Origin of the sequence: Enterococcus sp. AZ101 (genome assembly GCF_050499005.1) — a bacterium.
GTDB classification, from domain to species: domain Bacteria; phylum Bacillota; class Bacilli; order Lactobacillales; family Enterococcaceae; genus Enterococcus_L; species Enterococcus_L ureilyticus.
In genome coordinates this window covers 576714-692056 of sequence record NZ_JBMHEZ010000002.1, presented here as the reverse complement: position 1 = coordinate 692056, position 115343 = coordinate 576714, and the positions used below count along the sequence as shown (strand labels likewise).

General features: G+C 36.5%; 103 protein-coding genes and 2 tRNA genes (2 of these 105 cut by a window edge). 11 read left to right on the top strand and 94 right to left on the bottom strand.

The features are described from left to right. Window positions 1–304 carry the 5' end (the start) of an HPr(Ser) kinase/phosphatase gene (gene hprK, locus IGJ50_RS12620; RefSeq protein WP_429950716.1) on the bottom strand. It extends 635 nt beyond the left edge of the window, so only the first 304 of its 939 coding nucleotides appear in the window; it begins with the start codon at window positions 302–304; its stop codon lies off the left edge, out of view. A 253-nt stretch (window positions 305–557) separates the two neighbouring features. On the opposite strand from hprK, the gene IGJ50_RS12615 reads away from it, so the two are divergent. After that, window positions 558–1532: a GIY-YIG nuclease family protein gene (locus IGJ50_RS12615; RefSeq protein ID WP_207120735.1), complete on the top strand. Its 975-nt coding sequence runs from the start codon at window positions 558–560 to the stop codon at window positions 1530–1532. Window positions 1533–1568: 36 nt separating this feature from the next. Here IGJ50_RS12615 and IGJ50_RS12610 read toward each other — a convergent pair whose 3' ends face one another. The 26 genes from IGJ50_RS12610 to IGJ50_RS12485 form a co-directional block, all read right to left on the bottom strand. Further along, entirely contained in the window at window positions 1569–1928 is a 360-nt protein-coding gene (locus tag IGJ50_RS12610) for a phage holin family protein (protein ID WP_429950714.1), read from the bottom strand. Further along, a complete protein-coding gene (locus tag IGJ50_RS12605; RefSeq protein WP_069638736.1) occupies window positions 1928–2248 on the bottom strand; it encodes a PspC domain-containing protein in 321 nt (106 codons plus the stop codon). Before IGJ50_RS12605 ends, IGJ50_RS12610 begins: the two co-directional genes overlap by 1 nt. Window positions 2249–2417: 169 nt before the next feature. Then, on the bottom strand, window positions 2418–4016 hold the full coding sequence (gene liaX, locus IGJ50_RS12600; protein ID WP_207120734.1) for a daptomycin-sensing surface protein LiaX: 1599 nt from the start codon (window positions 4014–4016) through the stop codon (window positions 2418–2420). Window positions 4017–4335: 319 nt separating this feature from the next. Beyond that, window positions 4336–5637 carry a pyrimidine-nucleoside phosphorylase gene (locus IGJ50_RS12595; RefSeq protein ID WP_069638738.1) on the bottom strand — a complete coding sequence of 434 codons (1302 nt, stop codon included), beginning with the start codon at window positions 5635–5637 and terminating at the stop codon, window positions 4336–4338. A 33-nt stretch (window positions 5638–5670) separates the two neighbouring features. Beyond that, window positions 5671–6342, bottom strand: a complete 672-nt coding sequence (gene deoC, locus IGJ50_RS12590; protein WP_069638739.1) for a deoxyribose-phosphate aldolase — start codon at window positions 6340–6342, stop codon at window positions 5671–5673. A 107-nt stretch (window positions 6343–6449) separates the two neighbouring features. Next, on the bottom strand, window positions 6450–7388 hold the full coding sequence (locus IGJ50_RS12585) for a sugar-binding transcriptional regulator (RefSeq protein ID WP_069638833.1): 939 nt from the start codon (window positions 7386–7388) through the stop codon (window positions 6450–6452). Window positions 7389–7458: 70 nt separating this feature from the next. After that, entirely contained in the window at window positions 7459–8220 is a 762-nt protein-coding gene (locus tag IGJ50_RS12580; RefSeq protein ID WP_429950710.1) for a tyrosine-protein phosphatase, read from the bottom strand. Between the two features lie 15 nt (window positions 8221–8235). Then, on the bottom strand, window positions 8236–9615 hold the full coding sequence (gene uhpT / locus IGJ50_RS12575; protein WP_429950708.1) for a hexose-6-phosphate:phosphate antiporter: 1380 nt from the start codon (window positions 9613–9615) through the stop codon (window positions 8236–8238). A gap of 210 nt (window positions 9616–9825) precedes the next feature. Continuing rightward, on the bottom strand, window positions 9826–10497 hold the full coding sequence (gene phoU, locus IGJ50_RS12570; RefSeq protein ID WP_069638742.1) for a phosphate signaling complex protein PhoU: 672 nt from the start codon (window positions 10495–10497) through the stop codon (window positions 9826–9828). Window positions 10498–10517: 20 nt separating this feature from the next. Then, entirely contained in the window at window positions 10518–11276 is a 759-nt protein-coding gene (pstB, locus tag IGJ50_RS12565) for a phosphate ABC transporter ATP-binding protein PstB (protein ID WP_069638743.1), read from the bottom strand. 10 nt (window positions 11277–11286) lie between these two features. Then, window positions 11287–12087 (bottom strand): phosphate ABC transporter ATP-binding protein PstB, encoded by an 801-nt coding sequence (pstB, locus tag IGJ50_RS12560; protein WP_069638744.1) that lies wholly within the window; start codon window positions 12085–12087, stop codon window positions 11287–11289. A 16-nt stretch (window positions 12088–12103) separates the two neighbouring features. Continuing rightward, complete coding sequence (gene pstA, locus IGJ50_RS12555) at window positions 12104–12988, bottom strand: phosphate ABC transporter permease PstA (protein ID WP_069638745.1); 885 nt, start codon at window positions 12986–12988, stop codon at window positions 12104–12106. Next, window positions 12988–13908 (bottom strand): phosphate ABC transporter permease subunit PstC, encoded by a 921-nt coding sequence (gene pstC / locus IGJ50_RS12550; RefSeq protein ID WP_069638746.1) that lies wholly within the window; start codon window positions 13906–13908, stop codon window positions 12988–12990. The genes pstA and pstC overlap by 1 nt, the downstream gene beginning before the upstream one ends. 230 nt (window positions 13909–14138) lie before the next feature. Continuing rightward, a complete protein-coding gene (locus tag IGJ50_RS12545) occupies window positions 14139–14993 on the bottom strand; it encodes a phosphate ABC transporter substrate-binding protein PstS (protein WP_069638747.1) in 855 nt (284 codons plus the stop codon). Window positions 14994–15165: 172 nt separating this feature from the next. Continuing rightward, a complete protein-coding gene (gene cls, locus IGJ50_RS12540) occupies window positions 15166–16614 on the bottom strand; it encodes a cardiolipin synthase (protein ID WP_069638748.1) in 1449 nt (482 codons plus the stop codon). 101 nt (window positions 16615–16715) lie between these two features. After that, window positions 16716–17600: a permease-like cell division protein FtsX gene (gene ftsX, locus IGJ50_RS12535; RefSeq protein ID WP_069638749.1), complete on the bottom strand. Its 885-nt coding sequence runs from the start codon at window positions 17598–17600 to the stop codon at window positions 16716–16718. After that, window positions 17593–18279: a cell division ATP-binding protein FtsE gene (gene ftsE / locus IGJ50_RS12530; RefSeq protein ID WP_069638750.1), complete on the bottom strand. Its 687-nt coding sequence runs from the start codon at window positions 18277–18279 to the stop codon at window positions 17593–17595. The genes ftsX and ftsE overlap by 8 nt, the downstream gene beginning before the upstream one ends. 108 nt (window positions 18280–18387) lie before the next feature. Beyond that, window positions 18388–19489 (bottom strand): peptide chain release factor 2 gene (gene prfB, locus IGJ50_RS12525; RefSeq protein ID WP_100630335.1). Its coding sequence is split into 2 segments (ribosomal slippage): window positions 18388–19416 and window positions 19418–19489, totalling 1101 coding nucleotides; the frame shifts between segments, so codons are not numbered across the junction. A gap of 80 nt (window positions 19490–19569) precedes the next feature. Continuing rightward, window positions 19570–22101 (bottom strand): preprotein translocase subunit SecA, encoded by a 2532-nt coding sequence (gene secA / locus IGJ50_RS12520; RefSeq protein ID WP_429950703.1) that lies wholly within the window; start codon window positions 22099–22101, stop codon window positions 19570–19572. Window positions 22102–22430: 329 nt separating this feature from the next. Beyond that, the gene (gene hpf, locus IGJ50_RS12515; RefSeq protein ID WP_010760772.1) at window positions 22431–22982 is read right to left on the bottom strand and encodes a ribosome hibernation-promoting factor, HPF/YfiA family; all 552 of its coding nucleotides are present in this window, start codon (window positions 22980–22982) and stop codon (window positions 22431–22433) included. 137 nt (window positions 22983–23119) lie between these two features. Further along, window positions 23120–23809 carry a ComF family protein gene (locus tag IGJ50_RS12510; protein WP_429950701.1) on the bottom strand — a complete coding sequence of 230 codons (690 nt, stop codon included), beginning with the start codon at window positions 23807–23809 and terminating at the stop codon, window positions 23120–23122. Then, window positions 23799–25127 (bottom strand): DEAD/DEAH box helicase, encoded by a 1329-nt coding sequence (locus tag IGJ50_RS12505; protein WP_429950700.1) that lies wholly within the window; start codon window positions 25125–25127, stop codon window positions 23799–23801. The genes IGJ50_RS12510 and IGJ50_RS12505 overlap by 11 nt, the downstream gene beginning before the upstream one ends. 136 nt (window positions 25128–25263) lie before the next feature. Continuing rightward, window positions 25264–26097: a hypothetical protein gene (locus tag IGJ50_RS12500; protein WP_429950699.1), complete on the bottom strand. Its 834-nt coding sequence runs from the start codon at window positions 26095–26097 to the stop codon at window positions 25264–25266. A gap of 8 nt (window positions 26098–26105) precedes the next feature. Then, the gene (locus tag IGJ50_RS12495) at window positions 26106–26678 is read right to left on the bottom strand and encodes a hypothetical protein (RefSeq protein ID WP_429950697.1); all 573 of its coding nucleotides are present in this window, start codon (window positions 26676–26678) and stop codon (window positions 26106–26108) included. A 116-nt stretch (window positions 26679–26794) separates the two neighbouring features. Continuing rightward, window positions 26795–27118 carry a PTS sugar transporter subunit IIB gene (locus tag IGJ50_RS12490; RefSeq protein ID WP_069638757.1) on the bottom strand — a complete coding sequence of 108 codons (324 nt, stop codon included), beginning with the start codon at window positions 27116–27118 and terminating at the stop codon, window positions 26795–26797. Window positions 27119–27239: 121 nt separating this feature from the next. Further along, complete coding sequence (locus IGJ50_RS12485; protein WP_069638758.1) at window positions 27240–27527, bottom strand: DUF7662 domain-containing protein; 288 nt, start codon at window positions 27525–27527, stop codon at window positions 27240–27242. Between the two features lie 170 nt (window positions 27528–27697). Between IGJ50_RS12485 and IGJ50_RS12480 the strand changes: the two genes are divergently transcribed. The 4 genes from IGJ50_RS12480 to IGJ50_RS12465 all read left to right on the top strand — a co-directional run bounded on the left by IGJ50_RS12480 (window position 27698) and on the right by IGJ50_RS12465 (window position 30174). After that, window positions 27698–28351 carry a YigZ family protein gene (locus tag IGJ50_RS12480; RefSeq protein WP_429950695.1) on the top strand — a complete coding sequence of 218 codons (654 nt, stop codon included), beginning with the start codon at window positions 27698–27700 and terminating at the stop codon, window positions 28349–28351. Further along, window positions 28348–28584 (top strand): DUF2829 domain-containing protein, encoded by a 237-nt coding sequence (locus IGJ50_RS12475; RefSeq protein ID WP_429950693.1) that lies wholly within the window; start codon window positions 28348–28350, stop codon window positions 28582–28584. The genes IGJ50_RS12480 and IGJ50_RS12475 overlap by 4 nt, the downstream gene beginning before the upstream one ends. Before the next feature lie 155 nt (window positions 28585–28739). After that, window positions 28740–29504: a 3-oxoacyl-ACP reductase gene (locus IGJ50_RS12470; RefSeq protein ID WP_429950691.1), complete on the top strand. Its 765-nt coding sequence runs from the start codon at window positions 28740–28742 to the stop codon at window positions 29502–29504. A gap of 163 nt (window positions 29505–29667) precedes the next feature. Beyond that, complete coding sequence (locus IGJ50_RS12465) at window positions 29668–30174, top strand: QueT transporter family protein (protein ID WP_069638762.1); 507 nt, start codon at window positions 29668–29670, stop codon at window positions 30172–30174. 68 nt (window positions 30175–30242) lie between these two features. Here IGJ50_RS12465 and IGJ50_RS12460 read toward each other — a convergent pair whose 3' ends face one another. After that, on the bottom strand, window positions 30243–30950 hold the full coding sequence (locus IGJ50_RS12460; protein WP_069638763.1) for a GntR family transcriptional regulator: 708 nt from the start codon (window positions 30948–30950) through the stop codon (window positions 30243–30245). A gap of 303 nt (window positions 30951–31253) precedes the next feature. Then, complete coding sequence (locus IGJ50_RS12455) at window positions 31254–35501, bottom strand: acyl-CoA dehydratase activase-related protein (RefSeq protein WP_429950688.1); 4248 nt, start codon at window positions 35499–35501, stop codon at window positions 31254–31256. A gap of 192 nt (window positions 35502–35693) precedes the next feature. Here IGJ50_RS12455 and IGJ50_RS12450 point away from each other — a divergent pair, with 192 nt between their 5' ends. Then, window positions 35694–36302, top strand: a complete 609-nt coding sequence (locus IGJ50_RS12450; RefSeq protein ID WP_069638765.1) for a TetR/AcrR family transcriptional regulator — start codon at window positions 35694–35696, stop codon at window positions 36300–36302. 76 nt (window positions 36303–36378) lie between these two features. On the opposite strand, the gene IGJ50_RS12445 is transcribed toward IGJ50_RS12450, so the two are convergent. The 16 genes from IGJ50_RS12445 to yidD form a co-directional block, all read right to left on the bottom strand. Next, window positions 36379–36564, bottom strand: coding sequence for a hypothetical protein (locus tag IGJ50_RS12445; RefSeq protein WP_069638766.1), 186 nt, complete (start codon window positions 36562–36564; stop codon window positions 36379–36381). A 121-nt stretch (window positions 36565–36685) separates the two neighbouring features. Next, a tRNA-Gln gene (locus tag IGJ50_RS12440) sits at window positions 36686–36757 on the bottom strand. A gap of 10 nt (window positions 36758–36767) precedes the next feature. Next, window positions 36768–36848, bottom strand: a tRNA-Tyr gene (locus tag IGJ50_RS12435). Window positions 36849–36938: 90 nt separating this feature from the next. Next, window positions 36939–37172: a DUF2969 domain-containing protein gene (locus tag IGJ50_RS12430; protein WP_069638767.1), complete on the bottom strand. Its 234-nt coding sequence runs from the start codon at window positions 37170–37172 to the stop codon at window positions 36939–36941. Window positions 37173–37277: 105 nt separating this feature from the next. Then, window positions 37278–38132 (bottom strand): hypothetical protein, encoded by an 855-nt coding sequence (locus IGJ50_RS12425; RefSeq protein WP_429950685.1) that lies wholly within the window; start codon window positions 38130–38132, stop codon window positions 37278–37280. 18 nt (window positions 38133–38150) lie between these two features. Next, a complete protein-coding gene (locus IGJ50_RS12420; protein ID WP_069638769.1) occupies window positions 38151–38909 on the bottom strand; it encodes a class D sortase in 759 nt (252 codons plus the stop codon). A 1-nt stretch (window position 38910) separates the two neighbouring features. Next, window positions 38911–39486, bottom strand: coding sequence for a hypothetical protein (locus tag IGJ50_RS12415; RefSeq protein WP_429950683.1), 576 nt, complete (start codon window positions 39484–39486; stop codon window positions 38911–38913). 249 nt (window positions 39487–39735) lie between these two features. Beyond that, the gene (locus IGJ50_RS12410; RefSeq protein ID WP_069638771.1) at window positions 39736–40389 is read right to left on the bottom strand and encodes a CBS domain-containing protein; all 654 of its coding nucleotides are present in this window, start codon (window positions 40387–40389) and stop codon (window positions 39736–39738) included. Window positions 40390–40393: 4 nt separating this feature from the next. After that, complete coding sequence (locus IGJ50_RS12405; protein WP_069638772.1) at window positions 40394–41095, bottom strand: ABC transporter ATP-binding protein; 702 nt, start codon at window positions 41093–41095, stop codon at window positions 40394–40396. After that, window positions 41095–41871, bottom strand: coding sequence for an ABC transporter ATP-binding protein (locus tag IGJ50_RS12400; protein WP_069638773.1), 777 nt, complete (start codon window positions 41869–41871; stop codon window positions 41095–41097). Before IGJ50_RS12400 ends, IGJ50_RS12405 begins: the two co-directional genes overlap by 1 nt. Continuing rightward, the gene (locus IGJ50_RS12395) at window positions 41852–42820 is read right to left on the bottom strand and encodes a branched-chain amino acid ABC transporter permease (protein ID WP_069638834.1); all 969 of its coding nucleotides are present in this window, start codon (window positions 42818–42820) and stop codon (window positions 41852–41854) included. The genes IGJ50_RS12400 and IGJ50_RS12395 overlap by 20 nt, the downstream gene beginning before the upstream one ends. Before the next feature lie 9 nt (window positions 42821–42829). After that, a complete protein-coding gene (locus IGJ50_RS12390; protein WP_207120723.1) occupies window positions 42830–43708 on the bottom strand; it encodes a branched-chain amino acid ABC transporter permease in 879 nt (292 codons plus the stop codon). Window positions 43709–43825: 117 nt separating this feature from the next. Further along, window positions 43826–44992 carry an ABC transporter substrate-binding protein gene (locus tag IGJ50_RS12385; RefSeq protein WP_069638775.1) on the bottom strand — a complete coding sequence of 389 codons (1167 nt, stop codon included), beginning with the start codon at window positions 44990–44992 and terminating at the stop codon, window positions 43826–43828. Between the two features lie 466 nt (window positions 44993–45458). Next, on the bottom strand, window positions 45459–48059 hold the full coding sequence (locus IGJ50_RS12380) for a BspA family leucine-rich repeat surface protein (protein ID WP_429950679.1): 2601 nt from the start codon (window positions 48057–48059) through the stop codon (window positions 45459–45461). Between the two features lie 113 nt (window positions 48060–48172). Further along, on the bottom strand, window positions 48173–49081 hold the full coding sequence (locus tag IGJ50_RS12375) for an ROK family protein (RefSeq protein WP_429950677.1): 909 nt from the start codon (window positions 49079–49081) through the stop codon (window positions 48173–48175). A 19-nt stretch (window positions 49082–49100) separates the two neighbouring features. After that, a complete protein-coding gene (gene yidD, locus IGJ50_RS12370; RefSeq protein WP_069638779.1) occupies window positions 49101–49391 on the bottom strand; it encodes a membrane protein insertion efficiency factor YidD in 291 nt (96 codons plus the stop codon). 207 nt (window positions 49392–49598) lie between these two features. On the opposite strand from yidD, the gene IGJ50_RS12365 reads away from it, so the two are divergent. Further along, on the top strand, window positions 49599–49748 hold the full coding sequence (locus IGJ50_RS12365; protein ID WP_167351658.1) for an SPJ_0845 family protein: 150 nt from the start codon (window positions 49599–49601) through the stop codon (window positions 49746–49748). 173 nt (window positions 49749–49921) lie between these two features. Here the strand turns inward: IGJ50_RS12365 and yihA are convergent, their stop codons facing one another. Further along, complete coding sequence (gene yihA, locus IGJ50_RS12360; protein ID WP_069638780.1) at window positions 49922–50503, bottom strand: ribosome biogenesis GTP-binding protein YihA/YsxC; 582 nt, start codon at window positions 50501–50503, stop codon at window positions 49922–49924. A gap of 283 nt (window positions 50504–50786) precedes the next feature. Next, a complete protein-coding gene (gene clpX / locus IGJ50_RS12355) occupies window positions 50787–52040 on the bottom strand; it encodes an ATP-dependent Clp protease ATP-binding subunit ClpX (RefSeq protein ID WP_069638781.1) in 1254 nt (417 codons plus the stop codon). 189 nt (window positions 52041–52229) lie between these two features. Between clpX and IGJ50_RS12350 the strand changes: the two genes are divergently transcribed. Next, on the top strand, window positions 52230–53258 hold the full coding sequence (locus IGJ50_RS12350) for a lactonase family protein (RefSeq protein WP_429950674.1): 1029 nt from the start codon (window positions 52230–52232) through the stop codon (window positions 53256–53258). A 224-nt stretch (window positions 53259–53482) separates the two neighbouring features. On the opposite strand, the gene IGJ50_RS12345 is transcribed toward IGJ50_RS12350, so the two are convergent. The 12 genes from IGJ50_RS12345 to IGJ50_RS12290 all read right to left on the bottom strand — a co-directional run bounded on the left by IGJ50_RS12345 (window position 53483) and on the right by IGJ50_RS12290 (window position 70291). Continuing rightward, window positions 53483–54046: a hypothetical protein gene (locus IGJ50_RS12345; RefSeq protein WP_069638783.1), complete on the bottom strand. Its 564-nt coding sequence runs from the start codon at window positions 54044–54046 to the stop codon at window positions 53483–53485. A gap of 488 nt (window positions 54047–54534) precedes the next feature. Further along, window positions 54535–54768 (bottom strand): hypothetical protein, encoded by a 234-nt coding sequence (locus IGJ50_RS12340; protein WP_429950672.1) that lies wholly within the window; start codon window positions 54766–54768, stop codon window positions 54535–54537. A 67-nt stretch (window positions 54769–54835) separates the two neighbouring features. Then, window positions 54836–55228 (bottom strand): hypothetical protein, encoded by a 393-nt coding sequence (locus IGJ50_RS12335; protein ID WP_429950670.1) that lies wholly within the window; start codon window positions 55226–55228, stop codon window positions 54836–54838. Window positions 55229–55360: 132 nt separating this feature from the next. Further along, window positions 55361–56269, bottom strand: a complete 909-nt coding sequence (locus tag IGJ50_RS12330; protein ID WP_429950668.1) for a hypothetical protein — start codon at window positions 56267–56269, stop codon at window positions 55361–55363. Continuing rightward, window positions 56259–56633, bottom strand: a complete 375-nt coding sequence (locus IGJ50_RS12325; RefSeq protein ID WP_207120714.1) for a DUF3958 family protein — start codon at window positions 56631–56633, stop codon at window positions 56259–56261. Before IGJ50_RS12325 ends, IGJ50_RS12330 begins: the two co-directional genes overlap by 11 nt. Beyond that, a complete protein-coding gene (locus tag IGJ50_RS12320) occupies window positions 56630–56944 on the bottom strand; it encodes a TIGR04197 family type VII secretion effector (protein ID WP_429950666.1) in 315 nt (104 codons plus the stop codon). Before IGJ50_RS12320 ends, IGJ50_RS12325 begins: the two co-directional genes overlap by 4 nt. Before the next feature lie 230 nt (window positions 56945–57174). Continuing rightward, window positions 57175–57861 (bottom strand): hypothetical protein, encoded by a 687-nt coding sequence (locus IGJ50_RS12315; RefSeq protein ID WP_207120712.1) that lies wholly within the window; start codon window positions 57859–57861, stop codon window positions 57175–57177. A 2-nt stretch (window positions 57862–57863) separates the two neighbouring features. Then, entirely contained in the window at window positions 57864–59858 is a 1995-nt protein-coding gene (locus IGJ50_RS12310) for an ATP-binding cassette domain-containing protein (protein WP_429950664.1), read from the bottom strand. Next, window positions 59855–61111 (bottom strand): hypothetical protein, encoded by a 1257-nt coding sequence (locus tag IGJ50_RS12305; RefSeq protein WP_429950662.1) that lies wholly within the window; start codon window positions 61109–61111, stop codon window positions 59855–59857. The genes IGJ50_RS12310 and IGJ50_RS12305 overlap by 4 nt, the downstream gene beginning before the upstream one ends. Window positions 61112–61133: 22 nt before the next feature. Then, window positions 61134–61718 carry an ATP-binding cassette domain-containing protein gene (locus IGJ50_RS12300; RefSeq protein WP_429950660.1) on the bottom strand — a complete coding sequence of 195 codons (585 nt, stop codon included), beginning with the start codon at window positions 61716–61718 and terminating at the stop codon, window positions 61134–61136. A gap of 427 nt (window positions 61719–62145) precedes the next feature. Then, window positions 62146–63009, bottom strand: a complete 864-nt coding sequence (locus IGJ50_RS12295; protein ID WP_069638792.1) for a helix-turn-helix domain-containing protein — start codon at window positions 63007–63009, stop codon at window positions 62146–62148. Between the two features lie 592 nt (window positions 63010–63601). Continuing rightward, a complete protein-coding gene (locus tag IGJ50_RS12290) occupies window positions 63602–70291 on the bottom strand; it encodes an isopeptide-forming domain-containing fimbrial protein (RefSeq protein ID WP_429950658.1) in 6690 nt (2229 codons plus the stop codon). A gap of 384 nt (window positions 70292–70675) precedes the next feature. Here IGJ50_RS12290 and IGJ50_RS12285 point away from each other — a divergent pair, with 384 nt between their 5' ends. Next, window positions 70676–71263 (top strand): hypothetical protein, encoded by a 588-nt coding sequence (locus IGJ50_RS12285; RefSeq protein WP_429950657.1) that lies wholly within the window; start codon window positions 70676–70678, stop codon window positions 71261–71263. 59 nt (window positions 71264–71322) lie between these two features. Here IGJ50_RS12285 and IGJ50_RS12280 read toward each other — a convergent pair whose 3' ends face one another. The 3 genes from IGJ50_RS12280 to IGJ50_RS12270 form a co-directional block, all read right to left on the bottom strand. Beyond that, window positions 71323–73470: a glycoside hydrolase domain-containing protein gene (locus tag IGJ50_RS12280; protein ID WP_429950656.1), complete on the bottom strand. Its 2148-nt coding sequence runs from the start codon at window positions 73468–73470 to the stop codon at window positions 71323–71325. A 416-nt stretch (window positions 73471–73886) separates the two neighbouring features. Beyond that, a complete protein-coding gene (locus IGJ50_RS12275; RefSeq protein WP_429950654.1) occupies window positions 73887–74567 on the bottom strand; it encodes a hypothetical protein in 681 nt (226 codons plus the stop codon). Window positions 74568–74636: 69 nt separating this feature from the next. Continuing rightward, complete coding sequence (locus IGJ50_RS12270; RefSeq protein WP_429950653.1) at window positions 74637–75092, bottom strand: hypothetical protein; 456 nt, start codon at window positions 75090–75092, stop codon at window positions 74637–74639. A 2224-nt stretch (window positions 75093–77316) separates the two neighbouring features. On the opposite strand from IGJ50_RS12270, the gene IGJ50_RS12265 reads away from it, so the two are divergent. After that, on the top strand, window positions 77317–77772 hold the full coding sequence (locus IGJ50_RS12265) for a hypothetical protein (RefSeq protein WP_429950651.1): 456 nt from the start codon (window positions 77317–77319) through the stop codon (window positions 77770–77772). 48 nt (window positions 77773–77820) lie between these two features. On the opposite strand, the gene IGJ50_RS12260 is transcribed toward IGJ50_RS12265, so the two are convergent. From IGJ50_RS12260 to IGJ50_RS12140, 25 genes are all read right to left on the bottom strand, one after another. Next, complete coding sequence (locus IGJ50_RS12260) at window positions 77821–80727, bottom strand: DEAD/DEAH box helicase (protein WP_429950649.1); 2907 nt, start codon at window positions 80725–80727, stop codon at window positions 77821–77823. A gap of 2 nt (window positions 80728–80729) precedes the next feature. Then, window positions 80730–81122, bottom strand: a complete 393-nt coding sequence (locus IGJ50_RS12255) for a (deoxy)nucleoside triphosphate pyrophosphohydrolase (RefSeq protein WP_429950647.1) — start codon at window positions 81120–81122, stop codon at window positions 80730–80732. A 162-nt stretch (window positions 81123–81284) separates the two neighbouring features. After that, window positions 81285–81656 carry a hypothetical protein gene (locus IGJ50_RS12250; protein ID WP_429950645.1) on the bottom strand — a complete coding sequence of 124 codons (372 nt, stop codon included), beginning with the start codon at window positions 81654–81656 and terminating at the stop codon, window positions 81285–81287. 109 nt (window positions 81657–81765) lie between these two features. Next, a complete protein-coding gene (locus tag IGJ50_RS12245; RefSeq protein ID WP_429950643.1) occupies window positions 81766–82395 on the bottom strand; it encodes a DUF443 family protein in 630 nt (209 codons plus the stop codon). A 70-nt stretch (window positions 82396–82465) separates the two neighbouring features. After that, window positions 82466–82771, bottom strand: coding sequence for a DUF4176 domain-containing protein (locus tag IGJ50_RS12240; RefSeq protein WP_206834061.1), 306 nt, complete (start codon window positions 82769–82771; stop codon window positions 82466–82468). 24 nt (window positions 82772–82795) lie between these two features. Then, a complete protein-coding gene (locus IGJ50_RS12235) occupies window positions 82796–83434 on the bottom strand; it encodes a DUF443 family protein (RefSeq protein WP_429950642.1) in 639 nt (212 codons plus the stop codon). Between the two features lie 2 nt (window positions 83435–83436). Continuing rightward, a complete protein-coding gene (locus IGJ50_RS12230) occupies window positions 83437–84837 on the bottom strand; it encodes a hypothetical protein (protein WP_429950640.1) in 1401 nt (466 codons plus the stop codon). Beyond that, entirely contained in the window at window positions 84827–85183 is a 357-nt protein-coding gene (locus IGJ50_RS12225; protein ID WP_429950638.1) for a DUF3958 family protein, read from the bottom strand. The genes IGJ50_RS12230 and IGJ50_RS12225 overlap by 11 nt, the downstream gene beginning before the upstream one ends. A 20-nt stretch (window positions 85184–85203) precedes the next feature. Next, window positions 85204–85491 (bottom strand): TIGR04197 family type VII secretion effector, encoded by a 288-nt coding sequence (locus IGJ50_RS12220; RefSeq protein ID WP_429950636.1) that lies wholly within the window; start codon window positions 85489–85491, stop codon window positions 85204–85206. A gap of 1020 nt (window positions 85492–86511) precedes the next feature. Further along, window positions 86512–87195: a signal peptidase I gene (gene lepB / locus IGJ50_RS12215; protein WP_429950634.1), complete on the bottom strand. Its 684-nt coding sequence runs from the start codon at window positions 87193–87195 to the stop codon at window positions 86512–86514. Between the two features lie 19 nt (window positions 87196–87214). Next, the gene (locus tag IGJ50_RS12210) at window positions 87215–87883 is read right to left on the bottom strand and encodes a hypothetical protein (protein WP_429950632.1); all 669 of its coding nucleotides are present in this window, start codon (window positions 87881–87883) and stop codon (window positions 87215–87217) included. Between the two features lie 22 nt (window positions 87884–87905). After that, window positions 87906–89048, bottom strand: a complete 1143-nt coding sequence (locus tag IGJ50_RS12205) for a DUF916 and DUF3324 domain-containing protein (RefSeq protein ID WP_429950630.1) — start codon at window positions 89046–89048, stop codon at window positions 87906–87908. Between the two features lie 88 nt (window positions 89049–89136). Further along, complete coding sequence (locus IGJ50_RS12200) at window positions 89137–89952, bottom strand: WxL domain-containing protein (protein ID WP_207120692.1); 816 nt, start codon at window positions 89950–89952, stop codon at window positions 89137–89139. Between the two features lie 35 nt (window positions 89953–89987). After that, complete coding sequence (locus IGJ50_RS12195; RefSeq protein WP_207120691.1) at window positions 89988–90794, bottom strand: WxL domain-containing protein; 807 nt, start codon at window positions 90792–90794, stop codon at window positions 89988–89990. Continuing rightward, window positions 90791–91138: a hypothetical protein gene (locus IGJ50_RS12190; RefSeq protein WP_429950628.1), complete on the bottom strand. Its 348-nt coding sequence runs from the start codon at window positions 91136–91138 to the stop codon at window positions 90791–90793. Before IGJ50_RS12190 ends, IGJ50_RS12195 begins: the two co-directional genes overlap by 4 nt. A 13-nt stretch (window positions 91139–91151) precedes the next feature. After that, window positions 91152–95288 (bottom strand): pectate lyase-like adhesive domain-containing protein, encoded by a 4137-nt coding sequence (locus tag IGJ50_RS12185; protein WP_429950626.1) that lies wholly within the window; start codon window positions 95286–95288, stop codon window positions 91152–91154. Between the two features lie 54 nt (window positions 95289–95342). Next, entirely contained in the window at window positions 95343–96071 is a 729-nt protein-coding gene (locus IGJ50_RS12180) for a winged helix-turn-helix domain-containing protein (protein ID WP_069638812.1), read from the bottom strand. A 269-nt stretch (window positions 96072–96340) separates the two neighbouring features. Continuing rightward, on the bottom strand, window positions 96341–97468 hold the full coding sequence (locus IGJ50_RS12175; RefSeq protein ID WP_429950623.1) for a tyrosine-type recombinase/integrase: 1128 nt from the start codon (window positions 97466–97468) through the stop codon (window positions 96341–96343). A 1154-nt stretch (window positions 97469–98622) separates the two neighbouring features. Continuing rightward, complete coding sequence (gene rbsK, locus IGJ50_RS12170; RefSeq protein WP_069638814.1) at window positions 98623–99528, bottom strand: ribokinase; 906 nt, start codon at window positions 99526–99528, stop codon at window positions 98623–98625. 46 nt (window positions 99529–99574) lie between these two features. Beyond that, window positions 99575–100528 carry a nucleoside hydrolase gene (locus IGJ50_RS12165; protein WP_429950621.1) on the bottom strand — a complete coding sequence of 318 codons (954 nt, stop codon included), beginning with the start codon at window positions 100526–100528 and terminating at the stop codon, window positions 99575–99577. A 156-nt stretch (window positions 100529–100684) separates the two neighbouring features. Beyond that, the gene (locus IGJ50_RS12160; RefSeq protein WP_429950619.1) at window positions 100685–102124 is read right to left on the bottom strand and encodes an MFS transporter; all 1440 of its coding nucleotides are present in this window, start codon (window positions 102122–102124) and stop codon (window positions 100685–100687) included. Window positions 102125–102242: 118 nt separating this feature from the next. Continuing rightward, window positions 102243–103049 (bottom strand): energy-coupling factor ABC transporter ATP-binding protein, encoded by an 807-nt coding sequence (locus IGJ50_RS12155; protein WP_429950617.1) that lies wholly within the window; start codon window positions 103047–103049, stop codon window positions 102243–102245. After that, on the bottom strand, window positions 103049–103900 hold the full coding sequence (locus tag IGJ50_RS12150; protein ID WP_207120682.1) for an energy-coupling factor ABC transporter ATP-binding protein: 852 nt from the start codon (window positions 103898–103900) through the stop codon (window positions 103049–103051). The genes IGJ50_RS12155 and IGJ50_RS12150 overlap by 1 nt, the downstream gene beginning before the upstream one ends. Before the next feature lie 13 nt (window positions 103901–103913). After that, window positions 103914–104702, bottom strand: coding sequence for an energy-coupling factor transporter transmembrane component T (locus IGJ50_RS12145; protein ID WP_429950615.1), 789 nt, complete (start codon window positions 104700–104702; stop codon window positions 103914–103916). Between the two features lie 24 nt (window positions 104703–104726). After that, complete coding sequence (locus tag IGJ50_RS12140; protein WP_069638818.1) at window positions 104727–105362, bottom strand: ECF transporter S component; 636 nt, start codon at window positions 105360–105362, stop codon at window positions 104727–104729. 366 nt (window positions 105363–105728) lie between these two features. Here IGJ50_RS12140 and IGJ50_RS12135 point away from each other — a divergent pair, with 366 nt between their 5' ends. Then, on the top strand, window positions 105729–107630 hold the full coding sequence (locus IGJ50_RS12135; RefSeq protein ID WP_429950613.1) for a PfkB family carbohydrate kinase: 1902 nt from the start codon (window positions 105729–105731) through the stop codon (window positions 107628–107630). Window positions 107631–107721: 91 nt separating this feature from the next. On the opposite strand, the gene IGJ50_RS12130 is transcribed toward IGJ50_RS12135, so the two are convergent. From IGJ50_RS12130 to IGJ50_RS12100, 7 genes are all read right to left on the bottom strand, one after another. Continuing rightward, a complete protein-coding gene (locus IGJ50_RS12130) occupies window positions 107722–108471 on the bottom strand; it encodes a class I SAM-dependent methyltransferase (RefSeq protein ID WP_429950611.1) in 750 nt (249 codons plus the stop codon). A 229-nt stretch (window positions 108472–108700) separates the two neighbouring features. Further along, on the bottom strand, window positions 108701–109288 hold the full coding sequence (gene leuD / locus IGJ50_RS12125; protein ID WP_069639521.1) for a 3-isopropylmalate dehydratase small subunit: 588 nt from the start codon (window positions 109286–109288) through the stop codon (window positions 108701–108703). Continuing rightward, window positions 109288–110664 (bottom strand): 3-isopropylmalate dehydratase large subunit, encoded by a 1377-nt coding sequence (gene leuC / locus IGJ50_RS12120; RefSeq protein ID WP_429950609.1) that lies wholly within the window; start codon window positions 110662–110664, stop codon window positions 109288–109290. The genes leuD and leuC overlap by 1 nt, the downstream gene beginning before the upstream one ends. Window position 110665: 1 nt before the next feature. Next, window positions 110666–111712: a 3-isopropylmalate dehydrogenase gene (gene leuB, locus IGJ50_RS12115; RefSeq protein ID WP_069639523.1), complete on the bottom strand. Its 1047-nt coding sequence runs from the start codon at window positions 111710–111712 to the stop codon at window positions 110666–110668. Continuing rightward, entirely contained in the window at window positions 111712–113235 is a 1524-nt protein-coding gene (locus tag IGJ50_RS12110; protein ID WP_429950607.1) for a 2-isopropylmalate synthase, read from the bottom strand. The genes leuB and IGJ50_RS12110 overlap by 1 nt, the downstream gene beginning before the upstream one ends. Before the next feature lie 47 nt (window positions 113236–113282). After that, window positions 113283–113783, bottom strand: coding sequence for a hypothetical protein (locus tag IGJ50_RS12105; RefSeq protein WP_429950605.1), 501 nt, complete (start codon window positions 113781–113783; stop codon window positions 113283–113285). A gap of 348 nt (window positions 113784–114131) precedes the next feature. After that, window positions 114132–115343: the 3' portion of an O-acetylhomoserine aminocarboxypropyltransferase/cysteine synthase family protein gene (locus tag IGJ50_RS12100; RefSeq protein WP_069639525.1), read on the bottom strand. 69 nt of this gene lie beyond the right edge of the window; only the last 1212 of its 1281 coding nucleotides appear in the window; its start codon lies beyond the right edge, outside the window — the gene reads right to left on this strand; it ends in the stop codon at window positions 114132–114134.

Here is a 115343-nt window from a genome sequence, read left to right as displayed (position 1 = left end):
GCACCATTTCTTCAGGCGCTTCCAATCCTCTAGAAATAATAAAAGCTGGGGTATCCTTTTCACATAAACGGCGCATGACCATCAAACGTTCTTCTGGTATCATCCGTTCAGAAAAAGTAATCTCTTTACTGCCAAACAATTGTAAACGATTATGAGGATAGTAATTAAAATAGCCAGTTAATTCCAATCCAGGTCGTGAAATATCCCCTGTCGTAATTTCTCTATTTAGACTTTCTTCATCGCCATACACGACTTCTAAAGAAAGCTTTTTTACCAGTTGATGTATTTTTACAACTTCTTCCATATTCTTAATTCATTCCTTCCTGTTCCCTACTCGTACCATTTTATCATTTCAGGTAGGAAGTTTCTAGCTATTAGGGAGATTGTCCTTGTTTTGTTGCTGGTGTCCGTTATATGGGGGCCCTTGTCCTTATTTTTCACCCTATTCAGATCCAATAAAATGTGTTAAACGCTCTTGATTGACTATCATTAATTACTTTGTATACTTAGTTGTATCACTATGAATAGTCAAAAAACAACTTACTGGATGTGTCTTTATGGAAAATCCTTTGAAAGAACAAGCTAAAAATTTATCACTGAATCCTGGTGTCTACTTAATGAAAGATCGGCATGGAGATGTTATTTATGTTGGTAAAGCTAAAAAGCTACGGGAACGAGTCCTCAGTTACTTTGTCAAAAATAAGCAGCATTCTAGCAAAACGTTGCGACTAATCCAACAGCTAGCTGAATTTGACGTGATTGAGGTAGAGACTGAGCTCGATGCCTTACTTTTAGAATGTCGCCTGATCCAACAGTTCCGTCCCATTTATAATCGACAAATGAATTCTTTTGAAAAATACAACTACATTCAGATCAATACTGACAACGACGAAATCTCAATCAATATTCTTTCTGTCCCCACGCAAAAAAACTGTTTTGGTCCTTTTTCAACAAATAGAAAGCTTGTGGAATTAAAGCAAATATTGGAAAGCTTATACGAATTAAATCCAAGTGATTACTGGCATCAATCCTTTGCTAAACATCATACATTCCCTTTAACACATACAACGATTAAAACAGAGTTACTAGGTGCCTTTACCTTTGATAATCAATTACCGCAAAAACGGTTAGAAGCAAAAATGATTTTAGCCGCAGAAAATCATTCATTTGAAAAAGCCTTAAAATTACGAGAAGACTGGCAACTTCTCACTCGCTTTTTTGCGCAAAACAAAAAACTAGTCCTCGCTAATCAAGCCAGTTGGCAATTATTACAAATGACTACCCACTCAAAAATGAAGTTTTATCTAATTTATCAAGGTCTTGTTATCAATAGCCGAACGTTTACGAAACAAACTGTCGCGAAATACACATTTGATGAATTAGCAAATAAAATGCTGCCTAAGAAGGAACCGAAAAACATCCAGCAATTTTCAAAAGAACAAGTCGATTTTATCAATATCCTCTACAGTTATATCAATCATCATAAAGAAGCTTTACTGATTGATTTGACTGTACCGTACGCAGAAAAATAAGGATCAAACCCAAGCGAGCACGTTGGGGTTTGATCCTTATTCATTATATTTATCTAAATTACGCTCACTGACGATTGCATTGACCAACGACATGATCACTGCCATTAGAATTGCCGCCCCGAAGCTGGAAAAACCAAAATTTAGTTCCCCAACGAAAGCAGAGGTCATCTTTAAAATCGCAGCATTTACAATAAAGCTAAATAAGCCAAATGTAAGCAAAGTAAATGGAAGTGATAAAATCGTCAACACAGGTTTTACTAACATATTCAGTATAGAAAGAACAAATGCTGCAATGATCGCCATCCAGATACTTCTTACATAAATCATATTTGGAAAAATCACTGAAAGTGAGACAAATGTCAACGTATTAACAATCAAACGTTGAAAGTACGTCATTAGAAGTCACTCCAGTCATCGTCATTTACTTTTTCAGCTTGTTTTCTTTGTTTTTGTCCATTTGCATAAGGGTTTGGATTATGCGTGTTTCGGTTGTACGGATTTTGATGTCCATAGTTGTTATTCCCTCTATTTCTGCCAGAAGGAATCAATACGGCTAAAACAATGTATAGAACAATTGGACTGCCGATAAAGATAAAGCTAGCCACTACGTACATCACGCGGACAATCGTAGGATCGATGCCTAACCATTCTGCAATTCCCGCTAGGGTTCCGGTAAATACCACATTATTGGGAGATTTTGTCAATCGTTTTCTCATTTTTTTCACCTCTCATCTCTTAAATTTTACAATAGAATGGATGAAGAATCATCCTTTTTTTATTATTTTTCTTGTTATTGATAGTCACGAGGCATGAACGTTTTTAATGTTCATCCTCTTGACTATTTTTAAAGAATTGACTCTTTTCAAGCAATCAAGTTCTACACATTTATTTATCTGTGTCTTTTAAATAAATGTTTCCTGTTGTTGTAGAAGCGTTGATTTGCGCCATATCGTCGTCATTCAATCGTCTAAATTGTAGTAATTGATTGGTTCTTTCTTTCTTTTCACGAATCACATCGTAGTCACTTAAACGACTATTGATGCTGCCTAAACTTGTTTTGACTGTTCCTTCAACACCTAATTCTATTGGTAATGCAATTTTCACATTGCCATTTACAGAACTTGCTTCTACTTTACGTAAAGTCTTTTCTTTGGCTGTAATGCGGACATCACCATTGATCAATGAAACCCCTATTGTTTGTGGTGTTGCAGCAATCGTTACGGTGCCATTTACTGTTTCAATGATATTGTCTAGGATCTCACCATCTAAGACTTTGATATCTCCATTCACTCCTTCAATTTCAAGCATCGTTGCATCGATTTTGTTGAATGTGATTGAACCATTCGTTGATTTAGTATAAACATCTTTTGCTTTCAGTGATTCAATTGTCACATTGCCGTTCAACAATTTGATTGAAACATGGTCAAATGTTCTTTCTGGTAAGTAGAAGATTAGATCTGCACGAACACGTTTATTGGGAATTTGGAATGAAATCACTTCGTCATCCACATCGATTTGGCTTCTTTCTAAGAAAGCTTCCAGTGGTGTTTCAGCGTCCATTTTACCATAAAGTTTGATTTTCCCTTCAACTTTAACATCTGGTTGATCCCACGTCTTGAATACAATGTTTCCATTTGCTACTTTGACATCGATCAAGCTTGCTAAAGGTGCTGGATAATTAAATTCATGTTCAAATTTTGTTGTAGCAACACCAGGAACTTTGAAACTAACATCTTTCCATTCCATGTTATCATTCATTGTCTCAGAAAATGAATTGAATGTCTTTTTAAGGAATGATCCTAATTGAGAACCTGCTTCACTCATTTTTTCACCGACTTGATTGATCGTGTCTGTCGCTTGCTCTTTCCAATCATCTGGAATATCAAATTTTGAAGCAACACGATCTTTCGTTTCAGACCATTGCTCTTTACGAATATTTTTCAATTCAGCTTCTAGAGCAATTTTTTCTTGGATTCTTTCATCTAAAGAATCTTCTAACGCTTTGATTTCAGCCTCCAATGACGCTCTTTCATCTAAATCTTCAGGTGTTAATTCACTTAATTCTTCTTTAGTATTTAATTCCATTAATTTTTCTTGTGCTTCTTTGATTTCTTCTTTAACACCAGCGATTTCAGCATTGATCTCATCTAGCTCTACAGAAGCTCTGTTCGCTTCCGTTGCTAACGCATCTAGAATTTTTTCTAAACGCTCATGATCTTCAGCTTCTTTTGCTTTGATTTCTTCATCAGAAATCTCAGGTTCGATTGTTTCTTCTTCCTTGTTCTCTAACTTATTTAATAAATCTACGACTTTGTCATTCTCTTTTGTGTCAACAGTTGGATTTGTTACATTTACTTGGTCGGCAGCTTTTTTGATTTGTTTTTCATCTTTTTCTGTCGCCATATTTTCTAATAAGACTAAAGCTTCCTCTGAAGATAGGATACCTTTTTTAACTAAGTCTAATACTCTTTCTCTTTCTTTCATGGAAATTGCCTCCTTAGCAAATTTTTCACCCGAGGGTGTTTTCCTTATGTACCTATTATGCCTTCTTTTTAATCATTTGTCATAGGACTTAAGAATGAATTTTCGGTAGTCCTCAAGGGTAAGCACTAATTTATTTTCACTAAGCATTGATTTTAAGTACTTATAATAGAAGAAACACTATCTTTATATCAAAAAGCAGCCGCTTTTGTCCCATCACTGATCCAAAATGAGAGTGTGAAACAAAACGTATTTTAGTTTTGCCTCACACTCTGCTATTTATATATGAAACATACCCTTTTTACTTTTTTAACTCCTTAGGTCAATTGTGGATCTCACGATAAATCAATTGACTTTCAGGTATATCTGAACCAATGCGAACATTGTCTTTGATCATCTCTTGTACAGCTGTAACATCTTCTTGATTGGCAAAAATCGTCACTAAGCTGTCACCTTTTTTAACTGGATCTCCGACTTTTTTTCTTAAAATTAACCCAACTGCTAAGTCGATATCCTCTTCTTTTGTTTCACGTCCTGCCCCAAGTTTCATTGCTGCGACACCAATATTATCAGCAACAATTTCTGTGACAAAACCGTCTGAATCCGCGATAACTTCTATTTCAAATCTGGCTTGCGGTAATAAAGTAGGATTCTCTATCCAGTCAGGATCTCCTCCTTGGTTTTTGATGAACTGTTTGAATTTCACTAAAGCTGATCCATCTTTGATCACACCTTGTAGTAATTCCCTTGCTTCTTCTAGAGAATCTGTTTTTCCAGCGAGGACCACCATTTGACTCCCCAAAGTCAAGACTAATTCAGTTAAATCGGCTGGCCCATTTCCATGCAAGGTATCGATTGCTTCTTTTACCTCTAAAGAGTTTCCGATGGCATTACCAAGCGGTTGCGACATATCAGAGATGATGGCCATTGTATTTCTTCCAACTAAGTTACCTATTCGAACCATCGCTGATGCTAATTCGATTGCATCTTCTTCGGTTTTCATAAAGGCACCTGCACCAGTTTTAACATCCAAAACAATAGCATCTGCACCCGCTGCAATTTTTTTACTCATAATTGAACTGGCAATCAATGGGATTGAACTAACCGTTGCTGTCACGTCTCTTAATGCGTAAAGTTTTTTATCTGCTGGAGTTAGATTTCCTGATTGGCCGATTACTGAAATTTTATCTCGGTTGACCATTTCAGTAAATTGATCGTCTGTCAATTCTACATGAAACCCATCAAAGGCTTCTAGCTTGTCGATTGTACCACCTGTGTGACCTAAACCGCGACCAGACATTTTTGCAAAAGGAATATCAAGAGCGGCCACAAGAGGTGCTAAGACTAATGTTGTTGTATCCCCAACACCGCCTGTTGAATGTTTATCTACTTTAATACCTTCGATAGCCGATAAATCGATCACATCACCAGAATGGACCATCGCTAAGGTTAGATTTGCTCTTTCCTCATCTGACATATCTTGGAAATAAACAGCCATTAAAAAAGCACTTACTTGATAATCTGGGATTGTTTCATTTGTTAGACCCGCGATAAAAAACTCGATCTCTTCTTTACTCAGTTCATTACCATTCCGTTTTTTTTCAATAATATCAACCATTCTCATCATTCGTACCTCACAATCTCAATTGTTTAACACTTAATATCCACCTGTCGTATCGTTGATTGTCGCATCAACGATTGCCACACTTGAACTAGCACCAACTCTTGATGCCCCTGCATGGATCATCGCTTTAGCATCTTCTGCATTACGAACACCACCCGATGCTTTTACACCGATATTCGGACCAACTGTTTTACGCATCAAAGCGATATCTTTGATGGTCGCTCCTCCTGTTGAAAAGCCAGTTGATGTTTTAACAAAGTCGGCCCCAGCTTGAACAGATAATTTTGAAGCTATTACTATTTCTCTATCTGTTAGTATGCAGTTTTCAAGTATCACTTTAACTAGAGCTTTTCCTTTAGCCGCCAAGACGACTGCTTCAATATCTTTTAAAACCGTTTCCTCATCACCCGATTTTAACGCACCAACATTTATGACCATATCAACTTCTGTTGCACCATTTTTAATCGCATCTGCTGCTTCAAATGCTTTTGTTGCCGTTGTACTAGCTCCTAGAGGAAATCCAATAACTGTACAAACTTCTACCGATGTTCCAGCTAACTCTTTACTCGCTTTGGCTACCCAGTAAGGATTCACGCAAACAGAAGCAAATTCATATTTTTTTGCTTCTTCAATCAAGCGCATTAAGGCCTGCTCATCCGCTTCCGGTTTTAATAATGTGTGATCGATCATTTTGTTTATATTCATTAACACTCTTCCTTCCAGAAATTCCGTTCTTAAAAACTGAAATTTCGTTCATATAAAATAGTTATAAAAGAGTAGTCTATATTCTCTACTCCTGTTTTTCAATATAATTAGTGATTTAAAAGTTTCATTGCTGTAAACTTATCGATCAATAAAACATTTGCATAACCACCAACTAGTGCACCGTGGATTGCTTTGATTTTACGATCGCCTCCAGCAATCAAAATAGCTTTTTCTTTGGTCTTCAGTTCCTCAAGCTCAATACCAATCGTTCGACCATTGATTTCCTCATCACTGATTTGTCCCTTTTCATTAAAGAATCTCGAACAGATATCACCTACCGCATTCGCTTTAAGGGATTTTTCTTCTGATTCTGTAAAATAACCTAGGCGAAAATGCAACGACTCACTTTGTACGGTTCCAACTGTAAAAACTGCTATATTTGCTTGTCTTCCTAATTCGATAACCTTACTAATATGACGATCAGCTACAACCAAGTCCTTCGCTTTTTTACTATCTAAAATAACGGGTAAAGGAAATGTTCTAGCTTTTGTATTTAACATTTCAGCAAACAGCGTAATCGTCTCAAACGCATAATTATTCACATCAAAGTACGCTATACCACCTTTTAACTGAACAACTTCTACACCTTTAACATCGAGACGGCTCATCTTAGAAACAGTCTTATGCATCGTTGTGCCCCAGCTAACACCGACAATATCTCCACTTTTAATCGTATCCTCAAGATATTCAGCAGCATATGATGTCAAATATTCTGAAATTGAATTGTAATTGGGATCAGGTGAAAAAGCAACATGGACTTCTTCTAAGCCATATTTTTCTTTTAACTTTTTTTCAATTTCAAACAGATCAGAAAAAGGATCAAAAATCGTGATTTGAACATACCCTTTTTCTTTTGCATACTGTAATAGTCGTGAAATTGTTGGACGTGAAACATTTAATTTTTCAGCAATTTCCTGTTGACTAAGCGAAGATTGATAATAGAGTCTTGCCACTTCAATACTAAGCTGTTGTTTTTCTTTATCCATACTCATTGTCCGTTCCTTATTATTTACGCTCATTATAGCAAGAACAAGCAAGGATGACAAATTGACTTTTTTAGTTAGCCAAATAAATACTTCTTAACTCAGCTAACTTTTGTTCATCAAAGTTCAAACATTGCGCAGCATATTTTTCGGTAGTACCAAAATTTTTCTCAATTAAATTCAGTGCATGATCCAGATAATCCTCTTTTACATAAAGAGCTGTTGCTAAGGATTCAAGTTGTTCTTCATTAAATCCTTGTTCTCTGAATTGTTGTACTAAGCTATCATTTGCGGATTTTCTTTCCGTGTTGGTGATCAAGAAATCTTTATAGATTGCTTCTTTGTCTACGTCTAATAGTGACAATAACAAAGCTGAAGCATAGCCAGTTCGGTCTTTTCCAGCAAAACAATGAAAAATTGTCGCTCCGTCTTTATTGCCCAAAATGTAGTCCATAAATTCAGTAAAGCCTTCTTGTGCCCCTGGATTCAAGATTAAATCTTCATAGACACCTAGCATATGTTTATCGACTGCTTCAACTGACTTTAATTTAGCAAAATCTGCTAAGCTTGAATTTTTAGCATTCATTTTTCCTAATAAATCTAAATTGATATATTCCACTTCTTCTATCGGTGTATCTGGTGACTCACTGATTTCAAAGCCGCGCCTAAAATCAATGATTCTGGTTAGATTAAACGTTTCAACTAAAACAGATTGGGTTTCTTTGTCTAAATTCACTAGATGACCCGACCGTAATAATTTCTTTGGTTTCACTGTTTTTCCTTCTTTGTTCTTGATTCCACCTAAATCTCTAAAGTTTGTAATTTGTCTGTTCATTTGTTTATTCCACCTTTATACCTTTACTTTTTTTCTTCTTCTTTCTTCTGCTAAAGCAACGATTCCCAAAAGAATAGCAATGATCACAATTGAAATATAAAAAATGATAAAGGTATCATTCCAACCATGTAACACGTGACCAAAGAAATTCACACCCTCTTTTGATGGATCAGAAATTTTTGCTAGAAGAATTTTTGCCATTGAGTCCCCAAATAAATAAGCAAAAGCCCCTAATAAACCACCAGAGACAACTGTCGCTTTTTTAGGAACAAATCCTAGCATAGATAAATTGATCAATAATTGTGGACCAAAGACCATCATCCCCAACATGAATAATGAGGCATTGATCACAAATTCTGTTATCCCAAGCTGGTACCCTATAATCCCGATTGGTAATAAGATAGTGCTGATTGTAGCCACTAAGGCTGGCCGCCCTTTTAATAAGTCTGAGATATAGCCCCAAGCCAGACAACCAATCAATGCGCCCATCTCAAAGTAAAAAATCGTTTGTGCCGCTGCTTCTTGTGAAAAATTCAAATGTTCTGTTACGTATAACGGAGCCCAATTATCGATACCGATCCGCACAATGTAAACAAAAACATTCGCTACGCATAATACCCAAATATAAGGATTCGTTAATAAATATTTTTTAAAGATCTCCCACTTTGTTAAGTGTTCAGCATCAATATTTGCTTCTTCTACTGGTTCACCAAAGATTTCTTCACTGGAATTCCAACCAAGGTCTTCTGGTCGATTCTTCCCAATAAAAAAAGTAATGATGGCAACTATAGCCGCAACAATTGCTGGAATAATAAACATTCCGGCAACTTGTCCTTTGAAGAAAGTAGTTGCACACCACACAGCAAAAATTCCTGCAAAACCTCCGCCAATATTGTGAGAGGCATTCCATAACCCAATATACCGACCACGATTGCTTCTAGTCGTCCACTGGGTAATCACTGAAGCACAACTAGGACCGCCCACACATTGGAACAAGCCATTCAGTGACCATAATACAACGATCCAGCCCATCGGGACATTATTCATCGTAAACAAAATCCCCATACATAAAACAGTGATCGAAGAGAGTAACAACAAAATCGATAAAATTTTCTTCGTATTTTTACCGTCTACAAGATACCCAACTATAAATTTACCAAAGCCATAAACGATTGAAAAGACAAATCCGATATAACCAAGATCAGTCGTAGTCAGACCTAATTGACTTTTTAATAAGGGCTGGGCGGCTTTAAAATTATTACGAATCATATACATCGTGATGTAGATGACTACAACGACCAAAAACGGTTTCATAAATTCCTTAAACCATTGTTTCCGCTGTTCAATCAAGTATGGACGTTTCACATTACCAACAACAACATTTGTTTCTTCCAAATTAACTCACCCCAAAATTTTAATTATAATGGTTAGCGCTTTCCAATATATTTGTATAATACACGAGGTAAGAACAAATGTAAACATATTGTTGAAATTATGTTCAAATTTATTTTTTACATTAATGAGATTAAAAAAACGAACTAAAAACAAAAAAATAGACCAAAACAAACTGTTTTGATCTACTCTCAAATAAATTGTTTTACTGACTTATTCGTCGTGATTGCTATTTAGCTCTGTGATTTTTCCAGTCGCTAGATAAACGATCCATTCACAGATATTTGTGACATAATCGCCAATGCGCTCTAAATACGTTGCTACGTGAAGATAATCTGTTCCACTGACAACCGTCTCAGGATTCGCCTGCATCGCCTTGATGGAATGGCTATATATACTATCAAAATACTCATTTACGCGAGTATCCATTTTAGCGATCATCCGCGCATCTTTTTGATCTGTTTTGACATAAGCGATCAGTACGTTATCAACCATTTTTTTAACATAGTCTGACATATCTGAAATTTCTTTTTCGATTTCTGGGATTCTTGTTTCCCCTTTTAAACGAATTGTTGATTTTGCGATTGAAACTGCATGATCTGCCATTCTCTCTAAATCTGAACTAGCTTTCATCACGGTAATGATCATTCTTAAATCTGTTGTAACGGGTTGTTGTAAAGCAATCATTTCAAAACTTTTCTTCTCAAGCTTGACTTCCATATCATTGATTTGTACATCGTAATCAATGACTTCATTTGCAATTTTTTTATCATGGTTGATATAAGCACGGACTGATTTATGTACAACATTACTTACCATCATCCCCATCTCATAAAATTGATTATGCAAATTCAATAATTCTTCTTCAAACTGGCTGCGCAACATGTGTTTTCCTCCTTTATTGTTTAACCAAATTTTCCAGAAATATAGTCTTCGGTTTGTTTTTCTTTAGGATTCAAAAATATTTTCTTTGTATCATTAAATTCTATCAATTCCCCTTGTAAAAAGAACGCTGTTTTATCAGAAATCCGTGATGCTTGGGACATGTTGTGTGTCACCATGATCATCGTATATTTCTCTTTCAATGTTAAAAGCATGTTTTCGATTTTACCACTTGAAACCGGATCAAGGGCACTTGTCGGCTCGTCCAGTAAAATGATCTCAGGATCGACTGCTAAAACCCGAGCAATACACACACGTTGTTGTTGCCCACCTGACAATGATAAAGCACTTTTATGCAGTTTATCTTTTACGTCATCCCAAACTGATGCCGCTTTTAAACTGTTTTCGACTGCTTCATCTAATACTTGCTTATTCTTTTCACCTTTTAAACGCAAACCATAAATCACATTTTCATAGATAGAAAAAGGAAATGGATTCGGTTGTTGAAAGACCATTCCGATTTCTTTTCGTAAATCTACAATATCTGTCTTAGGTCCGTAGATATCTTTGCCTTTATAAACAACGCTTCCCGTAATCGTTACCCCAGGAATTAAATCATTCATTCGGTTCAACGAACGTAAATAAGTAGACTTACCACAACCAGACGGTCCGATCATTGCCGTAATTTCTCCTTGATTGATGCTTAAATCAATCCCTTTAAGTGCTTCTTTTTTTCCATAATATAAATGCAAATCTTTTGATGAGATAATTTCGTTTGTCATCGTACTCCTCCTAACCAAAATGTCCAGAAACATAGTCTTCTGTCGCTTGAATTTTTGGTCGTGTAAAGATTTTTCTTGTTTCATCGTATTCAATTACTTTTCCTAGATAGAAAAAGGCTGTGTAATCACTGATACGAGCAGCTTGTTGCATATTGTGTGTCACAATGATGATTGTGTAATCATCTTTCAAATTAACTAAGGTTTCCTCTACTTTACCAGTTGAAATAGGGTCTAGCGCACTCGCTGGTTCATCTAAAAGTAAAATATCTGGTTTCATGGCGATTGCTCTGGCAATACATAAGCGTTGTTGTTGCCCACCAGATAAAGCTAACGCACTTTTGTCTAAATTATCTTTGACTTGATCCCAAAGTGCCGCCTGTTTTAAACTCGTTTCGACAATTTCATCTAACTTTTTCTTATCTTTTTCACCGTGCTGTTTTAAAGCAAATGTAATATTCTCATAGATTGATTTGCTAAAAGGATTGGGACGTTGAAATACCATGCCGATCCGTTTACGCATTTCGTAAACATCTACTTCTTTCGTATTAACATTCACCTCTTTGTACATGATTTTACCAGTTACTCTAGTATTGGCGATCCCATCATTCATCCGATTAAGCGAACGTAAATAGGTTGATTTACCGCAGCCAGATGGTCCAATTAAAGCGGTGATCTTATTTTTTTCAAATTCTAGATCAACACCTTTGATTGCTTCGTTATCTCCATACCAGACATGTAAATCATCGGTATGCAAAGCGATCGGCTCTGGCAATTTTATAATATTCGTGTCATTTAAATTGTATTCTTTCATTCTGATTCCCCTAACATTAGGCTGATGTCATTCTTTTATATAATCTATTTCCGATAAAACGTGCACCAAAGTTAAATAGTAAAACGACTAAAATCAGAACAGCTGAAGCACCTGCCGAAACAGCTGCACCATCTGGCATCGTTCCCTCTGTATTAATTTTCCAAATATGGACAGCCAACGTTTCCGCTTGACGGAAGATACTAATCGGACTTGAAACGCTTAATGGGTTCCAGTTACTGAAATCTAAGGCTGGTGCACTTTGGCCAGCAGTGTAAATCAAAGCGGCGGCTTCACCAAAAATCCGCCCAGAACTTAAGATCACACCCGTTAATATTCCTGGTAAGGCTTCTGGAACAACAACTTTCAAGACTGTTTCCCAGCGGGATAAGCCCAATGACAGCCCAGCTTCTCGCTGTGTGTAATGAACGGCTTTTAATGATTCTTCAACGTTTCTTGTCAATAAAGGTAAGTTGAAAAATGTCAGTGCTAAAGCACCTGAAATAATGGAAAAACCATAACCCATCTGTACTACAAAAATCAAGAAACCAAACAAACCAACCACAACTGAAGGAAGTGAACTTAAAATTTCGATTGATGTACGGATCACATCAGTCAACCAATTTTTCTTTGCATACTCTGAAAGGTAAATACCAGCTCCTAAAGAAATAGGGAAGCTAATCAACATCGTAATCAATAGTAAGTAGAGTGAATTGAATAATTGAATCCCGATCCCCCCACCTGCTTGATAGGCTTTAGAAGGTTTTGTTAAAAAGTCCCAAGAAATATGAGGAATACCGCGGACAAGAATATAAAGTAGCAATGCTGCCAAAATTAAAACAATCACACCTGAAATGGCATATAAAATACCTGTTGCAATTTTATCTGCTTTTTTTGCGTTCATTATTTCAAGGCCCCTTTCTTACCAATGATCCGAATAATGATATTAAAGAATAAGGACATCAACAACAAGATCAAAGCAAGTGACCAAAGAACATTATTTTCTACTGTTCCCATGATAGTATTTCCAATGCCCATTGTTAAAATACTTGTCAAAGTTGAAGCTGGAGTTGTCAAACTTGATGGCATAATTGCTGCATTTCCGATAACCATTTGGATTGCTAACGCCTCCCCAAAAGCACGTGCCATTCCGAAAACAACAGCTGTCAATAAGCCTGGAACCGCCGCACGCAAGACCACTTTATAGATCGTTTGCCAGCGTGTTGCACCTAAGGCTAATGATGCTTCCCGATAATGCCGAGGAACCGATTTTAGTGCATCAACCGTCATCGTTGTAACAGTTGGTAAAATCATAACAAACAAAACAAAAGTCCCAGCTAAAATCCCAAAACCTGTACCGCCAAAAATTGAACGAATAAAGGGTACAATTACAGACAGCCCAATAAAGCCATAAACAACGGATGGAATCCCAACTAATAGTTCAATAACTGGTTGTAAAATTTTTGATCCTTTTTTCGGTGAAATTTCTGTCATAAATACTGCTGCACCAATTGCAAAGGGTGTTGCAATGATCGCAGATAAAAATGTTACAATAAAAGAACCTGCTATCATCGGCAAAGCGCCTACCATGGGTTTCCCATCCGTCCCAGTTTCACCTGGGTTCCAATTAGTACCGAATAAGAAATCAGAAACTTTGATTTTATTTGTAAAAAAGGTTGCTAAACCTTTACTAGCTACAAAATAAAAAATCGATAAAACAACCAAAACAATCAATGCGATGCAAAGAAAACTAATAAACTTCCCTCGCTGTTCCATTCTAGCGCGCTTTGATTTTGTTAATAACGTTTTCTGCACATCTTCCAAGAAAATTCCTCCTTATTTTAAAAGCGTAACGTGCTCGTTCAGCTTCGACTGGAAAATAGGAAAAATGATTGAGGTGCTTTTTACCTCACTCACTTTTTATCCAACCAAACATAAATCTCCCGTTTGTTCAACACTTTCCATAATAAATTCAGTCTAACTTTCAAACATCAATTTGCGTTTAATAACATGTAAATCTTATGTTAAGTTTGTAAATTTTGTGTAAAGGCGGATTATTTAATAAGATTTCCTTGCCAATCCCGCTCTACTTTCATCTTAGAAACTGGAATATAGCCTAATTGACCAATGATTTTTTCCTGCACATCATCTGATAACATAAAGGCCAAAAATTCATCAGTTAATTGTTTTGGTTTTCCTAATGTATACATATGTTCATAAGACCAAATAAACCATTTATTGGTAACAACATTCTCATCAGTCGGTTTTACCCCATCAATACTTAGCGTGTTAACCTCATCATTAACATAGGAAAAAGCCGTGTAACTGATTGCTCCTGGAGTGTCTGCAACAATCGAGCGAACCATTCCACTTGAATCTTGTTCTTGCGCTTGAATCGCCGTTTTCCCATCTAATACCCAGCGTTCAAAAGTCACACGTGTACCACTTCCAGCAGCACGATTCAACAGGACAATCGGGATATCGTTTCCACCAATTTCTTTCCAATTGGTAATTTCTCCTAGAAAAATCTTTCTCAGGTTGTCTAACGAAATATCGGACAATCCAATATTCTTATTGACGATCGGCGTGATCCCCACTACCGCAACTTTATGATCTGTCAGTTTAGTGGCATCGATCCCTTTTTTCTCTTCTGCAAACAAGTCAGAGTTTCCAATGTCTACTGCCCCTGATTGTACTTGACTTAAACCTGTTCCACTTCCCCCACCTTGAACATTAACAAAACGTCCTGGGTTTTGATTTTGAAATTCTTCTGCCGCGGTTTCCACTAGCGGCTGAAGAGCTGATGAGCCAACTGCTGTGATCGATTCACCTCGATCGATCCACTTCGCACAGCCGGATAAAGTCAGTATTCCAATTAAACTAACAAATAATAGTATTTTCTTTTTCATTTATCTGATAATCCTCCAAACTCAATTCAATCACTTTATTTTAACATTAAGTGTTTCCATTGAAAATTATAAGTTGCTACAGCTTTTACTTTTTTGTAATAAAATAACAAAAAAACATTATAAACAAAATAAAAAGTGCAATCCGTTACTAAGATTACACTTTTTATAGGAATTACAACAGTGGTGAAATCAGACGAGCTAATCCTTCTTTTAGTTTGATGAAAACACCTCGATTACGGTATTTTTCTTCTGTTAAAAGCTCTGATACTTTGGAATCTTCGTAAAAAGCATCTCTAACTTCTTCTGAAAATTCTTGATCGTAAATAATTGTATTCACCTCAAAATCTAGTCGGAATGAACGAACATCGATATTCGCTGATCCAACAGAAACAACACCACCATCGATGATCATCGTTTTAGCATGAATAAAGCCATGTTCATAGGTCTCAATAATCGCTCCATACTTTAATAATTCTGCAGAAAAGGAATAAGTTGCCCAATAAACTAACATATGATCTGGTTTGTTTGGTATTTGCATACGAACTTTTACACCCGAAAGTAATGCTAATTTTAAGGCTTCATGAATTGATGCATCTGGTATATAATACGGCGTTTGAATCAGTATTTCTTTTTTAGCGATTGAAATCATTTTTAGGTAGGTCATTTTGATTTGTTCATGTTCTGAATCTGGTCCACTCGTTACTACTTGAACTGCTTTTTTCCCAGCTGAATCAATTGGAGGAAAATAAGCAGAATCATAGCTTAATTCTTTACGATGTTGAGAATTCCAGTCCATCAAAAAACGATTTTGTAAACTATAAACAGCTTCACCAGAGATTCTTAAATGATTGTCACGCCAGTACCCAAACTTTTTGACTTCACCTAAATATTCATTACCAACGTTAAATCCACCTGTATAACCGATCTTCCCATCAATCACTACGATTTTTCGATGATTACGATAGTTAATTCGCGGATTTAAATATGGAACAAACAGAGGAAAGAAAAAGGCAATTTCTCCTCCAATCTTCTTTAGTTCTTCAAAAAATTTCATATTAACTTGGGTTGAACCCCAGGCGTCTAAGAGTAAACGTACTTTTACCCCTCTTTTGACAGCATTGATCAGTTCCTGACGGATTTCCTTGCCTAAAGTATCACCACGATAAATGTAATACTCCATATGAATATGATCCGTAGCTTGCCGAATATCTGCAATCAATCCATCAAATTTTTCTCTTCCATCTGTATATAAAAGAACCTCATTATTCGTTGTATATAATGAGCTCTCAAAAACAGTCAACATATAAATTAGCTGCTTTGACTCCACTTCTCCTGTCGGTGGATGTGGAAATAACCCTCTTAACAATGATTGCTTTTCTGCTTGTATTTCAGCGTTCATCCCGATTTTAGCTTGCATCTTCATATCGAATATTTTATCTTTTGATATGCCTCGACCCAAGAAAATATAAAGAATAAATCCTAAAACTGGAATAAACATTAATACCAACAACCATGACCATGTTTGAGCAGTTTGTTTGCGTTCTCGAAAAACAATAATCAATGATAATAGCATATTAGCAATAAAAATAATAACAAAGAAATTATCATATAAAAATTTCATTTATTCACCCCAATCACTTCACTCATCCCCTAGTAAAGCATAACGAACTTCTGAAAATAAGTAAAGAAAAAGCAGACAAAAAATGTCTGCTTTTAATTCTATTAAATTTTTAAGAAGCGGCGCATCGAAATGATTGAACCTAACGAGCCGATTGTCATCCCAATAACGATCATCAGTAGATCGATCTGCCAAACAAATGATTCAGGTTTTAATAATGAATAATTTGAACTTAGCAATTGCGGGTTGAATAACGTATAGAATTTTTGATACCCAAATGTTAAAACTAAAATTGGAATGATCGCTCCAATTAAGCCAATCCATGCTCCTTCTATAAAGAAAGGCCAACGAATATAGCCGTTTTTAGCACCAACTAAACGCATGATTTGGATTTCTCTTTGACGAGAAAGAATCGTAATACGGATCGTGTTTGAAATCAAGAATACAGCGACAAACAATAGTAAAATTGCTGCACCTAAGCCCCAAGTTCGAACTTTTCCTGCAATACTGAAAATTTTATCGGAAGAAACACCGCCATAGTCTGCTTTAAAGACATTCGCTAATGTTGCTGCCTTTTCCGATATTTTTTTCGTATCTGATGGTTCTTTTGCACTTACATAATAGACATCGTACAAGGGATTGCTGTCACCTTCGAATAAGTTCCAAGCTTCACCCATTTGTTTTTGAATTTTTTCTAATTGTTTATCTTTATTTGAATATGAAATAGTTTCGACATTGTCGATTTTATTCAATTCTTTTTCTAATTGCTGCATTTCGTCTGGGGTTGTGCCAATATCAACGAATACAGAAACAGTTACGTTTTCTTCAATATCTTTTGCTAATTTTGTTGCATTAAAAATTACTGCCATAAAAAGCCCAACAAGGACTAACGTAATGGTAACTGCACTTGCAGATGCTATTGTCATCCACCCATTACGTTTTAAACTTTTGATACTTTCTAAGACATGAGAAAAGAAGGTTCTAATCATCGTAGCCATATTCTCCTTCCGCTTGGTCTCGAATAATTCGACCATTTTCGATGGCGATTACGCGATGACGAATCGTATTTACGATCGTACTATTATGCGTTGCCATTACAACAGTTGTTCCTTGAGCATTGATCCGATCTAAAAGTTTCATGATTTCCCATGAGTTCTCTGGATCAAGATTCCCTGTTGGTTCATCTGCAATGAGAACTTTGGGCGTATTTACGATTGCACGAGCAATTGAAACACGTTGTTGTTCCCCACCAGATAATTCACTTGGAAAGACGCGTACTTTATGCTTCAAACCAACTAAATCAAGTACTTCCATCACTCTTTTTTTGATTTCTCTTGGCTTACGACCAACAACTTGCATAGCATAAGCAACGTTCTCATAAACTGTTTTTTTCGTCAATAATTTGTAATCTTGAAAGACGATACCGATCTCTCTTCTAAGATACGGAACTTCAGAATTTTTTATTTTCATTAGATCATGACTAGCAACTTTCAAGCGACCTTTAGTGGCTTTTTCTTCACGGTACATTAATTTAATAAATGTTGATTTTCCGGCTCCGGAAGGACCAACAACATAAACGAATTCACCTTGCTTTATTTCTATTGAAATATTTCGGATAGCCGTTGTACCATTCGAATATTTCTTCATTACATCTTTCATTTCAATCATGGCGTATTCTCTCCATCTCTGTTTTTCTAGACTATCAATCATTATAACATGACTTTGTTTCAAGGCTCTTTCAACAGTTTACAATTTTATTTCATTTCTGTAAATTGATCAATTTAGCTTCTGCTTTAAGTACGCATCAATAAATCCATCTAAATCCCCATCCATCACGGCTTGTACATTTCCAGTTTCATAATTTGTTCGATGATCTTTCACCATTGAATAAGGATGGAAAACATAAGAACGAATCTGTGAGCCCCAACCAATTTCTAATTGTTCCCCACGTAATGAAGCAGCTTCCTGCGCTTTTTTATCCAACTCTAATTGATAAAGTTTTGCTTTCAGCATGCCCATCGCTTGTTCTCGGTTTTTTAATTGTGACCGTTGTGCTTGACTAGCAACAACGGTTCCTGTTGGAATATGCGTGATTCGAACAGCCGATTCGGTTTTATTGATATGCTGACCACCAGCACCACTTGCTCGATACGTATCGACTTTTAAATCGTCCGTATTAATATCGATCTCTACATTTTCATCTAGCTCAGGCATAATGTCGACAGAACAAAAAGAAGTGTGGCGACGTTTGGCAGAATCAAATGGAGAAATTCGAACTAAGCGATGTACCCCTTTTTCTGATTTCAAATAGCCATAAGCATTATAACCTTTAATTAGAAGGGTCACACTCTTAATACCTGCTTCATCACCTGATTGGTAATCTAATGTCTCTACTTGAAACCCATGACTTTCGGCCCAACGTGTATACATTCGCAGCAACATGCTACCCCAATCTTGTGATTCAGTACCACCCGCTCCTGGATGAAGTTCCATGATAACATTATTTTTGTCATAAGGCTCGTTTAATAGTAGCGAAAGTTCATAAATACTTAATTTTTCTTTCAAAGCGACTAAGCGTTCTTCTAGTTCAGTCTGCGTATCAGGATCATATTCTTCTTGTTGCATCTCACTCATGATTTCCAATTCTTCTAATTCGTCTGCAAATTGATGAAATTGTTGATACTTCTCTTTATAGGAATTCGTTTCGTTGATCAATTGTTGTGCTGTTTGTGAATTATCCCAAAAGCCTGGCTCTGCCATTCTATTTTCAGCTTCAGCAATGTCCTCTTCTAACTGATCTAAGTCAAAGAGACCCCCTGAAACTTGTGATTGATTGATTCATTTCATCTAAAATAGTGCGGATTTCAGCATTTTCCATGATATTTTCTTCCTTCCATTTTCAATACTTTGTGTTGCAAACAAATGAAGGCGAGGCGAACGCCTCACCTTCATCGCTTCTTATTGACCTTTGCCGTGACAGTTTTTGTATTTCTTTCCACTGCCGCATGGACATGGATCATTGCGTCCTATTTTTTCATCTACGTGAATCGGTTTCTTTTTAGCACTTGTGTTACTTTGGGGTTCTTCATCATCTGTTGGATGAACAGCTTCACCTTGTGCTACTTGTTCCCGTTGAACATTTTGGCGAATTTCTGATTTCATGAATAAGCGAGTAACTTCGTATTCAATTGCTCCAATCATTTCTTCAAACATATTGTAGCCTTCTGTTTGATATTCAACCAATGGATTGTTTTGTCCGTAAGCACGTAAACCAACTGATTGACGCAATTGATCCATTGCATCGATATGATCGGTCCATTTTGTATCTACAACACGTAAAATAACAACTTTTTGGAATTCCAGAATTTGTTCTGGACCATTCAAATGTTCTACTTTGATATCATAAACTTCTTGAGCACGTTTTACTAGATACGCTTTGATTTCTTCTGGTGATTTGCCTTCTAGATCAGCTTTAGAAATAGAGTCTTCATGCACCAATGTTGAAGAGGCGAAATCAACGATTCCATCAAGGTTCCAGTTTTCTTTTTCTAATTGTGTATGGCTATCTACAACACGAGTGATCGTACGTTTTACCATGTTTAATAATGTTTCAGTCAACTCTTTATCTTCCATTATCACTTCTTGACGTTGCGCGTAAATAACTTCACGCTGTTCACGCATTACATCATCGTATTGCAAGACATTTTTACGTGTATCGTAGTTGTTCCCTTCAACACGTTTTTGAGCTGATTCTACTTGCTTACTTAACATTTTACTTTGGATCACTGCATCTGATTCTTCAATGTTCATGCGATCCAAGAATGCTTTGATTCTTTCTGAACCAAAACGTTTCATCAAGTCATCTTCAAGTGATAGATAGAATTGTGAAACCCCAGGATCTCCTTGACGACCCGCACGTCCACGCAATTGATTATCAATACGGCGTGATTCGTGACGTTCTGTACCAATTACAGCTAAACCGCCAAGCTCAATAACACCCAAACCAAGCTTGATATCCGTACCACGACCAGCCATATTAGTAGCAATCGTTACCGCACCTTTTTGCCCGGCATTCATAATAATTTCTGCTTCTTTAAAGTGATTTTTGGCATTCAATACTTCATGCGGTACTTTTTCAGCATTTAATAATTCTGATAATAACTCAGAAGTTTCAACAGCAACTGTACCGACTAAAACTGGTTGACCGTTATGGTAGCGTTCTTTAATATCCTGAACAACCGCTTTAAATTTACTTTGTAATGTTGGGTAAAGTAAATCAGCACGGTCATCACGAATGATCGGACGGTTTGTTGGAATTTGGAACACTTGAATATTATAGATTTCACGGAATTCTTCTTCTTCCGTTTTAGCAGTACCCGTCATCCCAGCTAATTTCTTATACATACGGAAATAGTTTTGGAATGTGATTGTTGCCATTGTTTTTGTTTCGTCTTCGATCTCTACGCCTTCTTTGGCTTCGATTGCTTGGTGTAAGCCATCTGAGTACCGACGACCATCCATAATACGACCAGTAAATTGGTCAACGATCAAGACTTTGTCATCTTGAACAACATAATCGATATCACGAAGCATGATAAAGTTTGCACGTAACGCTTGATCCATATGATGTGTCAAAGCTGTATTTTCAATGTCATAAAGGTTCTCTAAACCAAAGTTTTCTTCCGCCTTTTCAATTCCAGCTTCCGTTAAACTAATCGTCTTAGATTGAACATCAATTTTGTAATCTTCTTCTTCTTTTAGACGTTTAACAAAGTTATCTGTGCGGGTGTAAAGTGCAATTGATTTTTCAGCTTGACCTGAAATAATCAATGGTGTACGAGCTTCATCAATCAAGATTGAATCGACCTCATCCACGATTGCGTAATTCAATGGGCGTTGTACCATTTGATTACGATAAACAACCATGTTATCACGCAAATAGTCAAATCCTAACTCGTTATTTGTGCTATAAGTGATGTCACAATTATAGGCATCACGCTTTTCTTCTGATGTTTTTGAATTGATGTTCAGACCAACTGTCAAGCCTAAGAAATTATACAGTTCACCCATTTCATCTGAGTCACGTGTTGCTAAATATTCGTTAACCGTTACGACATGAACACCTTCACCTGTTAGTGCATTCAAATAAACTGGCATTGTTGCAGTTAATGTTTTACCTTCACCCGTTCTCATTTCTGGGATATTGCCATCATGTAAAACGATCCCACCCATTAACTGAACGTGGTATGGGTATAAACCTAGGACACGTTTAGCAGCTTCGCGGACGACCGCAAAAGCTTCTGGTAATAATTGATCTAGTGTTTCACCTTTTTGGTAACGCGCTTTGAACTCGTCTGTCTTTGCTTTTAATTCTTCATCGCTCAACGCCGCAGTAGCTGAAGCATGAGTCTCTACTTGATTGGCAATACCATCCAAGCGTTTTAATTCCTTTTTATCATTTTCAATCATCTTTTTTAGAAAATTCGCCATGTTTTTATGTGTTCCTTTCAATAAACTCTATTTATTTTTTGCACTAAATGCACAATCATCCTTTCTATTTTATCATTAGTTGCCAAGAAAGGAAATAACTTCTCTTAATATTAATACTATATTATGTCGTTTTTTATGTATACATGCTTAAAATAAGGAAAGAGACTGTGGCAAAACGTATGCCGTCCTGCTTCAGTCTCTTAAAATCGAATATCTGGAAAATAAATTGATCCTGATAACAATTTTTCTAAAATTTATGGATTGATTAGATCCTCGCTTACTTTTAGACCTTTTTCGCTGAATCAAGATATGTTCGTTACCTGCTCAATTTAGTCTGTTTCGATTAAACCATATTTGCCATCTTTACGACGATAAACAATGCTTGTTCCATTTGTTTCTGAATCTTCAAAGATAAAAAAGTTATGTCCTAACATGTTCATTTGTAAAACAGCTTCTTCGCTATCCATAGGTTTTAAAGAAAGACGTTTTGTACGAACGATGTCTAATTCTGGCGTTTCATCTGGTGTTTCTTCACCATTTAAGAAAATAGCTGCTTTCGCAGTGTTCATCCCTGTTTCACGAGATTTACGATTAATTTTTGTTTTAAATTTGCGGATTTGGCGTTCTAGCTTGTCTACAACCAAATCAACACTTGCATATAAGTCAGGTGATGTTTCTTCCGCACGTAAAACTAAATAAGGTAGAGGAATCGTAACCTCGACTTTAGCGGTTTTTTCAGTGTATACTTTCAAATTCACATGAACGGTCGCTTCAGGTGAATCACTGAAATAACGTTCTAATTTGCCGACTTTTTTCTCTACATAGTCTCGGATTGCTTCAGTAACTTCGATGTTTTCTCCACGCACATTATATCTAAACATAACAATTACCCCTTTCATCTGACACTAAAGAAGGAATAAAAGGACCACTCTGTTATCCTTCTTCTTAATTCTATTATAACGAATTATCCTGCTTTTGCCAACAAAATTGCGGCTGAATTTTTATTTTAATTGATCGTCTATCTTGCAAGAGAAAACGTATACAGTTTTGCTGGATGATTCGCTAAAATAACTTGTGCTCCATGAAAAGTCGTACGCCCAGTCGTATAGATATCGTCGACAAGAATAATATCTCTATTTAAGACAGCTTTTTGCCCCTCTTGTGTTAGTTTGAAGGGTTGCTTTAAGCTTAATCGCTCCTTTCTCGTTTTTTGTACTTGAGATAGTCCATGAGTAAACCGGATAAGGTGGGGTTCATATGGAATGCCTGCTGCATCCAGTAAACCTTCAACTTGATTAAAGCCTCGCACTTCCATCCTTTCTTTTGAAATTGGCATCGGAATAGCTAAAAAAGTTTTTTTTTGTTTAAAATAGGATTGTAAATACGGTACAAAACTATGCCTAAGTCTGTAATCCCCTTTAAATTTATAGAGTTCAAACCATTCTTGCATCGCCTGATTGTAAGAAAAGAGTGCTTCGTGTTGGAAATTGTAGTTTGGATAAATTTGTTGCCATCTTAAGCAATCTTTACAATAAGCTGTTTGAGTAGACTGACGTTGACATCCTTGACAGCTATCTTTTTTTTCCAATAATTGAAATGTTTTCATGCATCTTGAGCATAATTGTTCTGACAAGATTTTTTGGGGTAAAAAAATTTCTTTGAGCGTTAAATTTCTATTAATTGTTTGATGGCAATAGTTACAATTCATCAATTAATCCCCTTGCTTTACCTAATGTGTTCATTTTCTTAATTTGCTTAATCGCCCCTTTCATAGCATTGGTACAACCATCATGTAAAAACCAAACTTCACCTGCAGTGTATTTTTGCCTTCGGTCCACTCTGCCAGCAATCTGAACAAGGGCGGACATTGTAAAAACAGGATGGTTTGCTCCTAAAACAATGACAGAGACACCATCAAATGTTACACCACGTTCTAAGATAGTAGAAGTTAGAAGAATACGGTATTCTTTGTTTCTCATCTTTAAAACCTTGTCTAAGCGCTCTGGGTCTTGCGAATGAACACAGGCTAGTGATGTTTCTAGAATTTTTTTTTCAACAGTGCCTTTTAATTGCTCCATCAAAGAAATACTAGGGCAAAAAATCAACACATCATTTTTATCCACTAATTTGTGGATCTTTGCTACTAATTCTTTAGGACAATGACCTTTCTTGATTTTCTCATGCCAACGATGACACCATTTTATTTTAGGAACCGGCAATACTCTTCGATGATAACGTGCTGGTAAAATACTTGTCTGTAATTCATTTTGCTCTGTCTTTTTATTTAGCTCCTTGGTTGGTGTTGCCGTTAGATAAATTAGTGATCCGTGCTCTTTAATCGCTTGCTTCACTCCATATTGTAGTAATGAGTTATCAACAAATGGAAACGCATCTACTTCGTCGATGATCAATACATCAAAAGCCTGATAAAAACGTAATAGCTGATGTGTTGTACAAATAAGCAATTTAGTATAACGGTACGTTTCTGCCATCTTTCCATGAAGAATGATTAGCGGTTCATCAGGAAAAACAGCTTGGATTCTCGGGAGCAGTTCTAAACAAACATCTACTCTTGGAGAAGCGATGCCTACTCGAAAGCCAGCTTCTAATGCATGATGAATCGTTTTAAACAACATTTCTGTTTTTCCAGCACCAGTGACCGCCCAAATCATTCTTGATTCAGCATTTTTTACAGTCGTCAACAACTGATCAGATACTTGTTGCTGACCTATAGTCAGTTTGCCTTCCCAAGAAAAATGAACGTTTCTTTTGACTGGTTTTGGTTCTGCTAAGTGATAAAATTGTTGTCCTGTATCCACCCTCCCTAATTGGATACACTCTGGACAATAATAAGAGTGATTCACTAACTGTACTATAGCTTTCAAATGAATCTGTCCACAGCGTAAACACTGGATTTCATTTTCATTCAGTTCTTGCATTGTTGGAAATGTTTGATATTTTTTTGCAATCTTACTGCTATCATTAAGTTCTTGTTCTAAAACTTTTCTTCCCCATAATTCTTGCATTTTTCCCCCTCTATAATTAAACTACGCATTTTTTGTTTGAGATTTTTTCTTTTTCGAAACTTATACAATTACTGTGGGAAAATTATAAAACTCAACTGTACTACTAGAAAAGTAGCACAGTTGAGTTATTCGTGATTTAGTAATTTGTCCATTCTTCTTCGTTCATTTGGTGAATCATTTTTTGAGCATAAACTGTATAATAGGTCTCTCCACCATGTTCTAGAACATAGTTAAAATGAGTCGTTGCCTGATCAAAAGTTGCCGTTTTTAAATAGAGTTTCCCAATTTCAAAATGAAGACCTACTTTTTTTAGCATTTCTTTTTCAGTTGCAAGAAAATCAAATAATTTTGTCAGAGCATTTTTATCATTTGTTAAAACCAAATAATGACGGTAAAAAATCGTATCTACAGAATCATAAAATTGCTGAATCTGTCTTGGAAACTTTTTTCGACTTTTTAACGATCGAATAGCATCAATCGTTGCTTTCAGCCCCTCAAGATCGTTACTTTCTTTGTAATAATTTCCAAGTAAATTATAATATTGAAGTGTAATATCTAGCGTTCCAGCTTCAAAATCGATGTCCTCTAAGTTTTTTTTCATCTCTACTAAGTCACCAGCATAGTAATCTGACAATGCCTGAAAATACTTTTGATAGTTATTGATACCTGTTTTATTGTAAAAAGGTTTATTTAACAATTGCAAATTTATTGCTACATATTTTTTTGGATCACACTCCATCGTTAAAATCGTACGAATTTGCAGAATTTTTTTCCTTACTCGTATTGTGCTAAAGAGTACTAACATAAATAAGCCAAAAAGACCTAATAATCCTATGTGATAATTTAATAGATAGAGCGTCATCAATGGAATAAATAAAATCAGACCTAGCACACATACGATAAGTAAATAACCTCTTAAACGTTTAACCTCTTTAACATATTCTTCAACTGTTTTTTGATTTTTTTCCATCTGATTCCTCACATCCTAACCTTGATTTCTTTTTGGTCTAGTTTTAATTCTTCATAATAATATACGTAATTCAGATTACCTTGATAGTTATAGGTAAAAGTATTAGTCGGTTTTTGACCATTGATTCTCACGTTTTTACTCTCTTTATTATGTGAGGTATTGATAAAAAATAGCCGTTTCCCAAAGGATTGATGAATCTCGTTCTCAAAAGAAAAAGGTGCATCTTCGATTGAAGATAACATGTCCAACTGATTTTTTATTGCTTCCTTGTCACTTATTAAAGATTTCCGTTCAGAAAAGAAATCTTCCATCTTACTCGTTTGAATAATCTCATAGTTCTTGCGGCCATTTTTCTCTTTGGCTTTTATGATCATAAGCGTCAAATCAGCCCCATCTGCTAGAAACAAATCGATATGATCCTTTTCTTCTTGCTGATGAATGATTTGTTCAGAGGCAACACCAGCAAATTTTAGTGCTTGATAAATGCTCACTGCGTAATTTCGTTTAATGTACGCAGCAGTAAAGCCTGAAATAATCATCATGCCAAAAAATAACCCGACAACCCATATTCTTTTTTTCATTCTATTTTACTCCCAACATTTTCCTTTTTCTTAAATTCTACCAAACCGAGAAGTTTTTTCAAGAGACAAAAAAATAGTGAGCCTTAACGCATTATGCATTTTGGCTCACTGTTTCTTTATTTATTTTCAATTAAATTTAACGCTTGCTGTAAAACTTTCTCCCCGTTCATCATGCCATAATCTGCCATGTTGATTACTTCTAAAGGAATTCCTTTTGGTGCCAAACGTTTCTCAAAATCGCCTTTCATAAAGCGAACTTGCGGGCCTAATAATAAAACATCTACTGGTTTACTCTCCAAATTGTTGTCCGCATCTGAGGCAGATACTGCAAAAATATCAGCATCCAGACCTTGTGCGTCTGCTGCTTTTTGCATTTTCGTTACTAATAAACTTGTACTCATTCCTGCAGAACAGACAAGCATAATTGTTTTTTTAGCCATCTTAATCCCTCTCCTTTTCTATTGATAACATAACATATTTTTAATTTCTCTTTATTCATAGTATAGTAAAAACCTGATTTTTGTCAACGCTTCCTACTTTTAAGAGATATCGTTTTAGGCGTTAAATAAGCCAGTTCGATTTTAATAGTTTATTAAAGACCACATATTCTTTTGCAATATTCACTTGTGCAACTTGATAGCCCGCATTGAGCCAACCGTACGCTCCCTTTTCTGGATGTTTATGGTCATTGGCCCACCAATCAACATCTGTTCGAGCGGTTCTTGGAAGTCCTGAATGAGGGAAAAGTAATTCATCGAATTGAGTAAACGTTAGAGTAACTTGTGAACCACCGTTGGTTGTTAAATAATGGGTAACGCTATCATATTTTTTCTGACGTTCTTTTGCCAAATTCTTCACTCCTTTTGTTGTTAAGCTGATATTTAGCCACTCTTTTCATCATTATCTCATAAAAATTTAAAGAAGCAAATGAAGGTCTCTTCTCTATTTTTCCTACAACGGTTGCTTCTCATTCAGATTTTTTTTATACTTAACGTATTATGTAGAAAAGGAATGAGAAAATGCTTGAAAGTTATTTTACCATTCGCTCTGATGGAGAAAGTGAAATTGAGATAAAAAAATCACGTTTTATTTGCTCTCTTAAACGAGTATACTCTGAAGATGAAGCAAAAATCTTCATTGCTCAAAAGAAAAAAGAACATTGGAAAGCGACTCATAATTGCAGTGCCTTCATAATCGGCGAAAAAAGTGCTATCCAACGTAGTAGTGATGATGGCGAGCCTAGCGGTACAGCAGGGGTTCCGATGTTAGAAGTTTTGAAAAAGCAAGAATTGATCAATGTTGTAGCTGTGGTTACACGTTATTTTGGTGGTACTAAATTAGGCTCCGGTGGTTTGATTCGGGCGTATAGCCATGCTGTTTCCCATGCCCTGACAGAAATTGGCTTAGTGGAAGGAAAACTGCAGCAAGAAATCCGTTTAACCATCAGTTATCCGAATGTAAGCAAAGTCCAAAATTTCATGAAAAATAATTTATATACCATAAAAGAGACCGTTTATGGCGAACAAGTTACTATTATTTGTTTAGTAGACGAGCCAAACACTGAGCAATTTATGACCGAAATCGTTGAACAATTAAATGGGCAAGTTCATTTTGATAAGGGTGAATGCTCTTATCATGAACAACCAATTACAAAAAAAGGAGCAAGTAAATGACATTTGAAGAAGTATTACCTCACATTAAAAAAGGTGCAAAAGCCGTAAGAAGTGGTTGGGGCGGTTTTGAACTGTACATCGAACTTAGAGATGAAATTGGCACATCTGATGGTACTTTTCTACAAGTTACTCCCTATTTTTTAATCAAAACTTCTGATGAGGGCTACAGCATGTTTTCTCCAACACCTTGTGATGTTTTAGCGGAAGATTGGAAAATCGTCCACGTAGACTAGTATTAATAGGGAACGAGACTACAGCAGCTGCCCTGAGAATTAAAAAAAAGGGTGCCATTTCTCGCTGTTTATTCAGATTTAAAAAGCGAAACAAGACTCGGTTATTTAGTTTTGTCTCGCTTTTTTCTTATAAGATTATGAAAAGAGGACTTACTATGAATTTTGCAGAATACAGCGGAAAAATAGTTTTTATAACAGGAGCCGCTTCTGGCATTGGACAAGCGCAAGCAATCGCTTTTACCAATCAAGGTGCCAATGTTTTAGGGATGGACCTTGATGCAGCGGGCTTAGTCATCACTAAAGAAAAAACAAGCAATTCAAAAGGAAAATTTCTAGCTTATACAGGGGATATCACAAAAAAAGAGGATATTATTTCTGCAGTCAAAAAAGGCAATAATACCTTTGGGATGATTCACATTTTATTGAATACTGCTGGTATTTTAGATAACTACACGCCGACTTTAGAAACATCCGAAGCGTTATGGGATCGTATTTTAACCGTAAATCTTAAAGGAACCTTTTTAGTTACCAATCACATTCTACCCCAAATGTTAAAACAAAAACATGGTGTCGTCGTCAATATGGCTTCCATTGCTGGAAAAGTAGCAGGTGGTGGTGGTGCTGCTTATACTGCATCAAAACATGCGATTATCGGATATACAAAACAACTGGATCATGACTATATTAAACAAGGCATCCGCGCAAACGCGATTGCTCCTGGTGCGATTCAAACACCAATGAATGCAGCTGATTTTGCTGGTGATGGGAAAATGGCTGAATGGGTCGCCAATGAGACGCCGGCTGGACGTTGGGCAAAACCGGAAGAAGTTGCTTCACTAACACTTTTTTTAGCAAGTCAATCTGCGGACTATATTCACGGAACTGTCATGACGATCGATGGTGGTTGGTTGGAAAAATAATAGCCTTAACCATTTTTCTATACTTTACAAATCGCTGGATGTTCGGTAACATAAATCCCAGTGAAGCAATTCACACTATGGCACTTTAGTTGGCAGTTTTTGTCACGTCCTTTGGTCATAGTTATTACTAAAACAGGCATCTGTTTTACAAAGGAGAACACAAATGAATCATTTACCCCCACAGACTACAGCCTGGTCTGTCATTTCTTTGACAAAAATGGCTTTGATCACAGCGCTTTACATCGTTGTCACTCTTTTTTTAGCTCCGTTTAGTTTTGGTGCTATTCAACTCAGGTTTTCAGAACTGTTTAATTTTCTACCGCTTTTTAACAAACGCTATATCGTAGCTATTACTTTAGGTGTCGCTATCGCAAATTTTGCGTCACCATTAGGTTTAGTTGATGTTATTATCGGTAGTTCATCGACGTTTATTGTCTTAATTATATCTTATTATGCAACAAAACAATTCAAAAGTCTGAACAAAAAAATGGTTGTAACTACGATTATTTGTTCGGTATCCATGTTTACAGTCGCTGGACAATTGACTTACTTTTACCAGCTCCCTTTTTTCTACACATGGTTAACTGTTGCCATTGGTGAAGCGTTATCTATGTCAATTGGTGGCATTTTGGTCTACTGGATCAACGAAAAAATCGATTTAACCAAATAAAAAAGAAAATAAATGCTGTGAATGTCCAAATCAAAATGGGCTTTACAGCATTTATTTACTTTACTCATTTATTTTTCTAAATAAAATTCAAAACGATTCCCAACATATTGTGTTCTTACATATTCAAATGGCGTTCCATTCTCAAAATAAGAAATTTGGCGTAAACGCAAAATCGCATCACCACGTTTGATTTTTAAATAATCGGCAATCTGTTCTGAGGCTAGCATCGCTGAAATCGTTTGATTGGCATGACCGATTTTATTCCCCCCTTTTGTTTCAAGCGTTTTATAAAAGGAATTCGTGATTTCAGTCTTACTATATTGATCGACCAAGGAATAAGGGACACTCGCTATTTCAAAACAAATCGGCAAATCATCTGCAAAACGAATCCGCTCCATCCGAACGATTTGTTCATTTTCTTTAAGATTTAGTTTTTCCATTTCACTGGAACTCGGCTTGGCTACGTAATATGAAACCGTTCGACTAGAAGGCACTCGGTTTTGAGAAAGCATAATATCAGTAAAACTAGTTGTTCCAGTCATTTTTTCTTGAACTTTCTTACGAGCAACATACGTTCCTGAACCGATTTTACGTTCTAAAATCCCTTCATCCGCAAGTGTTTGAATAGCTTGTCTCAACGTCATTCGGCTTACATTAAACTGGATCGCCAGCTCACGTTCTGATGGGAGCCTGTCGCCGATCTTCCAAACACCATGTTCGATGTCTTCTTTAATTTTATCGTGGATTTGAATATAAACTGGTAAACTTGATACCATCTTATTTCCTCCTTTTTATTCTCTTATATTATAACTGGTATATACCTCATAAACAATCAAAACTTTTAAAACAACTATTAGTAAGCGTTAACAAAATCACTTTGGTATGCTTAGTCTAAACTGTCAAGTGATTTCTAGCTAAGAGATTTTTAGTTATTATATCTATTGTATAACGAACCTTGAACAAAAAGAAAGACAAATTCACAAAATTAACGTCTTTTCATTTTACGAACAAAAACATACTAAGATTAGAAGGTAAACTCGTCGACGGATGAGTTTACCTCTAATCTTAGTATGTTTCTTCTATGATTGGACTTTTTCTTCATCCAACATTTTGTTTGCTGTTGCCATCATCAAACGGATTCGGTTCAATTGATTCACTATTGAGACACCTGGATCATAGTCGATTGGCGCAATATTTGCTTTTGGATATTGGCGTCGTAATTCCTTAGTGACCCCTTTACCAACAACATGATTCGGCAAGCAACCAAAGGGCTGCATACAGACAATATTATTCACATCAGATTTCAGCAGTTCAATCATTTCTCCAGTTAAAAACCACCCTTCACCTGTGTGATTTCCGATCGAAAGAATTTTTCCAGCATCTTCTGCCAGTTCATGAATCGAGCTTAACCCTTCAAAGCGTTTTGAATTTCTTAAAGCTTTATCCATCGGTTTTTCAACATATTCGATGATTCGAATTGCAAATTGAGCCAAATTTTTGCTTTGTTTTGACATGCCCATATTGTCATATTTCCAAATTTGATTGTATAAAGAATAGTTCATAAATCCAACAATATCTGGAACAACAGCTTCTGCGCCTTCTGCTTCTAATAAACGGACAATATCATTATTCGCTGTTGGTGAGTATTTGACTAAAATTTCTCCAACGATTCCGACTTTCGGCTTCTTGACTTCATTCAATGGAACATTATCAAATTCTTGGATGATTTTTTTCATATTCCGATTAAATAAAGTCAATGAGCCATTCCGGACATTTTTTTCGATTTTTTTTAACCATTTTTCATGCAGAGCATCGATCATACCAACTTTCGTTTCATAAGGACGAGTTCGATAGACGACCCGTTCGAATAAATCACCATATAAAAAGGCTACTGCTACACGTTTTAACATTGGTAAAGTAAACTTAAACCCTGGATTAGATTCAACGCCTTTATTTCCCATTGAAACAGAGACTACAGGAACTTGGGGGAAGCCAGCATCATTCAATGCTTTTCTAAGGAGCGGAATATAATTTGTCGCACGACAGCCACCGCCTGTTTGTGTCATCATTACACTGACGTGATTTAAATCATATTCTCCACTTTCTAGCGCTTCAACTAATTGTCCAATCGAAATGATTGCTGGATAACAGGCATCATTATTCACATATTTTAACCCAACATTCACCGCTTCACGATCATCAGCAGGCAAACAAACAACATTATAGCCAGAAGCTTGCAATGCAACATCAACTAAACCAGACTGATGAATTGGGCTAAGCATTGGTAACAATAATGTATGGGTCTTTTTCATCTCTTTAGTAAAAATGATCTTCTCTGGTTCTTCATGTTGCAATTTCGGTTCAAAATTCATTTTTTCTCGTTCACCGACTGCTGCTTTTAATGAACGTAGACGAATCCTGATCGCCCCTAAGTTTGATCCTTCATCGATTTTTAAAACGGTATAAATTTTGCCGTATTGATCCATAATTTCTTCTACTTGGTCAGTTGTGACTGCATCTAATCCGCAACCAAAAGAATTTAGCTGAACCAACTCTAGATTTTTCGATTTCGCCACGACGCGAGCCGCTGCATACAAGCGTGAATGATACACCCATTGATTGACAACACGTAAATTACCGACATCACTTAAATGTGAAACACAATCTTCTGTCAATACATGAAAGCCTTCTTGCGTGATCACATCGGCAATCCCATGATTGATTTCAGGATCTAAATGATAGGGACGCCCAGATAGCACGATGCCCTTTTCGCCTTTTTGATTCAGCATTACTAGCGTTTCTTCCCCTTTATTACGGACATCTTTCTTAAAAGCATCTAGCTCTTCATAACCATGACGCAAGGCTTGAGTAATTTGTTCAGTAGAAATGCCTAAATCAGCGAATGTCTCACCCAAAACTTTGGCTACTGAAGCTTCGTTGGCCAAATTGATATACGGATTACGATAATCAACTTTCCCATCACGAATATCATCTACATTATTTCGGATAACATCAGGATAGCTTTGCACGATTGGACAATTAAAATGATTATCTGCTTCTGCTGATTCTTGGCGTTCAAAAACAACGCCAGGATAGAAAATCATTGGAACTTTTGCATCGATCAACGCTTGAATATGTCCATGAGTGATCTTGGCTGGATAACAAGCTGTATCACTAGGAATAGTTTCCATTCCTTGTTCATATAAGTCTTTATTCGAACGTGGGGATAACTCCACACGAAAGCCTAAATCAGTGAAAAATGTGTGCCATAGCGGATAATTTTCATACATGTTTAACACTCTTGGAATTCCGATTCTGCCATTGGGCGCATCTTTTTCTTTTAATGGACGATATTTAAATAGTTTACGATACTTATAATCAACTAAATTGACTCTACGATCTTCTCTTTTCACTTTGATTCTCGCACCGCGCTCACATCGATTACCAGTTACAAATTGGCGCCCATCTGAAAAGATCGTCACGGTCATCATACAATTATTTTCACAAAGACCACAATGCGTAAACTCTTTATCGGCAGTAAATGTATCCAGCTCTTCAAGTCCAAGGATTGTTGTTTCCTGTCCTAACTCATAATTTTCTAGAGCAATCAACGCAGCACCATACGCACCCATCAACCCTGCAATCGATGGACGGACGACTTCTCGTTCACTAATCATTTCAAATGCACGTAAAACTGCTTCGTTATAAAACGTTCCACCTTGGCAAACGATTTTTTTGCCCAGTTCTTCTGGACGACGAACTTTGATTACTTTATATATGGCATTTTTAATCACAGAATAAGACAATCCAGCAGAAATATCTCCGACAGATGCCCCTTCTTTTTGAACCTGTTTGACCTTAGAATTCATGAATACGGTACAACGTGAGCCTAAATCCACAGGTGCCTTAGAGCTTAACGCTTCGATTGCAAAATCTTTGACATCAAAATTCAATGATTTCGCAAACGTTTCGATAAAAGAACCGCAACCTGATGAACAAGCTTCATTTAATTGGATCGAAGACAATACACCGTCTTTGATCGTCATTGCCTTCATATCTTGACCGCCAATATCTAAAATAAAATCAACGCCAGGTTGAAAATGATCTGCCGCTTTGTAATGAGCCATTGTTTCAACTTCACCAATGTCAACTTTTAAGGCATTTTTGATCAAGTGCTCTCCATATCCAGTAACAGCTGATTTTCCAATAAAGACATCTTTTGGCAATTGTTGGTACAAATCTTTCAACACACTCATCGTTGTCTCTAGTGGCTGTCCTTGATTGTTTCCATAAAATGAAAAGAGTAAATTGCCCTCTTCATCGATCAAGGTTACTTTGGTTGTTGTTGAGCCGGCATCGATCCCTAAAAAAGCCACACCATGATGATCCGTTAAGGCTTTTTCTTGCGCTTTTGCTTGGTCATGACGTTTTCTAAATGTATTTAGTTCGGCGTCATCTTGAAATAACGGTTCTAATGTATCTGTTGGTTTTAATTGTTCTGGATCCCCTTTCGTCAAACGATGGATCAAATCTGCTAAAGTTGTTGGAGTTGCACCTTCAGAATAAATCGCCGCTCCCATCGCTACAAATAGTTGTGGATTTTCTGGAAAAATCACATCTTCTGGTTTTACGTCTAAGGTCTCGATAAATCGTTTTCTAAGTTCGGACATAAAAAACAATGGTCCGCCTAAAAAAGCGATTTTTCCTTTTATTTTGCGACCGGCGGCTAAGCCTGCAATCGTCTGGTTCACTACTGCTTGAAATATACTTGCCGAAATATCCTCTTTTGCAGCTCCTTCATTGATCAAAGGTTGAACATCAGTCTTGGCAAAAACACCACATCTCGAAGCAATTGGGTAAATGGTTTGATAGTTTTTAGCTAGCTCATTAACGCCATTGGCATCCGTTTTTAACAAAACGGCCATTTGATCAATAAATGCACCCGTTCCACCAGCACAACTACCGTTCATCCGTTGCTCTAAAGCACCTTCAAAGAAGGTGATTTTTGCATCCTCGCCACCTAATTCAATCGCTACATCCGTCTCTGGTATGATTTCTTCTACTGTTTTTGTACATGCAATGACTTCTTGTACAAACGAAATGTTCAAAACGTCCGCTAATCCCATACCGCCTGATCCTGTGATTGTCATTGTGATTGGTGTAGTTTCACCTAATTCATTCATTGCTTCCTTTAAAACTTTTTCGGTTGCAGCTTTTACGTCTGAATAATGTCGTTCGTATTTTGCGAACTTTGTATGATTCTCTTCGTCAATAATTACTAATTTCACAGTTGTCGAACCAACATCTATTCCTGCTCTGATTGTCATACTTTTTAGCTCCTTATAATCTAGATCCTTTTATTTCACAACACTTTGTTGATTATCCTACAAGGTGTCTGATATAATACTTATGTATATTTTAGAAAGATTCTAAAGTAATTGCAACAAGCAAAACACCCAAATTTGTGAGATAAGCAACAAACTCCCAAAAATTGTTGATTATTTCGAAAGGAATTTTTTATGTCAAAGAAAACAGACCTTCGGGTAAAACGGACACACAAAATGATTATTGAAGCTTTCTTTCTTTTAGTAGAAGAAAAAGGCTATGACTCGATAACAATTCAAGACATTGCGGATGAAGCGATGATTAATCGTGCGACTTTCTATGCCCATTTCAAAGACAAACAAGACCTTTACGAACAGATTTTTGATTTTGCAGTCGATGCCTTTACTTCTGTTATCGATACTGAACAAATCATTGTTAGTAATCGTATCAAAGTGAAACAAATTGAATTTTTACTGACGCATATCTATGTTAATATTCAAAAAAATAAGAATTTCTTTTTAACGATCATGGATGGTAGCTCTAATGAATTATTAAGAAAAAAACTGGCAGATATCATTTATGAAAAGTATGCAGATATTTTTTCAAAATTAAAAATTACAGAGAATGATATTGAAGTTCCTATCGATTTCATTATTGAGTATATGACATCGATCTTTATTGGAACCCTGCATTGGTGGATCACAAGTGACACGGACATGTCTCCTAACCATTTAGCTAGGCTTGTTATTAAACTAGTAGGAAATGGTCACTTGACTGTCCTCGGGCTTGAAATCGATAAATAAGACTCATTTAAAGCAAAATAGTCTGCAACACCTTCTTTTTAGAGGATGTTACAGACTATTTTGCTTTACTAGTGATTTAACGGTTTTTAGCACGCCATTTTTTTGTATGTGCAGTATCTCTTGACGATACTACCTGGATGCCTTTTGCTTGGTTTTTACTTTTCTTTTTAGAAAAAAGATTTACTTTGACATCATATTTACCGTCACGAGCTAAGTCATAGACTTTTTCAGCTGTTTCAGTTATTTTCTCTTTAATGTTCATTCGGTTCACTCCTCATGCTTTTTATTCACTTTATCATATATTTCGAAAAAAGAGAACAAAAGTTATCCTCTTTTTTTCGTCAAAAAAAGAACAACTCTATCTGAGTTGTTCTAAACAAATACTGGGGTAGCTGGATTCGAACCAACGCATGACAGGATCAAAACCTGTTGCCTTACCGCTTGGCTATACCCCAAAGGTTAAAATGGAGGAAAGTGGATTCGAACCACTGAACCCTAAGGAACGGATTTACAGTCCGTCGCGTTTAGCCACTTCGCTATTCCTCCAAAAGGTTTTAGTAAAAAACCTGACTTAGTTATAATACAAAACTTTTGAACAAAATGCAAGCCTTTTTCGAAAAAAAGTTGTTATTTATTTTAGTCGTTTAAATTCCATTGACGGATAATGTATTCGATCGCTTCATCAAGCGTTTTCACAGTCGCTTCATTTCGTCCATCGATCATTACAGCAAATTTTTTAGTGTCTTGTGCTAGGACTTGACCGATTTCTTTTTTACCGATCGTTAAGGTGTTTACTGTGATCGTCGCACCATTCACTTTTTTTTCTGTTTCTTCTATTTTTACTTCTATATCTTTATTTTTCTTTGACATCTTCATCCCTCCAAGAATTATATGGTATCACGTAACGTAAAAAAAAGAAAGCGGCTGGAGCAAAAGCCAAGAACATCGAGTAACGGCTTTTGATCCATCCTTTATTTAAGTGCTAAATAGCTGCTTTCTTTTGACTTCGCTAAGTACGCCGAAAATAATTCCTGCTGCGATCGAAATCAACCCTATCACAATAAACAACCACAAAAAACTCGATAAATAGGTTTGAATAAAGTCATACATCGCCTTTGATTGAATTCCTAATTTTTTTAAAGAACCTTGCAGTAAAATAATTCCAGGAACTACAGCCATCATCAAGCCGCTTCCTACCCATATATATGCCCAATATCTTAATAAACGATGCACATATCCTCTTAACGAAGAGTATAGAGAAAAACTTAGCAACGCCCATAAAACTCCACAGATCACCATAAATAGCACAAGCTTAGATTTATAGTTCATGACTTTTCTTCCATAAGACACTAAAAAAGGTAACTCGATATACCCTTTATAGATTTTTACAGCATTATCTGAAAGACCAGTTACAGCAAGTTCTGATTCAGGTGTTACTTGAATTTGTTTTTCTTTCATGTAATCTGTGATTGCTTTAGAAACAGCCTCATGGATTTTACTCTCATCGGATATCTCATATTTTGTTCCTGTATTATACATTGCTTGAAAATATTTATCTACGTCTATCTTCACTACCTCTTTACTGATTGCTTGATCTAAAACACCTTTTGGAATATTACTTCCTAAGGAGCTATTTTCGATTTGCCGATTGATTTCTTCAGTTAATTCCGTATAATAATCTGCTTTAGCAGCTTGCTTTGCAATGTAGTTTTCACTGAAGAGGGTTAATCTTAATGTTAATAAAATCAGAAATGCAAATAGAAAAACAGAGGATAAAAAAGCAATAAAAAAGCGAGAAGTTACTTTCATTAAATGACCGCGTTTTTTCATCTCAGTGATTCTCCTCCTTTATGATTTCTCGTCGATGATTGGTCCAGAAACATAATCTGCCGAAACAAAAACACGTTCTGGTGTTAAACCAATCGCATCTAGCGGATAACAAGTATAAAGGATCAGTGATCGTTTTGAACGGTCAGCTAGTTTGGTGTTGATCGTTGGATCTTTATAATCAGCAATGTTTACTTCTGTCACTTGATACGTATAATCACCATAGTGAGTGCGGATACTCACTTGGTCTCCTGGTTCTAAGTAATAAATTTTTCCAAAAGAAGGCAAGTTGTGCCCTCCGATCAAGGTCGTCCCTAAATCCCCTGGAATCATGCTACCGATATATTGCCCTGCGCCTAAGCGCAAAATTTCTTCGCTATCCCCGTAATACAATGGTTCATTAATTTTAACTTTGTCGATCACGACTTCGCCAAACTGGTCTCCTCCTACTGGATAAACCATACTTGAAGAGGCTAACTCTCCTTCGTTGGAGACTTCCATTTCAGTTTCAGCTGACTGATTTGTTTCATCAGTTGTCTGATCAGCTGCTTTATCGGTCGTTTGATCTGCTGAGGGTTGCTCTTTTTTCTGGTTTCGTTTTTCAAAAAGGTTTGTGCCTTGCTGATCGAAAACCGGAGCATCATTCAGTGAAATCAATTCAACCGCTGAAGAAGCGAAATTAATGACAGGTGCACCAATTATGTAAATAATGAGATAACCAAAACACATAAAGAAAAGAGGCACATAAACGAATGCCCCTAATCTCTTTAATTGTTTCATGTTATGCTAATTTGTTCTTTCTGCTCACGAATACTGCACCTGCTGCAGCCACGATCAATGAGCCAAAAGTAATTCCGCTTAATGCGTAATTAGATCCTGTATTTTTTACTGGAGTACCAGTACTATATACAGGAGCGCCATTCACATCTGTGATTGTCACTGCAGAGTAGCTTCCGCTACCAAAAGTGATTTTCACGCCAACAGCATTCCCAGCAGCAACTACGTAATTTTGAACTTGAGCAATTACATTAGCCGGCAATAATTTGATTGCACTTGCAAGAGAATTAGCGCTTGAAGTATCAACAGATACACCTGCAACTAAGCTACGTGCTGCTTGAATGTTTTTAACTGCTTCATCTACTTGCGCTTGTGTTAAATCAACTCGCTTCAAGTGATTAGAAGCTGCATTTGTTTCAGCCGCTTCGAAATTGAATTTTTTACCGCCGATAGTCATACCAGCATTCAATTCGTTAAGAATAGACTGTTCTGCAGCTGAGATAGCGCCATCAGCTGAAGCAGTTGTCGCAAAGCTAAGCGTTGCCACAAAAGCAATAATGAATCCGATAACTTTTTTCATTTGTATTCCTCCCATCTTAAATATTTATAATCAATTACAGAATATCTGTAAAAATTATACCAACAATAACCCCTATTGTTTTGAAGATAAATCGAAATCATATCAAAGAGCATAAACACTTCAATTTTCGAACAATGGTTAAACGACGAATTTCTTACGTCACTATATAAAACTATCATACGCTCCTTTAATAGTCAAATTCTTTTTCAGTAAAAAAGGACTAGATAATCGTTGCCATACTTCATCTTTTTATACTTTTTTTGAAATAAACGTTGCTTCAAAAACATCATAACCAGCTTCTTTTAATTTTTTCTCAATTTGGTGCGTTTCTCGGCTTTCAATCTGTAATTCAATAATGGTCTCCAACTCTTTGCGGTTCACGACGACCGTCAAGATACTAAAATCATTGTCGGCTAGCAGTTTTGCAATATCTGCTAAAATCCCCTTATGGTCTTCTGGAATTCGAAGTTGAATCCTAGTACCGCCATCATTATAGCCAGTAATTTTTAAAAACGCATCAAAAATATCATTATTTGTAATAATTCCGACTAATATTTCATTTGCATCAATAACTGGCAATACACCGATATTATTTTGACGCATTTTGAAAATACCATCTTCTAATGAAGCTTCTGGTTGAATAGTTTGAACTTTTTTAACCATAATATCTGCTACTGTCGTTTTATTCAGTAAATAATTAACTTCATAAACACTTAAACTTGTTGCTTTTGATGGCATTGCAGACTGTATCGTGCCTTCTGTGATCAATCCGATTACTTGTTCTCCCTTAACAACAGGCAGACGATGAATATTATTTTTTTTCATCAAATCTACCGCATCGAAAATTTTCATTTCTGGTTGGGCCACGATTAAATTTCTTGTCATAAAATCACTAACGCTCATGCTATTAACCTCCTAGATATGCTTTTTTCACTTCTTCGCTTTCCAGCAATTCTTTGCCTGGACCACTCAACACAACTTCACCGGTTTCTAATACATAACCACGATCTGCAATTGATAAAGCCATTTTTGCATTTTGTTCGATCAATAAAACCGTTGTTCCTTGTTTATTGATTTCTTGGATAATATTGAAAATTTCTTGAATAAAGATTGGCGCAAGTCCCATTGACGGCTCATCTAATAATAGTAATTTTGGTTTAGACATCAGGGCTCGCCCCATTGCTAACATCTGCTGCTCTCCACCAGACAAAGTGGAAGCATCTTGGTTTTTACGTTCCTTCAATATAGGAAATCGATCAAAAATCATATCATAGTCTTTTTTCAATTCGCTATCTTTACGTAAAAATGCCCCCATTTCTAAGTTTTCTTGAACAGTCAATCCTGAAAAAACATGTCGTCCTTCTGGTACTTGGCACAAGCCAGAAGCCACGATTTTTTGAGGGAGCATTTTATGGATTGGTTGACCTTCAAATGTGATGGTTCCATTCGATGGACGATTCAAACCGGAAATCGTCCTTAAAATAGTTGTTTTCCCAGCCCCATTAGCTCCTATCAGAGAAACGATTTCGCCTTTTTCAACGTTAAAGCTGACGTCACGGACTGCTTGGATCACTCCATAGTGAACCGATAAATTTTCGATAGTTAACATTATAGCTCACCTCCAAGATAAGCTTCAATCACACGTGGATCATTCTTGATTGCTTCTGGTTTACCTTCTGCGATGATTCTGCCGTACTCTAAAACATAAATTCTTTGACAAACCTCCATGACCAAACTCATATCATGCTCGATCAAAACGATCGTGATTTGGAATTCTTTTTGAATTTTTCTAATCAGCTCCGTTAAATCAGCTGTCTCTTGTGGATTCATCCCAGCAGCCGGTTCATCTAAAAACAAGACTTTTGGTTGTGTCGCTAGTGCCCGCACGATTTCTAAACGTCTTTGTTCCCCGTATGGAAGATTCTTCGCTAACGTCTGAACCTTCTCTTCTAAACCGAAAATAGCTAGAAGCTCTAAGACTTTTTGTTCCATTGCTTCTTCTTTTTTATAAAAAGTCGGCAAACGTAAAATACTAGAAATAATCCCTTCTTTATTTTTACTATTCATTGCGATCAATACATTGTCCATAACAGTCAGGTCTTTGAACAGTCGGATATTTTGAAAGGTTCTACTTAATCCCATATCTGCGATTTTATACGGCTTCATTCCATTTAATTCCTGCTCTTTGCCTAAAACATTCAATGTAACCGTTCCTTCACTAGGTTCATAAACGCCTGTCAAAAGGTTAAACAACGTCGTTTTCCCAGCCCCATTAGGACCAATTAAGCCGATCAATTCGTTTGTTTCTAGAGATAGATTAACATTGGAAACTGCAGCCAGTCCGCCAAAGTTTTTGGTTAAATTACTAACGTTCAATAGAGGCATTCGATTTGTCCTCCTTCTTCTTGAATAGTTTTTTTACAGAGAATTCCCAAGTTCCTAACAAGCCGCCTGGTTTGAAGATCATGATAATGATCAACGCTAAGGCATAGATGATCATTCTCAGCGCACCAGCATCTTGCAAGAACATATTTAAAATTCCCAGTACAATAGCGGAGATAAAGGTTCCTGTAACACTACCGATACCACCGAACACAACGATGATCAAAATATCGATTGATTTCATAAAGCCAAAATCTTTTGGTGCAATTGTTTGAACATAGCTTGCATAAATTGCTCCAGCAACACTTGCTGTAATAGCGCCGATAATGAATGCCGCCACTTTATATTTAGTTGTATTCACACCCATAGATTCAGCCGCAATTTCATCTTCTCTGATCGCCATTGTCGCACGACCTGGCCCACTATGAATAAAATTAACAATGATCAGCGTCACGATCACAACAAAGCCAAAAACCATTGACCAATTGACCATTGGAGGAATACCAAAAATTCCAGCTGGTCCATTGGTTAAATCACCCATGTTGATGATGATAATTCGAATTATCTCAGAAATCCCTAGAGTTGCAATCGCTAAGTAATCTCCTTTTAATCTCAAAGTAGGAATCCCCACTAATAAAGCAACGATCCCAGATAACACGATCCCTAATAGAATCCCGCTGAAAAAGCCACCCATCGTCGGGTATTTAACAGACATAATCGCCGCACTATACGCCCCAATCGCCATAAATCCTGCATGACCTAAAGAAAATTGACCAGAAAAACCAATAATCAAATTTAAGCCTAACGCCAACATAATGTTGATGCCGATCGTAATCAATGTATATTCAGTAAACGGCGTGATCACACCTGTGACATACAAAACATAAATAAAAGCATAAGCTAATGCAGCAATTAAAAGCCAAACGAAATTATATTTTAAATTCTTTTTCATGCCTTGCACCTACACTTTCTCTTTAATGTTTTTGCCGAGAATTCCGGCAGGACGAATCAATAAAATAATAATCAATAATGCATACACAACCGCATCTTTATAATCTGAAAAACCGAGTGCTATCGTGATTGTTTCTAATAGTCCAATTACAAAGCCACCTAACGCAGCCCCTGGAATAATACCAATACCGCCTAAAACTGCCGCAACAAATGATTTCAACCCAGGAACCACACCCATCATCGGATCGATCGAGTTATAGTAAAGTCCTATCAACATCCCTGCAGCCGCAGCCAAAGCTGAACCTAAAGCAAAGGTAAACGAAATCGTCCGATTGACATTGATCCCCATCAATTGAGCAGCATCTGCATCCACTGAAACAGCGCGCATTGCTTTTCCCATTTTGGTCTTTTTAACAATCAATTGCAGTGCGATCATCAATATGAGTGAAATAACTAAAATAAGTACTTGAATATTTGAAATTTGAATAAAGCCTAGTTGATAGTTTTTGAATTCAATCGCTTGTGGGAAAGATTTTTTTTCTGGCCCAAACAAGTAGATCATACCATTTTGTAATAAGAACGAAACACCGATTGCTGTAATCAACGCTGCAATTCTAGTCGATTTTCTCAATGGACGATAAGCTAAAAATTCGATTACCACACCAATCACCGCAGCACCTGCCATTGATAAAATCAGTGCTGGGAAAAAGCCTAAATTTAATTTGTTGATAAAGAAATACCCCATAAATCCGCCTAACATATAAATTTCTCCATGGGCAAAGTTGATCAATTTAATAATTCCATAAACCATGGTATAGCCTAACGCTAATAATGCGTAGATACTACCTAGAAAAAGCCCATTTACGAGTTGTTGGATCACTACTTCCATGTTTATCACTTCCAATATTTTAGAATAATTTCTGTTTTTTTAAAGAAAAAAGAGGTTGGACAAAACGTAAAGACTTGTCTCCCCCTCTTTAAAGCTTCATCTTGTTCATGATCGATGTTAAGGATTTACAGCATCGGCTGATGTTTCTTTGCCTTCTGTCAAGCCTAATACAACTGCTGATTTTTCAGGATTATGATCTTTATCCATCGTCATTTTTCCAGTTACACCAACAAAGTCTTTTAATGAGGCTAGGCCTTCTGTGATGTCTTTTGAATCGGCAGAATCTTTATCTTCTATTGCTTGTTTTAGCATGTAAACAGAATCATAACCTAATGCATTGAAGGCAGATGGCTGTTTGTTGTACTCTTTCTTAAATGCTTCTACAAATGGTTTAACCTTATCTGTAGCGGGTGCTTTTTCTGAGAAGTGACCTGTGTAATAGACTTCAGAAACATTTTTAGCACCAGCAATTTCAACTAATTTTTCATCACCGAATCCATCAGCTCCAAGGATTGGTTTGTCGATGCCCATTTCACGTGCTTGTTTGATGATCAATCCTGCTTCTGCGTAGTAACCTGGAATATAGATCGCATCGTAATCAAGGTCTTTGATTTTTGTTAAAATCGCTTGGAAATCTTTATCGCCTGCTGTGAAGGTTTCTTCTTTCACAATATTGCCTTTATAGGTTTCTTTAAAGGATTTAGTCAGTCCGATCGCATAATCACTAGAATTATCTCCAATGATCACAACATTTTTAGCTTTTAAATTATCTTGTGCAAAGTTTGCTAGGATAACACCTTGGAACGTATCTTGGAAGCACGCTCTAAAAATGTATTCTTGCACTTTGTCATTTACAACTGTGATACTGTCATCTGTTCCAGAAGGTGTAATGGCTGGAACGGCTGCTTTTGTCATATTTGGAATCGTCGCTTTCGTCGCACCAGATGTTGCTGGTCCAACGACTGCAACAACTTTATCTTTCGCAGTTAGATTGGCAGCAACAGAAGTTGCTTCACCATTTTCAGATTTGTTGTCTTTTTCGATCAATTCTAATTTTTTACCAAGAACACCACCCGCTTCATTGATTTCTTCAACGGCTAATTTGATTCCTTCTTTTTCAGCATTCCCATATGCTGAAACATCCCCAGAAAGCTCCATGTTCATCCCGATTTTGATTGTGTCACCTTCAACCTTATTCCCACCACCACTTGCGCCTCCGCCAGCAGTTGGACCACATGCTGCTAATAGAAATAGACTAGCAAATAAAAAACTAAATTTTTTCATCTTGTTTCCTCCTTGAGTTGTATATTGAATGTCTTGTTTACTTCTAACAGAAAAATAGGTGAACATGACTTGCGTTTGTACACTTGAGTTATTTTTCTAAAAAGCTTACTTTGAAGCAAGCAAATTCTCTTTGCATATATAATTATTAAAGAAGTATGTATACAAATATAATCAAAAACCAATGAAATGTCAATGAATTTTCAGAAAATTTCTATAATTCAAATTATTGAACTTACTTTTACCTATTTTACTATGTGATCTCTCAATAGTATTTAGTTTTTTTTACTTTGGAAAAGAAACTCAATAAAGGATCAACTGGCCTGTCATTTTCTGTCATACTAACACTGATAGAAGTGACTTTCAGGTTGATCCCTTTTATTTTCGTTCTGTTTGAAGAAACGATGCAAATCTAATTTTTTGATTTAAAATCATTTACTGTCTTTTCGTTACATGCGTTGATGGTTTCCTATTGAATAATACTAACCAGAGACCGTAGTATTTCAACTCCCTGTTCATTTAGAACTGCTACTTCTACTTTATTTGTTAGAGAGAGAATACCAACTCCTAACAGTTTGAATGTACCATCTTCTGCAATTTTTACTGTTTCTTGACGTCTTCGATTGACATACAAACGAACACTACTTGCTGGTTTACCAGTCACTTTTCCTGTTACGTACGGCGTGTCTAGCTTGTAGGTATCTACTGTCATTTCTACCTTAGCAGGTTGAACTGTGACGTTTTGACGTGTGATTTCTGTACTGTAACGATAGCCTACAACTTCAACTTTATCACTCTCTTGTTCAATTCGCCCTTCTACCTCGAATGCAAATTGACGATTAGAGGTTAATAATTTTCGCTCAATTTCTTTTCCGTTGATGACCAATGCGACATGTGTATGGAAATAATCAGTCTTGCCTGAAACGACTGTGTCTTCTGATAAAACATAGTCATTCACGGTCAACTCATAGGTAATTTCTTCCACCTTGACCATGCCGCGATCGATTTCTGCATTTTTGCTATCCAAAATAACAATTTTTACTTTATCTGTTGTCTTTGTAATTGTTTCTTCTGTATCTAGTTCAAAAATTCCGTCACTAAAGATCTCTGTCGTGGAAATCAACTGATCATTGACCCATAGTTGGACATTTTTAGGACTTAATGCTGGGTCGAGTTCCCCCGTAATAAAGTCATCTAGCCCAAGGTAAAAGGGATCTAAAATCAATGAACTATCTGCTGTAACATTTACAGTAGTTGTTGCTTTAAAACTACCTTCTTCTGTTCGTGCGGTAATTTCTGTTATGCCTGATTTTAATCCTGTTACAACCCCTTCCTGTGAGACAGAAGCAATAGAAGCATCAACAATAGAATACGTAACTTTTTTATTCGTTGCATTTTCTGGAAGGACTTTTGCTTGTAATTGACTTTCTTCAGAAATGGTTAGGTTTAAAACTGAAGGTGTTAACTCGATTCCAGTTACCTCAAAACCTGTTTTCATTTCGCGGATGTATTTTCCAGGTTTCGTTCCATCGTAATTTGCCATAAATCTTGAACTGTTTTCATAACTATTCTCAGCTTCAGTAGAATCTAAGAGCCATCTTCCAGTATATGGCTCTACTTTTTTCCTTGGTAAATTAGTTGAGGTTGTAGGTTTAAAATTTGGACCTAGAATCAATACATCTAACGAATCTGCTCTATAAAAAATACTATCTATTGCTGTGACATTACTCGTATCCCAATTACTTATGTTCAACTCATAAAGGTTAGGTGTGTATGCAAACATGTTCGTCATAGTTGTCGTTTTGATCGTATTCCAAGTACTCAAATCTAATTTGGTCAAATTCGCTGCTTGACTAAACATGTATCCCATGTTTAGTACATTACTTGTGTCCCAATTGATCACATTTAAGCCTGATATACCACTTGACTGAAACATATTATACATATACCGAACATTACTTACATTCCACTTACTGATATCTAAGTCCGTTAACTTTGAAGTCCCATAAAACATAAAAGACATACTCGTTACATTTTCTGTATTCCAACCAGATATGTCCAACGTTTTCAAGCTTGAAGCATTAGAAAACATTGAAGACATGCTCGTCACTTTTCCTGTAACCAATTCTGACATATCCAATTCTGTTAAGCTTGACGCACCTGAAAACATTGAAGACATGTTCGTCACTTTTTCTGTGACCCATTCTGACATATCCAATCCCGTTAAGCTTGACGCACCTGAAAACATTGAACTCATTGTCGTCACATTTCTTGTATCCCAGCCACTTACATCTACATTTACCAGTTTTGAACTATTATAAAACATGGACTCCATAGTCGTCACTTTACTTGTATTCCAATTAGTTGTATTTAAGCTCGTTAAGCTTTGCGCATTAGAAAACATTGACGACATGTCTGTCACATTAATCGTATCCCATTCACTTACGTCTATATCCGTCAGATTTGAAGTAGAATAAAACATGTTATTCATTCTAGTTACTTTACTTGTATTCCATTGGTCTAGATCTAATTTTGATAGATTAGCAGCCCTAAAAAACATGCCACCCATATCCCTCACATTAATCGTATCCCATTTACTCACATCTATATTTGTCAGATTTGAAGTAGAATAAAACATGTAACTCATATCCGTCACCTTACTTGTATTCCAATTACTTACATCTACATCTGTTAGTTTTGAATTATAATAAAACATTCTACTCATATCCGTCACGCCACTTGTATTCCAATGACTTACGTCTACATCTGTTAGTTTTGAACTATTATAAAACATGTTACTCATATCCGTCACGCCACTTGTATCAATAAAATCTCCTCCTTCTATTGTTTCTAAATTCTGTAAAGATCTAAACATGGAATCCATAGAGGTACTAGCTACAACTGGTTCAGTGAATTTTATGCATTTGATTTCAGCTCTATTTAAAATACTAAGATTTTCTATTCTAATTCTAATATTAGTTGAGGGATCAGTATCTGGAAGTTCCCCACCTCCAAAGGTAAGTGTCTGGCTCTCTGCATCCCATTCCCAAGGCACTGTACCAAAAGTCACAAATTATCATTCTATTAAAAATAAAAAAACAGTAAAACCTATTTGGTTTTACTGCATTTGATCTATTTCAAAGTTTCTTCGTTTCATTTTAGTGCAATGTTCGATTTTTAATTTCAGTGCAAAACATCTGGCTGTTTCAATCGACCCTTATGCATTTTTTTAATCGTTAAAAAATTAGCGGCCGCTCCAATTAAATTCGCATCATTTTCATATTGACAGGTTACGATTTGCGGAATAAAATCATTCAATTCAAAATGTGTCAGTTTTTCTTTCATGCGACGATTGATTTCAGCTAATAAGCCTTTTTTAGCCGAAACACCGCCACCTAAAACGATCATCTCTGGATCTAATGAAAATTGAATACTGAATAATCCTTGTGTTAAATACTCATAAAAATTATTGACCTCTTCTATCGCCACTTCATCACCTGATTCTGCAAAAGCAAACACCTCTTCCCCAGAGAAAGTCTCCTTCTCCACCCCTTTACGTTCGCAATAACGCCAAGCCATTTGAACAGCAGTCCCGAGTTTACTAAAGGTCTCTCCACCACTTAGATACATCAAACCAAATTCTCCGCCATAAAGATGAGCACCTTTCACAATTTCCCCATTGTGGAAAATGGCACCGCCGATACCTGTTCCAATCACAACAAATGCAACTTCTTGTTTGCCTTTAGCAGCACCTGCATAAATTTCTGCCAGCCCTGCACAATTGGCATCGTTTTCGATTGATATTGGTCGTTTAAATAGCTCTTCTAATTCGTGGAAAATATTGAATCCATGAATATACGGAATCGCTGAAATTCCGTTGATCATTTGTTTTTGCACGTCAACAACGCCCGGTGCACTCAACGCTACACCTTCTATTTCTTTATCTGCTTCATTGAACACCGCCAATAATGACGCTTTCATTTCTTCCCATGTTTTCGGTGTTTTGAAACTTCCTTTATCCATCATCTCTTGACCGTTCCAAACTCCGTGTTTTACTGCTGATCCGCCAAGATCAAATGCTAAGATTGCCATGCTATTTGCCTACCTTCATCTATTTTTTAGGTTTATTTCTTCTATAGTTATAAGGACCATGATATTCTTGATCCGGATTTCTTTTTAAACTAAACTTCAAGGGCACATAATCGATTCCCCCCTTGGTTAGCGGATGACAGCGTAGAAATCTCGCTGTTCCCATGGTGATTCCTTTGAGGCTACCATGTGTTTGAATCGCATCGATCATATATTGAGAACATGTTGGATGATAACGACAACTAGCTGGCAGCCCAGGTGAAATAAAGCGTTGGTAAAAACGGACCGTCCCTATAAAAATATTTTTTGCCATTTCTTCCCTCTTTTCTCTATCCGAAAAAACTATACCTTGTTTTGTAATTGAATGCAAGTTTACGAACGGAAACGAGAAGTATTTTTATAGAAAATCTTAATAGTTGAAAAAGAAAACTATTCAAAATTCTGAAAGGATGCTAAACTAGAGAAAAGAAGTTATCCTATGACTTTTACTTACTTTAAAACGAAACGGAGCAAACGAACTATGGGCTTAAAATTTGAACGTACGAATGACTTAGATAAATTATTTGATTCTTTTGCAGTTGATCCTAAAAAAGTTGAAATGCCAAAAGAAGAACTGGAAAAGCAAGCTCTTAAAGCTGAAGAAGAAAAGAAAAAAAACAGTAAAAAATAAGGTTGTGACAAAAGTCGTTTAGGCTTGAGCAATTGGATTAAAAACCACACAATGCATAAAGCGCATTGTGTGGTTTTTAGTCCATTGCCGTAGAGTCTGACTTTTTCACACCGTTTATTCGGCTTCACAGTGATAGTACTAAACCGCAAAGAGTTTTGTCTACGCTATTTTTATTAAAGATATTTTTCAATTGCTTGCCACGCTTCTTCTTTTCCTTCTTTGGTTTGGGAAGAGAATAGGATAAAATCATCAGATTTATCGAAGTTCAACGCTTTTTTAATGATACTTTCGTGTTTGTTCCATTTGCCACGAGGAATTTTATCTTTTTTTGTTGCTACAACAATCACAGGAATGTCGTAATATTTTAAAAACTCATACATCTGGATATCTTCTTGTGTTGGTGCATGCCGCAAATCAACTAAGGAAACAACCGCTTTTAATTGTTCTCTTGTCGTCATATAAGTTTCGATCATTTCGCCCCATTTTGCCCGCTCCGTCTTAGAAACTTTGGCATAACCATAGCCTGGAACATCGACGAAATGCAAGGCATCTTCGATTAGATAAAAGTTCAAGGTTTGAGTCTTTCCAGGTTTACCAGATGTTCTAGCCAGATTTTTGCGATTGATCAATGTATTGATAAATGATGATTTACCAACATTTGATCGGCCTGCTAACGCAATTTCAGGTAGCTCTGTTTCTGGATATTGTTTAGGCGAAACTGCACTAATGATGATCTCTGCATTATGAACATTCATAATGTAACCTCCTTCGTTTAAAAGCGGAACAAGCTGTTTAGCTCTGACTGGAAAATAGGACAAAGGTGCTTTTTACCTTATTTCTATTTTATCTTTTTTCCGAAGACCTTCAATCTTTAGAGCTTTAGCTCTTAGGAATTGTTGAAATCGAAGCAAAGCGTAGAGCTGGCTTGTACAGCTAGATAATTTTAAAAGCTGAATGAGCTCGTGAAGCTAGATAAGGTTATTCCATAAAAATCAGTAAAAAAGTAGAGACGAATCTCTACTTTTTAATCTTTTGAAATTACCCAGCTTTTTTATCTTTTTTATTGTACACAATCGCTGGTTTACCTGTGCCTTCAACAGCCATTTCTGTGATGATCACTTTTTCGATCGTGTCGTCTGATGGAACATCGAACATCACGTCCATCATGATTTCTTCAATGATTGAACGAAGTCCACGAGCACCTGTATTGCGTTCGATCGCTTTATTCGCAATAGCTCGAAGTGCCTCATCTTCAAACTCTAATTCAGTATCATCTAAAGACAATAATTTTTGATATTGTTTCACTAACGCATTTTTTGGTTCAGTCAAAATTCGCACTAAATCATCCGTCGTTAGCTTTTCTAGTGCTGCTGTTACCGGTAAGCGTCCGATAAATTCAGGAATCAAACCGAATTTCAATAGATCTTCCGGAATGATTTGCTGCATCACACTTTCGTCTTCATTCAATTTGCTATTTTTGGTACCAAAACCGATTGTTTTTTCGCCTAGGCGATTTTTAACCATGTTTTCAATACCATCGAATGCGCCACCAACGATAAATAATACATTGGTTGTATCGATTTGGATAAATTCTTGATGAGGATGTTTGCGTCCGCCTTGCGGTGGCACGCTGGCAACTGTTCCTTCCAAGATTTTAAGTAAAGCTTGCTGAACGCCTTCACCAGATACATCTCTTGTGATCGATACATTTTCACTTTTACGAGCGATTTTGTCGATTTCATCGATATAGATAATGCCTTTTTCAGCGCGTTCCACATTAAAATCAGCAGATTGTAATAATTTTAAGAGAATATTCTCTACATCTTCTCCCACATAGCCTGCTTCAGTTAAACTAGTCGCATCTGCAATGGCAAATGGTACATTCAATGTTCTAGCCAAAGTTTGGGCTAAAAAGGTTTTCCCAGAACCTGTTGGGCCAATTAAACAAATATTGCTCTTTTGTAATTCTACATCTTCAGAGCTTGAATTTTCTGATTGATTTACACGTTTATAGTGATTATAGACAGCCACCGCTAGTGAGCGCTTTGCCTGATCTTGTCCAATTACATATTCGTTTAAGACATCCAATATTTCTTGAGGTTTTGGGACATCCGTTAATTCACGTACGGCTTCGTCGTAAAATTCTTCATCAATAATCTCTTTACATAAGTCGATACATTCATTACAAATATAGACACCCGGTCCGGCAACGATTTTTTTCACTTCTTCTTGTGTTTTACCACAAAATGAACAGCGAACTGCACCATTGTTGCTATTTGTATTATCGTACATGCGTGTCACCCCTCTAAAATTAAAAATGACTGTCGTTACAGTCTTAAGATATAATAGCATAAATCAAGTGAAAATGCGAACATTGGATTTGTAAAGATTTACTAAATAAAGGAATTCTTATGGTATACTAAAAGAGTCAAATCAATTGCTGATTTTAATCAATATTCAGTAAAAAATGGAGGGAATTTCATGCTGGAACAAATGTTATTAGGAACTTATACACGTAGAGAAAGTAAAGGGATTTATCAGATAACGCTGGATACAGAAAAAGAAACACTTTCAGACGCAACGTTATTAGTAGAAGAAACTAGCCCAACCTACTTAGCTCTAAATCAAGAAGGGGACTTGTTTAACGTCACTTCTGTTGATGGTGAAGGTGGCATGGCGGCTTATAAACACCATGATGGACACTTCGATCTATTAAATAAAGTCACTGAAGCTGGCGCTCCTCCATGTTATGTAGCGCTTGATGAAGAAAAACAACTAGTTTTCGGTGCCAATTACCACCAAGGAATCGTTCATGTTTATCGTATTTTAGCTGATGGACAGTTAGAACATACGGATAAAATCATACATGATGAGCCAACTGGCCCTCACGAAAACCAAGATAATGCCCATGTACACTATACAGACTTAACGCCTGATCGTCGTTTAGTTGTCTGTGACCTTGGAACAGATCGTGTTTATACGTATGACGTTAGTGCAGAAGGCAAATTATCTGAAGTTGCTCAATATGTAGCAGAACCTGGAACAGGTCCTCGTCACTTAGTCTTCCATCCAAATAATCAATATGCTTATTTGTTTGGTGAATTAGACAGTACCGTAACCGTTTTAGCTTACAATGCAGCAGATGGTTCATTTGAACAAGTTCAAAAAGTATCGACTTTACCTGATGGATTTAACGAATTCAATGGTGGTGCAGCAATTCGAATTTCAGCTGATGGACGATTTGTTTATGCATCAAATCGTGGACATGATTCAATTGCGGTTTATGCGACTGCTAAAGACGGTAGTAACATAGAACGTATCCAATTAATTTCTACTGAAGGTGAAATCCCTAGAGATTTTGATTTGGATCCTTCTGGAAAATTTGTGGTTGCAGCGAATCAAAATACAGATAACTTAACCCTATATCGTCGTGACGAAGCAACTGGTCTTTTAGAAATGATCCAAAAAGATGTTTATGCACCAGAATGTGTCTGTGTTTATTTTAAATAAACTCACACCCTGATTACGAATAAATGCTGAGAGTAGAAGTGCTCTAGAAAAATACAAGCGAAAAAAAGACTACCTCCTACTAAAACGATAGTTAGTCAAATTTGATCCAGAACGCTCTAACAACTAGATGTTAGAGCGTTCTTTTTATTTTATAACAACTTTTCTCTATTATTGTTGACCAAACTCTTCCCTTCAACCAAACTAATTGACGAGAAAGTGACCGCTCATCTTGCTTTATAGGAACTTAATCCATTTGCTTTAGACTCTTGAGTTAACCAATTTGCTAGGTAATCTTGCTCAGATCTGGTTAGATTTATTTGTGGTATACACATCGCGCGACCTCGATCATCATGAAGGAAAAAATAGTCCTCTGTGTTTTCCACGGCCACTAGACTGTTGCGTCTGAAAAGTTGATTTTCTTCATTGATAAGAAAAGAGAATCCTTCTTCCGAACAGTTAAATTCGCAAGCATTCATTCCTTCTGGATTTTCTTTTAATTGATACGTTAAAATATGTTTTTTTAGCTGTGGTTCAATACGTACCCAAATCCAATTAGGCAGAAATTTTTTGTAGCCAATAACAAATAAGAGAATCATTGGAATCATTACGATAAAAAGAACAGTTGATGCTAAATAAGATAATAAAACAAATAGTGAAATCCCAAGTAGATAATATAATAGTGTAAAATTTTTTTTAATTGCTTGATAGGACTTATTTTCTCCACTGAAAAAAGCAAATTTCTCAATTGCTAAATAATCTGTTAGTGTTAAATTGAAAGTTAGGTTCATTTTTGACTCCTTTATTTTTAAATTACTATTTTACTATTGATCGTACCAACATTTTTATTACAAAATATTTAATATTCCACACCTATATTTGAAATTTTGGACTCATTTAAAAGCATTCTGCTCTATGAGTCATCGCCTTCATATGTCTATTCTGTTAGTTAGAGATAAAATAGCCTAACTGTTCATCGTATTCTTCAACATTTCATTAGTCTAAAAAACATCTTCTTCACTAAATTCATGAAATTTTATTGTTCAATTTCTTATAAACATTTCCCCAATCAGATACTGCTCTTCTTGAGTTAGCAAACTATCACTATAATCAATTACTCTCAACTCATTATTGGATGCCTATACTCAATTTTGTCATGACTCCTTTTTGAATCTTAGGTGGAGCAGGCATATCCGTTTTATAATCTAAAAAAGTCCCTGATTCAATTTTATATCTTCATTTTTTACTATTAGCCTTCATTCACCCATATCGCCAAATTTTATATACCAAAATGAACAAGTAACATTTCTCTCTCTAACGCTTCTCTACATAAATTTTCTAAATTACTAAGTTTTGACAATAGAACTTGCTTTTCTACCTTTTCTTTGTAAAATACTCCATCTTCCGCAATAAACTCAGTTGAAAGCTCAAATTTTTCTGGTGAATTATTAAATACTTGTTGCCAAGAAACTATCAGTTGTAATAGTTTTTTCGTCCCTTCTTCATTAAACAACGTCGTGCCTTAGTAATTGATTCCCATTTTTTTTGTTCTAAATTTTCCCAATAGCTAGGTATCCACATTAATGTGTCCATAGTGTAAATAATGAAATAATTGATCCATCTGGAGCTAAATCAATGTATCGACCATTTTTTCTAAATCGCTTTACGTCTGGAGTATGTCTTGCAACATTGGATGGCTTAACTCCCTTTTTTACAGTTTTAGCAAATTCTTCTGCTTTTCTCATATATTCCTCAATGGAAGCCGCCCAAACTTCGTCACCATGTTTGTCAAAGTGTTTGCGAATGTTTGCTTGTGTAGAATTAGTATTACCTTTCCCCCACTCTCCATTTTTATTAGTATATGATCTATCTTCAAAATGATACCCATCTAGCAAACTGCCAAAAGCATTCACAATCGTTCCTGATCCATGAGCCATCGCTGCTATTCCACTTGCTGTTGCTGCTAGGCTCAATGCTAAAGTCGCTCCACCTGTAAATGGTGCTCCCGCAAATGAAAAGCCATTTCCCCCAACGAGTCATGAGAAACCACCTAAAAATTCCGCTCCACCACCAACTATTGAAGCCAGATCACCAATAAATCGACCTCATGCATATGGCTTCGTTCCAACCGCATTTGGGTCTAACGTTCTCTCACCCATTAGTCCTGCTAAGCCAAAATTTTCATAAATTTTATCAGCTAAACCAACTCCTAATGCTTTAAGCCCATTCCAGTTATTTGTCGCGATAGCTTCTTGCACCATTAATGTCATTTTAGAATCAAACGTACCATCGACATAAACACCCGTTACATTCCCATGTTCATCAAAAGTATACGTAATATCTTGATTTTCTAAACGATAAGCTTCTACTTTCGCATCAATCTTCTTCTGGCGCTGATCCCAAGCTTTACCAATCGGCTTCGTCCAAGCCAAACTTATCCTAGACAAATCAAAGGTCCCCGAAGCTGGATTCCACGCTGCACCTTTTTCTACTTCGGCTAATCCTGCATCTAAACTAGCCAATTGTGCTTCAAATTCTGAAAATAAATTTGGTGAACTGGCATTAAAATCATACAGATTCTGCAGCTTTTCCTCATTCTTTTGAATCGAGCTTTGTACACCCATATAGCGTTGTTCCATGCGTTGGTTTGGTTCCTTTTCTTTGTCCATTGTCTGTGCCATATTTTGGAGTAAGACTTTTCCTTGAGCGATTTCTGCTTTTATTTGTTCTTCGATTACGTCACAGGTATCCACTGATGATTGAAATTCTTCGGGAAATTTACTATGCGCTTCTACTAAGGCTTCACATGCCAGTATAAATCCACTTGCCAACGATGGGTAGACCGCTGAGAAATAAAGTTTCGCTGAGTCGTATGTTTTACTGGAAAGCGGCGCATTCATAAAGGCATTCACACTATCTTTCAGCGTACTGCAAAACTGAATATATTCGTGGGCCATTTGTTTGGCAGCGGCGCTTTGCGCTTTGACTTCGCCTACATAAAAATCAATAGCCATAACGGTTCTCCTCCGCTTCCTCTCTATCAGAAAATAACTGTACTCTCTCAGTATACAGTGCCTCTTCTTTATCTCTCAACTGCACCTCTTCATTTACTAAACGCTCTGCTATATCTTCTAACCGTTGGCGTTCATATTGGTGTAAACGATTGGCTTCGTCATCTAACTCCATAAAGTGATTCGTATAACGTGATCCTTGATTATTACCGATCAACTCTTGGTAATAGCGTTGTTCTTGTTGATGAATCGAAAAATAATTCGCTTCCAAATCTTCCAATTCTCTAATTTCACGTCGTTTATCTTCTTGCTCTATATTTATTTGTCTTATCTGTTGGTTGATTTTCAGTTCTTTTCCTTCATTCATGAACGACTCCCACCTCCAAAGCTTGAAGAAAGTAATGGTAAATCGAAACTTTTTTTGATTTTCTGATCAATTATGCTAAATTCTTTTGCGACTGAATGAATGTTATTTCCATCACGAGCAATCGCATTTGACAGACGCTGCCCGCGACGATGCATACTCGCTAAACTATTTTTGGCATGATTATTTCCACTGACCGTGGTACGTTCTGCTTTACTTGATGCTTCATTCACGGATGAAAAGCCACTAGCCGCTTGACTGAACTGTTCTGACACGCTTCCTGCCACAGTAAGGCTGCTTTTGATTCCTGACATTTTACTGACCCCTTTGTCTGATTGTAAGCTTCTTTGTTCAAACTCCTTAATTTTCATTTTGCCATATTTACATGCCTTATAGTTATCAACTTTTTCTTTGTGGTGCAAAAGTTTTGCAAAATTAGGATGTAAAATTAATATCTTTCTGAGATACGATAAAAAAAGAGACTGAAATATAACTCTGCGAGTCATATCTCAGTCTCAAGGAATCCAAATTGATACTAATATAATTATTTAAAATCTAAATCATTCATCATTCCTTTTAAAGCTAGCAAATTATTCTCACCTGCGTAAAAACCTAAATATATATTTAGCACATCAAAAGGACTTGAATCAATTTGCCACTTCGAATTCTTTTTTTTGAACTTTAGGCTTAATGTAACAGGATCTTTTTTTACTGAAATTGTATCAATTTGGTTAGAAAACAATTGATTCAGGTAACTTGTTTTTTCTTTTAGTTCCACTTCTTTTGTTTTTTGTATTTCCTGTTTTAACTGTCTCAAAAAAATGCTTAAATCAATTCCATAAACCTGAATTTTGTATTCTTTCATTTTATTTTGCTCTTTTATTAGCTCTGAATCATAATGTGTTTTTTCTTTAAGTTTCTGATGAAATTTTTGGAATAGAATATCCAAATCAGCATGACTTAATCCAGTATCTTGAGCAACTGTTTGCTTCACATCAAAAATAATTTCATTTAGCATCATCGAATTCATCGAACTCAGATCAAGCTCATGCTCGTTTTTATTCGTGCTCTTTTCCAGATAAATCACTTCTTTAAAAAATTGCTCTTCCAACGTATCACCTACTTCTTTTTTCTCATGTTTGGAAGTATTAACTATCGTGAGGTATAAAAAACAAGAAGCTACCAAAACAATGATTAGTAAAAAAATACTATTTCTTTGATTTTTTTTCATATCTATTCATACCTTAAGGAAGTCGCCGGATCTAATTTCCCTACTTTCATCATTGGAACACTTGCTGAAAACAAGGACATAACAATAGCTAATATGACCGTTCCACCAACTGCTACGATATCTAGCATAAAAACACTAGAAATCTCTTTGGCCTTCATCGCTACAATTTCATTGATACCAAATCCGATGAATGAGGCAAATAGTGTGGCTAATAATAGCGATAGTAAAGTAATAAATGCCGATTCCGAGGTGAAAATCATGTTGATATCACGATTTCGATACCCAATTGCTTTCATGACGCCAATTTCTCTTGTTCGTTCAATAACATTGATATACATTACAATTCCGATCATTACGATTGAAACAATGACTGCTTGTGTTGACATGAAAATCAAAAGTCCCTGAATAATCTTAATAAAATTAATAATAATATCGACTACAGCTGTCTGAGAAATCGCCACGTACTTTTTATTACTATTGATTTGCTCCATCACTTGTTTGTTTTCTGAAGGTTCTTTTAACTCTAAAATGAAATAAGGAATATTTTTTTCGAATTTATTTCGAGTAATAATCTGATTCATCTCGACTGGTGCCATATAAGAGTTCTCTTCTTCGGTTTCATCTTTAACGATCCGAATAATTTTTGTTGAAAATGTTCCAGTCTTTTCGCCTTCGCTTGTACTTTCAACAATGAACCCTTTTAATTTTTTTCCAATAATACTTTCAGCGGTAAGATTCTTTTTGTTCATTTTATTGAAATCTTTAATAAAGCTTTCAGTTAAAGTAATGCCCTCTTCTTTAGGATCTTGGTATTCTTTTCCAGCCAAAATAGAGTCTTTTGTGTTAGAAGGAACTTTGATTGATGTATTATCATATAAGCTAACAACTTGAGAATAATTTGGTGTTGTATCCGTGTAATCTGCTTTGCCAATATCTTCTACTTCTGCTTCAATCATTCTCATACCAAATGGCGTCTCAAAGTATTTAATCTTCTCTTGCCCTACTTTATTTTTGATATAGGTCAGATCATTTTTGTTAATAATACCGCTACTTTGTTGATTATTCAGGGAAATTTGAATTTGGGACGGAATTTTCCCCCCCTCCATATCTTGTTCAATAATTTTCACAATTCCATTCCCTAAACCTAAGGACAATAAAATACCTGTTAAACCAATTGATGTTGCAATAGAAATCATAACATTTCGCCATTTTCGTTGCATAAAATTGGAAAAAGCAATTTTTAACATGCTAATAAAGTTAAATCTGTTCTTTCTTATCTTTTTTGGTATCTTCGGTTCAGTAAAACTTCGGTCACTCTTTTGTTCCACTTCCACAATTTTCCCATCTCTTAATTTAACGACCGTATCCACACGCTCTGTGATTTCTTCATTGTGTGTTACTACGATCACTGTTTTTCCTTGCTGGGTCAATCCTTCTAAAATTTCTAATATGCGGTTTTGTGACTTTGAATCTAGTGATCCTGTTGGTTCATCTGCAATAATTAATTCTGGATTATTTGTAAGAGCACGAGCAATTGCTACTCGTTGCTTTTGACCACCGGATAAATTTTTGACATTTTTATCAGCATATTTCTTTAAGTCTACGGAATCTAAAAGCTCTAAGGCTTTTGTCTTATTTTCTGAATGACTTTTCCCATTAAGATACATCGGAATCATGACATTTTCCAAAACACTCATATGCGAAATCAAATTGAAGTTTTGAAATACAAAGCCGATATTATTTTTACGAAAATCTGTCAGTTCATGCTCATTCAAAAATTTTAGAGACGTTCCCTTATAGAGAACTTCTCCTTCGTAATCAGTATCTAACCCACTAATAATGTTAAGTAATGTTGATTTCCCACAACCTGATGGTCCAAGTAATGCTAAAAACTCACCATCGTGAACGTCTAAATTGATTCCATCTAAAACTTTTTCTTCTTCTTTTTCGTTGATTGAATACGATTTTTTAATATTTTTTACTGATAAAATACTCATTGATTTTCCCCCAAAGTTATTGAATAGATAAATTGAATTTGCTTAATAAGATAGCTTCCATAGATTATCAGAGTCATTAGAAAGAGAAGCAAAAATATAATTTCTCCCCCATTAATCTCGTTTACTATTTTGAAAAGAGCCACACTAGCAAGTAATGGCAATGTTTGTATAAAGTAGAATAAATTTTCTTTAAGTGGAATGGTGTATCTTTCTAACTGACTAGAATAATCAAACTTCCCATTTAACTTTAAACCTTTCACCGCATGAATCAGTGTCAACAAAATACTTCCAGTTAATAATCCCAGTCCAGCCATAAATAACCAACTCCAATTATCGCTCAACCATTGTTTTGTCACCCATACGAACAGGATAAGTGCTGGGATGGTTTGAACAAGATATAGTACTAATGAACCACGTATTAAAAAGCGTTTACTACTATATTGAAATCCTTTCAGATAGTGACTATCCGTCATTAGCGCCAAAAAGCCATAGACCAGTCCTTTATCATTAAAAATAATTGCGCTCAAGAAAAAACTGACAATAAAAGCCTCTAAACTACCTGCTATCTGCGCAATATTAAAACCATAACTTAATAGAAGTGCAAATAGAAGAATTGAAATAATAGGTAAAAATAAAGCCTTAAAGAAAAATGATAACGTGAACAATCTGAAAATGTAGACTACCTTCACTACAATTCCATTAACAAGCCAGTTTTCTGCAATCATTTTACGATTTTTCAAGCGGCTTCTTTGCTGTTTGATACTATAAACAACAAGTATAAAATAACTAAAACTATAGATAGCGAAACTATATAGTAGAGGCCAAAGAGTATAGTAAAAACACAAAAAAGTGATGACTGGTAAAACAATGATCATCGTTTTGAGTGCATTAATAAAAAAAATCTTTTTATTATTCATCCTAAAAAAAATAGCTAATGTTTGATGCGTATTTGTTTTGATGAAGAAATAATTCTCATAGCTAATCCCTATCAAAAGAATCACTACTAAACTAATTACAAGTAAATCATAATACCGAACCGACGAAAATGCTGATGATTCTTTTAAAAATAATGTCATGTCATATTTGAACAAAACCATCCCTAAAAAAATCAAGAAAGAGCCAAAAAAATAGCTATAGGTCAGTTGCACTAAATTAGTAAGTTTCATTGTCTTTTCTTTTGCCCAGATTCCTTGTCGTATAAAAAATACAGTCAATAGCTCCAAAAAGATGCGATTTTCTTTTAGCTCCATCATTAAAATGCTCCCTCCTTTTCATTTACAACTGAATCATCTCATCCACTTGTTGAAAAAGTTCCGCATGTTCATGACTAATGATGATAAATTTTTTGTCTTTTTGCCGCTCTTTTTCTATTTCTTGCAGTAGATTGCTCAAGGACTCTTGGTCTAATCCAGAAGTTGGTTCATCCATTAAATACAGTTGAGGATCATTTAGAAAAGCGCCAATCAACATCACTTTTTTCTTTTCTCCTAAAGACAAAGAACCCATTTCGCTTGTCATCAGCCTTTCAGAGAAATTAAAATTTCTCATAAGCTCTACTAACCGACTATTGAAAAATTTTTTTTCAATTCGAAATTCTGATCTTAAAAAATTAAAATAGAATAAAGGGGTTACGCCTTTAAAATAATTTTCAGAAGAATCTGGAACATAAGAGACCTTCTCAGTTTGGAAAATTTGTCCGCATTCTGGCGTTAAAATACCTGCCATTAGTTTTAATAATGTGGACTTGCCTGCTCCATTATTACCAACAATCAGTGTCAGTGAATGTGAAGCCATATCATATGTAAATTGTTCAATTTTTTTCTGCGCACTTATGTTGTATGTGATGTTTTCAACTCTCACCAAATCATGTCCTCTCTATTTTTAATTAGATGCTCCAGAAATAGAAAGGATAGAAAAAGTTGATATGCTAAATCAGAAAAAGATATAAGTTTCATTCGTATTTGTTAAGTTCATTTGTTCAACAACACTTTTTCATCATTTTCATTAAACTCTTTCTCATCCTTACTCCTCAAACTTTTGTTGGTTTATTTATAAAAAGTAAGGTCTACCAACCCAACCATTTTTTAAACCAACCCCAAATCGCTCTTTGCAAAACCCAACGAATAATCGTCCAGATCCACTTCCACATATAAACAACCCCACCTTTCTACCAATCAATGCTTAACAAATAATGCATGATTAAAACTTACAAGGCTGAGTATAGTGCGTTAATAGGGTTCATCGTTAAAAGGTCTCTTATTTGAGACGACATTGTTCATTAGTTTTTTTAATACAACTTAAAATAGTTCAATAAATGGTCCTCGATTTTTTCTAAAAAAAAGTAGTGATTATTATCTAGTATGTTCAATATTGTCATACTTTCCTTCATTTGCTTTTTTCCTTGCATGATATTCTTTGTCAATAGACAATCCACTCCCATAAAAAATTTTTTTAGAACCTTCTCGAGAATCAAATGCTCACTCAACTCTACTTGTTTCATATAGCCAATATATTCTTTCACTTTTTTAAAATCATTCAACTCAATTTCATAAAAAATCATGTTAGATAGTACTTTCACAGTATCAGACTCAAATGCTTTCAATTGTTCATATTTTTTTATGTTATCTAAAATTCTAACGCTAATCGCTTCATTTAATTCTTTAGAAAATGCAAAGAAACTATTCGAGTATAGGACTAAATCATAATGGGTAAACATGTTTAAATTCATTAAATAGTCCTGTAAATACTCTTTTGCAAATGAATCATATCCGTCTTCCTTTAAACGATCAATCAATAATTGAATCACTAGGGCAATATGTTGGTAACGTTCTAAATTTGTTTTTTTATAGATGATTGTTGATTTTTCTTTTAACGACAAAAGTTTTTCTAGGTCTTGTTTAATGAAACTCTGATGGACTTCGGTAAATAGTGCTTTGAATCTTTCTATTTTAAAGTTATTTTTTATAAATAGAAACTCTTCTAATGAAACATTCAAATGTTCTAAAATCTTAAAAAAATTTGTTACCGTCATATCTGATTGACCATTTGCAATTCGATAATAATGTGCTCGTGACACAATTCCTCCAATTAAAGATTTAATTGGAATATTTTTCTTTTGCCTGATCAACTCGATCGTACTACCTATATCCATTCGTGTCCCCTTTCGTCTCGTATACACAACATCTCACGTCTTTATCTGAGTCCCCTATGTATGATAGGAATTAGAATGGAGGGAGAGTAAATAATGAATTGGATCGTAATTATTTTCTAGAAAGTAATTGTTTGGTGTTGGTATACACATTCAGATTACGTGTCTGAGCCATTAAAAATAGCTCAGACTTTTTGTCATTTAATTCTATCACTAAAATTTTATTTATGCAATATGTACAAAAATAATTTCGAAAAATTGAACCAGTTTTCATTTTTAGACGATTCACACTATGTGAGATTTCTCTCTATTCGTGTCAAATCAATCGACATCTTTAAACATAATCAATCTAAAAACACAGTGCTACTAGCAGTATAAAGAAGATTCCCAACAGGATTCCTCTCTGATATGCACGGAATACACCCTTCCCAACTCCATTCATTTTTTCCTTTTTATTTGAATAGGTAGCAAAAGAATCAATTTATTGCCATGTAGCCTCTTTTAAAAGAGGCTATTTCATTTTTACTAAAAAAAACAAGGACAAACTTAAAAGTAAGTTCTTCCTTGCTCTTTTTCACCAAGTTAATGATAATGGTTAATTTTTATTCTTCTTTTTTTGCTCCACATTTGCCAAGATTACCGTTGCTAACATTGCTAACCCAATAAATACGGCTGAATTCGATAATGCTTCTCCCGCCTTTGGAAGATCTATTTTTCCTGGATCTTCTTTTTCAGGTATTACAGGTACTTCTGGTTTATCGGGCGGATTAATGTGGTCATCCACTACCGCTATATTTTTGATTTGTTGACCTGGAACCGCCTCTTTGTTGATTTTGACTTTGAAAACAATCGAACGTGTTTTATTGTCGCTGATTGTTGGATATTCAGCGATTACTTTGCCGTCTTTTACCGTTAAATTTGTTGGTTTCGGATCGTCGCCTTCCGTTTTTATGCTATTTTCTACATAGGTCAATTCTTTTGGTAGATTGTCTGTGACTGTGACTTGATTCAACAGGCTATTTTCTACTGTATTGCGGAAACTGATGCGATATTCAAGCTCTTCATCGATTTTAACGGTCTTTTTATTGACTGTTTTCTCGCTTTCTAGTTTCCCTAGCGGTTGTTCTGGTGTCACGGGTACTTCGGGTTCATCAGGTGGATTCGTGTGATCATCGATTTTGGCTTTGTTGATGATGGGTTGGCCAACTACTGCTTCTTCGTTGATCGTCACTTTGAACACGATGGAACGGGTTTTTGTATCACTGATCGTTGGGTATTCAGCGGTTAGTTTGCCGTCTTTTACCGTTAAGCTTGTCGGTTTTGGCTCATCTCCCTCACTTTTCACACTGTTTTCTACATAGGTTACGCCCTTTGGTAGGGTATCCGTGACGGTGACTTGGTTTAAAATGCCATTAGTGATTTTGTTGCGGAACGTGATACGGTATTCGATTTCTTCACCGATTTTTGGTGCTTGGTTATTGACTGTTTTCGTACTTTCTAATTCCCCCGGTGTTTCCGCTGGTGTCACGGGGACTTCTGGCTCATCGGGTGGATTTGTGTGGTCATCGATTTTGGCTTTGTTGATGATTGGTTGTCCAACTACGGCTTCTTCGTTGACCGTCACTTTGAACACGATGGAACGTGTTTTGGTATCGCTGATTTTTGGGTATTCTGCGACTAGTTTGCCATTTGTCATCGTTAAGCTTGTCGGTTTGGGATCATCGCCCTCACTGGTTAAACTACCTTCCACATATGTTACGCCTTTTGGTAACACATCGGTGACGGTGACTTGGTTTAAAACACCTTTTGCTATTTTATTATTGAAATTGATTCGATATTCGATTTCATCCCCGATTTTTGGTGCTTGGTTATTAACTGTTTTCGTACTTTCTAATTCGCCAGGGGTTTCTACTGGTGTCACTGGGACTTCTGGTTCATCTGGCGGATTTGTGTGGTCATCGATTTTGGCTTTATTTATGATCGGCTGTCCGATAACGGCTTCTTCGTTGACCGTCACTTTGAATACGATCGAACGAATGTTAGTGTCGGTGATTTTCGGGTATTCTGCGACCAACTGGCCATTTGTTATGGTTAAGCTTGTTGGTTTGGGATCAGCGCCTTCACTGGTCAAGCTGCCTTCTACGTACGTTACTCCTTTTGGTAGAGTATCGGTGACTGTGACTTGGTTTAGGACACCATTCGGGATTTTATTGTTGAAATGAATTCGATATTCGATTTCATCCCCGATTTTTGGTGCTTGATTGTTGACTGTTTTCGTGCTTTCTAGTTCTCCTGGTGTTTCGACTGGTGTGACTGGGACTTCTGGTTCGTTCGGTGGATTGGTGTGATCGTCGATTTTGGCTTTGTTTACGATTGGTTCACCGACTTTTGCTTCTTCGTTTACTTTGACTTTAAAGACTATCGAACGGGTTTTGTTGTCACTGATTTTTGGGTATTCAGCGACTAGTTTGCCATTTTCCACCGTTAAACTTGTCGGTTTGGGATCATCGCCTTCGCTTGTCAGACTGCCTTCTACATATGTTACGCCTTTTGGTAGCGTGTCGGTCACGGTGACTTGGTTTATGATACCATTTGTGACGTTGTTGCGGAAGGTAATGCGGTATTCGATTTCATCCCCGATTTTTGGTGCTTGATCATTTACTGATTTTGTCACGTCCAATTGTCCAGGTGTTTCGACTGGGACAACTGGGATTTCAGGCTCATCGGGCGGATTGACATGATCATCTACGGTGATTTTATTCACGATTTTTTGCCCGACGATGGCTTCTTCGTTGACTTTGACTTTAAAGACAATCGTACGTACTGTTGTGTCTTGGATTTTTGGGTATTCCGCAATGACTTTACCATTCGCCATCGTTAAACTTGTTGGCTGCGGATCAGCACCTTCGCTGGTTAAGCTGCCTTCAACATAGGTCATGCCTTTTGGTAAATTATCTGTAACCGTCACTTGATTCAAGACGCCATTGGTGATTTTATTACGGAAAGACAAGCGATATTCCACTTCGTCCCCAATTTTCGGTGATTGGTTATTTACCGATTTAGTGCTTTCTAATTCACCGGGCGTTTCGACTGGTGTGACGGGCACTTCTGGTTCATCTGGTGGATTGGTGTGATCATCGATGATCGCTTTATTGACGATTGGTTGTCCGACTACCGCTTCTTCGTTCACGCGGACTTTGAACACAACAGAGCGGACGGTATTGTCGTCGATTTTTGGGTATTCAGCGGTCATTTTGCCATTTTCCATGATCAAGCTTGTTGGCATAGGATCAGCGCCTTCACTGGTTAGGCTACCTTCTACATAGATCAAGCCTTTTGGTAAGGTGTCGGTCACAGTGACTTGATCAATTACACCATTTGTGACTTTGTTACGGAAACTAATACGATATTCGATTTCATCTCCGATTTTTGGTGCTTGATGATTGACTGATTTCGTTACGTCTAATTGTCCCGGTGTGACAACGGGTGTGACGGGCACTTCTGGTTCGTCAGGCGGATTCGTATGATCATCTATTTTCGCTTGATTGACGATCGGTTGTCCGACTACCGCTTCCGCATTTACGGTGACTTTGAAACTAATCGTTCGTATGGTTGTATCTTTGATTTCAGGATATTCAGCGACTAATTTTCCGTTTTCCATCGTTAAACTTGTGGGCTGTGGATCAGCGCCTTCACTGGTCAAACTTCCGTCTACATAGGTTAAGCCTTTTGGTAAGGTGTCGGTCACGGTGACTTGGTTTAGGACACCGTTTGTGATTTTATTACGGAATGTAATGCGATACTCAATTTCGTCACCGATTTTCGGTGCTTGATTATTCACTGATTTGCTACTTTCCAATTCGCCTGGTGTGATGACTGGCACAATCGGCACTTCGGGTTCATCGGGCGGATTGGTGTGATCATCGATTTTGGCTTTATTGACGATTGCTTCGCCAATTTTTGCTTCATCGTTGACCTTGACTTTGAAAACGATCGAACGGACTTTAGTGTCATTGATCATACCGTATTCAGCAGTCAATTGACCATTTTCCATGGTTAAGCTTGTTGGCTTTGGATCATCTCCTTCACTGGTCAAACTAACTTCTACATAGGTTACGCCTTTTGGCAAAGTATCCGTTACGGTAACTTGGTTTAAAACACCGTTCGTGATTTTATTTCGGAATGTGATACGGTATTCGACTTCGTCCCCAATTTTTGGTGCTTGATCATTGACGGATTTGGTGACATCTAATCGTCCAGGTGTTTCAACAGGTGTGACTGGAATTTCTGGTTCATCGGGCGGATTGACATGGTCATCTACAGTTATCTTGTTTACGATTTTTTGCCCAACAATAGCTTCTTCATTGACTTTGACTTTAAAGACAATGGTTCGTACTGTGGTATCTTGAATTTTTGGGTACTCTGCAACGACTTTGCCGTCAGTCATGGTTAGACTTGTCGGTTGCGGGTCAGCGCCTTCGCTGGTTAAACTGCCGTCTACATAGGTCATGCCTTTTGGTAAATTATCTGTAACCGTCACTTGATTCAAGACGCCATTGGTGATTTTATTACGGAAAGACAAGCGATATTCCACTTCGTCCCCAATTTTCGGTGATTGGTTATTTACCGATTTAGTGCTTTCTAATTCACCGGGCGTTTCGACTGGTGTGACGGGCATTTCTGGTTCATCTGGTGGATTGGTGTGATCATCGATCGTTGCTTTGTTGATGATCGGTTGTCCGACTACCGCTTCTTCATTGACACGGACTTTAAAGGAAATGGTACGGGTTTCGGTATCGGCGATTTTTGGGTATTCAGCGGTTACTTGGCCATTGACAACCGTTAATGCGGTTGGTTTAGGATCAGGCCCTGTGCTTGTGACACTGTTTTCGATATAGGTTAGCCCTTTTGGTAAAGTATCGGTCACGGTTATTTGGTTTAAAATACCCTTTGGTACGGTGTTTTTGAATTGAATCGTGTATTCTATTTCGTCGCCGATTTTTGGCGATTTATTGTTGACTGTTTTTGAACTTTCAAGTTTGCCGACCAGTTCTTCTGGGGCGATTTTTACCTCTACGATATTGGATGTATTATCGATCATTGTATTTGTGGCAGAATCTACGCCTTGGAATGTAGCACTATTTGGAATCAGTTCTTCTCCTTTGGCTGTATCATTGATTTTTGCTTGAAATTCGTAGACTGTTTCCGCGGTCGTTCCTTTGTAGCTACCGCCTTGTGTAGCGTTGGCGCCCTCTCCTACACGAAACGTGATTGCACGATCGGCTGCTGTGTATTCACCTTGGTCATCGCCTGTGGCATCTGTTTTATTGCCAGCATTTGGACCACTTACGATGGATAAGCTGTCGGGTACATAATCTAAACGGCTATCTAATTGGTCTTTAGAAAGACTGTTGACCGCTTCTGTGTTTTCTTTGGTATTTTTGAGATGGACACGATAGGTTACGGTATCCCCGATTTTATACGTTTCTTTTGGATTTATAATTTCTTTGGTGACTTCAAGTTCGGGTGTTTCCGCATTGATTGAAAATCCAATCGCATTGGTTGAGTAATCATCTCCGCTACTGGTTGTTTTAAAGTTAATTTGTTTCTGACTGTTAGTGATGATCCCTTCTGGTAAGGTCAAACGATCGACATCGATATCTAAAAAGTTGGGAAAGCCAGGATTAAATTTGCCCGGATATTTATCCACCATGTGTTGATCGTTATCTGAAACGGTTCCGTTCATGACATTACCGACTGGGTTGATTGTATTGCTGATATTGACCCAAGTTCCTGCACTATTTTGGATTTGAGCATTGTCACCTGTGAAAAATTTATCGCCTTGAACGGTAAACCACGTCACGATTGGGTTTAATTTTCCTTGTTTAGAGGTTAAAAAGTCTTTCATGACAAATTCATTGTTGGTTCCAGCTTTGTTCCCTCTAGCGCCATAATAGACATTGAAGGCACGGGATTGTTTGGCTTGGTCTTTTGTCACGATAAATAAACTCCAACCACTGAAGTTGAAACTTTGAAATTTGCCTTGTAGGAAATCGGTCATCGGAATATCTGCTAATGTGTATGCACCAGTCGCACTTTTATCCCCTTGAAGGATCGAGGTCACATCGGCAAAGTTAGAAAAGCCCGTATTATTAAACCCAAAACCTTGCCCAGGATTGGTAGCATCTTGGTCAATTCGATGATATTTTTGTGGGGCAACACAGGTTACTGTTCCATTTGGCGTGGTTAATTGAACAGGGGCGCTGATTTCATCATCGGTCATATTCGTCGCTGTAGCTGGGCCTTTAAAACGGGATGCACTCCAAAATAAGCCTGCCCATGCGACTTCTTTGGCACCATCTAAATCGATGTAGGCTTTACTTGAGTTATAGGTCGTTGGATCGCCATCGACATCCGCAAATTTCAACTGAAAATTATTAATTGCTTGACCACTAAGTGGCGCTCTAGTATTCAAAAAAGCGCTCGCTGTCGCTTCGTTTACAGGGGTTAAGTTGGTATTTCCTGTAGAAAATAATTCTCCTTTGTGGATGCTTTTATAAATTGGTTTATCAAAGCCACGGCCTGGCGTTGGCGCAATTCTTGGTCCGATTGCTTGGGCTCTCGGTGCGGCTTGATTGTTTTCTTTTGAGGTCGTTGCTGCTGAGTCTTCGGGTGCAGCAGTTGTTGGCTCTTCTGATTGAGATTCTGCTACTTCTGTGTCAGCTTCTTTTTCTTGTATTGATGTACTGCTCGTTTCTTGTTCGTTCTTTGGCAGTGTTAGGGTGATTTCCCCTACTTTTTCGTCTGCCTGATTTATTTCAACAGCAAGCTGATGGATTGATTCATCTGTTTGCTCGGCACTTATTGTCAGATGTTTTGTGGTATGAGGTTGGATCGTGGTGATGGTTAGTTCTGTCCCCTCATCTTGATTTTCTGTTTGATCAAACTGGATCGTTTGATCGTCAGACGCCACCAATTGGTCGTCGCTTTTTAGGGTTGTTGCGTCGAATTTTACTGGTGAGTCATTTTGGTTCTTTTGTTTTAGAACTACGTGATCGATTGGTTGATCGCTTTTGTTCGTTACTTCGTAGTTTACGTCGATTAATTTGTTGTTCGTTTCATTTTTCTTGGTGTCAGCTTTGATATATAAGGATTCTGAGTCGAATGTATTTTCATCTGGTTTGGTCAATCCTTCGGCAAACACACTGGCGGCGGGTAACAAGTTGGCAATCACCAACATCAAAACAGCTAAATAATTCAGGGAAATTCTGTGCACTTTATTCATTTATATCTTACCTCCTATACTTTTACTATAGTATGGCTAAATAAATAATTCAAAAATATCGGGCTGAACTATTAGTTTTTTTCTCATAGCTGGAGTTCGGGCTTTTTTGGGTGGTTATAGGTGTATAGTTTTAGAGCTAAAGCTAGTTAGGATGGAAAAATATTTTTGGGTAACTCTTATGGACAATTTAATATCTTGTTAATGTAGCGTTTTAAAATGGGTCACATGAATATACTTCAATGAGTTTTCCTTCTAATCAACTCTTTTTGAAATTTAGAATTGCTAACTATTTCAAAAATGTTGAAAATAGTTTATTATTTATATAGATATAATTTCAGTAAAAATAAATGAACCACATTATTTTAGATACGGAGAATTACATACATGGAGATTAAAAATAGTACCTTTGCTAAAAGGATAGCTTCTAAATTCATAGATTCTAGCCTTATTGGAAACATATTCCTTATAAAAACAAAAATGATTATTAAACTAAGTGTGATAATTCTAACTGCTCTTTTCTGCATTCTCATTATTAAAGAAACTTTTACTTCTGGTAAAATCCCTTCTATTACCACTTTAATTATTTCTTTAATTATATATTCAGTAACTATTATGCTACTAATAAAATTAACACCAATTTATGCTAATACTGTCCAAAAAAGAAGAATAGAATCCTATATAAAGAAGTGCGTATCTACACCTCATAGTAGACTGATCGTATCTTCATCTAAATTTAATTTATTTACTTCAGTTTCAACAGATAATCAACTTTTTTCAGACATTAAATATGCCAACAGAGTTTCTCGAATTGAAAACGTCGTTATTGAATTACATAAGCCATCCTATACTAAAGGCGGAACTTTTCTTGTGATCACTATATTTGATTTAACTGATACAGAACAGCAACTATGCCTAGAAAGAACTTTAACCTATATAAAACAAAAAGAAATTGCTTTTGACTATCAACCATAATACAAAAATCAGAGTGAAGAATTATTGAAGTTTCTTACTCTGATTTTTGTATTATTATTTTAGCTAACTAAAAGCATTGAAAATAACGCTATCAATGTTCCAATACCAGCCATAGCCCCTGAAAAAATTAAGGCAACTGCTATCACTGCCATTGCTAAGACAGAAAGTTTAGCAATAAACTCCCAATTTACTTCCTTCAATTGATTATCATCAAAAAAGAATTTTTTTATTTCGATTTTGAAAGTAAATGAAAATGAAACTTTACCTGCTCCTTGTTCAAATTCATGATCAATAACATTTACAGTAATTGCATATGATATTTTTCCAGAAGAAGTTGCTCCTACAGAAACAGACACATCTCCATTTTTAATTTTTGCAGAGATAGATTCCGCACCATCATTCAAGTTTTGTGTATAACTGGCATCAAAATTTTTAATGATCTCTTGAGTAAACTTAGCATCGATTTTTCCGTTTGTTATATTGAAAACCTGATCTCCTTGTTTAGGTGATAAACCAATTGTTGGTTTGAATGTTACTTTAGCAACACCTAAATCTGCAACTGTTATTTCTTTTCCGAATACTACTGATCCGCTGTTTAATAAGTTAGTCAAAGAAGGCAGATTGAATTCCTTTAGCACTTCTTTCATTTGATTCACTTCAGGTTGAATGTAACTAACGCCTGAATCTTTTCCTGAAACGGCTACTTTGTCGATGTAAATATGTCCTAAACCAGATCCTACACCATATAGTGGCTCATAAAATTGGTCAAATGCCCAGTCTCTCGGCTGTGGGTATCCTAGGTTTGCTGAAAATCCTGAAGACATATTTGAAACATAACAATTTGAACTTGCTAGTCCTTTATCTGAAAGAATTTTACAAACATTTCTAGGTCCATATACCCCAACTCTATACGTATAAAAATAATCCCATTTTGCACCAAAATTTTTTAATGCTTCATTAATTCCTTCGAAATAAGGAATAATATACTCTTCTATTTGATCTAATGTCGTATCAACATCTACTGCAAAATAGATAATAGTATCTGCAGGAATCCCCAATTTAAATGCTCGATCAAAACCTGCATTTCCATCACTTTGTCCTATTGAATAGGAATAATCAGAAAGCTCAGCATTATTATCTTGATAAATTGGAACTATATTAATCCCATTGTTTAATAAAAGTCTTGCTTCAGGAACTGTTAAATTTTTTGGTTTTCTATTAATGCCACTTCCTGCTGTCCCAGTTAAGTATCGTCCAGCATGATACATTCCATATGATTTTACAGTATTTACCATTTCTTGAGTTAGCCTAGTCGAAGCATCAAATCCCTCAGCTGAGCGATTAATATCTCCTGTTGTAGAAAGTAGCGCCTTAATAACAGGCATATCAGCTACACCATTGATTGGATTAATTCTCATAAAACTTTTGTACTTGTTTACTGCTGTGGTAAGCATAGAACTCCATATCCCATTAATTTCTCCGTCATATTCTTCATTTACAATTAAAGCTGCTTGCAATAAAGTAATATTTCTACTAGTTCCTTGAGTTGAAGATAATGTTGGACATAACGCTGTCGTTCCTTCACCAAAATAACCATTAGCATGAACAGTATCCATACCCATTTCTGCTTGAAGTCCGTAAATTAATGCTTTATTTGTATCCCTTTGATAAATACCGTCACATGGTAAAATACCTGTATACGGATGATATAAACGATTTAAATATTGTTGAATTTCTCTAACTTTTTCACTTCCACCAAACACTTTTTTAAAAGCGCTCATATCAAAAAGTGCTTTTGCCCACATTGCTGATAGAGCTCCTGTTGGCTCATGAAATCCAGCTAAACTTTTAAATTGTTTGATTCCATAATCCGTTTTTAGATCATATGTTTCACTAAATTTTAATGTACCTAAACCTTTACAAATCAATGCTCCATCAATAAGTTTAATGATATTATGTTTCGTTCCCTCTACTAATAAACTTGGAACCTTCTGATTCCACTTGGCTTGAGTTGTAGGACCAAAATTATCCGCTAGACTTGTAATTCCCAATTCAACTTGAACAGCACGAATCAACCCATAAATAGTCGGCCATCCTGTCTTTCCGTCTTCTGGAACAGAGCCCCAACCTGATTTCCCCTTATATGTTTCATTTAACCATTTTTGGACTTTTTCTACCCAAGGATCTGTTATTCCACGTGTTTCCATATTATTCACATCACTTTCTTTTTTATGAAATATTTCTATTGGCCTTCTTGCGCAAGTTCCTTAACAATCAAAAGCTATTTGATTAAAATTATCATATACTTAATTAATACTTTTACCCTTTCATTTTTCACTCCATTTTCTCCCATAAATAATTAAAAGCAATTTTTTACTAAGCTTCTATTAAGTTACTATTATCCACCTACAATTAATGCCCACCACTATGAAAATGGATAATTACTAACCCTAAAAGACTAACTTTCATCGTTTCTTGCTCTATTACAGACTTTAGTAAAAAAGAAAAACTGTGTAAGTAACCTATCTATAATGGCTACTTACACAGTTTATTTTATGCTTCCAAAGTTTTTCTTTTCCAATACTTCTCTCACTATTCCTAATTAACAACAATCATATAAATACTATATATTTGCAATATTCATGTATATATAATAAGAAGCTCCTGATGGCGTTGCAGGCATTCTAGTATTATAAGTATACATTGTCAAATTTCCTGCTAAATACGTTGATCGATTTGCTCCTATTAATGTTCCAAAGTACCCTTTTCCTAGTAACGTTGACGTAGCTTGTGATGCTGTGCCAGCTAACGAAGAATCATTCGATGAGCTGTATCTTAAATATATCCCCCCCGTCCCTGCTGCTGCTGAATACGTAGAAGGAAATGAGTACCAGCCCATAGCACCGTAAGTTCTATCAACAGATACCGTTAGTGAAGCTCCTCCTCTCATCACAACGTGTCTATATTCTGGAATTACTCTTCTTGTTGTTCTAGTCTTATTTTCTTTTGCTTCATTCTTCATAATCTCTTTTGCTTCTGCTACGGTAAGGCTGTTAGGATCATTTTCACTGTCGTATATAACTCCGTTAGAATCAATACTTTCATAAAATATTACTTCTCCGTTAGCAAATTCTCCATCTGGCAAACGGACAACATTATCATTGTCTCCTAAGTGGCCAAAAGGATTCTCTGATATTCCCTTCTGCTCTTCCTTTGAGAGTTCTTTGAACTCTGCTGCTTCAGTTTTTTGTGCAAAAGATAGCCCCAATGCCCCAAACAAAATAACTAATAATACTTTTTTCATAACACATCTCCTATAATTTATTTGTTAATGACCCTCTCTCATTAACAGTAAAAAAAACAAAAGTTTTTTTTATTTATTGTTATAAAATGTTGATAACTGCTCTAATTCATCCCAATGCGCAATAATTAAATTTTCAAATTCTTTTACAGAAATTCCATTAACATCTGTTTCTGCGTCTACTGATTCATATGTCGAAGCAGTTTCCGAATCATTCATATCTACCTCTCCTTGTAGATATGAACCATCATCCATCAAAACTACTTTTTTAAATGGATCAAACTTGCTAATAACTTCAATCATACTTTCTGGTGTTGCATTAACAAATAGGTTAGAAAGTTCTTCAGTTGACATGTCTTTAATAGACCTTGTAAAGATTTTTGTTGTTTCTTCACTTTGAATTGAATCGATTTTCGTGTCGTCCGTTATTTTGTTAACATCCACAGATTCATTAGCATACGTTGCGGTATACACCCAAGTGACTAATAATAAGGCAGGTATTATACCAATCAATAATACTTTCTTCATAGTTCAAAGCTCCATTCTAAATTATTTTTTTAATTCAGAGTCGAATTCTCTTCTTGATAAAAGCTTCTTCTCTTATTTCTAAAGGTATTCAATGTTTACTGATCATTATAATTGTTCCAAAATTCAGATTATTTTAGCATTGAGGTATTTTGACTATTTACAAGGTAACTTAAAATACTCTTTACCAAGTTTTTTATTCCTTTAGGTATATTTTATAGACATATTATAACATATTAGACTTTGGTTGCGCTATATAAAACACCATTATCAGAAATATTATTAATTTCTTCAGTTTTTAATCTTTCCTGTTAACGATCAAGGTTTTAGTCTTTAGTCGAAACTCTAACAGATCAGAGTTTTGTCATTTTTACCCCTCAATTTCAATTCACTTAATTTGTACTTTAACTTCACATTAAAAAAGGCTTTAAATCAACATTCGAAAAAATAAATTATAAGTATACCCTATTTTAACATTATTTTTTCTGTACGAGTGCTATATTATATAGTAGAAAGGGGAAGATATCATGCAAGCTAAATGGGTACTAGAACAAAATGGTTTATTTCTATCGATTCAGCTAGTTACTCCTACTGGAGTTATCCTACTATCTGAAATTTGGGACATAGAAGAACAAAAACTAAGATAATCTCTTAGTTTTTTGTCCATTCTTAAAATCGTCGTTTTTACATTGTATCAGCCTCACTGAATTGGTTGCTTTTTTAAAGAATCAATATTGTAGCATATCCAACAGCAGTCTTTATTAAAATTTGTAGCATGTCCAATAAATCTGATTCTTTTTCTAAAAATCAATATTGCTAAATATTCTTTATGTTGTTCAAACATTTCCACTCTTTTTTCTGTTTCTAACGTAGCTAGTGGTAATAACAACGCGAATGACTTTACTTTCCCTTAATCAACTAGTTCAATACTTCTTTTTATGATCTCATTTTGTAGACTAAAAGAAGGGGTGCTTATCATCAAATCACATAATTTTGGTGGTTCGGTTGTAAAGAAATCATTTCCCACATCATCAAATAAATGTGTAGCTTTTTACTTTGGCTTCAGTTTTTCAGCCTGTAATTTGAATTGGCTATCATAGTTGTTAAACGCCAACTAAACATTTTGAAAAAAATATATATTGATTAGTTGGTATATATTTTCCACTACCCATCTTGAGGTTGCTACGTGATCCTTATTGATTCCTTTGTTCTGTTCATATGTTTCTAACATTTTCAAGTCCCTCCTTTCTTGTCCCAGAAACGGTGAATATTGGTTGAAGAGGAAAAAGTTTTTTTGTTATTTTATCTTATATATAAGGGCGCTGTTTTTGGTGTTATTTAATAGGTGGAAATGCCGAATTTCGTTGCGGTGGGTGGTGTCTTTCGGTATAATAAAATGTGTAGGATAGAAATAAGGATCGAGATTGGGATAAACGGTGGTACAAAAACAGCTCCTTCGGAAATAAGCTGAAATTCACAAAAAATTGAAGAACATTTTTCGTGAATTCCCTCTTATTGCTGTAAAACACAACGAAAAATAAGTTGATGTTGCATAGTACCTACTTGGTTCTCGGAGCTAGACGTTTTCTTCCCAACCTCTGTTCAAGACATATAAATAAAAATTGGCACTTCAATCGTTCGGCGGCAACCTTACGATCGAAGCCTTGTTAAGACAACACATCTGTCCAAACAAGTTGCCAATAGCGCTAGCAACATGTACTAGCTTCTTTATTGTACCTAAAATGGGTTGGGATTTCTAGGGAATCTTTGCTTTTTCTTGGTATGATTGGCTGTTGTGTATATGGTATTAGACTATTGTCGACGGTATTGGGCATCTGCTCAATGCCGTTTTTTTCTGTCCTACGAGTACGTTTGAAGGGAGGGACGTTTTAAGAATCGATGAAAAACCGGATAAAACAAAAAGGCACTTCATCGTTTGGCGGCAACCACACGATGAAGCCTTGCATAGACATTCACAACCTATCTATACAAGTTGCCAATTTGCTAGCACCGAAGCACTAGCTTCTTTATTGTACCTAATTTTCTTTTGAAATTCTAGTTGGTTTTGTTAATTTCTTGGGATTAAGGGTGGTTTAGGAGTGAATTGTGGGGTTGGTTTGGCTGATTGATGACGGTATTGACAGGTTCGGTATCGTTTTTTGTTTTACTCTGGGAGAAGGCGTTATGAATACAGCAAGGCTTTGAAAGTCGTTTGTAGCGCTGGGTTATGGGTTTGCCTCGTCAATGTGCAGATAGAACGGTCACTGAATCCAGAAATTTAGTGAAAAAATTGGTGGGAGAAGTTGGGTTTGGGCTTGGATTTCGTTTGGCGCTTATCGGCTTTTCTCCGCCTTATTTGAAGGAGATCAGGAGAATGGATAAACAAGGACAGAATTTAAAGGCGGTTACGTATCAGGATATTATTGAGTTGCGGGATTTTATGGAGAAGATGGCTTCTTGGCAGGAGCCTTTGGCGATTTTGGATCATTTTTTTCAGTTTCGGTCTGGACCGATTAATAAGAAACGGATTGTGAAGGAGTATTATGCGCGGGCGCAGATGTTTCATGCTTTTTATGAGGATTATAATCGGTTGATTGAGTTGGGGGATGAATTGGTGATGGAGCTGGTTAGGGCTGAGAAGGTTGAGACTGGGTTTGAGGGGAAGAAAATGAATTTAGAATAGATTGCGTATGTTATAAAAGAGGATGGAGATGATCCATCCTCTGAAAAGTTATTTTTGTTTGATGAAATCGTAAGTTTCTAATGGAACAGCTTTTTCTAACGTCATTTCCATACTTACGATGTTGGTATCTTTTCCATTCTTATCTTGTTTGACTAATTCTTTTGCTGTTTCGAGCTTCGGAAAAGCTCTTCCTAGATAAATAAATTCAGGATCACCAACAGATTCTTTTTGAACGAAAACATGAATTGCTAAGTTTGTTTCTTTGTAATTCATTATTTCCACAACTTCTCCACTAGATAAAGTTAATTTCGGACGTGTATACCATAATAACGTATGTTGATCGATTAACTCGTCTTCATATTTTACATCGTTTGAGATTGTATCACCTTTATGATAGTTTACGAAAATTGGACAAGTACCAAATTTGATTCGATAACCATACATTGTACTAGTTTCGTTATCTTCCCAGTTTAGTAAACGGCAAACATCTTTACGACCGTATACTTCATTATACGTTAATGGTTCACTTAATACATAACGCTTACTACGTTCAAAAGATGTCTTAATGATATCTTCTACAGACTCAGCAAACCATTGATTTTGCTGAAGACTCTTTTGAAATGATTTTTCTAGAGAAAATGTACCATTAGAATAAATTACAATTGGCTTATTTCCGTATTTTTCTCTTTCCTTTTGAGTAAAGAAGTCTAATGATAGAATATGTTCTACAGATTTTATTGTTTGTTCATCGCAAATATAACCTTGTTCTTTTAAGTATGACGGATACTTTTCAGTTGATACTTTTTCCTTATTGATTAACATTAATAAGAGCAATAGCTCATGATTTCTTTTACCATTCAAAAGTTCATTAGATAAAAAAGTTAAAACTTTCGTTTCTTGACTATTTAATACTGGGGTCTCTTCATTAAGCCAGTTTAAAAACGCAGGATAATTTTCTTTATATTTCGTAATAATGACTGGATCAACTGATTGTTGTTCAATAAAATCAATTAATTTCGGCATACGGCCCAATCGATTTTTCAAATTTTGATAGGCTTCTCGATAGTTTTTTGCATTGTTCAATTTAGATGATTCAATTGATTGGAAAATCCTATTTTTAGTAATTTCGTCAAACATAATTGTCGACATTCCTTGAAGGTATTTTGTTGCCATCGTTTTTTTGCGTAGATTATTTTTGTTTAAGGAATTATCTTCTGTTAAAGCGATTGGAATCAAATAATTATTGTCATAATTTCCAATAAAATCGATAATTGTCACAAAATCTTTATTCTTAGCTTTTCTTAATCCACGACCTAATTGTTGTGTAAAAATGATACTAGATTCTGTTTTGCGTAACATTACAACTTGATTGACGCTTGGAATATCAATTCCTTCATTAAAAATATCAACAGTGATAATGTAGTCAAGTTTTCCAGCTTCTAATTGAGCAATTACTCGATCTCGTTCGTCAATCTTATGATCACCAGTTAACGCTTTAGTGTGGAATCCACGATTATTAAATAGTTGTTCTAGTTCATGCGCTTCTTTTTTCGTTCCGCAAAAGATAAGGCCACGAACTTTATCACCGCAATGACCGTAATAATCGATTTTTTCTATTATATAATTGATTCGCTTGTCACTAACTAGTTGATTAAAAGAGGATTTATCATCAATTGTTTTTCCATCAACTTGTATATCCGTGATACCAAAATAGTGAAACGGGCACAACATATTTTCTTTTAATGCCTCTTGTAGCCTAATTTCATAGGCTACATTGTAATCGAACATTTCGTAGATATTATATCCGTCTGTTCTTTCTGGTGTCGCCGTCATGCCTAGAAGAAAATTGGGTTCAAAATAGTCGATTACTTTTTGATAGGTTTTCGCCCCTGCATGATGAACTTCGTCGATTAGAATATAATCGAATGTATCTTTAGCAAATTTTTGTAGGGTTTCATCTTTCGATAATGTTTGGATTGTCGCGAATACATATTTTTCATCGGTGACTTTACTGTTACCAGATAAGATACCAAACTTCGCTCCATCTTCTCCTAGTATTTTGATGAACTGATCTTTCGCTTTCTTTAAGATTTGTTCCTGATGAACAATAAAAAGAAATTTCTCTGGTTGATACGCCTTAACATCAAATGCTGATAAATACGTTTTCCCTGTTCCTGTTGCAGAAACCACCATTGCTTTTGGTTTTTCTAAGTCACGCATTTTTTGAATTTCTATTAAAGCTTTCTTTTGCATCTCGTTTGGCGTAATCTGTTTCGTTGCGTACTCAACTTCATCTACTATGAACTTTGGATCTATTTGCGTTGATGGTTCTTCCATCGTATCAACTTTTTGAACATTCAAAATTGGTTTGTAGCCCATTTGATATTTAGTAATCCAAGAATTAGATAACGGTTCTGACTCTTCCCACATATGCTCAAAATTCTGTTTCATCGCTTGAATTAGCTCACCATTTGAAAGTGAATTTAGCTTTAAGTTCCATTCACAATTTACTTTTAATGCTTTGATAGTTAGATTGGAACTCCCCAAAATCATGGTTTCATAGTCATCATGTTTAAATGAATAGCCTTTTGCATGGAAACCATCCATTTCTGTAATTCGGACATCTACATTTTTTAGCTTTAAAAGTTCTTTAAACATTTTTGGTGAATTAAAATAGAGATAATTTGAGGTAATGATTCTTCCACGAATATTTTTTTTAGCTAAATCAGAAAGAACTGTTTTAATTGCGAGCAATCCACTTTCAGTGATAAACGCTACTGCAAAGAAGAATTCTGTACATGTTGCTAGTTCATCTACTAAATCATTTAGAACCATTCTGCCCATTTCATCCGGATTTACAAGTAGTTTTGCTTTGTAAAGCTCATTTGACTCTTTTGATTGATCAATAAAGCTATGTTCAAGTGCTGATTGGAAATTCTCTAGAAGAGGATTCATGTTTATGCTCCTTTTACTAAGGCATCAATTGTTGGGATATCAGCTGGTGCCCACTCTAAAGTACTTAATTCAGAAATTGGTAACCATTTGATACTTTCATGTTCTGTTAGTTTTGGTTCGCCTTCTATTAATTCACAGAAGAAGGTTGTTAGTTCGACGATGCCAAAATCATATTCGTAACTTGCTGTGATGATTTTATTTTTGATTGAAACCTTGCATAGAAGTTCTTCTTTGATTTCGCGTTCTAACGCTTGTTGAGGAGTTTCATTTTGTTCAATTTTTCCTCCTGGGAATTCCCATAAACCTGCTAGGGATTTATCATGACCTCTTTGAGCACAGAGGATTATTCCGTTTTTTTCTATGACTGCGCCAACTACTTTTATATATTTTTTCATGTTATCAATCCTTACTATAATTAGACTATATTCTCATTATAGCTGATCTTTAAAAAAAGAGAAATATTACCGAAAATGCTTATATATTTTAAGCCTATAATATATTTATTAGATTTTCAAATCACCTTAAATTTCTATATAATTATTTCAGTAACTTATTCCTTATTTATTTATTGTTACATATGCTCTAACTTCTCTTCTAAACCAGCAACTACAGCTACTTCCAAAAACAAAAAAAGTTTTTCTTCTTGGATTACATTTTTTATATAAATGATTAACTAAATAATTTGCTCCATTAAAATATACTATACTTCCATTACAGTACAATTTCTCAATATACTTTTTTTTGTTTCTTTCCCATACCCAATATTTAACGACTATTTTTTCTCCACTATCTTTTGGATCATGCCACATTACAGATTTAATAAATTTTTCTGAATAATCTGTTTTAATATCTAAAATAGTAGTTATTACAATAAAAAGAATAAAAAACAAAAAAATTAAGTAAATACCACTAAAATCAATATTTTCCATTATGTCCTCCTTATTAAATAATTATTTAATTAGCCAATATCATTAAATCTATCTATTTTTTAAATGAACCTAGTTTTTCATTTTAAAGACCAATTCAATTACTTTTATCCTAGTCTTTTATATGAAAACGACTACCGTAAGGAAATAGATAACTTCTATTCATAAATATAAAAATAAGTACACTTAAAATAAAAACTACAATGAAATCAAACAGATAAACAATCGTTATATAGATTATCCCTACTGCAATCATAACTATCAAAATCAATCGAATCATACTATGCTTCTTGTAATATGTAGAAATACTCTCTTTCTCAATTTCAATTGTTACATCGCAACCTACTACAGATAATACTTTTCTAAGCTTATGCTTATTGTAGAACATAATAATAGATCTAAAAATAAGCAAACAGCCAAAAGTTATCAGTAAATAGATTGCACGTTTATCTAGTTCAGAAGTAACATCAAGCTCTTGAAAAAAAATAGTCGATAATTTGTAAACTGGTCTTCCAACAAACATCGATATAACAACAGTAGCCATAATACCATACTCTTTTTGACCATTGGACACTAGCTTATTAAACATTCCTTTATCTATCTCAACTGCTCTAAAAGGGAAGAACCAAACTAAAGTAGGGAGAAAATAAGCCAAGATATTGCTATCCATATCAATTAAATAATAGTTTGTATCTAGTCTAGCTAGTTTGTACCTTTTATTTGTAGATTCATAAACTTTCATTATATCTCAACATTTAGCGCTACTATACCGCTATTTTCCCTTTCCATTATATATAAGATGAGCACCTTATTTAGCTTTTAAGATTTAAATTAGGCAATCCTTTCATCACAGAATCTCCTAAATCTTCAACAGATTTTTTGTAAAGTTCTTCAAACCGTTGTTCATCTTCATCACGATATCCTTCAAATAAAACTTTATCGATATTCTCTTCATTAAAGTATAAAACTTGTTCTGGATTCATTCCGATGGGATACACACAACCCGCGTAATCATATAAAAATGATATCCCTTCTTTTTCCACGATAGGTCCTCTATTGATTATCATTACTTTAGCTCGTCCATCTTTTAAATATAAGATTGTTCCTAATGTCTGCATACTTTGTTCCCCCTGTTTTAATTTCTATTCATCTTTTATTTCAATCAACAATTCTACATCCGTTTCTGGTGGCTCAATCGTTGTGTTAGCAATTGAGATTAGATATTCAACCATACATATAACTGGGATAAGGATAATATTAAGATAAGACATTAAAAAAGTAATACTAAAATAGAACACAACTGCATAACAAAAAATGACAACTAGTAACACTTTCCCAATATAGTGATATTTGCTCTTAAAACCATCCATAAATTTAAATCTAATTAAAACAACTTTTTCATTCGAAAGTAACACGTGATTTTTTCTGTATCTATAAAAATAGCGAATAAGTATAACTATTACCATAGAACAAAATAATACTGTTCCTGCAACTAATTGTGGATTTGAAAATCCCCTGAGATCACCAAATCCTTTATTCGTCATTCTAATCAAAACACTTGCTAAAATAGACGAAGATAATATAATTGCTCCAGATGATTTTCCTTTTGCGTTACTTTCTTTAAAAATAGGCAGTTCTTCGTTCATATATCCTTTAACTGGGAAAAACCAGACTAAGAAAGGGAATAACCAAGTTAATTTGTTGCTATCCATATCTAATAGTATTTTTTGACCATTATAGGTCAATTGCTTATAACGTTTATTTTCAGTTTTTACTATCATGTTTACCAACTCCAATTAGTTAAAGAATTCCATGCGCCTTCAACAGCACTACTAACTTGCGTCATCCCTTTTCCAATCTCTTTAATTTTCTCTCCGCCCCAAGATAATCCTTCATCAATTTTATTCCCTACATTCTCAGCAATATCTTTGATTCCTAAAACATTTTCATTAAAAGCCCATGTCGTCACTGCGCTCACGCCGACTGCTAACCCAACAGCTGCCCAACCAACTGGCGTTGCGACACCAAGAGTAGTTAATACTCCTAACGCTACACCATTTACGCCTAAAGAAACTCCAGTCGTAACAGCAGAACTTGCAAAAGCTTGACCAAATGAATCGCCAGAGGCAAGACCCAATACGGTTCCTATTCCTAAGCCAAGTGAAGTTGCTTTGACTGTAGACCCTAAAAAGTCTGTCGTGGCATTGAACATACTATTAGCAGAACTTGTAATACCAGCTGTTAATCCTTGGTTTACTGCGCCCATCCATGAACCATATGGTGCATTTTTGTATAATGTCCCAAACATCAAACCGAGAGAAAGTGCAAGATCATCTCCATTATGTTTAAGTGTTTCTTCTATTGTTGACATACTAAAATCAACAAATAATCCCTGTAAATCATCTTTATGATCTCTAAACCATTTAATCGCTTTTTCGTCTAACCTCATTGATGGATCTTTTTGAGCTATCTCATAGACCTTAATTGCGTTTTCTATTGAATAAGGTAATTTCATTAAATTATCTAGCTTTTTCTGATTTGCTTTTTGATAAGCTGTTTGTACTGTTTTCGTCCAATCCAACGCTTTCCCTTTCGGAACCGAAAACGTACCAGTCGCAGGATTAAACCCACTATTCGCCTGCTGCAAGCCTTGCGACAATGTCGAATAAAAACTATTCACTCCATCAAAAATAGCAGGAGATGTCCCATTAAACGTCATTAATTTCTCTAACTTCTTCTCTAAATCACGTTTCGTCGTCTCTAACGACTCAGTAATCCGCCGATTGGCTTGTTCCAATGGATTCGTTCCTGTCGGAAGCTTTGGCAAGCCTCGATTAATACTCTCCATATTCAGGATCGATGTATTGATTTGTCGGATTCGTCTTTCTAAGTCATCTGACTTCAAATCAATACTATCAACCTCAGATGTATATTGATCCACAAATTTTTGACAAGCTTCTGCTGTCATGTCTGCGCCTACTTCGGCACCTTGAACTAAAGGTTGGATCACTGCCGCAAAGAATTCCTTGGCAGAGTCATAGCCTTTACTTGATAGTTCGCCTGCACTCATAAACTGTTGATTGCTTTGCATCAACGACGTATAGCCTTGTGCTAATTGGCTACACGCACTTTTAACACTGGAAGCTTGGCTTCTCGCTTGACCGAGGTACATATCAATACTCATGCTTTTCCGACCTTTCTTCTTTTGTTTTTATTTCTTGCCAATGTAAGTCTTCTTGTTGATCTTCTAATGCTCTTGTTTGTTTTTTTAGTTCTTGCTGTTGCTCTTCTAAAAACTCTTGAACCCCTCGGCTTTGCCAGTTGATTTGCTCGGCCATATCTTGATACAACATATCTGTCTGGCTTTGGGCAAATTCTTCTTGTAATTCATTGAATAATTGCTTTTGATAGAAAAAATATTCTTCGTAGTGTTCTTCTGTTTGGTTGAGGTCACGTTTTAGATCTTCGAGTTTTTCTTGTTCGCGTTCGAGTTGGATTTTTTGTTGGTTGATTTCTTCAAGGTTGGACATAATTTATTCCTCCTTTCAGTTTAAGGAAGCATTTGGTTATACTGCATTTGAGCGATTCGTTGATCAACTGCTTCGAATTCGGCTGCCACTGACCGGATATTGTTACTTGCTTGGGTAATGGCTTGGGCAAGTGAGGTATTAAAGGTCGTTAGTTGCGTGATTGCTTGTTGCGCATTGCTATTGCCTGCAACGGTCGTTTGAGTATCTTTTGTGATCGTTGTCCCTTGATTTAGAGAATTCACCGATGATGCTATAGAAGTAGCGACAGCTTGTGCTACTGCGGCATTACTGTTTATATCCTTTGGCATCGTTTTTTCCTCCTATAATTAAAAAGTAAACGTCTAACGACTTAGTTTTTTATAATAGTATATATACTTAATTGTAATTCTTAAACAACTTAATGTAAATATATAATTTTCAAATGTTCCGTTTGCTTACTTAAAAGGAAATTATAAAAAATACATTTATCAGTTTGAATATGTGTTCTGTTTTCAATTTTTAAATTGATCCAAAAATATACACTTTTTTCTTGCTTCACTATTATTATATACAGCAACCAGTGAAAACTTAATGCGCTCTTACTATGGTCGTTTAAAAGCTGAAGCTTTCCGAGGAGGTAGAGCTTTAGGATCTTTCACAGGGTCACATACGTTCACAAGTGAACATTTACTCACAGCGTTACGAAGTGTGTCTTATACAGTGTCCTATAAACGACAAGCGAATGGATATAGTAATAATTTTGCTGTCGGTTTTGGGAATAACTATTGCTATGCTATGATATATAAAACCTTATAAAATTGAAATAGTAAGATCTATGTCAAGATAAATTAGGACAGGAGTGAGTTTTCATAAAATATAATAAGTTGCTAATCATTACACTTAGTTGTCTATTTATAGTTTTGAAAGTTGTTGGAACTTTTCTGACATTGAATTTTTTACCTATTCAAGACCCTGAAACATTAACAATGGAAGAAAAGTTTAAACTGCAAAAAGAATTTTCTATCAATTATGATTTAGGAAATTCTATGATATATCTAAGCAAACTATTTTTTGTAGTTTTGATAGCGTACTCGATATACTCACTTTATGTTTTTTGGAAAATTACTCACTCTGACAACAGTGATTTCATCAAATAAGATATTTCTCCTCCTTTGCGTACTTAAATATAAAGGGGGTTTTTATATGGATCAAATTATACTACCAGAAAATATCACTAATGATGGGAAAGGTGTTGTTTTAGACAGCCTTTAGTTCATCTTCGCTAACTTTGAATATAGCATAAAAAAAAGGATGGAACATCTCCATCCTTTTTGTACTATATTCCCACTCTAAAAACTCTTCATCTCACCAAACGGTAAAAGCTGCATCGCAACTTTCCCAATCACATTCTCTTTTGCAATCAAACCATAATGCCGACTATCGGTCGCATACGGTCGATTATCTCCTAAAACTAAGTAGTATCCCTCAGGAATCGCAACAGAAGAGGTCAACGTTCGATTCGTGAAATCTTCTGTATAATTTTTACCATTGCGTTGGCTTTCATTGATTTCATCCATAATAAATTTTTCATCTACTGGCTGGTCATTCACGAAAAGTGTATCGTCCGTGTACACAATTTTTTCTTCTGGCAGACCAATGATTCGTCTAATTTGCGTGTTCCTATTGCCACTTTTAAAGGCAACTAAATCAAAGCGTTTGAGGTTCGTTGTTTTTTGAACAAGTACTTGATCTTTTTCGCGTAACGTCGGAATCATGCTAAAACCACGGACCGTCGCGATGGTCAGGAAAAAGGAAGTGATGAAAAGCATTAACACGACACCCAAACTTATGGCCATGATCAGTTCTTTAAGATAGCTTCTAACACGTTTTTTTTTTCGTTTAGACTTTTTATTAAGGTTTGGTTTTTTTTTGTTTTTCGTGTTTTTTACAGGTACATTTTGGGAAGGACGTTTTTTTCGTTTGGTTGTTGGCTTTTTTTTCTGTTTGATTGTGTGCTTTGTTTTTTTCTCCATAAGAAATCACTCACTCAGATTACTTTTCTTCTTTAAAGGCGGATTCATTCACTTTGTAATAATCAAATGTTTGTTTTTCATAGTCTTGTGCTTTCTTGATGTCTGCTAAAAAACTGTCCACTAACGCTTGGTTTCCGAAAAAGTTTTTTGTTTGTGTACTTGCATTCATTCCTAATTGTTTGATCGAATTATAATAACGATTCAAGGTGATTTGTCCTTCTTCGGAATTGATGTCACTTGCTTTTTTTGTTCCGTAGCTTGCCATAGAGGTCGCTAAGTAACGAATATTTTTTTGCACTTTTTCTTCGTCGTCGCTTTTATCCCGTGCCACAATCAGTTGGTCTTCAAAGTCTCGCAGTAGGTAATAGCCTTTCACAACAGAATCTGAATCTCCTGTTGTGAGATTCATCGACTGATAGTAAGAAAGATACGAGATGCCACCAGCTAAAACAACTGTCACAAATGACATTACCCAAAATAAGCGTATGCTCTTTTTTTTCTGGTTTATCAACTGTCGTTTTTTTCGTGCGATTTTTCTATTTTTCTTTTTATTTTTAAATTTCTTATTTGGAAGTTTTTTTAGCAGTCTACGTTTATGAAAAAACTGTACTAAAAAATAGCCTGACCCTAGGAGCGCAACAATTGACAGTGCTATCCCTATGATGAAAATCCAATCTAAAACAGACATACACTACAGCTCCTATACTTTCCTAATCCTTTTTATTACTGCTTTTTCCATTAGATGACCCTTGTTGTTTCTTCTTTTTACGTTCTTTTTTTAAGGCTAATTCTTTTTCTTGTTTTTTCTTATTGCGTATGCGAATAATGACGAAAATTAGGATAATTAAGGCTAAAATACCAACAACGATTAGGGCGATCAATTTCCAGTCCAGCCCTTTTTCTTGCACTAAACCAACATCTCGCTCGTTGAATTTGTTCGCATCTTTATCTGAAATGTTGAAGTCTTTGGTCCATTTCCATTTTTTATCACCAGAGGTCACGAGAATGTTTGCTACATAATCTCCTGCAACCATCCGCTCACCATTCATACTGACAGGAAAGTCAATAAAGGAATTTGGTGCCATTCTCATTGCGGTTTGTTTGCGTTCATATAGAACAGTCTCTTTCCCTTTCTCCGTAATTTGAACTTCAACAGTCATATTATCTAAATACGCTGCCATCACATTAGAGTAATTCACAAAAATAGCATTGCGATAATTGCTTTGGCCAGCTTTCACACTGTTCAATTTTAAATCTGGTGCAATAGCTTTTTCTGATTCTTGTAGTACAACACCAATCACATAGGCATATTGGTTAATGATTTTTGAGCCGCCTTCATTAGAAGAGGTGCCATTTTGATCTGCTCTCATCAACTGGATACCACCAGCAATCACTCCATCATAACTTGTTTCTGGCATTTGAATGGTCAAATCAAGATTCTTGGTTTCTCCTGGTGCTAGCTCAACTGATTCTGGTCCAGTGACAATATCGGTAAAATCAAATTGTACGGATGGATCGTTTTTAATTGTTGATTCACCGTATTCAATCACACCGTTTTGGTTCGTCTTTGCCCCATTCAATTTAACATCGATTGTCACTTTTTCAGTACCAGGATTGCTTAATGTGATAGAAATCTGTTGATTTTTACCTGGGTCCATTTTTAATTTAAAGTAGCCTAAATCTTTTTTTACTTGATTATCTGGAAACGTAATACTGTACGTAAACCCTGTAACACCTGCTGGATTCTTATCAGCGGAATAACCAGGAACTGCTTTTAAAAAAAAGAATCCAATAACCACGACACTCAAGAAAATACTCACCCATTGTTTTATAGATCCTATATGTGATTTCATAACTAACCTCATCTATTCTAAAGTATATTTTCTATGTACACAGAGGAACAAGTTAAACTTGTTCCTCTGCAAAAATCGAAGATCCTGCTTATCCTTCTGGCGTTACTTCTGGTGTTTCTTCTGCAGCTGGTGCAGCAGTAATTTTCCAAGTTACAGTAGCAGTGTAATCCGCTACAGCCATGTTTGAAGCAGTTGCTGCAGGAATTGTTAATTTTACAGATTTTGCATCTGTTCCTGGTGTTCCGTTTTGTGATGTTGAGCTTTGACCAAATTCGATGATGTGACGGCCTTTTCCTTCTTTTTTATCTTTATCAGCTACAACGACTGTTTTTGCATCGTTCGCCGCTTCTGTTAATTGGAAACCAGTTTGAACGTTTGAAGGAACAGCATTTGTATTATCTCCTTGCGCTACAGCAAGTCCGTTGCTGAAGTCAATTGTTGAACCAGATAATACGTTTGTTCCTGATGTGAATTGTTTGGTTAATTGTGCTGTGATTGTATATCCGAAAACGCCTCCGGCACGAACGTCAGCCCATTGTACATAAGCACCACGTTTTGTTGTTCCACCGTTAAATGTCATTGGTTTTGCATAACTTGTTACAGTGTTGGCAGATGTTTTAACAGAACCAAAATCCAAATCAGTCGTTTTTTCAATAACTAATGATCCTTGTTCTGTGTTTGTGTTTTCATCTGGAGATTCTGGATCTGGCGTTGGTAATACTTCACCTGGTTTTTCTGGATCGACTGTTTCAGATTCACCACCACCGGCAGTCCCTTCTGTAACTGTTACAGTACCATCTGACGTTAATTCAGTTGGTGCTGCGAATGCAGGTGTTGCCGCTCCTAGAACTGTTACTCCTAAAATTGCTACTAATGTTGATGCACAAAGACTTTTTGCTTTCATATTGATGTTCCTCCTAATTGTTTGTGTGTTATTTATTAAGGCAACTTGGCTAAAATCCAAGTTATCTCCGTTTGGTATTCTACCGGATGAATTTTTGTTGTTTCCGGTATGCTTAGTGTGATCGCTGAATTGCTATACACTGGTTTACTATAATGACTGTCTATCACTGGTTTTCCCGTTTGATCTACTACAGGTGTCAGTGTTGCAGGTTGCTTGCTAGAATTGGTATCTGATGCGCCAAATGCAATAGTCCAAACACCTTTACCGCTGCCTGCTCTGGCAGTTGCGACTTCATAGGCTGAACCAATCGAATTTAAGGCAATCGTTTCTCGCATCACGGTAGGAGCTTCACTCGTACCGCTGGAATTTGCCCAGCCTTTATCTAGTGAAAGAACCGCACCTTTTAAATCCTGCTCATTCGTTTCTTGAATAATAGGATTCGTAAACTGATAGTTTTGTTTGACTTGTAGGGTCCAACCGGACGATTCTGCTTGTTGATCGGTAATTTGAATATAGCTCCCTCTAGGACCAGTTTCACCAAAGAACTGTTGCGCAAGAGCGTGATAATCACGTCCATTTTTAGAAATCTTGCTTTCACCAAAATCAAGAGCAGAAACGTAATCAATACGAAGTGACCCTTCAATTGAAGGGCTCTCCCCCGGATCAACAACATTCTCTGGATTTTCAGGGTCAATAGGATTGGTTACCACGCTTCCTTTGATGCTGACTGAACCTGATTGATCAAGCGTCTCAGGGGCAGCTTGTGCAATGATGCCTGATTCAATGGCTAGAAACAAACTGGCGATTGCTAACGACCAGATACCGACTTGTTTTAACTTCATTTTTGCTCCCCCTTTCTACGTTTTCGTAAAAAGAGAAGCAATAGCAATAGGAATAGAATACCTATGCCGAAAATGCCGTAGTTTTTTAGCAGCTCCCCCATACTAGGAAGTGTTTTTCCAGCTGGTTTCACTGTTGTACTCGAAGATGTCGTTGTGGATGAACTTGGTTCAGTACTGGTAGAGGAATCAGATGGTTCTGTCGATTCTTCGTAAAATGAAATCTTACCGCCTCGATTGACTTGCCCACCTGTTCCTTCATTCGCACTTGAACTGTTTGAGTAACTAAACATGCCAATCAATACAACCAGAGAGCAGACGATTAATGTTATTGTTTTATGTTTCATTTTCCACTCTCCTTTATGGTTGTCCAGCCATGACTTTCCACGTAATTACGCCAACATAATCTCCTGTATAAACGGTATCAGATGAATTAATTTGTAATTTTATCCCGTCAGTATTTGCTGCTTTCCCCCAACTGTCACTGACATCAAAACTACCTGCTGTGCCTTTACTATTGGTGTAAACGACTTGCGCATTATTAGTTAAAATTGTTTCCTTACCGCTCGTAACATAACGCAGAGCATTGACTAATTCTTGACCGCTATCGTTTTTCATCGGTGTTGTCAATGTAGCCGTTAAGTTCCAACCGTTTTTGGCATCTGCCCGAGTATCCGTGACCACTAATTGTTGATCAATTTCTGGGTCTTCTACTCGTTTCGTTGTTGCATTATACGCTAGTGAGCCAAAGTCTAACGCACTTGGTACTGAGGTCAAACTCAATACGCCTTGCACTTTGTATTGAACGGTTAGTGCAGTATTATTTATTTTCACCGCTGTTTCATTAGCTGGTCGTTCGGCAATATCATACCCGGCTTTCGTGACATTCGTAAGTTGTGTGGTGACACTCTCTTCTTTTGTTAAGTCAATCGTGTCCCCGACTTGCGTATTTAATTTAACGGTATAGCCAGATAATACTTGATTTGCTTCATTCAAGAATTCAACCGATAATACGGCATCAACATCAACTACTGTCACTTGAATCGTCGTTGTAATGTCTGTAGGCAATCCTGAATCAGCTGCTTTTACTGTTAATGTCACAGGATATGCTTTTGGTTGAAGTTCGCTCACATTATTTAAGCCACCAAAGTCCGTTACTGTTACAAATTGAGTCAGGTCTGTTTTGGTTCCATTTGCTAGTTTATAGGCTTCTGGCTTGCTATGTTGCAGGATATAATTCTTTAATTCTGTTTCTGATAGATTTCGAATGTCTACATAAGATGCCTCAAAATCAGAGCCTGAAACACCTGAAGCTCGGTCATAGACAACTAGTGTTGACTCAACGACTTTGGTATTCGGTGCTGGATTTCCATCAGCATCAACCGCCTGATCTGATACATTGATCTGTACCGTGTGAGTTCCTGGCGTATTCGCTGCTGTTTCTGCCGTAGTAGGATCCGTATAGGCATAATCAAAACCAGTATTGACTGGACTTGTATCACTAACGTCTTTCACCATCTCTTTTGCTGCAGGTAACGTATCCCCTTTTGTCATGTAATAGGTCACCGGTGAAGCTGTAGGTGGTGTTTTATCCAAGACTGTTTGTGTCACTTCTTCGGCTTTTAGATTCGCAAATCCGTAGGCATGAATGACACTTCCAGCTGTAAAATAATGCCCTGCTGGTACGGTTACGGACCAATTCCCTGCCGCATCTGATTTCGTTGTAAAATTCGCACGGTATTCAGCTGGAGTAGACGTATCTTCTACAGGTGATTTTATACTGTCAGTTGATGGATCAAAGGCTGCCGTGATCGAGTTATTGACTGGTACATCCCAAATGCGGACATAGGCATTTGGAATAGCATAGCCAGACACAGTGGTCGAACTATTATTGCCACGATTATCAGTTGCAATGCTATGAATCGCAATATTTGGATCTGGCACTCGGGTAAAGAGAACTCGTTGTTGTCCTCTCGTTGTAAAATTCGCGTTAAATCTAGTTAACGTTTCATTTGTCATCGCATTAGATGCTGTGATTGTAGGATTAAAGCCACTTCCATAAGCTAATCGCATATTACTCATCGGAATGTACTCATATGTGTACCCATTATCACTATCAGCCCCACCAGCCACATTATTCAATGACCATTGGAAGACATTTTGAACCGACACATCCAAGTTTCCTTGAGACCAAATCAACCCATTATTGGTAGATGTACCGCTAGTTAATGCGCTATTTTTTTGAAGATTCACGCGTTTAGCATCTGAGAATTTAAAAGTTGATGACGCTCCACCCATTCGCAATAAATATTGCGTGATCGATGTGCTATCGCTTTGAATATCAAACGAAGCATTCGGTTGAACGATAAAGGTTGAGTTATTTGCAACATAGAATAAATCCGTTGTGCTGGCCCCCATGTTTACCCCTTTAACATTTAAGTTCCCTGAAACGTTGATCGACCCGCCATTCATATAGATTGGGTTATAGTTTATATTGTTGTTACCCGTTCCAGTATAGGCATCTGTTTGAATATTTACCGTCGCATCTTTCCCAATGTTTAACTCAGATGAAGCTGATCCTAGGTAGACAGCACCACCAAATGTCGCATGATGATTTAAGATATCAACGGTGGAACCTTCGCCTACAGATAATGACCCGCCTGAAATGTTCAAGTTGGTATTGTAGTATTCGGCTGCGGTTGTTTGATTGCCACGTTCCAGTTTAAGCTTGACATTTTTACCGATGGCAAAGCTGCCTGATGGCATATACAATACATTCGAACCTAAAGAAGAAATGTAAACATCAGCATTATCTTCTACAACAGCTGTAGAAATCGCTAAGCTTCCTTGTTGATAGTTATTTACATTCCATGTACGGATTGTTGTGCCGTCTTTTTTTACTGAAGTCCACGTACGTTGTTGCTCCAAATGAACTTTATTTTTTAGTGTTAACGTGGTTTGTTGTGATTCTAAAAACTGTGTTCCATACCCAGTGTAATTATCCATGGTCATTTTCCCACCATTGGCACCATTGTTAAAAATCATCGCACCCCAGTAGTTACCATGATAAACCGTCATATTACTAAATTGGATATCCCATGCTTTTGAACCGTAATTATTATAGGCTTGGAACGAAAAACAAAGCGAACCAAAATCTAATGTGTAATTGTTCCCGTTGACTTTAACCGTCCGTGCATTTCCTTGTAATTGGAAATACATATGGGACTCACCACCTGAAGCAATTCCAATCGATGTCGCTGTGGTCACATTTTGAGAGTAACGTAAATACGGACTATAAATAAAATAACTAGACGAATAGGTTGGGGCATTTGTATAGATATCATTTAACAGTTCCACATTCGTTACCCATGGGTCATTTAGACCAATCGTGTACCCTAAAAAGTCTGTCACATTTCTCGTATTGGTAGCCGAAGCAGTATCATAAGAAATATTCGCATTGCTTCGATTTGTTCCCGTTAATCCATTCGTGGCACTTTCAGTCGCCGTATACGATGAAATATAGAATGGTCCAGAATAGTTTGAGGAACTCATGTTAATGTTTTGGAATTTTAAATCCCAATAGCCAAAAATGGTTCCAGAACTTCCTGATACATAGCTTGATTGGTCCAGAAAACCGATCGCTAGGTTACCAAAATTAAAGTTATGTCCATTTCCATCAATTGTCAGGGAGCGTGCAGTCGCATTTTTATTGATATACAAATAGACGTTCTGCGCACTGGCTAGATCAACTGAACTAACACTAAATAGATCCTTATAGTTGTTCAACGTCCCAGACAGTGTAATATCATTTTGTACTGAAATGGTATTCACTGTGTTATCGGCGATTGCTTCAACAAAACTTTGCCAATCAGTCACTTCTGCTGTACCAGCAGCTCGAGTGTTTAATGTTCTTGGCTGAACGAAATTTACATTGTTAGAAGCTTGGCTGCTGGCTGTTGCCTCTTTCGCTTCTTTTACCGAAAGTTTTAGCTCTTGTTGTGCAACGCTACCTGCTTCATCAGCTAATCGTAGTGAGTAATCACCACTTTTGTCTGCTAATAACGCTAATTTCAAGGAAGATTTATCACTATTGACTGTAATCGTCAACATCCGTGTTTCATCATTCCAATTAAAAACAGGGAACTCTACTTTTGGGTCTTCTTTTAAAAGCATGTCTCTTTCTTCTGTTTCGTCAAAATTTATGCCTTCTGGCAGATAAACTTGCCAATCCTTTTTTTGCTCACCCAAATCAGTTGATGGATTACTATCATCAGATTTCTTCAGCTCATTTTGTGCTCTTGTGTCAGAAATTTGTAAATGAAAGAATTCATTTGCATAGCGTTCATCTTCAACAGTTGTCAAGGAGATTGGTGATTTAGCGAAAATTTTGGTTGATGAAGTAAACACCTGTGAAAGCATAGCTAAAATGAGGATTGAAAGAATGGCTATGCTCATTCCAACTAATTGAAATTTTCTTTTTTTTATCATTTCATTCATTTTCCCTCCTGCCCCTTTAGTTTAAAAACAATGTTCTTAGTTTTCTCACCTCCTTCAAGCTTTATTCATCCCAACATCATGTACTTGTTGATTAAGCGCTAATTTGTAACCGATTGTTCGCACCGTCTTAATAAATTTTGGTGAAGTAGGGTCTTCTTCAATTTTTGCTCTTAAATGGAATATAATATTACTAACTCGATACTCTTTTTTCTCAGTATTTTCATTTGCCCAAATCTGTTGATAGATTTCTTCATAGGATAAAGCCTTGTCATGTTTATTAAAAAGAAGTTCCAGTACTTTAAATTCCAATTTGGTTAGGTTAATTTCGACTTTTCCTTCTCTTAAAACACTTAGATTTTCTGGGAGTAATTCTAGTAATGCCTTAGTCGTTGATATATTCTGTAAAATTTTGAGGTCATCTTTATTCTCAATTCGCTTTAAGATATTGGAAAATTGTAGAACAAATTCTTCTTCATAAACAGAGACACCATCTGCACCTAGTTGTAGATAAATTTTCTTTTTTGTTTTTACTTCTTCATTATTATCAATCAACAACACCCAGATTAATTTATTCAATCTCATTCTTAATTCCAAAATATTTTTGCAAATACAAGATAACTCCGTTAAAGCTGATTCTTCAATAATAAATGCATCTACATCTACTAGCTCAGAACCCACGTCTCCAACTTGTAAAATCGTAACCTCATGACCTAAGCTTACAAATTCTTTGGTATAATCCAATACAGGTTGAGACGAATCTCGAAAAATACCGATAGTATACATCACAGGTACCTCCTACTAAATTTATATCCAGAACTAAAAACTTTTCGCAGTATGTATTCAAAAGTAAATTACTATTGAAGATGTTTTGATCTGAAAATTGTACTTGTCGCGCTAATAGTAAAAAACAAATAATGAATATCCTGAAAGAATTAAGTTCAAGATATTCTTTCGATTCAACCAATTACTACTCATTCTACGAGATAATTTGACGATTCATTTGACGGCTAAAAAAAGAGACACTCAGCGTTTTACCGAATGTCCTTCATGCATTATAAAGTTACCTTTTCATCATAATTAAGCTGTTTATCTATTACCATCATTGCCGAGCGTCTAGTTTCCCACAAAGAATCTGTATAGATATCGAGCGTCATTTTGGTTGATGCATGTCCTAAGATTTTACTCAATGTAGCAATATCAATGCCTGATTCAACACATCTAGTTGCGAAAGTGTGACGCAATGCGTGAAAGTGAACCGGGCCTATTTTTGCTTCTTCTACTGATTTTTTAAAACGATAATTAATAATACGTGGCTCTGTAAAACTGTTTTTGCAGGAAATGACGAATATACTCGTACTCTTTTGTTTTTTTTCCATTAAATATCTCTTCAGATTTTTAGATATCGGTATGGCACGTTCTCCATTAATCGACTTTGGTTTCCCTATAATAATCTCAGTCTTGTGGGATTCTGTTACTGAAGGTATTCTGGAAATGGTTCTTTTTACAATAATTTTATTATTTCTGAAATCGATATCTTCCCATTTTAACCCGCTAATCTCCCCGATTCTCATACCTGTATACAAGGCAATAATTTCTGCTGAGCACTCTTTTTTATATAAAGCAATTTGTTCCAATTTTTTTTGTTGCTTTCTATCTAAACTTTTTATTTCTGTTTTCGTTAATGGGGGTAAAATGACCCCTTGACAAGGATTTTTTGAAATTTTATTATCATTAACGGCTTTTTTTAGCGCACTTCTTAGCATACTAATAATACTGCGAATAGTGTTGGAAGAGAGTTCTGATAGATACAATGAATAAATAAATCTGTCGATATCAGATGTTTCTAGCTCAGATAATTGCTTGTTTTTAAAAAATGGAGAAAGATGTCGTTTAATTCGCCCTCTATAATTTGAATATGTAGAAGGTTTGATTCTATTTTTCATTAAAATATTTAACCAATAATGTAACCATTCGTCTACCATCATTTCTTCTTTTGCAGACGCTTCTCCGTATATAGAATAGTCTGCATTTTTTTTTGATAATTTTTCTTTTGCTTCATTATATTGTTTTCCATAAACATATCCATAAATAATTCTGCCTTCTTTATCCCGGCCTTTTCTATAACGACCTTCCCAGCGCCCATCCTTTCGCTTATAGATATTTTCTCCTCTTTTTGACATATTATTTCCTCCTAAATCATTTGTATTTGACGGTTTTTGACGGCTAAAAAAGAATTATACATATAAATATCTCTTTTCCAAACTAAAAATAATCAACAAAACAATCAAAAATTATCATTTTTTTGCGTTTTTACATAAAAAATTGATAATAAAAAGATATTTTAGTACTAGACGAATTAAAAATAATAGAATATACTTATACAAGTAATGAATTCCACTCTTTTGAGTACATATAATAAAGAATAAAAATATCTTGAACTTAATTCTTTCAAGATATAAAAAAAAATGAATACCATAAAAAATAAGAATAAAAACATTAATCTTATATAGGAAACAGGTCGTTTAGAAATTGCTTATTTTCTAAACGACCTGTTTTGTTTATGTACATTTATTTACTTTTGTCTTCTTATCAAATCCAAGACAGCTATTAGATTCCCAACAACTATAAATATCTTAAATAGTTCTGTCAGAAACAAACTAACAATTACTAAACTTGCAAATACACTATTATTGATTTTGTATTAGGCCTATAGTCTTAAAAAAAAGCTAGCTTAATCTTCATGAAACTATGTAACATTATACCCCATAATTGTAATACTAAAAAAACTAAATGTAAAATTATAACATCATTTTATATAAAAAATTAAAAAAAGACTATAAACTATTTTTTTAGAGCTAATTATACTTAAGCGCAACTATTCACTCGCATATATGTACAATAACTAGATAGTCTCATTAATATCAAAATAATTTTTGAACCTAATGCTGTTCTTTTGGATCTATAGTTACAATTTAACTGGTATTCAATAATTTTGCCTTTTCTATTTACAATTCCAACTTTCGTCATTCCTTTTTCCTTATACGCAATCTTTTTTAAACATACCATTCAACATAACAAGATTAAATCTCACAACTAGCAAAAATATCAGAAATCAAAATAATTCTTCTCTTGTGATTTTCCTAAACTTTTTGTTGAAGCTCTTCGGTTTTACTTTTCAATTAGAAAAAAATATGAGGAGTATTTCAATAAAAGTCTATTGATATTGCTCCAAACAATAAAAAGAGAACTACCATTATTTGATAGTTCCCTCTTTAAACGATTTCAGTTATTGCTTCTATTATCATCAAAACACTCTATCCAAAATAACTCTCTGCTACAGCAATTCACTCCCATAGGGTATCGATGGTTGTGCTCCAAATCGCTGAACCGTTAAAGCCGCAGCTCTGGTTCCATACTTAATTGCTTCTTCTAGATTGCTAAAATCCTTCTGCAAAACAGAGACCATTGCCCCGATAAAGGTATCACCTGCAGCTGTTGTATCCACTGCTTTGACCTTAAGAGCTGGAATGATCCCGCTTTTTCCTTTTACATCGTAGAAAGCGCCCTTATTACCAAGTGTGATCACAACAGATTCGATACCTAAATTGTGTAGATAGTCAGCTGCTTCTTTCATGCTTTGCTCGGAGGAAATTTTGATTCCTGTTAATATTTCAACTTCTGATTCATTCGGTATAATTAAATCCGTATGTGCTAATAGTTCAGGCGGAATCTGTTCAAAAGCAGGCGCTGGATTCAAGATGGTTTTTACACCGTTTTGTTTGGCTAGTTTAAACGCTTGAATCGTACTATCCAGCGTACTTTCAAATTGGGCAATAATAAAATCACTTGCTTCAATTAAGTCTTGGTATGCTTTGACTTGTGCATTCGTGATATGATTATTTGCTCCAGAATGAATGATAATACTATTTTCTCCAAAACTATCAAGTAAGATATAGGCACTTCCTGTACTTTGATTGTCAATGACCTCTATCCCTGATATATCGATGGTTTCTTTTTCTAATAACGTAATCATTCTTTTTCCCGTATCATCCTTGCCAACCGCTCCAATAAAAGCAGTTTGTGCGCCATTTCTTCTTGCGGCGATGGCTTGGTTGGCTCCTTTACCGCCACCGGAAGTAAATAATTCAGTGGTGTGAAGTGTTTCACCAGGTTTTGGCAGATACTTCATCCTTAACGTTGTATCTGAATTGATACTCCCTATAATCGTAACTTTGTTCATTGGCTGAACGTCCCTCCATTTCAAACGCTTCATATTACATGATTACTTAGTTAGAAAAATGGTTGATTGTTTGAATCACCAATTCTTTGAACTTGGGAAGATCGACATCAAATCCAACCACAACATTTTTTTCCTTCTTGAATAAATCATCATAATCGACAACTGTGCTACCTAATGATAAGGTATTACTCGTTTCCACTTCAACATGCATAGGTAAGGCTTTAAACATAGACGGATCAATAACATAGGCCATCGCGCATGGATCATGCATATGGATTCCTTCAACATGTCCTTCTTCTGCTAAAAATGGTACTGTTGTTGTTAAATTGAAGAAGTCTAGCAAGTCTGCCATTGTCGTTGCGACTGGGTTTCCGATTTCACGGATTTCTTTAATATCCTCTTCAAATAATTGAGCCTTTAAGGTCACATCTAAACCAAACATAGCGACAGGAACACCTGATTTCACCACGATATCAGCCGCTTCTGGGTCAACATAAATATTGAATTCTGCATGTGGGGTGATATTTCCGCCAAAGCAAGCACCGCCCATAAAGGAGATCAGTTCAATTTTTTCTTTTAGTTCTGGATGAGAGAGTAAGAAAATCGCGATATTCGTTAAAGGACCCGTTGCAACGATCGTTATTTTTTCATCACTTTCACTTAACATTTTTGCGAGTAAGTCATTGGCACGAATCGTTGCTGGAGCTACCGTTGGCTCAGGTAATTCAGCACCATCTAGACCACTTTCACCATGGACATCATCTGCAATGATCAACTCTCTTCTAAGCGGTTTTAACGCACCCATTGCGACTGGGATATCTTCTCGATTCGTTAGTGCTAAGAGTTTTCTAGTATTATTGAATGTTTTTTCTGGCAGTTGGTTTCCAGCTGAAGTTGTAATCGCGACTAAATCGATTTCGTCAGATGCTAGTGCCATTAAAAGGGCAATCGCATCGTCATGACCAGGATCACAATCTAAAATAACTTTTCTTTTTGACATAATTCTAACTTCCTCCTCGTTTAAAAGCATAGTGGGCTTTGGGCTCGTTTAGTCTATTTTCCCAAGACCTTCACTCCCTAAAGCTTTCGCTCTTAGGAATTGAGATGATCGAAGCACAGCGTAGTGACTAGCCCGATATTATCTATGTGAAACTCTCTATTCATCTACTCTTGAATGACTATAGATCGTCTTTTTCGTTACTAGGAAAATAACGAGTGCAGCTAGCACGATCGCACCGCCCACTAGGAATACATTTGCGTATGTTGACACATCACCACTTGTTCCGCCAACAATACTACCGCCTGACATTGCGCCAGAGGACATCATGCCACCAAACACTGCTACACCAACGGATCCTGTAATTGCTTGAACTAAATCATTTACACCTAACACACGACCTGATTCTTCTGGTGAAACAGTTAAGGTTGCTGTATCGACGATTGGTGAGTAAAAGAACGAGGTTCCAAAGTAATAGATACAAGGTGCTACAGCCAATGCCCAAACTTTTCCATGAGGAATAGCAAAGGCGATGGCAATCAACCCTAATCCCATAAATGAAAGGGCCATGATGATCCCTGCAGAACGTCCAATTTTTTTAATCACTGGTCCACATACAAACCCAAGAAACGCTGCTAATAAAATCGACCAAACTAATAATGTTGACACTTCTGCCGAATCAATCCCATAAACATTCAAACCAATCGCATTCACACCTGCGTTCAATGTGTAACTGAAGAAATAGCCAACAAAAATAACGGTCATCGTTGCGATAAAAGCAGGATTTTTAAAGAATTCCGGTGTAATAAACGGATTTTTTGCTTTGTTGATATAAACGATAAACGCGATCAATGTCACCACAGAGCTGATTGCCCAAAATAGGTTCATATCTGTAAAGAACATCGTCATCGCTCCAGCAAAAGCACCAATCAAGGTAAAACCAACCCCATCGATATTAGCACCTTCTGCATGATCATCTGGTAGATTTTTTGCTAATGATGGAATAAAAACAATTGAAATCAATGGCACTGCGAACAACCAACGCCAATCGATTTTAGTGACATAACCTGCTGCAATTACGCCAAGTGCTGCCGAAAAACGAAAGACTGCAACAAAAATGCCATAGTAGATCACTCGATTTTCTTTCGCAATATATTTTGAAACTAACACTAAGAAAACAGAACCTGCTACTTGTCCGCCAGCTGATTGCAGAACACGTGCAATCACAACTGCCCAAATGCTAACTGGTCCTAAAATAAAACCAATAGCCGAACCAATAACAAGAATACTCACACCGAGCATGGTCATTTTCTTAAGCGACACAAAATCACCCAACGAACCATAAATCACACAAACGATGCCTAATACAATCCCAGGAATTGACGTAATCAATGGCGCTAATCCTGGCGTACCCAACTCTTGACCGATATTAACAAAAATCATACCAAATGCTTGCTGTTCAAGGATTCCAAAAATAAAAATAATCAAGATCAACGGAATTGCCCGCTTTGCCATGCGATTCATTTTTTCAAACTCTGCCGTGCCTTCCTTTGGTACAGGAACCCCCAATACTTTTTCTGCTTCGTTTTTAGTTGCCATTTCCACAACCACACCTTTCATGATTCTATTATTTTGTAGATACTGCTGCTATTGACTCTTATCGCTAAAAGTCACCCGTCTTCTACAATAATCCGGCTCATCACACTAGACATTCAGATTATCTCCTTTCCTCTTCAAAAACTTTCATAAAAGCTTCTGTTGTAAAGACTGTTTTTTTAAATCCCGCTCCTTGTCCAACTCTTGTAATTGGCGGAGGCGTTACAAAACTTTTATTTAGGGTTGCTACTTCTGAAAAGACTTCATCAGCAGATCCATCCAAAATGATTTCTCCTTGGCATAAAACGATAATTCGCTCAAAGTTGTCTGCCACAAATTTCATATCATGGCTGATGGCAATGCACAATACACCCTTATCTCTCAACTTTTGGATAATCCTTCGTAGTCTGAGATTGCCGTTTACATCTTGTCCACAAGTTGGTTCATCAAAAATAACTATACTTGTATTCATCATAATGATAGAACCGATTGTACAAAATTTCTTTTCAGTGGCATTTAAATCGAACGGATGGACCTCTAATTTATCTGAAAGCCCTACCAATTCAGCGACCCAATTCAAACGCTCTTCAATTTCTTGTTGAGGCATACCGATTTGTTTAGGTCCAAAGGTAAATTCTTTTCGCACGCTTTCTAAGAATAGTTGATCATCTGGATTTTGAAAGACGTAGCCCACTTTTTTAGCCCATTGTGCGGTTGTTTTCTGTTCGATAGATTCGCCTTCAATCAACACTTCTCCTGATTTAGGACGTAAAATACCATTAAAATGTTTCACAATGGTTGTTTTTCCAGCTCCGTTTTGCCCAATAATTGCTACAGGTTCCGTTCCACTAATAGATAAATCGATTCCTTTTAGAATGTCATCTCCTGTAGGGTACGCATAGCGGAGTTTTTTTAATGTAATGTCCATTACTTCAAAGCCTCCTTAACTAATGCTATAGTCGGTTCTTCCGTGATTTCTATTGCATGATGGGTATAATTTTTTTCTGCTAAGGCTTTTGAAAGTTTTACATAATCTGGTACATCAATGCCGTACGTTGTGATAAAGGGATCCTCAAATATTTTTTGGGGTGTATCAATTGCTACAATCTCCCCTTCTGAAAGTACCATGATTTTATCGGCATTTTGTGCAACACGTTCCATATCATGGTCTACCATGATCACTGTTACACCGTTTTGATTTAACTTTTTGACGATTGAAAATAGTTCGTCACCGCCTAATGGGTCTAACTGTGTCGTACATTCATCTAAGACCAAGATTTTAGGTTCTAAAATAAAAGTTGAACCAAACGCGACTCTTTGAACTTGACCACCTGACAGCTCCAACGGATTTTTAGAAAGAAGCTGATCGATCCGCATTAGCTTGGCTACATAGTCAACTTTTTGATGCATTTCTTCCCGTGAGATGCCTCTGTTCCCTAAGCCGTATGCTAATTCTTCTGCTACAGTTGCCGCCGTATACGATAATTGATTGAAAGGATTTTGAAAAACTAAACCGATCCTAGTTGATAATTCTGCGATGGTACTCGTTTCCGTTTTCAATCCATCAATTATGATTTCACCGGCTTTTTTTCCAACAAAATAATGAGGAATCAGTCCGACTAATGCATTGCAAAGTGTTGATTTTCCTGAACCATTTGCGCCAATAATACAAAAGAAGCTCCCTTCTTCTACTTGAAAATCAAGATTTTTTAATGCTCTTCTTGGGGTTTGGTTGTATCGATAAGAAAAGTTTTTTGCTTCAACAATCACCTTGTTCATAACGGCTCCCTTCTTATAGAATAGTAGATTTCATCAAAATAGTGACGGCTAATGTGAGTAGGAAAAATAGGATCAGCCCGCTATTGATTCGTTTGTCCAATTTGCTGACTTTCACTTGAACGTAGCTTGTTTGTTTCACCCCTTTGATCCCGAAACCTCTTGTTTCCAGTGTCATTCCTCGTTCTTGGGCATCTGTCAATGAAGACATGATGACAGGTCCTAAAAGCGGAATGTATGACTTGATCCTGGAAAAAATCGTTCCACCAGTTTCAACCCCTCGTGCTTCTTGTGCTTCTTGGATCGTCGCTAATCGTCTTTGCATTTGCGGTACTACATTTAACGTTGCTAGTACGAGATAGCCAGCTTTGGGCGGCAAGCCACTATTCGTTAAAGCCGCGACCAGTTTTCCTTTATCCGTGGTTTGATTCATGATATAAAAGCTTCCCATAAAAACTAAGAGTGTGGTGACAATTTTCAAGGCATATAAAACACCTTCAAGTCCTAATTTTGCAAAACCAAAATCTGCAATAAACGTGACATTACTTGTACTATAAAAGCCTTGGATAAACAAAAGCATCACTGTAATTGGAACCCCAAATCCTACTATCAAACGGGTAAACGGTTTCAAAATCTTTGCCAAGTAAGAAATAATAAATAAACCGATAATAATAGCAAAACCTAACCAGATACTTGGAAAAATCAAGGTACTTAAACCGAGTGTAAAAACCGCTAATACTTTTGTCATAGGATTCAATCGCTCGATCACCGTATGTCGAGGAATGAATGTCGTTGATACCTTCACGTGTTGCTCCCTCCTAACTTCTGATTATTTCGCCCATTCTTCATCGTCTTCCAGCTCACTTTCATTCATTCCTATTGCATATTGACTGAGAAATCTTTTCGGAATTTTTTGGACGAGTAAGAAGGCAATCAAAAAGACAATACCTTTATCAATCACGTTTTCAAGCATCGATGTAGAGATCACAGAAAGAAAAATTTGTTTTGTCGTCGCAATTAAAGCGGCTGTAAAAACTGAACTGCCATTGACCCCTGTAGCGCCTCCGTAAACAAAAATTGTAATCAGTGAAGCTGAAACAGTATTTGTTAACGCACAAGCAAGCCAAGTCAAAATAGCGCCCCAAATGGTTTTGAACAACCCTGCCTTTACCATAAAACCAGTAACTAAGGCACATAAGATACTGACAACTGAATAGGGAAAGTAAACTGGATTGGCCACAAGCGTTAAAAAAACGTTTGTTAGTAATCCACACAAAGCTGCTACCCAAGGCCCTGAAAGACAGGCAATAATAATTGTACCGATCATATCTAAAAATAACGGTAATTTAAGTGCCGAGCAGAGTGTACCACCGATCAAATTGATCCCAACAGCGATCGGAATCAACACTAAAGATTTAGTTGTAAATTGACTTCTTATCCCTTCTAAAAATTTGTTCTTCTTCATCCTCGTCCCTCCATTCTCTTTGCACAATACTATCTTAATTCCATCTAAGAAAATATTTTCGGAAAACGTTTTCTTAAATTGAATTTAACACCAGTTTGCTGATTTGTCAACGTATTTTCAAATAATTTTTCGTATAAATGATAATGCTTACAAAAAGTCATATAATGATTCTTATTGACTTAATAGATTTAATTATCTATTATTTAGACAAGGTTGATTCATCATTTTGACAGATACAATTACTACTTTCAATCAATTTAACCGACATATTGTTCTAAAAATTTTAAAACTCTATGCGCTGAATATGAACTATAAAAATCTGATTTTCAAAAAATTAAATAACGTATGAAACGGAGAATAACAGTGATGAATATAAAAGATATTGCAAAACTCGCAGGTGTTTCAGCTTCAACTGTTTCAAAAATCGTTAACCAAAAAGATCAAAGCATCAGTAAAGAAACGAGAGAACGGGTTTTAAAAATTGTAAAGGAATACAATTATACGCCTTACGCTTCTGCTAATACTAGTTCCTCTAAAAGTTGGATTATTGGTGTTTTGCTGAAATCTTCTGCTTCATTAAATACAACCTTAGATGGAATCATTCAAACCGCTCAAGGTAACGGTTATAGCACCTTAGTTTTCAATAATTATTCGGATAAAGACCAAGAATTAAAAAACATTACTTCCTTATGCAAACAAAATGTAGATGGCGTTATTTGGGAGCCCCTAACGGAACAAAGCTTGTCTTTTGCTACTTATTTTAAAGATGCTTCGATCCCACTACTAACAGTCGGTCCAAATGGCGGGAAGCATGCAATCTGTTTTCCTTATGAAGAAGCAGCTTACCAAATCACCCAAGAGCTGATCGATCAAAAGCATAGTCAAATTGCTTGTTTACTTTCTAAAGGACGACGAACATCTGCCTTTTTAGAGGGGTATAAAAAGTGTTTGTTTGACAATCATATGAAACTAGATAAGGAATTGATTTTTGATGAATTAAATGATAATTTGGCTCAGAAACTAAACAATCGACAAATCACAGGGGTCGTTTCTTCCCACTATCATAAAGCTTTAGAATTTTATCAATTAGTAAACACACTTAGTTACAAAATACCAGAAGATATTTCGTTGATTTCTTTAAAGAGTGATCACACAGAGCCACTGACCTTTTCTGAGTTATCTGAGATTTCAACGTATGCAATTCAAAACACTGACTTTGGTACTTATATCGGCAACCAATTGATCCATCGGATTGAACAAAATAAGCAAAAATCACAGCCATTCGCACAAGCTTTTCACTTAAACAATCGAACAACAATCAGTTTACCTTTTAATCTGAATATACCAAGGCTCACCGTTGTAGGAAGTATAAATATTGATACTTATCTTACCGTTCCAAAGCTTCCCAACAGCGGGAAAACCGTTTCGATTTCCAGTTCATCTATTCAGCCAGGTGGAAAAGGGGTAAATCAATCCATCGGTGCTGCCAAACTCGGTCATCGAGTTGGACTGATTGGAAATATTGGATCAGACTTGGACGCTGATTATGTTTATTCTGCCTTAAACCAATATGGCGTGGATTCATTAGGAATCAAACGACGTCCCCATACGGATACAGGAAAAGCCTATATTTTTGTTGCAGCTAACGGACATTCGACGATTTCTATCTTGCCAGGTGCTAATGGGATCTTTACGCCAGAAGATATTGAAGAAAAAAAAGAATTGTTTGAAAATGCAGGCTATTGTTTGATCCAGTCCGAGATTCCTTTGGACACGGTAGCTAAAGCTTGTTCTCTGGCACATGAATATGGCGCTAAAACCATTTTTAAACCTTCTGCCTATGGAAAAATACCGGAAAACATTTTGTCGTTGGTTGATATTTTGATTCCTAATGAGGATGAGTTGAATGAACTTTGTCCTGAATTTTCCTCAATTGAAGAAAAAGCAAATTTTCTGTTAAATTACGGAATTCAAACGATTATCGTTACATTGGGTGAGCAAGGCTGTTATGTTAAAACGATTGATTGGGCAGAGTATTTTCCAGCGGCTGACTTTCCAGCTATTGACACAACTGGCGCAAGTGATGCCTTTATCAGTGCACTCGCCTCTTACCTCTTATACGGTTATTCTTTAAAAGCTGCCGTTCGAATTGCCACTTATGCTGCTGGTTTTTGTATTACGCGCGATGGTGTTGTGGCTTCTTTGATCGATAGACATAGTCTTGAAACATACATTAAACAAAAAGAAGATGGCTTAATAAAAAAATAATCCTATTATTTGAGAATAAACCAATTATACAAAACAAAGAGCTTGGGTCTCACTTCAGTCCTAAGCTCTTTATTGTTCTGTGTATCTTCTATTAAGGATGTTTATATGCCGTTATTCTAAGCCTACGATAATCAGCCTCCCAGTGATCAAATTTCCATAAGCTTGATTTCAACGCTCGCTCCAAATTTTTAAGAACCTGCTCTTTCTGCTCTTCAGATAATTCTCCTAACTCCGTAGCGTAAAATTGCTCCATCCATTCTCTCAAACCAGACCAACCGCCTTTTAGTGGTGTTGGTCGTTCATATTCCAAAATCTCTACAACTTCAAAATGATTTTTTTCAAGCAAAAGTTGATAATCTGCAATTGATGTAAAACAGAAAGGCTCCTCAAAAGGAATACTCAAAGCCTTTAACTCGCGCCCAAAAGCTCCTCTGATCGCCTGCACATTCCCAACTGCACCGAACTCACAAATCAACTGACCATTCGTATTTAAGTGTCGATGGATATTTTTTAATAACAAATCTTGATCAGGTATCCAATGAAAAACTGCATTTGAAAAAGCGACATCATACAGACCAATTTGATTGGAAGGATTTAAGATATCTTCCTGTAAAAAATTCAAATTAGGATAACTTTTTTTTGCTTGATCGATCATATTTACTGATTGATCGATTCCCGTCACTTCATGCCCCAGGTCCGCAATTTGACTCGTTAATGCGCCAGTCCCACAGCCAATATCCAACACTTTTTTCGGCTCTTTCGGTACTAACTCCAACAATCCTGCGCCATACTTAAAAACAAAATCATGTGTCGTATTATATTTTTTTGCATCCCATTCCATGGTTTTCACCCTCCTAACGATTTAATGAAAAGCAGGGTGTGGGACAAAAGTAAAAAGTACTTTTGTTTCACACCCTAAATATGAATAAACGGTGGGAGCAGAAGCAACCCTTTCGGAAATAAGCTGAAATTGCTGTAAAACACAGTAAATATCATAAACTGATGTTGCATAGTACCTACGTGGTTCTCGGGGTTAAACACTCCTGTCCCAACCTCACTCTTACTATTTCTTATTGCCAATATGCTGGAATCTTCGCTTCATAAGCCGCAATCTCAGAATCATGCGTCAAGCTGATCGCAATCTCATCTAACCCATTCACTAATTTATGCTTCCAAGTGCTGTCAATTTCAAAAGAATACGTACCAATCGACGTCACCACTTGTTGAGCAGGTAAATCAATTGTAATCATTTCATCTGCTTGAAGCCCCGCCAATGCATCCAATTCTTCTCGCTTCAATACAATTGGCAATAGTCCATTTTTCGTCGCATTCATATAAAAAATATCACTGAAACTTCCTGCAATAACCGCTCTAAAACCATAATCATCCAACGCCCAAGCCGCATGCTCTCGTGATGAACCTGATCCAAAGTTGTCACCAGAAATCAGAATCGTCGCGCCTTTGTATTGTGGTTCATTCAAAGTGAATTCTGGATTTGGTGTACGGTCCGGCAAATAACGCCATTCATCAAATAAAAACTCGCCAAACCCTGTTTTTTCGATTCGTTTTAGAAATGATTTTGGAATGATTTGATCGGTGTCGATATTGTCATTCATTAGTGGAACCGCAGTTCCTGTATGTTGTGTAAATGCCTCCATTATGCACCAAGCTCCTCTCTAATGTCTCTAAACGTTCCTTCAATCGCAGCTGTTGCCGCCATCGCCGGGCTGCAAAGATGGGTTCTTGCCCCTTTGCCTTGGCGTCCCTCAAAGTTTCGGTTCGAGGTTGAGGCACAGTGAACACCCGCTGGTACTTGGTCTGGATTCATGCCTAGACACATGGAGCAGCCTGGTTCACGCCATTCAAAGCCTGCTTCGATGAAGATTCTATCCAAGCCGATTTTCTCTGCTGCTTTACGAACAGGTCTTGAGCCTGGTACTACGATTGCGGTAATGCCTTCTTTGACTTTTTTGCCTTTTACGATACGAGCCGCTTCTTCTAAATCGGATAGTCGGCCGTTAGTACATGAGCCGATAAAAACGTAGCCGATTTCGATATCTGATGGGCGTTGTCCTGGTTTTAGATCCATGTAGTTATAGGCACGTTCGTCGTTCATGTCTTTGATTTCTGGGAATGTCCCTGTGATTGGGATGCCCATTTCTGGATTCGTTCCCCATGTAATGAAGGGAACCAGTTCATCTGCGTTTAATTCTAGATCCACATCATAAGTTGCGTCTGGATCACTTGGCAGTTTTTTCCAATCAGCGATTGCCGCTTCCATATCTTCTGGTGCATATTCTCTGCCACGTACATAGTCAAAGGTTTTTTCATCTGGCGCCATCATCCCCATTTTTGCGCCGCCTTCGATGGCCATGTTACAGATGGTCATGCGTTCTTCCATCGTTAGATTTTCAATCGTTTCACCGTAAAATTCAACCGCATGTCCAACACCAAAATCAACCCCATATTTTGCGATCAAGGCAAGAATAATATCTTTGGCATACACGCCTTTGGCTAGTTTTCCAGTAATTTTAACACCCATTGATTTTGGCTTATTTTGCCAAATGCATTGTGTGGCAAAAACATGTTCCACTTCACTGGTTCCAATACCGAATGCCAAGGCTCCAAATGCGCCGTGAGTTGCTGTATGTGAATCCCCACAAACGATGATTTTCCCTGGTTGTGTCAAGCCTGTTTCGGGTCCCACCATATGCACGATTCCCTGACGGTCACTGCCGTTATCACAGAGCGTTACACCGAATTCTTCACAGTTTTTCTGCAAGGCTTCGATTTGTTTTTTTGCCACCAAATCTGTGATGTTAAAAATATCTTGTGTTGGTACGTTATGATCCATCGTCCCAAAGGTTCTATCTGGTCGGCGGACTTTTCGGCCTGCTTCTCTTAGTCCTTCAAAGGCTTGTGGTGAAGTGACCTCGTGGATCAGATGCAGATTGACGTATAGTAGTTGTGGTTCTCCGGCAACGCCCGATACCACATGTTGTTCCCAAAGTTTATCAAATAGAGTTTTTCCCATATTAAGCACCTCTCAATTCTGTTATTATAGCTTCTGTAAAGTCTGTTGTTGTCGCTTTACCACCTAGGTCTGTGGTTAGAATTCCTTGATTCATGACACGATCGCAAGCCTCTTCGATTTTCTTTGCTGAATTTTCTAAGCCAAATGATTGACGTAACATCATCGCTACTGACAAGATCATCGACATTGGATTGGCGATATTTTGATTAGCAATATCTGGTGCTGAACCATGGATTGGTTCGTATAATGAGGGACCAGATTCGCTGTGACTGGCGCTTGGCATCATCCCTAGTGAGCCTGGAATCACCGATGCTTCATCACTTAAGATATCGCCGAATAGATTTTCTGTTACAAGTACGTCAAAGGCTTTTGGCTTTTGGATCATGACCATTGCCGCTGAATCGACTAATTGATGTTCTAAGGTACAATCTGGAAATTCTCGTGCGACTTCTTCGGCTGTTTGACGCCACAATTTGCTGGTCGCTAGTACATTGGCTTTATCAACAGATGTGACTTTTTTATTTCTCGTTTGGGCGATTTCAAAGGCTTTTCTGATAATACGTTGGATCTCAGCTTTTGAATAGGTGCATAGGTCTGAGGCTTCTGTTTCCCCTAGCTTTTTTTCACCAAAGTAGATACCACCTGTTAGTTCACGAACGACCACAAAATCAACGCCTCGAACGTTTTCTTCTTTTAATGGCGATAAATGAACGACTGCATCTGGCACAGAAATCGGACGGATATTTGCAAAAAGTCCTAAAGCTTTTCTTAACCCAAGCAAGCCTTGTTCGGGACGTTTTGGTGCATTGTCCCATTTTGGACCGCCAATGGCACCTAGTAAGATCGCATCGGCTTTTTCACAAGCGTTTAGGGTTCCTGCTGGTAAGGGATCACCTTGTTCATCAATACCAGCACCGCCAAAGGCAAAACGTTCAATATCAAAATCCAGATTATCTTGCACCATGATTTCGGCTAAAATTTTTAGTGCGCTATCCATGATTTCTGCTCCGATGCCGTCACCCGGCAATGCTACAATTCGTTTGCTCATTAGGCTTTCCCCACTTCTTTTTGAAATTGTTCACTGGCTTTGACGTAAGCTTTCGCTGATGCTTGTAAGACATCGAAATCGATGCCGATACCGTTGAATTGCTTGTTGTTTTCAGTATCTGCTAAGGTTACATGCACTTCTGCTTGGGCATCTTCACCGCCTGTGATGGCTTTAATGTAATACTCTTGTAGTTCTGGTTTTTGGTCGAATATTTTATCAATCGAATTATAGATCGCTTGGATACTACCAGAGCCGATCGCCGATTCTGTTTTACTTTCGTTTTCACCTGTATTGATGGACACGATTGCTCCTTGACTGCCGTCAGAAACGTATTGCAATTGGACACGTTCTAAGCGATAATCTTCGCTACATTCTTGCGATTGTCCAACCATTAGCGCGATCAAATCGTCTTCTGTGACTTGTTTCTTTTTGTCTGCCAATGATTTGAAGCGTTTGAAGGCGTCTTTTAGTTCGTCATCTGTTAGTTGGTAGCCTAGTGCTTCCATTTTTGTGGCAAATGCATGACGCCCGGAAAGTTTCCCTAGTGGCAATGAGTTTTCATTTACCCCAACAAGTGATGGTGTAATGATTTCGTAGGTATCTGGATTTTTCAATACGCCATCTTGATGGATACCTGATTCGTGAGCGTAAGCGTTCGCTCCGATGATTGCTTTATTTCTTGGCACTGCCACGCCTGATAGACGGCTGACGAGATCGCTGGTCCTTTTGGTTTCATTCAATGTGATGTTGCTTTGGGCTTCGTAGAAATCTTTTCTGATGTATAGCGCCAACGCTACTTCTTCAAGCGCCGTATTGCCAGCTCGTTCGCCGATGCCATTGATTGTTCCTTCTACTCGACAAGCGCCATTTTCGATCGCTGCTAAGGCATTGGCCGTCGCCATTCCTAAGTCATCGTGGCAATGAGAAGAGAAAATAATTTCTTCATCGCTTTGGATATTTCCGATCAGAAATTTAAATAGTGCGCCGTATTCTGTTGGATTGGAATAACCAACCGTATCAGGAACGTTGATGATTGTTGCACCTGCATCAATGGCTGTTTGAACTGCTTTTAGTAGAAATTGTTTGTCTGTTCTGGTTGCATCTTCTGGTGAAAACTGAACTTTCTCAAATTTGGTTCTAGCGTAGCTAACGTGTTCTTTAATAGAAGCGATTACTTCGTCTGGTGTCATTTTTAGTTTAAATTCCATATGAACCGGGCTAGTTGCTAGAAATACATGGATCTGTGGGTGCTTGGCATTTTGCAACGCTTCATGAGCGCGATCGATGTCAGCTTTTTGACACCGTGCCAAACCTGCGACGGTCATTTTTTCAGCATTTTCTGCGATGGCTTTAACTGCTTCAAAATCACCAACTGATGCGATCGGAAATCCTGCTTCGATCGTATCGATGCCCCATTTTTCAAGTTGCTTAGCGATTTGAACTTTTTCTTTGGTGTTAAAATTTACACCTGGTGTTTGTTCGCCGTCTCTTAGAGTGGTGTCAAAGAATTGGATAGTGTTCATTTTTCATACTTCCCTTCTGAATTGAGTTAATGGTTTTCTTCATTTTTTTAGGTTAGGGGACACGAATAAAACTTCTCTCGCTTCGTTCGCCAAGTATTGTGCATCATCAGCTCTGCAAGCAGTCGCTGTGTTTTAGACGAACGAAACTTCTCTCGCTTCGCTCGCCAAGTATTGCGCATCATCAGCTCTGCAAGCAGTCGCTGTGTTTTAGACGAACGAAACTTCTCTCGCTTCGCTCGCCAAGTATTGTGCATCATCAGCTCTGCAAGCAGTCGCTGTGTTTTAGACGAACGAAACTTCTCTCGCTTCGCTCGCCAAGTATTGTGCATCATCAGCTCTGCAAGCAGTCGCTGTGTTTTAGACGAACGAAACTTCTCTCGCTTCGCTCGCCAAGTATTGTGCATCATCAGCTCTGCAAGCAATCGCTGTGATTTAGACGAATGAAACTTCTCTCGCTTCGCTCGCCAAGTATTGTGCATCATCAGCTCTGCAAGCAGTCGCTGTGATTTACAATAAAAAAGCACCCCACGATATGGGATGCTTGTCATCCCGTTCATGCAATGCGAAAACAGGACTCTCAACGTCTGATAAGAAAAAGCTGTGCTGCAGCTGGTTTCTAGAAATCAGTGTGATGAGTCCTTCAGTAATAATAAGAATGTAATTGTCGTTGTCTGCTTGTTCATCTTCCTCAACATCCTTTATTGTCAGAATTTTTGAATAATTCAAACTATAATATTAAAGATACAAAAGTTTTTAATCAAAGTCAACAGTTTTATGAGATTTTTTTAAGAAAGTGAACGGGACATAACTCTTTGAATCATATCCCACTCACATGGAATCCGTATGAACGGTAGGGGTGGAGCAGAAGCACTTCCTGTCCCAACCTTTTCATTTTTTTATAGTTTATTCAATGCTTGCCCCAAGTCAGCAATAATATCTTCAATATTTTCAATTCCAATGGATAGACGAATCAATTCTGGCGCTGTTCCTGAAGCTTTTAATTCATCTTCACTCAACTGTGAATGCGTTGTTGAAGCTGGATGAATGATCAATGATTTCGCATCACCGACATTTGCTAATAGTGAGAACAGCTCAACATGATCAATCAAATTTTTTCCAGCTTCGGCCCCACCTTTTACTCCAAAAGTAAAGACTGAGCCTGCTCCTTTTGGTAAGTATTTTTCTGCTAGTTGATGATATTGATTGTTCGGTAAGCCTGGATAATTAACCCACTCAACTTTCGGGTGCTTATTTAAAAATTCCGCTACAGTCTGCGCATTTTTTACATGTCGCTCTATGCGCAAAGATAATGTTTCTAGACCTAGAATCAATAAAAAACTATTGAAGGGTGAAATCGCTGCCCCTGTATCTCTTAATAAAGAAACGCGTAAGCGTGTGATATAAGCTGGTGCACCAACATCTTTTGTATAGGATAAACCATGATAGCTTGGGTCTGGATCAACAAGTTTAGGGAATTTACCATTTGCCCAGTTGAATTTGCCAGAATCAATGATAACACCTCCCAAAGCAACACCGTGCCCACCAATGAATTTTGTTGCGGAATATACGACGATATCAGCGCCAAAATCAAAAGGACGATTCAAATAGGCCGTTGCAAAAGTATTATCCACGATCAATGGTAACTCATGTTTATGTGCAATTTCTGCAATGGCTTCTAAATCTGCAACATTCGTAATTGGATTACCAATCGTTTCTACAAAAATCGCTTTGGTATTTTCTTTGATGGCTTCTTCAAAATTACTTAACTGATCTGGCTCAACAAAGGTTGTCGTGATCCCAAATTCTGGCAATGTATGAGCAAATAAGTTAAATGTTCCACCATATAATGTTGAAGCTGAGACAATATGATCACCGCTGCTTGCAAGGTTTTGAATTGCATAAGTGACAGCCGCTGTTCCTGAAGCTACTGCTACCGCTCCAACACCGCCTTCTAATTCATTCAACCGGTCTTCCAATACTGCTGTTGTCGGATTTGTGATGCGTGTATAAATGTTTCCTGCTTTAGATAGTGCAAATTTCTCGGCTGCATCTTGTGTGTCGTCAAAGGTATAAGATGTTGTTTGGTAAATAGGTACGGCTCTAGAATT

Excerpts from the sequence above, each read along its gene's own strand:
- IGJ50_RS12250 (WP_429950645.1), bottom strand. The coding sequence starts at position 81,656 with ATGGAAAATATTGATTTTAGTGGTATTTACTTAATTTTTTTGTTTTTT.
- IGJ50_RS12315 (WP_207120712.1), bottom strand. The coding sequence starts at position 57,861 with ATGAAAAAAAATCAAAGAAATAGTATTTTTTTACTAATCATTGTTTTG.
- IGJ50_RS12345 (WP_069638783.1), bottom strand. The coding sequence starts at position 54,046 with ATGAACCTAACTTTCAATTTAACACTAACAGATTATTTAGCAATTGAG.
- IGJ50_RS12350 (WP_429950674.1), top strand. The coding sequence starts at position 52,230 with ATGCTGGAACAAATGTTATTAGGAACTTATACACGTAGAGAAAGTAAA.
- IGJ50_RS12495 (WP_429950697.1), bottom strand. The coding sequence starts at position 26,678 with ATGAAAAAAAGAATATGGGTTGTCGGGTTATTTTTTGGCATGATGATT.
- IGJ50_RS12210 (WP_429950632.1), bottom strand. The coding sequence starts at position 87,883 with ATGTCTGTTTTAGATTGGATTTTCATCATAGGGATAGCACTGTCAATT.
- IGJ50_RS12390 (WP_207120723.1), bottom strand. The coding sequence starts at position 43,708 with ATGGAAGTAGTGATCCAACAACTCGTAAATGGGCTTTTTCTAGGTAGT.
- IGJ50_RS12415 (WP_429950683.1), bottom strand. The coding sequence starts at position 39,486 with ATGAAAAAAGTTATCGGATTCATTATTGCTTTTGTGGCAACGCTTAGC.
- IGJ50_RS12105 (WP_429950605.1), bottom strand. The coding sequence starts at position 113,783 with ATGACAAGCATCCCATATCGTGGGGTGCTTTTTTATTGTAAATCACAG.
- IGJ50_RS12325 (WP_207120714.1), bottom strand. The coding sequence starts at position 56,633 with ATGAATGAAGGAAAAGAACTGAAAATCAACCAACAGATAAGACAAATA.
- IGJ50_RS12180 (WP_069638812.1), bottom strand. The coding sequence starts at position 96,071 with ATGTATACTATCGGTATTTTTCGAGATTCGTCTCAACCTGTATTGGAT.
- deoC (WP_069638739.1), bottom strand. The coding sequence starts at position 6,342 with ATGAATATAAACAAAATGATCGATCACACATTATTAAAACCGGAAGCG.
- IGJ50_RS12190 (WP_429950628.1), bottom strand. The coding sequence starts at position 91,138 with ATGAAACATAAAACAATAACATTAATCGTCTGCTCTCTGGTTGTATTG.
- IGJ50_RS12200 (WP_207120692.1), bottom strand. The coding sequence starts at position 89,952 with ATGAAAGCAAAAAGTCTTTGTGCATCAACATTAGTAGCAATTTTAGGA.
- IGJ50_RS12220 (WP_429950636.1), bottom strand. The coding sequence starts at position 85,491 with ATGCCAAAGGATATAAACAGTAATGCCGCAGTAGCACAAGCTGTCGCT.
- IGJ50_RS12430 (WP_069638767.1), bottom strand. The coding sequence starts at position 37,172 with ATGTCAAAGAAAAATAAAGATATAGAAGTAAAAATAGAAGAAACAGAA.
- IGJ50_RS12140 (WP_069638818.1), bottom strand. The coding sequence starts at position 105,362 with ATGAAGAAGAACAAATTTTTAGAAGGGATAAGAAGTCAATTTACAACT.
- clpX (WP_069638781.1), bottom strand. The coding sequence starts at position 52,040 with ATGTACGATAATACAAATAGCAACAATGGTGCAGTTCGCTGTTCATTT.
- IGJ50_RS12510 (WP_429950701.1), bottom strand. The coding sequence starts at position 23,809 with ATGAATTGTAACTATTGCCATCAAACAATTAATAGAAATTTAACGCTC.
- rbsK (WP_069638814.1), bottom strand. The coding sequence starts at position 99,528 with ATGAACAAAGTTACGATTATAGGGAGTATCAATTCAGATACAACGTTA.
- IGJ50_RS12295 (WP_069638792.1), bottom strand. The coding sequence starts at position 63,009 with ATGGATATAGGTAGTACGATCGAGTTGATCAGGCAAAAGAAAAATATT.
- IGJ50_RS12610 (WP_429950714.1), bottom strand. The coding sequence starts at position 1,928 with ATGACGTACTTTCAACGTTTGATTGTTAATACGTTGACATTTGTCTCA.
- IGJ50_RS12365 (WP_167351658.1), top strand. The coding sequence starts at position 49,599 with ATGGGCTTAAAATTTGAACGTACGAATGACTTAGATAAATTATTTGAT.
- IGJ50_RS12205 (WP_429950630.1), bottom strand. The coding sequence starts at position 89,048 with ATGAAATCACATATAGGATCTATAAAACAATGGGTGAGTATTTTCTTG.
- IGJ50_RS12235 (WP_429950642.1), bottom strand. The coding sequence starts at position 83,434 with ATGATAGTAAAAACTGAAAATAAACGTTATAAGCAATTGACCTATAAT.
- IGJ50_RS12490 (WP_069638757.1), bottom strand. The coding sequence starts at position 27,118 with ATGGCTAAAAAAACAATTATGCTTGTCTGTTCTGCAGGAATGAGTACA.
- yihA (WP_069638780.1), bottom strand. The coding sequence starts at position 50,503 with ATGAATGTTCATAATGCAGAGATCATCATTAGTGCAGTTTCGCCTAAA.
- IGJ50_RS12470 (WP_429950691.1), top strand. The coding sequence starts at position 28,740 with ATGAATTTTGCAGAATACAGCGGAAAAATAGTTTTTATAACAGGAGCC.
- phoU (WP_069638742.1), bottom strand. The coding sequence starts at position 10,497 with ATGTTGCGCAGCCAGTTTGAAGAAGAATTATTGAATTTGCATAATCAA.
- IGJ50_RS12135 (WP_429950613.1), top strand. The coding sequence starts at position 105,729 with ATGAATATAAAAGATATTGCAAAACTCGCAGGTGTTTCAGCTTCAACT.
- yidD (WP_069638779.1), bottom strand. The coding sequence starts at position 49,391 with ATGGCAAAAAATATTTTTATAGGGACGGTCCGTTTTTACCAACGCTTT.
- IGJ50_RS12185 (WP_429950626.1), bottom strand. The coding sequence starts at position 95,288 with ATGAATGAAATGATAAAAAAAAGAAAATTTCAATTAGTTGGAATGAGC.
- IGJ50_RS12450 (WP_069638765.1), top strand. The coding sequence starts at position 35,694 with ATGTCAAAGAAAACAGACCTTCGGGTAAAACGGACACACAAAATGATT.
- IGJ50_RS12385 (WP_069638775.1), bottom strand. The coding sequence starts at position 44,992 with ATGAAAAAATTTAGTTTTTTATTTGCTAGTCTATTTCTATTAGCAGCA.
- IGJ50_RS12260 (WP_429950649.1), bottom strand. The coding sequence starts at position 80,727 with ATGAATCCTCTTCTAGAGAATTTCCAATCAGCACTTGAACATAGCTTT.
- liaX (WP_207120734.1), bottom strand. The coding sequence starts at position 4,016 with ATGAAAGAAAGAGAAAGAGTATTAGACTTAGTTAAAAAAGGTATCCTA.
- IGJ50_RS12240 (WP_206834061.1), bottom strand. The coding sequence starts at position 82,771 with ATGCAGACATTAGGAACAATCTTATATTTAAAAGATGGACGAGCTAAA.
- secA (WP_429950703.1), bottom strand. The coding sequence starts at position 22,101 with ATGGCGAATTTTCTAAAAAAGATGATTGAAAATGATAAAAAGGAATTA.
- IGJ50_RS12605 (WP_069638736.1), bottom strand. The coding sequence starts at position 2,248 with ATGAGAAAACGATTGACAAAATCTCCCAATAATGTGGTATTTACCGGA.
- cls (WP_069638748.1), bottom strand. The coding sequence starts at position 16,614 with ATGAAATTTTTATATGATAATTTCTTTGTTATTATTTTTATTGCTAAT.
- IGJ50_RS12500 (WP_429950699.1), bottom strand. The coding sequence starts at position 26,097 with ATGGAAAAAAATCAAAAAACAGTTGAAGAATATGTTAAAGAGGTTAAA.
- IGJ50_RS12405 (WP_069638772.1), bottom strand. The coding sequence starts at position 41,095 with ATGTTAACTATCGAAAATTTATCGGTTCACTATGGAGTGATCCAAGCA.
- IGJ50_RS12320 (WP_429950666.1), bottom strand. The coding sequence starts at position 56,944 with ATGTCAGGAATCAAAAGCAGCCTTACTGTGGCAGGAAGCGTGTCAGAA.
- IGJ50_RS12245 (WP_429950643.1), bottom strand. The coding sequence starts at position 82,395 with ATGAAAGTTTATGAATCTACAAATAAAAGGTACAAACTAGCTAGACTA.
- ftsX (WP_069638749.1), bottom strand. The coding sequence starts at position 17,600 with ATGATTAGAACCTTCTTTTCTCATGTCTTAGAAAGTATCAAAAGTTTA.
- IGJ50_RS12165 (WP_429950621.1), bottom strand. The coding sequence starts at position 100,528 with ATGTCAAAAAGAAAAGTTATTTTAGATTGTGATCCTGGTCATGACGAT.
- IGJ50_RS12290 (WP_429950658.1), bottom strand. The coding sequence starts at position 70,291 with ATGAATAAAGTGCACAGAATTTCCCTGAATTATTTAGCTGTTTTGATG.
- IGJ50_RS12615 (WP_207120735.1), top strand. The coding sequence starts at position 558 with ATGGAAAATCCTTTGAAAGAACAAGCTAAAAATTTATCACTGAATCCT.
- IGJ50_RS12395 (WP_069638834.1), bottom strand. The coding sequence starts at position 42,820 with ATGAAAAAGAATTTAAAATATAATTTCGTTTGGCTTTTAATTGCTGCA.
- IGJ50_RS12330 (WP_429950668.1), bottom strand. The coding sequence starts at position 56,269 with ATGGCTATTGATTTTTATGTAGGCGAAGTCAAAGCGCAAAGCGCCGCT.
- IGJ50_RS12305 (WP_429950662.1), bottom strand. The coding sequence starts at position 61,111 with ATGATGGAGCTAAAAGAAAATCGCATCTTTTTGGAGCTATTGACTGTA.
- leuB (WP_069639523.1), bottom strand. The coding sequence starts at position 111,712 with ATGAGCAAACGAATTGTAGCATTGCCGGGTGACGGCATCGGAGCAGAA.
- IGJ50_RS12225 (WP_429950638.1), bottom strand. The coding sequence starts at position 85,183 with ATGTCCAACCTTGAAGAAATCAACCAACAAAAAATCCAACTCGAACGC.
- IGJ50_RS12505 (WP_429950700.1), bottom strand. The coding sequence starts at position 25,127 with ATGCAAGAATTATGGGGAAGAAAAGTTTTAGAACAAGAACTTAATGAT.
- IGJ50_RS12595 (WP_069638738.1), bottom strand. The coding sequence starts at position 5,637 with ATGAGAATGGTTGATATTATTGAAAAAAAACGGAATGGTAATGAACTG.
- IGJ50_RS12275 (WP_429950654.1), bottom strand. The coding sequence starts at position 74,567 with ATGAAAAAAGTATTATTAGTTATTTTGTTTGGGGCATTGGGGCTATCT.
- IGJ50_RS12265 (WP_429950651.1), top strand. The coding sequence starts at position 77,317 with ATGGGTTTGCCTCGTCAATGTGCAGATAGAACGGTCACTGAATCCAGA.
- leuC (WP_429950609.1), bottom strand. The coding sequence starts at position 110,664 with ATGGGAAAAACTCTATTTGATAAACTTTGGGAACAACATGTGGTATCG.
- IGJ50_RS12455 (WP_429950688.1), bottom strand. The coding sequence starts at position 35,501 with ATGACAATCAGAGCAGGAATAGATGTTGGTTCGACAACTGTGAAATTA.
- IGJ50_RS12310 (WP_429950664.1), bottom strand. The coding sequence starts at position 59,858 with ATGAGTATTTTATCAGTAAAAAATATTAAAAAATCGTATTCAATCAAC.
- IGJ50_RS12280 (WP_429950656.1), bottom strand. The coding sequence starts at position 73,470 with ATGGAAACACGTGGAATAACAGATCCTTGGGTAGAAAAAGTCCAAAAA.
- IGJ50_RS12195 (WP_207120691.1), bottom strand. The coding sequence starts at position 90,794 with ATGAAGTTAAAACAAGTCGGTATCTGGTCGTTAGCAATCGCCAGTTTG.
- IGJ50_RS12425 (WP_429950685.1), bottom strand. The coding sequence starts at position 38,132 with ATGAAAAAACGCGGTCATTTAATGAAAGTAACTTCTCGCTTTTTTATT.
- IGJ50_RS12480 (WP_429950695.1), top strand. The coding sequence starts at position 27,698 with ATGCTTGAAAGTTATTTTACCATTCGCTCTGATGGAGAAAGTGAAATT.
- IGJ50_RS12400 (WP_069638773.1), bottom strand. The coding sequence starts at position 41,871 with ATGCCTCTATTGAACGTTAGTAATTTAACCAAAAACTTTGGCGGACTG.
- pstB (WP_069638744.1), bottom strand. The coding sequence starts at position 12,087 with ATGAAAGAATACAATTTAAATGACACGAATATTATAAAATTGCCAGAG.
- IGJ50_RS12375 (WP_429950677.1), bottom strand. The coding sequence starts at position 49,081 with ATGGCAATCTTAGCATTTGATCTTGGCGGATCAGCAGTAAAACACGGA.
- IGJ50_RS12585 (WP_069638833.1), bottom strand. The coding sequence starts at position 7,388 with ATGGATAAAGAAAAACAACAGCTTAGTATTGAAGTGGCAAGACTCTAT.
- IGJ50_RS12230 (WP_429950640.1), bottom strand. The coding sequence starts at position 84,837 with ATGAGTATTGATATGTACCTCGGTCAAGCGAGAAGCCAAGCTTCCAGT.
- IGJ50_RS12410 (WP_069638771.1), bottom strand. The coding sequence starts at position 40,389 with ATGAGCGTTAGTGATTTTATGACAAGAAATTTAATCGTGGCCCAACCA.
- IGJ50_RS12160 (WP_429950619.1), bottom strand. The coding sequence starts at position 102,124 with ATGGCAACTAAAAACGAAGCAGAAAAAGTATTGGGGGTTCCTGTACCA.
- IGJ50_RS12580 (WP_429950710.1), bottom strand. The coding sequence starts at position 8,220 with ATGAACAGACAAATTACAAACTTTAGAGATTTAGGTGGAATCAAGAAC.
- IGJ50_RS12475 (WP_429950693.1), top strand. The coding sequence starts at position 28,348 with ATGACATTTGAAGAAGTATTACCTCACATTAAAAAAGGTGCAAAAGCC.
- IGJ50_RS12150 (WP_207120682.1), bottom strand. The coding sequence starts at position 103,900 with ATGAACAAGGTGATTGTTGAAGCAAAAAACTTTTCTTATCGATACAAC.
- IGJ50_RS12110 (WP_429950607.1), bottom strand. The coding sequence starts at position 113,235 with ATGAACACTATCCAATTCTTTGACACCACTCTAAGAGACGGCGAACAA.
- IGJ50_RS12545 (WP_069638747.1), bottom strand. The coding sequence starts at position 14,993 with ATGAAAAAGAAAATACTATTATTTGTTAGTTTAATTGGAATACTGACT.
- IGJ50_RS12270 (WP_429950653.1), bottom strand. The coding sequence starts at position 75,092 with ATGAAGAAAGTATTATTGATTGGTATAATACCTGCCTTATTATTAGTC.
- IGJ50_RS12175 (WP_429950623.1), bottom strand. The coding sequence starts at position 97,468 with ATGTCAAAAAGAGGAGAAAATATCTATAAGCGAAAGGATGGGCGCTGG.
- IGJ50_RS12465 (WP_069638762.1), top strand. The coding sequence starts at position 29,668 with ATGAATCATTTACCCCCACAGACTACAGCCTGGTCTGTCATTTCTTTG.
- IGJ50_RS12445 (WP_069638766.1), bottom strand. The coding sequence starts at position 36,564 with ATGAACATTAAAGAGAAAATAACTGAAACAGCTGAAAAAGTCTATGAC.
- ftsE (WP_069638750.1), bottom strand. The coding sequence starts at position 18,279 with ATGATTGAAATGAAAGATGTAATGAAGAAATATTCGAATGGTACAACG.
- IGJ50_RS12285 (WP_429950657.1), top strand. The coding sequence starts at position 70,676 with ATGGAGATTAAAAATAGTACCTTTGCTAAAAGGATAGCTTCTAAATTC.
- pstA (WP_069638745.1), bottom strand. The coding sequence starts at position 12,988 with ATGAACGCAAAAAAAGCAGATAAAATTGCAACAGGTATTTTATATGCC.
- lepB (WP_429950634.1), bottom strand. The coding sequence starts at position 87,195 with ATGGAGAAAAAAACAAAGCACACAATCAAACAGAAAAAAAAGCCAACA.
- leuD (WP_069639521.1), bottom strand. The coding sequence starts at position 109,288 with ATGGAGGCATTTACACAACATACAGGAACTGCGGTTCCACTAATGAAT.
- IGJ50_RS12420 (WP_069638769.1), bottom strand. The coding sequence starts at position 38,909 with ATGAAACAATTAAAGAGATTAGGGGCATTCGTTTATGTGCCTCTTTTC.
- hpf (WP_010760772.1), bottom strand. The coding sequence starts at position 22,982 with ATGTTTAGATATAATGTGCGTGGAGAAAACATCGAAGTTACTGAAGCA.
- IGJ50_RS12460 (WP_069638763.1), bottom strand. The coding sequence starts at position 30,950 with ATGGTATCAAGTTTACCAGTTTATATTCAAATCCACGATAAAATTAAA.
- IGJ50_RS12255 (WP_429950647.1), bottom strand. The coding sequence starts at position 81,122 with ATGAAAAAATATATAAAAGTAGTTGGCGCAGTCATAGAAAAAAACGGA.
- IGJ50_RS12155 (WP_429950617.1), bottom strand. The coding sequence starts at position 103,049 with ATGGACATTACATTAAAAAAACTCCGCTATGCGTACCCTACAGGAGAT.
- pstB (WP_069638743.1), bottom strand. The coding sequence starts at position 11,276 with ATGACAAACGAAATTATCTCATCAAAAGATTTGCATTTATATTATGGA.
- IGJ50_RS12130 (WP_429950611.1), bottom strand. The coding sequence starts at position 108,471 with ATGGAATGGGATGCAAAAAAATATAATACGACACATGATTTTGTTTTT.